This window comes from candidate division WOR-3 bacterium, from assembly GCA_039801365.1.
In the GTDB taxonomy this organism is placed as follows: Bacteria; Hydrothermota; Tepidihabitantia; order Tepidihabitantales; family Tepidihabitantaceae; genus JBDRUN01.
Genome location: JBDRUN010000001.1, coordinates 1 through 115343, shown reverse-complemented (window position 1 = coordinate 115343; position 115343 = coordinate 1). Strand labels below are relative to the sequence as shown.

Here is a 115343-nt window from a genome sequence, read left to right as displayed (position 1 = left end):
CAGCTCGTACTGGGGATGGCTAGGAAGCCCGGGATAACGTACCGCCGCCACTTTGGGGTGACTTTCCAGGAATCTGGCAATCAGGATGGCATTTTCGCAGTGACGCTGCATCCGAAGGTGCAGGGTTTTGATGCCCCGGTGCACCAGAAATGCTTCAAAGGGTCCCAATACCCCGCCCAGATGGTTCAGAACCTTGCGGAACTGCAGGTACGTGGCCTCGTTGCGCACCACGATAATGCCGCCGACCACATCAGCATGTCCGTTAAGAAACTTGGTCAAGGAGTGAACTACCACATCTGCTCCCCAGTCCAGAGGTCGTTGCAGAATCGGAGTCATGAAGGTGTTATCCACCACCAGCTTGATACCACGCTTCTGGCAGAGTCCAGCCAGAGCCGCCAGGTCAGAGATGACAAGCGTCGGGTTGCCGGGTGTTTCCACAAACAGGACTTTGGTGTTGGGCCGAAGAACAGCGTTCACCTGTTCTACATCCGTCGTATCTACGCTGGAATACTCCACGCCCAACCCGGACATTATACTCTGCAGCAGTCCCAGAGTCGGGCCGTACACCGCCCGGGAGCAGACTACGTGGTTGCCAGCTGAGCAGAGCGCGACCAGTGTAGCATGAATGGCGGCCATGCCGGAGCTGGTGGCTAGGCCGAATGCGCCTCCCTCAAGGCTGGCGACGCAATCTTCCAGTCCCTTTACTGTCGGGTTGAGCATGCGGGTGTAGATGTAGCCCGGCTCTTTGCCGGCAAAAAGGGCTGCGCCATGCTGGGCAGAACGGAAGCGGAAAGTGGAGGTTGCGTATATCGGAGTAACTACCGGCCCTGGGCCGGTCTCAGGCTGGCCAGAGTGAACGCACAAAGTATCAGGGTGGTGCATAAAAGCTCCTTTTAGACGATGCTGATAATGCCGTGGCGGCTGTATATGTCAACCAGAGGCGTCCGCTTGACTTGAAGCTGATGTTCGCCTAGATTGCCTTGTGCGCAAATGGAACCCCGACTATAGAGGTCGCTTATCTCAGGAGGAACCGTGATGAACAAACCCACGCCCTCGCCAAGCGAGGGCATGAAACGGTATCTGGAAAGGGCCAGGGTGATTATCGAGAAGCGCCGGCAAGCCTGGCAACAAGCCAAGCGCCGGCGTTTTGACACGCTTGCCGTGCACGGGCTCTACACGGTGGAAGAAGCGTTGAACAATAACCAGGGCGCGACGATGGAGCCGCTGTTCTTATCTGCAGCTCAGGCATACCGCGACTCAGATGAACTGGAAGCCGCTCTCTCCTATCAGATTCCAACCTGGTGCTATACCCGGATTCACAACCCGACGCTTCAGTATCTAGAAGATGTTCTGGCGCTGCTTGACGGGTACGGCTATGACGGAGAAACAAGCTGCGTTGTCTATTCGTCCGGTATGGCTGCGATTGCGGGCGTGACTGACGCGCTGCTGGTAAGGCAGGACGATGCGCCTCTGAATTTTGTCGCCACCTGCCAGGTGTACGGTGGGACATTCCAGCAGTTCAATATCCGCAAGATGCAGGAGCGGGGCATCGAGGTGCGCTGGGTGCGTAATTCAAACGACTTGGATGAATGGGCAAGGCTCATAGACAAGAACACCCGTTTCTTGTATGGCGAGATGCCGTCCAATCCAGGCCTGGCTTTCTTTGACCTGAAGCAGGTCGTGGACTTGGCGCACGCGCGCGGGTTGCCCTTTATTTGCGATTCCACGATTGCTTCTCCGGCTTTGTTGCGGCCCATATGCTATGGCGCCGACATTGTGATTCAGTCTGTTACCAAGGTGATGAGCAGTTCGGGTACGGGTATTGCCGGTGCGGTAATCTGCCGCAAGCCGATAATCTCCAATGTCAACAACGAAGATATGAAAGCTGATTTCTGCCAGTATTTGAAGCTGTGGCCCCAGCGGGATACCGGCGGTTGTCTGCATCCGTTTCAGGCCGCAATGACTCTGAACGACCTGCGCACACTGCGCACAAGGGTGGATGTATGGAGTCAGACTGCCCTCACAGTAGCGAAGTTTCTAGAGCGGCACAAAAACGTTCTGGCGGTGAACTATCTGGGTCTGGAATCAAACCCGCTGCACGAGGTGGCAAAGAAATACCTCTGGCTGGTAGATGCAGAATACGACGAGAGGTACAGAAAACCGGTGAACCGCTTCTCCCATCTGCTTTCCTTCCGGGTGAAAGGCGGAGCCCAGGCGTGCCGAGACGTATTCGACCGGCTTCAGATGATATGGCGGGCAACAGACCTTGGCCGGGTAAAATCGGTAGCCACTATTCCGGCGATTTCTACTCATTGGCAACAGGGAGAAGAAGGCAGGCAGATGGCCGCAATTCCTCCGGACCTTATCCGGCTTTCGGTGGGCGCAGAACATCCGGATGACATTATTGCGGACCTGGATCAGGCATTGGCCAAGTCGAACTAAGTATGGCGTTACTTTTCTACTCCACTAACCTCCGTTCTCCTGATGTCGACCTGAGGGAAGCTTTGCTTGCTGGTCAGGCTCCGGACAAGGGTCTTTATATGCCACGGGAGATTCCTTCGATACCGCAGGAGGAGATTCTTGCCTATAAGGACAAGAGTTATCCGGAAATAGCATTTGCGGTGCTGAAGCGCTACACGGCCGGCCTTGTTCCGGACGAAGAGCTGATGCGACTGTGTGTGGAGTGTTACAACTACGATGTGCCGCTGGAGCGCGTGTATGACAATAACTGGATCATGCGGCTAGACCAGGGGCCGACCGCTTCTTTCAAGGACTTTGCCGCCCGGATGATGGCGCGAATGATGCGCTATTTCCTGACGCAGGAAAGGGGCGAGCTTGTCATTCTTACTGCTACTTCGGGTGACACCGGTTCTGCGGTCGCACACGCATTTCACAATGTGGACCGCATTTCGATGGTGGTGTTGTTTCCGCTAAAGGAAGTTTCGGCCCGGCAGCGCAAGCAGATGACAACTCTGGGCGGTAATGTGCGGGTTATCGGGATTGAAGGAAAGTTCGACGACTGTCAGGCGCTGGTCAAGCAGGCGTTCGCCGACCCGAAACTTGCTCACATCCGTTTCTCCTCGGCCAACTCCATAAACATCGGCCGGCTGCTGCCACAGGCAGTTTACTATTTCTACGCCTATGCCCGGCTGCAGAAGAACGGCGAGAAAGCGGTATTTTCCGTGCCGTCCGGGAATTTCGGGGATATGTGCGGCGGCATGATTGCCTGGCGGATGGGGTTGCCGGCAGAGCGGTTTGTGATCGCCACCAATGCCAACGACGAGTTTCCCAAGTTTCTGGCTACAGGCAAATACCAGAAGATTGAGCCGTCACGAGTGTGCATATCCAATGCCATGAACGTTGGGCATCCGTCCAATCTGCCCAGACTAGTGGCGCTGTACCGCGGGGTGATGGACGAGAAAGGTAATGTTACCCGGGAGCCTGATTTTGAGGCGATGCGCCGGGACATGTACGCGGTGAGCATTGACGACGCCGCTACCCGAGAGACGATTGTCAACACCTGGAATAAGTATCGGGTGATGCTGGAGCCGCACGGCGCGGTAGGCTGGGCCGGGCTGGAAAAATTCCTGCGGGAGAGCAAGCCTTCCCTTTGTATTTCCATTGAGACTGCGCATCCGGCCAAGTTTCCCGAGGAGATTCAGCGGCTGCTGGGCATTGACCCGGCGCTGCCGCGAGCTCTGGAAGGATTGGACGACAAGCCGGAGTACTACGACAAAGGGCCGAACGAGTACGGCTGGTTCCGGGAGTATCTGCGGCAGAAGTTTGGAAAGCGATAGCGGGATATGAAGTTCGTCATCTTTCTCGGCGACGGGATGGCTGATTTTCCTCTGCCCGAGCTGGGCAACAGAACTCCGCTGCAGGTTGCCAGAAAGCCGACGATGGACAAGATAGCCCGGCTGGGCCGGTGCGGTCAATTCATCACTGTTGATGAGGATATGCCGCCGGGCAGTGAAGTGGCAAACCTGACTGTGCTTGGCTACGACCCGCGGGAATGCTATCAGGGTCGCGGTGTGATTGAGGCGGCGGCGATGGGCGTGGGGCTCGACGAGACTGATGTTGCCTTGCGCTGCAACCTGATATGCATCAAGGACGGCCGGATAAAGAATCATTCTGCGGGTCATATCTCAAGTGAAGAGGCACGACCGCTTATCGAGGCGATGAACAGAGAAAGTAGTCAGGTTCTAGCTTGTACAGGTAAGCAGGAATTCAACTCCGGGTTTCCGACAGGCCACCCGACTACACAACGGCCTGACTGTCAGATTGGCGTCCGCTTCTTTCCGGGTATAAGCTATCGGCATCTTTGCGTGCTCAGCGGAGAAAACGCCGCGGGACAGCCGAACGGACTGCCCTCTCCTGACCTGGAGTGTTTTCCGCCGCATGACTATGTGGGCGAGCGGGCTCTGGACCTGTTGGTAAGGCCGAAGAACGAAGCGGCGCGGCCAACAGCAGAGCTTCTGAACAGTCTGATACGGCTGTCGTGGGAGGTTCTGCCCGGGCACGGCGTCAATGTTGCGCGCACTCTGGCGGGCAAAGACCCGGCCAATTCGGTCTGGTTCTGGTCTCCGGGCCGCAAGCCAAAGATGAAAACTTACCGGGAGATGTTCGGCATCACTGGTGCGGTCATATCAGCAGTGGACCTGGTTCGGGGCCTGGGAGTATACGCCGGCCTGGATGTGATTCAGGTTGAGGGCGCTACCGGTCTCATTGACACGAACTACGAAGGCAAGGCAGACGCATGTCTTGCTGCTCTGGCCGACCACGACTTTGTGTATGTCCATGTCGAGGCGACGGACGAAGCCGGGCACTCGCGGGACGTGCAGCAGAAGATTCTGGGCATTGAGTATCTTGACCAGCGGCTTATTGCCAGAGTAATGAAGGGCATTGAAGAGCGCGGTATCCAGACCCGGGTGGCGGTGCTTCCTGACCATGCGACGCCGGTGACTAGAGGTAACCATGTGCATGGTCCGGTGCCGGTGGCGATTGCCGGCTCAGGCATTGAGCCGGACCAGGTTCAGACCTACGACGAGGAAACGGTCAAAACCGGCGCACTTGGCATGCTGCGCGGGGATGAGTTTATCCGCACGCTCTTGGACCGCTGACACTTCGGCTACAGCTTCACAAAAATACCCCGGCGTCGGAGAAACAAGGCGCAGAGAAAGCAGACAAGGTATATCAAACTGGCCAGGGCCAAGGCGGGCAGAAGCGTCGGCTCCGGCACAAGGCTTCGTAAACCCTCGGCCAGAACACCCGAAAGCATATAGCATACCAGCGGGTTGGCACCGAACAACGCAAAGTGGGCAAGCCTGATTCCAGCGATGTCGAGGCCGAGCACAAGCGCGAACCCGGCCGCGGCCAGGCCGCAGCACACCAGCGCATATGAAGCGGTAACCAGCGGCTTTGTTACCGGCACAACGTAATGAAGCGCAAATCCGGCAATGCCCAGGGCAAGTGCCAAGCTCGCACTCCAGACCAGAGACTGACGCAGGTCTGAAAGATGCCGGCTGAGAAACGAACCAATCAGCATGACACCAGCCCAGGCAATACAACCGGCGATTCCGCCAAGGTCACCATGCTCGTGCCCAAGAAGCCACTCGGCATATCCCAGACTGAGCATCACCTGGTAAGCCGTAATCAGAACAAGCCCTGCCGCAAAACGCGCACCTGGCCGCAGCCGGGCAAAGGGCAGGGCCACAAGCCCGGCCAGACCGAAGGCCTGTAACACTCCCCAGTCGCGCAGCGGATGGCCGCGCAGAAGCAGGGTGCCGGCAATGCCAAAAGCGATGAGCAACAGATTGCGCTTGAGAAAGTGGAACAAGGTTTTTCGCCAGCCGCCCAGCGCCAGCCGCCGCGCCAGCGAGCCGGGCAATAACATTCCGGAGATGAACACGAAGAACGGAAAACCGATGTCAAGAAAATTCAGCCCGGATAGAGGCTGGGCGTGTTGAAGCCAGCCGGGTGTGACGGTAAGCGGTTCCAGATAGTTGGCAACCACCATAACCGCCACCGCCATTCCCCGAAACACGTCCACGGCCTGAATGCGGCGGGATTCGGAAGAATGACTGACCTGGGCAGGGCTGGGGTTCTCTGCAGAACCAGCGTCCGGGCGGTTGCCAGCAATATCCATCACTCAGGTCAAACTGACTGACCGCGGCCAGCCTTCCCTTTTCCGAAACGCCGGTATCACACTCAACTGCTACTGCGAAACAGACCGCGTGTCAAGCAGTCCCCTTGTCCGTGATTTTGTATTCATCCAACTCTCGGATTTCCCGGCTGTTATCTGCCCGTTTCTTCGTATGCCCCCTCGGCTGTGCCCTGGGCTGTGCGGACGTCACTGGGGGAGCGGCTACCCCAGGGTACGGTTGAGGTTCGGTTCGACCCTCTGGACACTAACCTCTAACTCCCTCGGCTACGGCTTTGGTGACTCCTTGCGACACCGCTTCGGTCACACCGCGGATAGCCGCCTCTGGCACGCCTCCTGTCACGCAAAGGGCAGCCCCTGGCTCTACCGGCTCTGTTACCGCTCCGGTTACGCAAACGGTAGTGCAAGGTCCTGCTGCTCTTCTCCCTGGTCCTCGAGCCGAAGCCCGGGTCATTCCTCGCCCCAATCCTTCCTGCTAGGCCTGAAACGACTGCACTGGCTGTCGGCTTGACTGAAATGACCGAGAGAATAATATAGCGGCCAATGACTGGCTCAGGGTCGGGCCGGGAAAAAGCCCAGTTGCCCCAAGAATCAGCCTGTAACTATATTCCGGCAGATTGCCTTCGCGAAGGTGTTATTATCACCGGCACGATGTTCAACGAGCCAATGCGGGTTGTGGGCACCCCGCGTAAGGGTAACGGCTTCGTCATTGTGGACCTGGTCGGCACTCGAAGTCAGACGTTCAAGCCCGGCATTCTGCTGAATAATGCGGAACTCGCGGGACTCACAGTTACCGTGCCCGAAACCAAATTCACCGGTGACGCATCTTTGTTCAAGCTCGGCTTGGAAGCACTGCGCATCAGACTCGCACACGAATACGACCCATATTTCGGTCTGTCGGTATGCAAGGTTGACCCCCTGCCGCATCAGCTGGACGCAATTTACAACCACCTCCTGAAGGCCTGGCGGTGCCGTTTCCTTCTAGCAGACGATGCCGGTGCGGGCAAGACCATTATGGCCGGACTGCTGCTCAAGGAACTCAAGCTCCGTGGGTTGGTCGAGCGGACGCTGGTCATCTGTCCGGCCAATCTGGCTTTCCAGTGGCGCAGAGAAATGAAAGACAAGTTCGACGAGCACTTCGAGCAGGTCACCGGTGCACGACTGCGGGAAGCCTACGCCGTGAATGTATGGGACAACCACAGCCAGGTTATTACCTCGATGGACCTGGCTAAACTCGACCACGTCCTGCCCAGCTTGCAGCAGGCCGAGGACTGGGATTTGGTGATTGTGGACGAAGCACACCGCATGTCGGCGCGTGATTCCGAACACAAGAGCGAGCGTTATCGGCTGGGCGAAATTCTACGGGACAAAACCGTACACTACCTACTACTGACTGGCACACCACACAAGGGCGACCCGGACAACTTCTGCCTTTTCCTCCAACTGCTCGACCAGGAAGCTTACGCAGACGTCACATCCATCCAAGAGGCGATGAAACGCCGTGAAGCGCCGTTCTATCTGCGTCGCACCAAGGAAGCGATGCTCAGTTTCCCGGAACTGCAGGCTGACGGCAAGTGGAGGTCGCGCAAGCTCTTCACGCGACGCATTCCAAGCACGGTTGCATTTGACCTGGTCGGCAATGAACTCGACCTCTATAAGGACGTCACGCGCTATGTGCAGACGCAATCTCAGCGGGCTTCAGAACGCGGAGATGACTTGTGGGCGCGCGCCGTTGGATTCCTCATGGCTATGTACCAGCGACGCATGGCCAGTTCGACTTACGCACTAAAGGAATCGCTCAAGCGCCGCCACAAGAAACTGAAGGAAGAATTAGAATCCGGCAAACCTTTGACCGAGGTCCCGGCCCCGGAAATTCCTGAGCCGGAATCGTGGGACGAAATGGAGGATTCTGAACGCGAGCGCGTGGAACACGAAGTCGAGGGCGTGACGTTGGCGCAGCGGCGCGACGACCTACGCAAGGAGCTGGAGGAACTGGACAAGCTGATTGCCGCGGCCGAACAGGTAGAGAGTTCGGGTCAGCAGGCGAAGTTACAGGCCCTTAGAGCACAGTTGACAGAGCAGGGCATCCTCAGTGACCAGTCGCGCAGGTTGCTGTTGTTCACCGAGTATAAGGACACCTTGGACTTTCTGGTCAGGACACTGAGGAGCTGGGGCCTGACGGTTGGCTTCATTCATGGCGGAATGAAACCCGGCAGTCGCGATGAGCCGGGCACCCGGTTGTATGCGGAACGGCAGTTCTGGGACCTTGCAACTCAGGTGCTGGTGGCGACTGAGGCTGCCGGCGAGGGAATCAATCTGCACTGCTGCAATGTGCTGTTCAACTATGACATACCGTGGAATCCGAATCGCCTTGAACAGCGCATGGGCCGCATACACAGGTATGGACAGAAACTCGACTGCTATATCTTCAACTTCTTCGCCCGCAACACAGTTGAAGGACGGGTGTTGGCCAAGCTGCTCGACAAGCTCGATGAGATACGCCGGGGGTTAGAAGAGGATACTGTTTTTGACGTGGTCGGTCAGGTGCTACCGCCAAACCAGATTGAGCATCTGCTGCGGGAGTTCTACGCCGGCCGTATGAGCGAAGACGACATTCACGCCCGCCTGGACGTCGAAGTGAACAAGGCCGACTTCGAAAAAGTGTGCCGGTCCGCACTAGAAGGTTTGGCCAGAAGCAGTTTGAACCTGCCTATGCTCGTGGAACAGAGGGCATTGGCCCGCGAACGGAGAATTGTGCCTGAAGCCATAGCCCGCTTTTTCCGAGATGCGGCAGCGCGCCTGTACGTGGAGCTCAAACCGTTGCGGGAAACTGTGTACAAGGTTGGCCGTATACCTCCTTCTCTGTTTGACGTTACTCGGGGCGATGGCTGGCATTATCCGGCACTGGCAAAAAGCTACGGCGTCATCAGTTTTGACCGCAAGACAGCTGAAGACGACCCGAAAGTAGAATGGGTTACGCCTGGACATCCTCTTTTTGAGGCGGTGCGACGAAGTCTGGACGAGCTGGCTGCACCTGAGCTTGCCAAAGGCTGCGTGCTTTACGACATCGATCGCGAATCGGAATCTTTGCTTGAAGTATTCAAAGCTTCTGTGGTAGACGCTACCGGCAAGACACTGCACCAGCGGTTGTTCGTGGTGGAAACGACCGCGGCAGGAGAACGCATCCTGCGGGAGCTGTCCTATTTGCTGGGCCTGATTTCGCCCAGCACAGCGCCAGCTGTCGAACCCAAGGCGGCAGAAGACTTGACCGGTTCTCAGAGTTATCTTGTCCAGTCTGCGCTGCCGCAGTTCCTTGCCGAGGTGAAAGAGGAAAGGCTAAAGGACCTGTTGGTGGTGGAGCGCCATGTGAAATTGTGCTTCGAGGAACTTATTCGCAAGCGCAATGAAGTTCTAAGCAGACACCTGCTGGCCAAGGATAGAGGGGACGCGGCTGCTGAGGGTTTGGCCGAAATCGAATCGCAGAAGCTAATTGACTTGCAGCGGCGGCGCGACCGCAGATACGCAGAACTTGCTCGGCAACGCGAGCTTTCTCTTCAGGGCATCGAGCGTATTGCAGTTGCTCTTGTACTGCCCCATCCGGAGCGTAATCGGGACGACGTCACCAGACTCAGGCCAGACCCGGAGGTCGAACGCAAGGCAATGGAGGCGGTCATCGCCTATGAGACTGCACGCGGGTGCAAGGTTGAGGATGTGCACAAGCAGAACCTTGGGTACGACCTGCGTAGCATTCACGCCGATACGGGCGAACTTCGCCTGATAGAGGTCAAGGGTTTGGGCGCTGCTAAGGGCCGGGTTCTACTCACGCCGAATGAGCGCCGCGTGGCCGAAGACCGCCGCGACTGCTTCTGGCTGTACGTCGTGACCGCGTGCGACACGAAGCCGTTCGTGCAACCGCCGATTCAGGACCCGGCTCAGTTCCGCTGGCACGAAGTAAGCAAGGTGGAGCACTACTGGTTGGAGCTTGATGTCCTGACCGGAACGGTGCAGGTGAAGGATGCCTGACCCATCCGACCGAATTCGCCGCCTCCGCCCCAGCGGCGGCTACCGCGACCTGCGCTCGTTCCAGGTGGCGACCATCATCTACGATGCCACCGCGCAATTCTGCGACCGGTTCGTGGACAAACGCTCGCGCACGCATGATCAGATGGTGCAGGCGGCGCGCAGCGGCAGGCAGAACATCGCCGAGGGCAGCCGCGCCGCCGCGGCCTCAAGCCAGACCGAGTTGCGGCTCGTCAATGTGGCGCGTGCCAGCCTTGACGAACTACTGCTCGACTACGAGGACTTTCTGCGGCAGCGCAACCTGCACCAGTGGGCCAAGGATGACCCGGAGGCGATTGCGGTGCGCGCGGTGGGCGCACAGCATCGGACCGATCCGTCCAATCGGTCTGATCCGTCCGATTATTCCCGCTGGCTTGGCTCCCCTGACCCTGCCATCGTCGCCAACGCCCTCATCTGCCTGATTCACCAGGCCAACTTTCTGCTTGACCGGCAGGTTGCCGCCCTCGAGCGCGGCTTCGTGAAGCAGGGCGGGTACAGCGAACAACTCGCCGCCGCCCGCATTGCGGAGCGCCAGCGGAGAATGACCGATCAGTCTGATCCGTCGGCTCGGTCGGATCAGTCGCTGCCATCCTGTCCCCTCTGCGGCAAGCCCATGGCCCTGCGCACCGCCCGCAAAGCCCCGCGCGCCGGCAAGCCGTTTCTCGGCTGCACCGGCTTCCCCGCGTGCAAAGGCACCTTGCCGGTATCCTGACCATGATTCCCAAAGACTGCAAGCGGCTGATTGAGGTGGACTTCCCGGTCGCGGCAGTCAGCGCGCACTCGGCCCGCGAGAAGACCATCCGCCACGGCCATCCTTCGACCCTGCATCTCTGGTGGGCACGGCGACCATTGGCCGCGTGTCGCGCCGTCCTGCTTGGGCTGCTATTGCCTGACCCCTGCGAACCGTTGTGCCCGGCTGAGTTCAAGAAGCAGGCCCGAGCCCTGCTTTCCGGGTTTCCGGGCGTCGGGGACTGCAAGACGGACTTGGCTCTCCGCAAGGGACTGCTGAAGTTCATCGCGGACTTCGCTAACTGGGGCCTTGCCAGCGACCCGCTGGCCGTTGATGTCGGGCGCGGGCTCGTGAAGGCCGCGCACCCAGAAGAGACGCCGCTGGTGGTTGACCCGTTTGCCGGTGGCGGCTCGATACCGCTTGAAACCTTGCGGCTCGGGTGCGAGGTGTTTGCCAGCGACCTGAACCCGGTAGCGTGCCTGATACTCAAGGTGATGCTTGAGGACATTCCGAAGCACGGCCCGAAGCTGGCCGAGGAACTGCGCAAGGTCGGTGCGGAAATCAAGGCAAAGGCTGAAAAGGAGTTGAAGGAGTTCTACCCCGACGACCCTGACGGCTCCAAGCCAATCGCCTACCTCTGGGCGCGGACCGTAACCTGCGAAGCGTCGGACTGCGGTGCGGAAATCCCACTGGTTCGTTCTTTCTGGCTCTGCAAGAAGGCAAGTCGCAAGCGTGCGTTGCGCCCTGTCATTCTGAGCGGAGCGAAGCGGAGTCGAAGAATCTCGCCCTCGGTCGAGTTCGAGATATTCGAGCCGAAGAATGACTCAGATGTACCGCCCGGCACGGTCGCCCGTGCTAAGGCCAAGTGTCTGTGCTGCGGCGCGGTCTTACACCCCGCACGCGTCCGCGCCCAACTCTCGGCCCAGCGCGGCGGCGCCGATGTCATCTTTGACAAGCAGGGCAACCGTATTGGAGGTGCACGCCTGCTTGCAGTTGTGACGCTCAAGCCCGGCCAACAGGGTCGCAACTACCGACTCCCCACAGCCCGTGACTACGAGGCAGTCTGGAAAGCGACAAAGGCCGCAGCCAAGCTTGCCAAACAACGGCTGCAGTGCGGTTTGAGCGCCATTCCCAGCGAGGAATTCCACAGCACGCGGCCATCGCCCAATGCCCGGGGACTCACTGCCGTCACCAGGTACGGAGTGAACAGGTTCGACCTTCTGTATCTCCCTCGTCAGCGGTTAGCGCTGGCGTGCTTTGGCGCGGCAGTCCGAGGGCAGCCTGACGTTCCCGCGTCCGGGCCGAATGGACTTTTGCGTCTACTGGCGCTTGCGCAAAGTCGTGTTGCCGACTACTGTTCGGTGGAGAGCCGGTGGGACTCAACGCAGGAGAGAAATGTGAACTCGTTCGGACGCCAGGCACTCCCGATGCTCTGGGATTTCGCCGAGCTGGTTCCGCACGGTGACAGCGTGGGTTCGTGGGACTCGATGTTGGTAGGAATCATCCAGGTGACACGTCGCTTTGGAGACATTGGTTACGCTGGGAAAGTACAGGTCGCCGATGCTATGCAGCATCCTCTGCCAAACGAATGCTGCTCGTGCTGGTTCACCGACCCTCCCTACTACGATTCCATCCCTTACGCCGATCTCTCGGATTTCTTCTATGTGTGGCTCAGGCGGACACTGCCACATGACAGAATCCTGCAGAACGATTTCGAACTGAACTCCGAGTTGACGCCGAAGCTGCGAGAATGTGTTTGGAATCAAGCGTATCAAGTCGGTGGCGTACCAAAGAGTCCGCGCTTCTTCGAGGAGTGCATGGCCAATGCTTTTAGAGAAGGACGTCGACTCATTAGAGACGGCGGTGTGAGCTGTGTAGTCTTTGCACACAAGACGACCGCAGGATGGGAAGCGCTGCTGAGCGGTCTTGTTCAGGGCGGTTGGTCGCTAAGTGCATCTTGGCCGATTGCAACTGAACAGAAGCAGCGGCTTGTTGCTCGCGAAACGGCGGCTTTGGCGACAAGCGTCCATCTCATTTGCCGGCCACGTCTGAAGGATGCCGGAACAGGCGACTGGGACGAGGTGCGCGCGGAGATGCAGAAGCGGGTGAAGGAGTGGATGGCGCGGATGCTGGACGAGGGGATTCGGGGCGCGGATGCAATCTTCTCCTGCATCGGCCCGGCGCTGGAGCCGTACAGCCGGTATGAGCGGGTTGAAACCGCTGCGGGCAAGGTTGTGCCGCTAGGCGGGGACCCGGAGGCAGGGGAACCGGACAAACGTGGGTTTCTGGCTTACGTGTTTGAGACCGTCTCACGAGAAGCGCTTGAGAATGTGCTGGGCAAGGCTGAAACTGAGAGGTTCGAGGAGGACGCACGGTTGACCGCGCTGTTCCTCTGGACACTGCAATCCACCAGGGTGAATGGCCTGAATGGGAATTGCGGCAAGGATGCCTCTCCCACAGAGGAGGAGGAGCCCGAAGGCGACGAAGACGAGGAGAAGCCGGCCAAGACCAGGGGCGGGCTCGCGATGCCATTTGATACTTTCATCCGGATTACGCGGCCGATGGGCATTCACTACCAGAAATGGGAGAAGCGTATCATCGAGATTGAGAAGGGCGTAGTTCGACTCCGGCCAGTGAAGGATCGAGGCGAGGAATTGCTGGGTGTTTCTACGGGGGGTGATATCCGCGAGTTCACGCTACCGAGTCCGCAGTTGAAGCTCTTTGGTAAAGAAGAGGTGCAGCGGCAGGTCGTAGCTGCCAAACGCGGAGTCGCCGGTCGCATCGAGGAGCAGACGACTCTGGACCGGCTGCACGTGGCGATGCTCCTGTTCCGAGCCGGACAGACCACCCTGCTGCGGCAGTTGCTGGAGGATGAGCGGAAGCGTGGCCGCAGGTTCGAGCGGCTCGCGCTCGCGTTGACCGCGTTGTATCATGAGAAGAGTGAGGAGCGGCGTTGGCTTGAGGGCTTACAGGCGCTAATGGGCCTGCCCGCAACGAAGCAGGCGGGCAAGTAGAGAGGATGGACAATGGAACCATGGTACAAGGTAGCAACACCACGTAAGGAATTGCGCGAGGGCCGGTCACTGGACCCGAGCGAGTTCGCGGTGCATCTGGACCAGATAGTCTCGGGCAGAGCGCCGGATGACTACAAGAACCCGGAGCAATTCTTTGGCCGCACGTACTTCACCAAGGCGCTTGTTACCGACTACTGCGGCAAAGTGCTGCGCCGACTGGCCGGCGAGACTTCCGGCACCGCGCCGGTGCTTTCCATGCTCACCCAGTTCGGCGGCGGCAAGACTCACACGTTGGCGGCGCTCTATCATCTGGCCAAGTCCGGGCCAGCGGCCCAAGCATATCCCGGTGTGCCGGAGCTGCTTTCTGCCATAGGCCTGAAGCAGGTGCCGAAGGCGCGGGTCGCCGTGTTCGTGGGTAACTCCTGGGACCAGAAGTCAGGCAGCGAGACGCCATGGATTGACGTGGCGGTGCAACTGGCCGGCGACGCTGGCCGGAAGCTCATCGGCGAGGATTTCAAGCAGCGGGCACCCGGCACAGAAGTCCTGGAGAAACTCTTTGCCCTGGTTGACGCGCCGATTCTGTTCTTGTTTGATGAGACGCTCAACTTCATCGGCCGCTATGGGAATCTGGCTACTCAGTTCCATTCGTTCCTGCAGAATCTCACTACGGCGCTAACGGCCCGGCAGAATGCGGTTGGCGTGTTCAGCCTGCCTGCGTCGCCGACCGAGATGACCGATGAGCTATGCGAGTGGCAAATCAAGCTGTCGAAGCTGACTGACCGGGTGGGCCAGCCGCTTCTGGCGAATGACCCAGAGGAGATTTCCGAGATTGTGCGGCGCAGGCTGTTTGAAGACCCGGGCCGCAAGAGCATGCAGCAGGCCGCGGCACGGCAGTACGCCCGCTGGGTGTTCGAACGCCGGGATCGGCTGCCCGCGGAGTTCGCCAATTTTGGTGAAGAAGTCATAAGGAAACGATTTGAGGCATGTTATCCGTTTCACCCTAGCACTTTGACCGTGTTCCAGCGCAAGTGGGCTTCGCTGCCCTCATTTCAGCAGACTCGTGGTACTTTGGTGATGCTTGGAATGTGGATTGCCATAGCGGCCAGGGAAGGCTATGCCTGCGCACGCAGAGAGCCACTGATAACCCTTGGCTCCGCACCGCTGAGTAATCGGGAATTTCGGTCCAAGGTGTTGGAACAGATGGGCGAAACGCGGCTGGAACACGCTATCAACTATGACATCTCCGGTGAGAACGCAGTTGCGGTTGCTCTGGACAAGGAGCTGAGCGACACCGTCGGCAGGACGAACCTGCACCAGCGCGTGGCCACAGCGCTACTGTTTGAGTCATGTGGCGGCATGGTTTCCGACAAAGTAGCGACGCTTTCCGACCTGCGGTTCGCGCTTGGAGATGCGGAAACCGAGACAACGCTTGTAGATACTGCCGTCCAAGCCCTGGTCAGCCGCTGCTACTATTTGCGTCCGGTCGGGACCGGTGGGTGGAAGTTTGGCTGCTCGCCCACCTTGCGCAAGATACACGCCGACCGCAAGGCTGGCCTGAACCCGGCCGACGTGGAGAAGCAGACGCGCGCCGTGGTCACGCAGGTGTTCCGCAAGAACGCTAAGATTGAGGCCCAGTTCTTCCCCAAGGACTCGGCCGAGGTATCCGACCGGCCGGTGCTGCGGCTGGTGGTCGGGACGCCTGACAGCGAATTGGATCAGAGGCAGACTGAGCAGTTGAATGCCTGGACTGTGAACTGCGGTCAGTCCCCACGCCAGTATCCGGGCGCAGTCTTATGGGTGATGCCTGAGTCTGCCACCGGCCTGCAGAAGGACGTCGCTGACTGGATGGCGTGGACCGTCATCGCCGACGAGGTGGAAGCAGGGAGCATGGGCGAACTGGAGCCACACGAGCAGCAGATGGCGAGGACAGAGGTCAAGAAGGCGTACTCCAGGGTTGAAGAGAGAGTCTGGAGTCTATACAGCAGCCTTCTGTATTGGGACGCAAAGGCAGGGTCCCTGCAGAAGCTGACGTTGGGGATGATGCATCCCAGCGAAGCACGCGGCATCACTGGCGCGATACTGTCCCGGATGCGCCAAGCCAACTTGCTGAACCGGGAAATCGGGCCGACGTACGTTGAGCGAAAGTGGCCCCAAGCGTTGAAGAAGACAGGCGCGTGGTCGCTCGCCAGTCTGAAGGCGGCGTTCTTCCAAGGGTCGCTCACGCGGCTGGAGCGCGCCGACGAAGCTCTATTGGCGCTGATACAGAAGGCCGTACCGCAGGGCGCGTTGGGCATGGGTGTCGGCAAGGACGAGCTGCACTTGCACAGAATATGGTTCAGAGAGACCGTTGACCCGGCTGAGGTCAAGTTCGACCACGAAACGTTTCTACTCTTGCCCGAGCGGGCGAAGGTCGCGAAGGCCGGTACGCAGACAGGCGGCGTAACGGAGCCGGGCGACATCTTCGCGCCGCCGGGCGGCGATACGACCGTCATCATTGAGCCGCCGAAGCCGGAAGCCAAGACCGTCCAGCCGACGACGGTCGAGTGGCGTGGCAACATCCCACGCGACATGTGGAATCTGCTCAGCCATCGCGTTCTGGCCAGACTGGCCGGCGCCGATGGCGTCGAGATCGAGGTCTTCATCAAGGCCAAGCTCAAGGACCCAGCCGTCCGCCAGCAACTCAACGCTGCCCTCCGCGAGCTGCGGCTTGGAGGAGAGTTCACCGTACAGGACTGAGCGGTATTACAGCTTCGGGGTCCGCAACAGTGAGGAACCCGGGGTCAGGTTCTGAATCTTGCGCTTTGCGGGCCGACAGTTACTAGCCCCAGCGTCCTGCTCCCTCTTCCCAAAACCGAACCCTTGGCCTCTCGCCCCTGGAACCCTTTCTCTGTTTGACACGCGGCCGACCTGGGGGAAGCTGAGTGTGAAGAATGGACACCGGCCGGTTCTTTGACAACCCCTGGTGTCATCGATAACCGGACGGGCTTGACCGACGGTCGGATAGGAGTAGGCTGTGGCGTGGCGTGCCCCGTGTTTCCGCTGTTGACAGCCGGTTATGAAGGGCGGACGACCGATGAGTTCATTGCTGTGCTGAAGCAGGAAAAGGTGGCCGTCGTGGCGGACGTTCGTCAATTGCCGCTGAGCCGCAGGCGGGGCTTTTCCAAGTCGGCTCTGGCAACCTTCCTTCCTTTGAATGGTATCCAATACGTGAGCCTGCGCGAGTTGGGAACACCTGTAGCTGTGCGTAAGCAGTACAGGATGACTGGCAGCTTCGAGGAACTTGCCCGTCAGTATCTTGCCTACGTCGCCACGGTGGATGACTCTGTGGAATCTCTCTACCAGATGGCTGTGGCCAAGCCGTGTTGTCTCCTGTGCTACGAGCGCGACCCGAAGCAGTGTCACAGGTCGCTGTTGGCTCTGGTCTTGGCGGGACGCAACGGCCATCAGTTCGTGGTCCGGCACTTGTAGTTTTGGACTGGCAGACCCGCCGCATCCTCGTCACGGTCAAGACCTATCCCAATCCGAGCCGGAAATACACCGAGACCGTGTGCGTAGCCGGCATTGACCTGGAAGCGAAACGGTGGATTAGGCTCTATCCGGTGCCCTTCCGGGACTTGAACTCGTGGCAGCGGTTCAGCAAGTACTCCGTCATCGAGGCTCGAGTGAGCCGAACGTCGAAAGACACCCGTCCGGAGAGCTTCCGTGTAGACCGCAACAGCATCAGGGTTGTCGAGCAGGCGTGGGACACCAAGCGCAAGTGGGCCAGAAGGCGTGAGATCGTATTGCCGCTTAGGGCCGCGTCGCTCTGCGCCCTGAAGGACGAGCAGGCAAAGTCGGCCACATCGCTGGGCTTGGTCAAGCCGGAGAACGTGAGGTTCTACGCCGAGCCGGTTGATACTACCAGCGCTGAGTTCAGGGCTGCGTTCTATGACCAACTTGACGCCTTTGCCGGAGCCAAGCAGGCAATTGAACCCATACCCTACCGTTTTGGCTACCGCTTCAGGTGCGCAGGCGAGGAACGCTGCCGAGGACACGACCTGTCCGTCATTGACTGGGAGTTGATGCAGTTGTACCGCACACTCCGGGACCGAGAGAACTGCGAGCAGGACGTGCTGCGCAAGGTCAGACAGAAGTGGGAAGGCGAGATGCTGAGGTCGGACAAGGACACGTGGTTCTATGTAGGCAATGTATTTCTGCACCCACGGAGTTTCTTGGTGCTCGGTGTCTTCTGGCCGCCGAAGTAGGAAAGTTCTTGTGACACAGCGGATGATTCTCAGCCGGCCGGTTGGGGTCAGGTCTTGGGAATACCAGGGACGCCCCCGCTTTCTGAGCTGAAGAAAGTCGAAACCGTGGGTTAGTACTGTTCTCAATTGGAGGAGAAAGCTGAGTCCGAAGCAGAATAGGTCAGAGGGGAACGATCGTCATTGAGTTACTTGCTACCCGGACGGCAAGAACCACGCCCGCAACGCCCGCATCCACGTCGCCACCTACCAAACTCTGGGTATTGCCCGCGAAGACGACGACGCCAGCTTCCTCACCGAGTTCTATCCGGAGAATCACTTCAGCCACATTGTGATTGACGAATGCCATCGCTCAGCCTGGGGCAAATGGTCTCAGGTACTTACCCGTAACCCGGATGCGGTACACATCGGACTCACCGCTACGCCCCGTTCGCTCAAGATTACCGAGAAGACCCGCGAGGCGCAGGCAGACGCGAAGATTACCGCTGACAACCTTGCGTACTTCGGCGAGCCGGTGTACGAATACGACATGGCCCAGGCGATAGAAGACGGATACCTTGCCGCCTGCCTGATACAGAAAGGCCGGGTCAACCTGGACGACACCGGTATCACCATTGACGACATTTTGGCCCGCGAACCGGTTGATGCGGACACCGGCCAGCCGGTTTCTTCCGACCGGTTGAGGCAGCTCTACGAAAAAACCGACTACGAAAACCGCATTCTGCTGCCCGACCGGGTGTCTGCCATGTGCGCCGACCTCTTTGCCTATCTGTGCGAAACCGGCGGCCCGGAACAGAAAACAATCATCTTCTGCACCCGCGACCGACATGCGGACGATGTGGCTGCGGAAATGAACAACCTGTACGCCCGCTGGTGCAAAGAGCACGGCCACCCCCGGGCAGAACCCTACGCTTTCAAATGCACCGCCTCTGCTTCGGGTAACGACCAGCTTCCTGACTTCCGCGGTGCCTCGCGCCACCACTTCATCGCCACCACCGTTGACCTGTTGACCACCGGCGTGGACGTGCCCTGTGTGCGCAACATCGCCTTCTTTAAGTATGTCAAATCGCCTATCGCTTTCTACCAGATGGTAGGCCGGGGCACGCGCATTGACCCGCCTTCGGGCAAACTAGCATTCACGGTCTACGACTACACCAACGCTACTCGGCTATTCGGCGAAGAGTTCCTGTCCCGACCGACTAGATCAAGCGAAAAGCGCGAGCCTTCGCCTCCGCCTGAACCGCCCATCCGCGTAGAAGGATTCGAGGTCCGCGTCACCCCGGCCGGCAAATACATTCTGACCGAAGTGGATGGCAGGGCAATACCCGTCACAGTAGAAGAATAGAAGGAACGGATGGCCGCCAAACTCGTGGCCGAAGCGCCGACGCTCGAGGCGTTCCGCGACCGCTTGGTAGAACCTGCCCGCCGCCGCGCACTCATCGATGCCCTCGTTAGCGCCGGCTACTCACCCTCGCTGGTGCAGCGCGTGGAAGAAATGGACGACTATGACCTGTACGACGTCCTGGCCGAACTCGGCTACGGCCTTGCTCCGCGCACGCGCGCAGAGCGGGCTGAGGCATTCTCCTATAAACATGCAGAGTGGCTTGCCAGCCTGCCCGAAAACGCGGCCGCTACCCTCAAAGCCCTTGCTGCCCAGTTTGCCCTTGCGGGCACCGAAGGACTGGAAAACCCGGAAGTATTCCAGACCCCGAAGGTCAAACGTGCCGGCGGAGTGAAAGCGCTAGCCGAACTGGGCAAGCCGGCCAAAATACTCAAAGAAACCAAGGTCAGACTGTTTGCGGCGTAGAGATGTGTTACAGGTTACAGGGTTACAGAGTTACAGAGAGGGGGAGATGAAAGAAACGGTACAGAAGTTCGAGGAACTGAAGGTCTACCAGCAGGCGCGAGAACTGACCAACCAGGTCTATGCTCTCACGCGGCAACCGGCATTCACCAGGGACCGCAGCCTTGTTGACCAGATTCGCCGGGCCGCGGTCTCCATCATGTCCAACATCGCGGAAGGGCACGAACGCGGTTCGACGCAGGAACTCGTGCAGTTTCTCTACGTCGCCAAAGGCTCCTGCGGCGAAGTCCGGGCCCAGCTTGGCATTGCGCGTGACCAGGGCTATATCAGCGCCAAAGACTGCGATTCGGCGAGTGCGCAATGCCGCCGGCTCAGCGCGATGCTATACAGATTCATCCAATACCTTCAGGGCTCCGGAATGCCGGGCCAGAAACAACACGCAAGACAACAACAGGCGGTGGCAGCCGCGGAAGAAAGGAGTCGGATTCTAGACGAACTGGCCGAACAACGCAAACGCAAAGCCAATGACCAATAGTCCTGTAACCTGTAACCCTGTAACTTGTAACCTTTCTGCTGTGACCTGTAACTCTGTAACCTGTAACTTTCTTGCTGTAATCTGTAACGCCGTGACTCTGCCCTGTTCCCCAGCTCTTTCTGAAAGGAGCGTCCGATGAGCGAAATCAAACTCTTCCGCCTGAGCGGCAACAAGGCGACCGAACTGCCGGGCAAGGCAACGCCGCTTGAGAAATCACTTCAGGACGTCGTCGAAAAGAACCTGGAGACGATGCTCGGGGTTCGCTTCCTTGACTCGGAATACTCTACCGGCAAGAGCCACGCCGGCCGCATTGACACGCTCGGCATAGACGAGAACAACTGCCCGGTCATCATCGAATACAAGAAGGCGACGAACGAGAATGTCATCAACCAGGGCCTTTTCTACCTGGACTGGCTTCTCGACCACAAGGCCGAGTTCCAGTTGCTGGTACAGAAGAAACTGGGGCAGAAGGCGGCCAATGCAATAGACTGGACCGGCCCGCGCCTGCTCTGCATCGCTGCCGACTTTACCAAGTACGACGAACACGCGGTCAAGCAGATGGGCCGCAACGTGGAACTGGTGCGCTACCGAAGGTTCGGCGACGAGCTCTTGGCACTCGACCTTGTCTACAGAGCGACAGGCGAAGAGCCGGCGTCTGTCCGCCGCCGCAGCCGCGTTTCAGCCGGCGGGACAGACAAGACCGTTGCCACTTGGCTAAGGGAAATGAGTCCTCAGATGCGCGACCTTTACGACTCTCTGCGCGCGTTCATACTTGCCCTGGGCGACGACGTGACCGAGAAGCAACTCAAGCTCTACGTGGCCTTCCGCCGCATCAAGAACTTCGCCTGCGTGGAATTCAGCCGCAAGGCGCTTACCCTGTATCTCAAGCTCGACCCCAAGTCGGTGAAGCTGGAGACTGGGTTCACCCGCGACGTCAGCCAGATTGGTCATTGGGGCACGGGCGACTTGGAAGTAGTGGTTACCGACCAGACAAGCCTGCAGAAGGCACAGACCTTGCTGCAGCGCAGCTACGAGGAGGCATAGGTCTTGAGCACAGGCGTTCAACGCCCCCTTCCCCCCCGGCTGGCGATGGGTGAAGCTGGGAGAGGTGTGCGAGTTCTTAGACGGCCGGAGAGTGCCCGTCAATGAACCCGACAGAATGCGGCGCATCGCGGGAAAGAAACAGGCAGAGCTATACCCCTACTATGGTGCCAATGGCCAAGTGGGTTGGATAGACGGATACCTTTTCGATGAACCGCTGATATTGCTCGCCGAGGACGGCGGGTTCTTTGGATCCGCTGACAGACCTATCGCCTATGCTGTGGCTGGCAAGTACTGGGTCAACAACCACGCTCACGTGCTCAGACCAAGACCTGATAGCATTGACTTTGCCTACTGCTTGCTGGCCATCCGAATCCGGCCCGATGTGGGCGATATGGTCGCCGGTGCGACGAGGGCCAAGCTGAACCAGAAGGTCGCGGCTGAGATTGTCCTTCCCCTTCCTCCCCTTTCCGAGCAGAGGCGGATTGCGGGGATGCTGAATGAACGTATGGCCGAGGCCGAGAAGCACCGACTGGCCCTTGAGGCCCAGTTGGAAACAATCAACAAACTGCCGGCCGCGCTGTTGCGGAAGGCGTTTAGAGGAGACATCTGATTTTGGATTTTGGATTGGGGATTTTGGATTGGCGGAAATGGGGGCGCAGATGATTTTGGATTGCCGATTTTGGATTTTGGATTGGCAGAGAAGGAGCAGAAGAGCGAGGGTCGCGGATTCTGGGTTGAGGAGGCGCGGTGACTGAGCAGGAGTTCAAGGATAGGACCAGAAAACTCGGGTTGGAGGCCATCCGGCTGGTTGATGAGCTGCCGCGGAGCCGTTGCGCAGACGTCATCGGCCGGCAACTATTGCGGTGCGCCACGTCGGTCGGCGCGAATTACCGCGCGGCCTGCCGGGCCCGGTCACGGGCCGATATGCTTGCCAAACTGGCAATCGTTGAGGAGGAAGCCGATGAGGTCATCTATTGGCTGGACCTGCTCGTCGCCGCTCGCCTTGCATCCGAGCCGGATACGGAAAACCTGATGGCTGAAGCCGACAACATCTTGGCGATGACGGTAGCATCCATCAAGACTTTGAGACGCTCCCGCGCCTAATCCAAAATCCAAAACCCAAAATCCAAAATTGCAGTCCTGGCTTGACTAATAACTTGACTTATACTTGACTTATTGTAGAGTAGAACCGTGGCATACGTACCGGCGTTTGAGGTAACGGCGCGGTTGGTTGCGCTCATTGAGGAAATCGCCGCACTGCGGGCAAGGGTGCTGGCCGCAACCGTGCAGGTGCCGTGGATTCCCCGGCTTCAGCAAGACGCAAGGGTGAGAAACACGCACAGTTCGACTGCCATCGAGGGGAATCCTTTGACTCAGGAGCAGGTACGTGACCTCGCGCAAGGCCGTGACGTTCCGGCCATTGCGGACCGTTCGCGGCAGGAGGTGCTGAACTACTTCGCGGCCCTGCGTTACATCGAGACGCACGCGGCCAAGCGCCGGCTCGTGCACCGGGACATTCTACGGCTTCATCTAATTGCCTGCCGGGGTGTGATGGACCAGGGCCAGGAGGGCGCATATCGCCGCATCCAGGTATGGGTTGGGCCGCACAAGCCGCCGCCACCCGAGCAAGTTGAACCTCTGATGTCCGACCTTTTGGACTGGTGGAACGGCTCGGCGCGGGACTGGTCTGCGGTCATTTCGTCCCCCATCGTGCATCATCGTTTCGAGGACATTCATCCATTCGGCGACGGCAATGGCCGGGTCGGCCGGCTTCTTTCCCTGTGGGAGCTTTATCGCCGCGGTTTCGACACGCATCACATCTTTTCGGTGGACGAGTACTTCTGGGAGGACCGACCGCGTTACTACGAGGCCCTGCGTGAGGTCGGCCGGCAGGGCGGCAACCTCACCGGCTGGCTGGAATACTGCGCCACCGGGTTGCGACTCGTGCTGGAACGGGTCTGGTTGCGCATCCAGCGGCTGGCCGCCGACCAGAGCACGGAGAAAGTGGTGCTGCGGCCAAAACAGGAGCAGTTGCTGGCGCTCCTGCGCGACCGCCAGGCGATGAGCCCGCGCGAGATACGCGAGGCGCTCGGCGTCTCGAAACAGGGTGCCCTGGACCTTCTGAAACCGCTTGTTGCGGCCGGGCTGGTAAAGCGCTCCGGTACGCGGAGATCGGGTAAGTATCTGTTGAGGTGAACCGTCATGCCTAGTCCAAAATCCAAAACCCAGAATCGTCCTCGTTCCCCTCTCAATCCAAAATCCAAAACCCAAAATCCAAAACTCCTAGCCTCTCCCGCTTCGGTCAATTCCGCTGTGAAGTCCATCTGCGACATTATGCGCCGGTCGAATTGCGCCGGTGCGATGCAGTACGTGCCGGAGCTGACCTGGATTCTTTTCCTGCGGATTCTGGATGAGCGCGAACAGCGCGAGGCGATTGAGGCCGAGGCGCTGTCCGTGCCGTTCACGCCGTCTTTGAAACCACCCTACCGCTGGCGCGACTGGGCCGCGCCCGACGGAAAGAAGCGTAAGGCGCTGGTGGAAGGCGCGACCAACGCATTCTACGACTTCGTGAACCGGGACCTGATTCCACACCTGAAAGCGCTGAAGGACAAGCCGAACGCCACCCCGCGGCAGAAGGTTATCTCGGAAATCTTCTCCGGCGTGGAGCGCACGCGAATTGATACCGAGCGGAACCTCCTGGACGTGCTAGACAAGGTGAACGAGCTGTCGCACGAGACGGTTGACCAGACCCACGTGTTCGCCTTGTCTCAGGTGTATGAAGGTCTTTTGCTCAAGATGGGCGAGAAGAACAATGACGGCGGCCAGTTTTTCACACCGCGCGAGGTTATCCGGGTGCTGGTGCGCGGAATAGACCCGAAGGTAGGAGAAACGGTGTACGACCCGTGTTGCGGAACCGGCGGATTCCTGGCCGAGACCTACGCGCACATCCGGGCCCGCCTGGGCGAGAACGTCACCGCTGACCAGATGGATATCCTCAAACGTAGAACCTTCTTTGGCCGGGAGAAGGACAACACCATTTATCCGATTGCGCTTGCCAATCTGGTCCTGCACGAGATTGACGAACCGCACATCTGGCACGGCAATACCCTGACCGGACAGGAAATATATGGCGGTCTGTTTACCGGAGCGCCTTCCCTGTACGATGTCATCCTGATGAATCCGCCATTCGGCGGGAAGGAGAGCAAAGAGGCTCAGACCCGTTTTGCTTACAGAACCAGCGCCACGCAGGTGCTGTTTCTCCAGCATGTAATTGACTCCCTGAAGCCGGGCGGGCGCGCCGGTATCGTGCTGGATGAAGGTGTGCTCTTCCGCACCAACGAGAACGCTTTCGTGCAGACCAAGCGGAAGCTATTGGACGAGTGCGACCTTTGGGCCATCATCAGCCTGCCGCCGGGCACGTTCATCAACGCGGGTGCGGGCGTGAAGGCGAACCTATTGTTCTTCACTAAGGGCAGGCCGACCGAGAAAGTCTGGTACTACGACATCTCGGACGTGAAGGTGACAAAGAAGAAGCCCTTGACCCGGGACCGGTTCGAGGACTTCTTTCGGCTTCTGCCCCAGCGGGGCGAGAGCGAGAGGAGCTGGACCGTGACGCGGGAGGAACTGGAGAAACGTGGGCTCGACTTGAAGGCGGTGAACCCGAACCGCAAAGTCGTGGAAGATACCCGCACGCCGGAGCAATTGCTGGACGCGATTGAAGAACAGGGCAGGCTCGTGGCCGAGGCAGTGGCGCGACTGCGGAGCCTGTCGCGAAACAGCAAGCAGGAGGGTCAATGAAAATCCATTGGCACGTGGCAACCGCGGCCGAAACACGGCAAGCTGGAAGGTATTATCAATGACCGGCAGGTTGCGTCGGGCAGTTTTCGACAAACGCACGGCCATTGCCACTTCTGCGGGGACGCGCTGGTATTCGAGCACTATGGGAAAGTGATACATTAGGAATCTGGGTCAGAACAAACAGCGCCGCAAGGCGAGGAGGTACCAATGAAGGAATCTGGTTCGGAGATAACGTATGATGACCGGGGCGGGGAGTCACCTAAGACTTCCATCGTCATCCACGGAGCATCGAGTCATGTCGCGGGCGTTGCGGCCGAGTACGCGTTCTTGGCGCAGAAGTTCGGTAAGCAGGGTCGCGACTGGAAGCTTGAGATGCAGGCCGTGGGCGAAACCGAGGGCCGGCGCTGGGATATGATGTGCGTAAAGCTGTCCGACGGCACGGAGAAGACGCTTTACTTCGACATCACCGAGTTCTACGGCAAGTGGTGAAAACAGGAGCTGGTACATCGGAGGGAGCAATGGGACATTATGCGAAGATTGGTCGGCAAGAGCAGGGGAATTGGCAATGACAACTCGCCGTCAGCGTGGCACTGCTGGTCTGCGGGTAAATGGGTGGGCCTCATCATTTTGGTAAAGGACAGGGTACTAACTAAGATATTGGGCGATGGCGAGAATCCGGGGGCGCGGCGACGGTTGGCCGGAAGGAGGGCAGCCTGAAGGGGAGCAGCCGGAGAGGAAGAACTGTTCTCCACCCATAGATCTGGTCTTTGGTTTGATCAAGACCCGGCAGGTTGAGGAAACCGTCAGTGAGGCATTGCAACGCACCAAGAGCTGGCCGCAGACATGACCCGCAGTCGAGAATGGGAACCGGACGCAGTGGCTTGTTGAACCCGGTCTTGCGATTCGGGTACCCGCTGTGTCGGACTGGCCAGGCCTTCAGCCGAGCTTGATACAGCTTTTGAGGGTACCGGCTCAGGCTTGGCCATGGTATGCGGTCACGGCTTCGGCCCCGGCCAGATAGTGTCGGCTGGGCTGTCAAAGCCGATAGAAATAGTACTAGTAGTAATCCAATTAGGTACTTACAAGGCCCTATCTGGCGCACACTGGGGGTGTTCCATTTTGGAAGCTGTTGCATAAGTTCTCTATTGCCAGCATGATATAGCACAGGGCCGCTAACCCGTCGCGGAAGCTAGCGCGAGGGCAGAGGGTTACCCAGTGACTCGGGGAGTGACTCCCCTTGTGAGTCGCGTTCTAAGGCCGCACCTGAGTTGCAGGGTCAGGCTGGTTTTGACTTCGGGGTTGAGCTGATCGCTGAGGGAGCTTGTTAAGCGGCCTGTGAGTAAGGAGTTGAAATAGTCTGTCTCTGGTTACGTCACAGGATGTGTGAGATGGTATTTGAGTCTTGGTCTGACTGGTAAGTTCAGAGGTCGGTTCAGAGGCTGTTTCAGTCAGGTTGTCAGGGCCGGGCTGAGTTTCGGCATGAGCCGGTTCTTGAGGTCTCTGTTCAGGCCGCAGGTCTTGGGCGGTCTTGTATGGATAGGGCCGGGGTCATGCCGGGCTGAGGGGAGTGTTTTCGCTCAGTTGCTAGCAGGAAACAAGGACCTGAGGCCGATAGCGACCGTTTCCTCAGGGGCATAGTTCAGCTGGGTGCGCGGCGCTGTTTCTTGTTTCAGTGGATGGCCGCTGTCCTTTTCCTTGCCAATACGCTTTACTTGACACGCTGCCTATCATCGGAATTCTATGTCGTATGTGCACCGGGATGGTTTTCGCGCTGATGGCGGCAGCGTTGCCGTTGGTGGAGAGTATCGTTGACAGCGTGTTCGCGAGAAGGGCAGGGATGGCGACTCGCTACCAGAGTGCGAGCTATCTGGCAGATTATCACTACTGGGAGCGCGACAGCAGGGGCAGGTTGTTGCGGGAGGAAACGTGTCGCCGACGTGTGTATGCTGGTACCGGTCAGACGCAGGTAGAGTTTCTTGAGGTGACGCTGAACGGCAGGAGGGTGGATGGCCGGAACAGGGAGCGGTTGATAGCGGCGCTCCGGCGCAAGGGGTTGGTGCAGGATGAGGCGATGATGCCGTTTTTCCGCGACACTAAGCATGTCTATCGTTATGAGCTTTTGGGTGAGGATACTTGTCTGGAGCGGTCGGCCTGGGTGCTTGGGTTCATGCCGGTGCGAAAGTCGCAGCAGACCGTCGAGGGTCGGGCATTCATTGATAAGGAGAATTACGATGTGCTGGCAATGGAGTTCAGGCCGGCAAAGTTGCCCTGGGTGTGTGCGGGAACCAAAATGAAGCTGTGGTGTGCGATACTTGTCACCGTGATTCTGTTCTTCCGCGTGTCAAGAGCGGCCGGTATTCTGATGCTGCCGTACATCGGCTGGGTAAGCTTCGCTAGTGCCCTGAATGCGGGAATATGGGTTCTCAACCGGTAACAATCCGTCCCCGAGTCGTCTTCAGCCGGTGCCTGACCTTTGACCATTGCCGGTACAACGGCCAGATAATCGCAAGCGAGGCAGTGGCACTGCTGAAGAAATTCTGCGAATGTGTGACGCCCTGCCCAGAGGTTGACATCGGCCTGGGCGTGCCGCGTGAGCCGATACGCATCGTCCGGACGGACACAGGGCTCAGGCTGGTACAGCCGGCAACCGGCCAGGACATTACCGAGAAAATGGAGGAGTACGCGCACAGGTTTCTTGATAAGCTTGGGCCGGTGGACGGGTTCGTGCTGAAGGGCAGGAGTCCGAGCTGCGGGCTGTCGGATGTGAAGCTGTTCGCCTATGCGGGCAAGAGTTCGCCGTTACCGGGCAAGGTTGCCGGTTTCTTTGGCCGGGCAGTGCTGGAGCGATTTCCGGATAGCGCGGTCGAAGATGAGGGCAGGCTGTTGAACTTTACCCTGCGGGAGCATTTTCTTACGCGCATTTACCTTTCGTGCCGTTTCCGTCAACTGCCGCGCACGATGGGCGCACTTGTGCAGTTTCACGCCGAGAACAAGTTACTGCTGCTGGGCTACAATCAGACCAAGATGCGGGAGCTGGGCAGGCTGGTGGCAAACTTCGAACACCGGCCGGTGAAAATTGTCTATGAGGCGTATGCCAAAGGACTGGCTAAGGCAGTTGCCAAGCCGCCGCGACCGCAGTCAGCAGTGAACGTGCTCGAACATGCGCTCGGATACTTCAAGGATCGGTTGAGTCCGGCGGAGAAGCGGTTCAGTCGCGAGGCAATAGTCAACTATCGTGCAGGCCGCGTGCCTTTGTCGGTGCCGCAGACGATTGTCCGGGCGTACATCGTCCGGTTCGGCGAGGAATACCTTGCGCAGCAGAGTTTCTTTCGGCCGTATCCGCAGGAGCTGGCCCTGATTTCTGACTCGGGTAAAGGAAGGGACTTGTGAAGAGCCGCCGATTGCCGTTACCAGATTACAGGGACAATAGGCGGAGGATGCTTCAATAGACTTCCGGCGCAGCCGGCTATTGCATGCGGCTCTGGAGCATTCACCCGAAATACCTTGATCGCACCGGTTTGGTTGCCTTGTGGCGCGAGGCGCTATTGGCCCAGGCGGTTCTTCGGGGCAGGACAAGGGGATACCGGCATCATCCGCAACTGGAGCGATTCAGAAAACATCCGCGGCCCAGGCTGGCAATAGCCGAATATCTACGGGCCGTGTGGAAGGAGGCGGTTAGGCGGGGGTATCGGTTTGATCGGCACAAGTTGAGCCCGCGGCACAGGGTGGAAAGGATTCCGATTGCAACCGGGCAGGTAGAATACGAGTTTCTTCTGCTGAAACAGAAAGTAAGGCGACGAGACCGGCGCTGGTATCGGATGATGCCTAGAATCCGCACACCCGCAGTTCACCCGCTGTTTCGTGTGGTAAGTGGTGGAGTGGCGGACTGGGAGCGAATGCTGGGCCGGGTTTGGCGAAGCGCGCGGGGTTGACTGGCCGCACGCGCGAGTCAGCCGGCGAGGGCGACAACAGGCGGCTTTGGGCCGAGATGGACAACTTCAGCTTTCCTGCACTGCGAGGAAAACCAGAATGATGACCTATGCCAGATGCGGAAGCACTGTAGGAAAGCTCGCAGTGCGTTGTGAGGCGAGGGGCGCAGGGTCATTGACCGGGTTTGCCCGCCGAGCTATACTTTCTATTCCATGGCTCTTGTTGTTGTCCATCGGCCCGCGGATGAGTTCATGGCCCAGAGTATCAAGGACCTTCTGGAGCAGAACGGAATTCCGGCAATGATGCATTCGTTTCAGATCCCGGCCCACGACGGCATTGCGCAGGTGATGAGACCTTCGTGGGGAGAGGTGCTGGTCGAGGAGGAAGACCTTGAGCGGGCAAAGGAACTTGTCGAGGGATTCTTGGCTGAGGATTCGAGACTGATGCAAGGATACGAAGATGCCGGTGGTTCAGGCCGGACAGTCGAGCCGACGGACGAAGCGAAGGGATGTGGACACGCCGGGGAGTCCGGAAACCGGCAGTCCGGAGTTGAGGACAGTGAGTAGTCTTGCGCCGTTTGGCCGCATGCTTGTTGTCCTGGGCATTGTGCTGGTGCTTGTTGGTGCCGGCCTGCTGGCGGCGGCACGGTTTGGCCTGCCGCGGCTGCCGGGCGACGTGGTTATCGAGCGGCGAAACCTGGTGGTTTATATTCCGGTTGCGTCAGCCTTGGTTGTTTCGGTCATCCTGACGCTGCTTTTGAACCTGTTTCTGCGGCGGTAACTGGTCGCAGAGCCGACTGACAGTCTGATGAGAGAAGAAGATACAAGGTAGAGGTGAAATGAGATTCGTATATCGTTTTGGTAACGGGCTGGCTGATGGTTCGGCCAAGATGCTCGACGTGCTTGGCGGTAAGGGCGCAAATCTGGCCGAGATGACGAACATCGGTCTGCCGGTGCCGCCCGGGTTTACGATTTCGACCCGGGTGTGCGTTTATCGCATGAAACACGGCCGGCTGCCCAAGCGTCTGCCGGCCGAGGTGCGGCGCGGCATGGAGTTTATCGAGCAGGTGGTCGGTCGCCGATTCGGCGACGCAGAATGTCCGCTCTTAGTTTCAGTGCGGTCCGGTGCCCGGGCTTCGATGCCGGGCATGATGGACACGGTCCTGAACCTTGGTCTGAACGACGTGACGGTTGACGGTCTGGCACGGCTGACCCGTAACGAGCGGTTCGCACTTGATTCATACCGCCGGTTCATTCAGATGTTTTCCGACGTCGTGCTTGGGACCGGCGACGCTGAGTTCGAGAAGATTCTTGTGGCGGAGCGGAAGCGGACCGGGGTCAAGGATGATGCCGAACTGGATGCTGCAGGCCTGAGCCGGGTCGTGGCACGCTACAAGGCCAAGGTGCGGGAGCTTTCCGGCCGGGATTTTCCCCAAGACCCGCAGGAGCAACTGTGGATGGCAATTGAGGCAGTGCTTGGTTCCTGGAATAACGAGCGGGCCAGGGAGTATCGCCGGATTTACCGGATTCCGGATGACTGGGGTACCGCGGTCAATGTTCAGGCGATGGTGTTTGGTAATCTGGGCGAGGGATCAGCAACCGGGGTTGCTTTCACGCGTAACCCGGCAACTGGCGAACGCAAGCATTACGGTGAGTATCTGAACAATGCCCAGGGTGAGGACATTGTTGCCGGAATCCGCAACCCGAAGCCTTTGGAGTGGCTGGCCGCAGAGCAGCCGAAAGTGTATCGGCGGCTGACAAGCATGTTTGCCCGGCTGGAGCGGCATTACCGGGACATGCAGGACGTTGAGTTCACGGTCGAGCGGGGCCGGCTCTGGGTGCTTCAGTGCCGGACCGGCAAGCGGACACCAAGAGCAGCGGTGAAGATTGCCCACGATATGGTGCGGGAGCGGCTTATTTCGCAGAAGGAGGCAGTGCTGCGCGTGAACCCGGATGCGGCCGCAGCCTTGCTTCATTCCAGTATTGACCCGACCGCAAAGTACGAAGTAGTGGCCCGGGGGTTAGGGGCTTCGCCGGGTGCGGCCTCAGGTGAGATGGTTTTGAGTTCGGAGCGGGCAGTCGAGCTTGCACTGGCCGGCCGGAAGGTAGTGCTTGTTCGGCACCAGACTTCGGCCGACGATGTTGGTGGCATGGCCCGTGCCGAAGGTTTCCTGACCGCGGCGGGCGGCATGACTTCGCATGCTGCGGTTGTGGCCCGGGGCATGGGCAAGCCGTGTGTAGTAGGATGCGAGGCGCTGCGAGTGGACTACGAGGGCCGGAAGGTTCTGGTCGGCACGCGCGAGCTGGCTGAGGGTGATGTTATCACGATTGACGGTTCGAGCGGAGAGGTGATTGCCGGCGCGGTGCCGCTGGTCGAAGCATCTTTCCCGGAAGACTTCGTCACGTTGCTTTCCTGGGCTGACAAGTTCCGCCGGCTGCGGGTGCGGACCAATGCCGATTTGCCAAAGGATGCGGCTAAGGCGAGAGAGTACGGCGCCGAGGGAATCGGTCTGTGTCGGACCGAGCACATGTTCTTCGGTCCGGACCGGATAAGCGCAATGCAGGAGATGATTGTTGCCGAGGACGAGGCCGGACGCCGGCGGGCACTTGCCAAGCTACTGCCGATGCAGCGCAACGACTTTGCGAACATTTTCCGGGCGATGAACGGTTTCCCGGTTACGATTCGGACTCTTGACCCGCCACTGCATGAGTTTCTGCCCAAGGACGAGCCCGGGCTGGTAAAGGTAGCGGCGCGGGTCGGGATGCCGGTTGAGAAGCTCAGGGTGGTGGTGGAGCGGTTGCGGGAGGAGAATCCGATGCTCGGCTTCAGGGGATGCCGGCTCGGCATTACCAGGCCGGAGATTACCGAGATGCAGGCAAGGGCGATCTTTGAGGCGGCGTGCGAGGTGAAGGCCGAGGGCGTTGATGTCAAGCCCGAGGTGATGATTCCATTGGTCGGCGATGTAAGGGAGTTTGTGCTCCAGCGCGAGGTGGTTGATCGGGTCGCGGCCCAGGTGTTTGAGAAGACCGGGATAAGGGTGGAGTATTTGGTCGGCACGATGATCGAGGTGCCGCGTGCGGCAATGACCGCGGATGACATCGGCCGGGAAGCGGGTTTCTTTTCGTTCGGGACCAATGATCTGACCCAGATGACTTTCGGTTTTTCGCGTGACGACGTCGGTAAGTTTCTGCCCCAGTACCTGGAGTTGAGGATAGTGCCGCGCAATCCGTTCGAGACACTTGATGTCGAAGGGGTCGGCATGCTGATGCGGCTGGCCGTGCGGATGGGCCGGCGCGTGAAGCCTGAGCTGAAAATCGGCATCTGCGGTGAGCACGGCGGCGATCCGGATTCAATCAGGTTCTGCCATCAGCTTGGAATGGATTATGTCAGTTGCTCGCCTTATCGCGTACCGGTTGCTCGGCTGGCCGCGGCCCATGCGGCGCTGCGCGAGGAGCAGGAGGCTGAGCGCCGGGCTGAGCGGGTAAGAATCCGGGCCAGGATGAGGAGCCGTAGAGCAAGGCCCGTATGAGCGCCGTTTTGCCGGGCGGCGAAGCAAGACGACCGGATTTCGCTCAGGGTCTGCTGAGCGAAATGGTTCAGCGTCATCCAGATGTGTGGTTCAATCCGAACCGGCGTCAGTTGATCCAGGAGGTAGTGGAACGCCGGGAGGCGTTTGTTGCCCAGTGCGGATGCCTGGCGACTTGGACCCCGGTTGAGTCCACTGGTCGAAGTCCGAGGGATACGGTCCTTGTCCGACGTCCGGAGTCTGAGGCCCTGTTTGACTGGGATTCACCAAACAACATTCCGATTTCACCTGACACTTTCGACATGCTGGTCGAGGATGCGGTCAATGCCATGTCGAGGAAACCGAGACTGTATGTGACTGACCGTGTGCTTGGTGCTGACCCAAGTTATGCACTGCCGTTTCGGACGATTTCCGACCGCAGCCTGACCGCACTGTTCACCGTCAACATGTTCCGGCCAGTAGATAGGGAGGCACAGGTGAAGTCTGCGAAGTCGGTGTTTGCGGACCGGCCGTTTACTTTGTTGGTGCTTCCTTATGATAAGCTCGACCCGGCGCGGTACGAGGGTAGATTGCGTAAGCTGCCGGGGAGCAACAGGACCTCGAATATGGTGATTGCCACCGACATGGACCGCAGGCTTGGTGTGATATTTGGCTCGGCCTATTGCGGCAGCGTGAAGAAGCTTGCGTTCACAGTTATGAATTTTCTGCTGCCAGCTGAGGGCATCCTGCCAATTCACTGCTCGGCGAATGAGGGTAGGGATGGAGATGTGGCACTTTTGCTTGGGTTGTCCGGCACGGGTAAGACAACGCTTTCGGCTGACCCGAGGCGGAAACTTTTGGGCGATGATGAGCACGGCTGGAGTGATTCAGGCATTGCCAATTTTGAGAACGGTTGCTATGCGAAGCTTATCAATCTTGACCCGCAGAAAGAACCGGAGATATATCAGGCGTGCTTCCATCAGGCGCATTTTCTTGAGCATGGTGCGATCATTGAGAATGCGATGATGTACCCGGACGGCCGGTTCGACCTTGCCGACAGTCGGTTCACGCAAAACTCTCGCGGCTCCTATCCTTTGTCGTTTCTTTCCAATGTCAAGAATCCGCCGGTGGGGGGTCACCCAAGGACGGTTATTTTTCTGACCGCGGATGCGCACGGTGTGCTGCCACCGGTTGCCCGGCTGTCGCGAGACCGGGCGATGCTCTGGTTTCTGATGGGTTATACGTCGAAGCTCGCCGGTACTGAGACCGGCGTAATTGAGCCGGTGAGCACGTTCTCAAGGTTCTTTGGCCAGCCGTTCATGCCGCGCAATCCCGAGGTCTATGCCCAGCTTCTGGGTGAGAAACTGGACCGTCATCGGGTCAGGGTCTATCTTGTGAATACCGGCTGGACCGGCGGGCCGTACGGTGTGGGTCGGCGAATAGAGATCAGTCTGACAAGAGAGATGGTCGAGGCGGCATTGTCTGGTGCGCTGGAGCATGTTGAATATCGTGAAGACCCGGTGTTTCATCTTGAGGTACCAAAGGTCTGTCCAGGTGTGCCGGATGATGCGATGCTCGACCCGGCCAACACATGGAAGGACCGACTGGCCTACGAGAACCGGGCAAGAAGGCTGGCGGCCGAGTTCTGCACCCAGTTTGAGAAGGCTTACGGAAACAAGAACATCGCACCAGAAGTCAGCCGCCAGTGTCCGGGCCGGTAGCTGTCAGGCTGTTCCGGCGCCGTTTTGGGGAGAAGAGAAGTGCTAGGCCGAAGATGGTGCTGGAGGTGATGATGATCACTGCGCCGGCTGGAGCATCAGTAAGCCAGGATACGACAAGACCAATCAGACAGGAAAGAATGCTGAATAGAACCGAGAGAAAATACATCGTCTTCAGCCGGTAAGTGAGCTGGAATGCGGCCGAGGGCGGGTTGACAATCAGGCTGAAGATGAGCAGGCCGCCGACTGTGGAAAGATTGGCCGTCACCACCAGCCCAGACAGCGCCAGCATCACAAAGAAGAATACCCGCTCCGGAATCCCCACCGCTCGCGCAATCTCTCGATTGTGGAGCAGGGCGCAGGTCTCTTTGTAGAAAAGGGAAAGAAAAAGAAGGATAACAGCCGCAACTGCGGCCATCAGGATAAGGTCCTGGGATGAAACAAGCAGAATGTTGCCCCAGATAAGGCTGAGCGCTTCACTGCGCGGGCCGCGCAAGAGGCCCAGGCCCAGAAAAGCAAGCCCCAGCACCAGCGAGAAGATGATACCGAGCGAGACTGATGGTGCGAGGTCAGACCGTTCCGCCACCGGCCCAATTGCCAGAGAAGCAACTAGACAAAAAAGCAAGGCCGAAGCAAGCGGGTTGATGCCCAGCAAGAGTCCGGCAATCGAGCCGGCAAACGCGGCATGGGACATGGCTACGCCGACAAAAGGTATTTCCATCATTACCACCCAGACGCCCACGATGCCGCACACCAGACCGCCAAGCACCGCAGCAACCGCAGGTTTCCAGAGCAAGAGAAATTCAGCCAGCATCGGCAAATAGAAGTTCAAGCTGCCGCTTGTCAGCCAGCAGGCTACGGTCGCCGGTAGCCAGAAGCTGACCGTTTTTCACCATGACAATACGGTTTGTAACCTTGGGCAGGTGGTCAAGCTGATGCGTGACCATCACTACCGTCAGGTTGAATTTCCTCCAGGCGGTTACTACCAGTTCACTTAGTTCCTGCACTGCCCGGGGGTCAAGGTTGGAGGTAGGCTCATCAAGTAGTAAGAGCTCTGGCTCCTGCACCAGGGCCCGGGCTAGCGAGAGCTTGCGGGCTTCGCCGCCGGACAACTGTCCCACCGGCCGGTGTGCCAGATGCAGAATGCCGGCAAGCTGCATCATTTCCCGGCAGCGGTCGTAGTCCTGCTGCTTCAGTCTTCGCAGAACACCCGCACGGCCGATGCGACCCATAAGTACCGCTTCCAGGCACGAAATGGGCACGCGCGGGTCCACTCTTTCCTGCTGGGCAACATAACCGATGCGCCGACGCAGACGGGCAAAACTGCGACTGGTGCCGCGTTCACCCAAAACTTCCACGGTGCCGGAATGAATCCGGCCCAGACCGTTGAAAACTGTAAGAAGGGTAGTCTTGCCGGCACCGTTCGGCCCGATGATGCCGCAGAAATCGCCATGCTGTAACTCCAGCGAAACATTGTGCAAAGCCACATTGCTGCGGTAGCTGACAGTAACCGAGCGGATGGAAACAGCAGGGGAAGTCGAGGCCAACGGCTCAGGGATTCAAGCCTTCCAGAGCAGAAGCAAGGGCGCGGGCGTTGTCAAGAAGCGCTTGGCAGTAGGCTGGCTTTTCTGCTTTCTGGCTTTCTGGCTTTCCGGCTTTCTTGCTCTTTTGGTTTTTGGCTTTGCCGGGTAGCGGGAAATTAGTCAGGGTGACATGTGCTACGCCGTGGGCTTCGGCGAGTGGCTTGCCTGCATCTGAACCGGACTGCAGATTGTCCACGACAAGCATGACCCCGGAGTCGGCCATTACCCGGGCCAGACGCACCAGTTCCTGAGCGGTGAATTCTTCGGGCCGGCCATAGGTGGCAACCACAGAAAATCCCAGCCAGCGCAGGAAAGGAGCCTGATGCTCAGCCGCAATTACTCTGGGCATGGCCCGGCCGGAAAAAAGGCTGCACGCCTGGGCCGCAGCGGAATCTATTTGCGCTGTATAGTATTGTGCGGCCAGGCGGAAGCTGTCCGCGTGAGCGCTGTCTATTTCCACGAGCAGTTGCAGAACCTCTTTTACCGCCTGCTTGTGTATAGCCGGCACCATCCAGTTGCCCTTGGTGCTCAGCGTCCGGCGTATCACTCTGGGATTGTGCAACGCCTGCTCCAGCTTGGCAAACCACTCTTCCCAGCCATGATTGAGTAGGAGCTGGGCATCGTTTGCCGCAGCCACGGCCGAAGGTGGAATATCGAAATGGCCCGGACACATGCCACCAGGCGCAATGGCGGTAGCCTGCACATACTTGCCACCAATCGCTTCAACTATGGAAGAAATAAGCGTAGTGGTGGTCACGACCCGGAGCCGGGAACCAGGCCTGGCCGCGCAACCAAAAACTGCCAGCCCCAGCGCAATGGCCACCAGCACCCAGCCGGACAGAAGCCATAGTCGTCCATTCGCACCATTCCACCACTTCAAGCCACTGGCTCGAATCAAGCTGTCTGACCTTGCCATTTCCTACGGTTTTCTCAGGTCCAACCCAACGGTGAAGGAACGGCCTGGCATGCGGTACAGACCTGCCGCCGCACCAGGCAGGTCGCAGAAGGTATCGTATTGCGCATCTAACAGGTTCTCGGCCGCGGCAAAAACCCGCAACCAGGAAAATGCCTGCCATCCAGCGCGCAGGTCAAAGGTGCCGTAAGCAGGAATCGGTGAGCGGGAACTGTCCTGAGCATAGTAACGGCTGACGTGTTGAAAACCAAGCGTGAAGTCGAACCGGCTCAGGTTTGCACCAGCCTCAGCCGAAATCTTCAGTCCGGGTCGGGCCCGGGTATTGACGCCTGGGTCAAGAAAACTGATGCCCAGGCGACTGCGCAGGAACTGGTAGCGACCGTCAAGTGTCGCCTCCACACCCTTGAAGATGAAACCGCCCTTGTTCTGAAACTGCACCGGCGGTGGCGGATTGGGATTTGGCCCCAGTTCGATCAGGTCCTGGCCCTTGAGCATAAACCCGGCCAGGTCCGCACTTAGGAGCTCAGCCAGGGTCAGATTGGCGCCCACCTCGTAGTTCCACGCTATTTCCGGCCGCAGGTCCGGATTCTTGGGCGGGAAAACACTGGTGTAGTTGAGCGGGGCAAAACGGAACCCGCGGTTCACACTGGCCCGGCCGGTAAGACCAAAGCCAGTCTTTGCCACCAGACCAAGTCTGGGACAAACTGCTCCTCCAGAAATCTGGTCCTGGCTGTAGCGGATACCGGCATTGGCACTCAGAAATCCCAGGGTCTGTTCATCTTGAATGAACACATCCCACTGGTTGCGAGCCCAGGAAGGTTTGTTCGTGTCCGAAATGATGCGGGTGCCGGAAAGCCGCTTGTACTCAGCCCCGGCTTGTACCAGGTTGCCAAACCTAAGCTCTCGATGCGCATGCAGAATGGCACCATTGGTGTAGTCGGTGGAGTGCCAGCCGTCCTTAGGATCAAACTCGTGTTCGCCGAAGGTGCGGTATATTTTGGCAAAACCGTTGGCCGTCTGGGTGCGGAAATTGGCGGTCAGGTCCAGACCACCACGGTCGTACTGATTCCAACCTGTGGCAATAAGTGTATCCGGGTCGTTTGTCCGCTTCGGCTCGTGCTTCACGCCGGTAAAGTACTTGCCGGTGAAGTCAAATGATACAGCCGGCGACAATTCATAACCCGCGCGCAGCGAAAGGTCGTTGCCATTGTACTGCGAGTTAGGCAGGTGCCCGTCCGATTTGGCCTTGTCGAGAGAAAAGAGCACGTTGAGGTCTCCCTGCTGCGTGCCGGCAGCCAGGCGCGAGTGAATCGTGTTGAACGAACCGTATTCTACCCGACCGGAGATGTCGAGCGGCGAATATGCCCGGCGCGTGATGATATTCACCACTCCGCCCATGGCGTCTGAACCATAGAGCACAGACAGAGGCCCGCGCACCAGCTCAATCCTTTCGACGTTGTTCAGAGGCAATGTATGGGTGACTACACAGCCGTAAATGGGCATTTTCTCCGGTCGGCCATCAACCAGCACGGCAATTCGGCAACCCCGGTCACCTACACCGCGAATGTCCAGGTCTGTGCGACCGAACTGGCTTGTTCGTTGCACAAAGACCCCGGGCAGAGTGGCCAAGGCGTCGGTTACGGTACGGGCACCGCTCCTTCGTATCTCCTCGCCGGTCAACACCGAAACCGAAGCGGCCACATCGCGCACCTCACGCGCCACCCGCTCTGCGGTTACAACCACTTCATCAATGGGGAAAATGGGTGTTGCTACCGTATCTACAGGCCCGACAAGCAAAAGCAGTGATAGCACTAGACTCATCCTAGATCTCCTTTTCCTATCTCAGTTTCCTGTCGTTCCTACCTTCCGTGCTGCCGGCTTCGTTGCCCGGGGCAGAAAGCAACCTTTCCTTTCGCGCTACTCCCCTCGGGCAATAGCGCAACTTGTAACCTGTAACATGTAACGCTGTAACTCGCTCTACTTTCTCCCAGGCCTACCGTCGTTCTGCCCCCTTCTTGTGGGCAAGCGGACAGGCAGCAGGCAAGAGCGACAACCGGGCATGTCTGACTCCCCGCAATCCGGACAGGCGGTCGGCAAGTTCCCGCAGTCGACTGGCCCGGCCGCGCATGATCAGCACCTCCAGACAGGCGTTCCTGTCCAGATGCACATGGACACTGGAGACAACCTCGGTATGACGCTCGTGCTCCAGGTGCAGCAGCCGCTCCGCCAAGTCCGGCTGATCGTGACTGTAGATGAACGAAAGAACGCCAACCGCCGGACTAGGGCCAGATTCCAGCTCGGCCTCGGCCAACCGGGTCCGCACCATGTCCCGCACTGCCTTGGACCGGCAGGGAATACCAGTCCGCTCCAGCAGGCGGTCGAAGACACGAAGCAGCTCCGGCTCCATCGAGACGCCGAAACGTACGAGTTCCGGCTCTTTGCTACCGTTTCTGCGTGGCACGATTTCAGAAATTGTAGCACTGAAGCGCCGTCGGTCAAGCCTTTTTCGCCCGATGGCCGGCAAGCCGGCTGAGCGGATAGCCGCACAGCCAGAGGCCCAGAAAGCCTATCCGCCTCTGCTCCATTTCTCGCTACTCCCTGACCACGCAGTCTGCTCCGATAGGTTGACTGGTCGGAATTCGGCGTCTAGCATGGAACGGTGAATGTCGGCTGCGCCGCAACGTCAGCGCGCCGGGTGCTTGTTCTGGCAATTGGCGCGCATGGGTTTGTCGTCCAGGTTGTGCTCTTGCGGGAATTGCTTGCCGTTTTCGGTGGAAGCGAGGTTTCCGCGGTGCTACTCCTTGGGGCTTGGGTTGCGGGGGAAGCGATTGGCGCGTGGGCAACGGGAAGGTTGGTGACCGACGCACGGGCATTGCTGTCTGTGCTGGCATCGGTCTCGGCCATGGTCGGAGTCCTGGCCGTACCGGCGGTCGTACTTGGTCGGGTCCTGTTCCGAGCAGTAGCCGGTGAAAGCATGAGTATCGTCAGCATGGCTGCAGTCGCCGCTATTGTGGTTCTTCTTCCGGCTTTGGCTCATGGCGCGCTGTTCGTCCTGGGGACAGTGCTGCTGACCGATGGTAGTCCTGGTGCTGGTATCGGTAGTGGATACGTGTGGGAAGGCGCAGGCACGGCCTTGGCAGCGGTTCTGACCTGGCTGTTGTTTCTTGCCGGCCTGCCCGGAGTCAGGCTGGTTGCCGGGTTCGGGATACCGCTTGTGTTTCTTGCGGGGTTGACGGGGGGCTGGAGCGGAGGGGAAAGGGAGCAAGCAAGAAAGAAAGCAATGGTGATTGGAGCCTTGATGTGCGGACTGCTGGTTGCGGCGTTGGTGCTGGCTGGGACGATTGAGCGGCGGGGATGGGAGAGTATGTGGCCGGGCCAGCGAGTTGTGGAAGTAGAAGAGTCGCCCTACGGCAAGACAATAAGAATGGATCGCGAGGGGCAGACAACGATTCTCTACGACGGGATGATGTGGCACACCGTACCGGTGCAGGACCGTCTGTTTGTCGAAGAGCTCACATACCTGCCGTTACTTGTCAGCTCGATACCACGCCGGGTCTTGCTTGTGGGGGGCATTGGGCTTGTCACTGAGGTTATGCGTGCGCCGGTTGAGCGCCTCACACTGGTGCAGCTTGACCGAAAACCATTTGATGCCGCGCTTCGGGCAGACTCAGGATTGTACCGGGCCGTACATGACTCCAGGTTCAGGCTACAGTCCAGTGACCCGGTCCAGTTTCTGAATACGGCGAGCGATAGCTTCGACTGCATCATTGTTAGCGACTTGATGCCAGCCAGTCTGGCCGGGAGCAGGATTTTCTCAAGTGAGTTTTATCACTTGTGTCGGAGGCGACTGGTCCAGGATGGCGTACTTGCGCTACCGGGCCCTGGGAGTGCCGGTCAATTACTGCCTGAGACGCGGCACCTACTGGAACTTCGACTTGCAACCCTGAGGGCGGTTTTTCCTCACGTGGTCCTGGTACTGGCTGATTTTCCACTGTTCATTGCGTCAGGCCGGGAACTAGCCATTGCGCCGGAGACGCTGGCGTTGCGGCTGCGTTCGGCTGGGCTCGCACTCGGGGGGCTCAGCCCGGAGTATTTGGCGCGGCTACTTGATCCGTTCCGGCAGGAGCAGTTCCGTCGAGGCATTGCTCCGAGCCGAAGCGAGCGGTCCACCGCAACAAGACCGGCGGAGTTGTTCTGGGCAATGGTCGCACAGACCCGAAGCAGCTCGCCCTGGTTTAGTCAGGTGTACAAGACGGTCGGGAAGGTTCAGCCTATTCATCTTGCGATTTTGGCCGGACTAGTCTTCGCGGTGCTTATCGCCGGAGCCAAGCTCAGAAGAGTACGGTTCAGCCGCCCAGCTGGAGTTGCTACGTCGGGCTTCGCCGGCATGGTGATCACTACAGTGGCGGTGTTCGCCTACCAGATGCGGTTTGGTTCCCTATATTCGGGGGTCGGCCTGCTTCTTGCAAGTTTCATGGTCGGTTCGGTTGCGGGCGGGATAGTCGGTACGAGAGCGATTAGGGCTGGCTCAGGCCAGTTGCAGTTTCTGGTCGCAGAGATTGGGTTGATTGTGCTACCAGTCCTGCTGCTCGTGCTAGCTCGAATTGGACCGCGGGCCGGGTTTTTCGCCGTGCTACTTCTGGCCGGGGCCGCAGTGGGCATTCAGTTTCCGATTGCCGGCGCCAGGGCCGCTTCCGCTGGTTCCGGAGCCGGATTACTCCTCGGTTTGGACCTTGGTGGCGGGTTTGCTGGCGCGTTTGCCGCCGCGCTTGTACTCGTGCCGGTTGCGGGCCTGGATGCAGCCGGCGTTGCGGCCGTCGTGGTAAAGTCCACAAGTCTTGTCAGCCAGCTCTGCTGCCGGGCTTTTCACGATTGACAGAGGCCGATTCGAGTCATAGAATGCGCCGTGCTCAATAGCAGACGGTTCATACTACTGGCGGTCTTGGTTGTTTCGGCCGTAGCCCAGGAGGCGACATCGCCGCCGTCTGGAGCGGCGACAACCGGGATACCGACGCTGGTTGGTGTCGAGAGTCCGATTATTTCTGAAACTTACGTGCTGATGCCCGGGGACCGGCTACTAGTCACTGTCGTGGGCGGGGTAACCTACTCGTACGAGACATGGGTCACCTACGAGGGTAAGATGACGATCAACCTGCCACTGCCGGGTTCGCTGTCGGGTGACGCCAGCCAGTCAAGGCGGGAGGCCAGTAATCAGGTGGTGGATGCGGTGAGGGTCTCGGGGCTTACTTTGCAGCAGGCCCAGGATACCGTGACCAAGGAAATGCGGCGCTACTTTCGTTCGGTTCAAGCGAAGCTGACACTGCTCGGACTTCGATCCGGCATCGTTTTTGTTACCGGTGAAGTTCAGTATCCTGGTGCGTACAATGCCTCGCCGGTCGAACGTGTGTCGCAGGTTGTCGCCCGGGCCGGCGGGCTGTCGCCGCTGGGCTCGCGGACCAAGGTCAACGTCATTCGCGGTGGCCGGCTGAGTGCGATTGCCGACATCGAACGATTCGAGTCTAAGGGCGACCTGATGGCTAACCCGTTCGTCGAGTCTGGTGACGTCATCTATGTGCCGGCGGTTGAAGGCCTCGTAACGGTAAAGGGCGCAGTATTTGGCCGCGGCCAGTACCGGTTGCGGGCATCGGCCCTGACAACTGAAAAGGAGCGAATCAGCGAGGGTATCTACGAACTGGAGCCGGGTGACCGGGTGTTTGACATGATTCGCAAGGCGGGCGGCATTACTCCCTGGGCCGACCTTTCAAACACCTACATTGAGCGCGTGGTGATGGGCGGAAATGGCGCACGCAAGCGGCTACCGGTGGACCTGCAAAACATCATCTTCCAGGGTGACTCGACTCAAAACGTCGAGCTGATGAACTCAGACATACTTGTTGTGCCGCCGATAAACACCCTTGTCTATGTTGAAGGTGAAGTTGTTTCGCCCGGCCCTTACCTGTTCACGCCGAACCAGAAGGCGAGTGATTATATCGGCCAGGCTGGTGGGCCGAACAACTATGCTAATATGCGGGCGGCATACATCGAGCGCCGTGGTCACCGCATTTCGGCACGTACCGATCCGGTGGTCGAGCCTGGCGACAAGATCGTTCTTCCGCGCGTAAATCTACGGTTCTGGCAGGACTACGTGCAGATTGTCAGCGCCATCGGCATTCCGGTCGCTTCAATCGTAATATCAATCTGGGCCCTGAACCGCTGATAGGATACCCCCAGGATAGCAGGCTAGCCAGACAGTGCGTAGCCAGAAGGGGAGTGGTCCGACAAGAATTGGGCAGAGAGTTCTAGGTTTTCGCCCTTCGGCCTCTCCGGCTATTTGCCTAGTTGGCCTTCCAGCTATCGGACCAAGCACTGGGTGTGGCGGAGTGTGTCGGGTCTTAGATGTCCAGTTTCTTCAGCCGACGGGTGTGACGCCCACCTTCAAAGCCGGTCGCAAGCCAGACGCGGACAATCCGCAGCGCCTGGTTTCGGGTCAACGTGTCGCTACCCAGACATAGGACGTTGGCGTTGTTGTGGAGCCGGGACATGCGGGCAAGCCTGGTGTTGCAGCATAACGCCGCGCGTACGCCTTTGACCCGGTTTGCAGCCATTGACATGCCGATGCCAGTGCCGCACACGAGGATGCCGCGGTCTGATTTCCGCCGTGCCACGGACCGGGCGACCTTGAATGCGAAATCGGGGTAGTCGGTTCGCTCGGGGGTGTTGGTACCTAGGTCGGCGACGACGTGGCCGGCGCGCGCCAGACGATCCTTGAGTAGCTCTTTCAGACTGAAACCGCGGTGGTCTGAGCCGAGGGCGATTTTCATCTGTACGTTACACCGCCTGCGTCACGTGGGCATGCAGCGACACTACCGGACCGGAGTCAACCACTTGTATTTGTCTTCGACCTTGCCGTCAATCACCGCGAAGAACGCCTGCTGCAACTGTCTTGTGACCGGTCCGCACTTGCCAGAGCCGATTGTTATCTTGTCAACCGAGCGGATTGGCGTTACCTCAGCGGCTGAGCCGGTGAAGAACACTTCGTCTGCTATGTAGAGCATCTCGCGAAGCATCATCGTCTCGACAACCTGAAATCCAAGGTCCCGGGCCAGGGTGATAATAGTATTACGGGTGATGCCGGGTAGAATTGTCGCATGCAAAGGCGGCGTGTGAATTACGCCCTTGTGCACGATGAACAAGTTTTCGCCTGAGCCTTCGGACAGGAAGCCGTTCACGTCTAGGGCAATGCCCTCGACGAAGCCGTACTTGATAGCCTCCATCTTGATGAGCTGGGAATTCATGTAGTTGGCACAGGTCTTGGACATCGCCGGGAAGGTATTCGGCGCCATCCGGCTCCAGGATGAGACCATTACATCAACGCCCTGTTCGAGCGCCTCAGGGCCTAGATACTTACCCCAGTACCACGTGATGAGAGCGACATCAACTGGACAGGAGAACGGATTTACCCCAAGTTCCTTGTAGCCCCGATAGACGATTGGTCGGATATAGCATTCCTGGAGCTCGTTCTTCTTGACGAGCTCGATGCATGCCTGATTGACCTGTTCCTTGGTGAAAGGGATGTCCATGCGGTAGATTCTGGCTGAGTTGAAGAGTCGTTCGGTATGATCAGCGAGACGGAAGATGGCCGGCCCCGTTGGGGTCTTGTAGCAGCGGATTCCTTCGAACACGCCGGTGCCGTAATGGATGACGTGCGAGCAGATGTGAATTCGGGCGTCCTCCCAAGGCACATACTTTCCATTCATCCAGATGTACTTCGACTTTGTTTCCTCAAGGCCCATTTTACCTCCTGTTGCTGTGTATCACGGCACTGTGTTGTACAGGTCCGTAGTATGCCGAGCCCTGGACGGAATCGCTGCCACAATCCGACAAGGGCGTGGAACGTAACGCGTGTTGCATCAAGCGCCGTTGAGTGGCGGCGAAGGGAATCGAACCCCTGACACGCAGATTATGATTCTGCTGCTCTACCAATTGAGCTACGCCGCCCGGACGGTCATTGTAGCCGGCGGTTCACCCCTGTCAACCAGCCGTGCGTTGGGGGGGTATCCTCGTGACCGGGCGCGTACCGGCGATTTGCCACGGTTTATTGTCTATATAAGCTATATATACCTTTTCCCTTGACACGGTCGAGGGGTAGACTAGAATCCGACCATGGACGCAATAATACGGCTCCAGACGCTAGGTCTGAGCTTGAACGAAGCGCGGGTCTATGCGGCGCTGCTACGCATCAGACACGCGACGGTCAGTGACCTTGTCAAAGCAGCCCACATCCACCGGCCCAACGTGTACGCAGCGCTGAAGCGGCTTGCCGAGCGTGGGTTCGTGACGCACGCTGAAGGTCAGGTCGGGATGTTTGCGGCCGCACCGCCGGACGTTGTCTTTGATGCGACCGTACGCCGGACTCACCGGTTGCTTCACACACAACAGGAGTCGGTAAAGATGCTGCAGCAAGCGTACCGGCGCCGGGCTGATAACAACCGTCCGTTGCCGTTTATCGAAGTGCGCCGGGCCGCGGCCGAGGAACCGGGGGCTGGCTACTGGGACCGGCTCAAGCATATTGAACAGGCGCGGCGGGAAGTGCTGTTTGTGCGCGGTCGGCATCCCAGATATCTTCCAGCGGACAAACTGAAACTTTTCCGAAACAGGGCGTGTCGGGTCGAGATCGGGGCGATTCGGCGCAGGGTACGGTGCCGAAGCATGTATCTGGCGGAAGCGGTCGCCGACCCGGAGGAACGCCGGTATGCACTGGCGCTGATCAAGGCCGGTGAGGAGTCACGGGTGGTTGACCGGCTGCCGACAACATTCGTCGTGGTTGATCGGCAGGTGACCTGGGTGAGACCGGAGAATTCCCACGAAAAAGGGGTTCTGTTCAAAGTAAACGATGCAGCGGTCGGTGAGGTTTTTGCCCGCGCGTTCGAGTCGCTGTGGGCCGAAGGTGAGGATGCGGCGCGCTACCTTGAGCGAATAGAGCCAAATGGCGGGAGCAAGGACCGTTCCTTCGAAAACCCGCACAGCAAAGACTGGGAAACTAAGAAAAGGAGAAGAAGGAATGCGTAGGTTGGCGGTTGGAATCGTCTTGTTTTTTCTGACTGTGCCTGTAGTCGGCCAGATAACGTGGAATCTGGCAACACCGGCGGCGCCATGGGCGCCGCGGGAGTTGCACGCCAGCGTTGCTTTTGACAACTCGATGTGGGTTCTGTACGGCCGGGGCGCAGATGCGAAAGACGTTTGGAGTTCGAAGGACGGCACAAATTGGACCCAGGCGGCGTCAACACCGGGGTATGGCAACGACCAAGTAGCGCTTGACTATGACGGCAAGATGTGGCTTCTCGGCGGATACAAGGACGGTAACTACACCAGCGACGTGCTCTATTCTACTGACGGCGAAACATGGATAAAGGTGAACACAAACCAGCCCATGTGGACATCCCGAATTGGGCACCGGGCCCTTGTCTATGACGGCAAGATGTGGGTCTTGGGAGGGTTCCAGTACCCTGGTTACGACCCGTTGAATGACGTCTGGTATTCAACCGACGGTGCAACATGGACGCTGGCCACACCTGCGGCCCAGTGGCCGCCAAGGTTCTGGCACTCCGCAGCCGTGCACGATGGCAAGATGTGGGTGCTCGGCGGATGTAACCCGGATGACCTGAATGATGTGTGGTATTCGACTAACGGCCTGAACTGGACACAGGCGACGTCAGCGGCTGGATGGTCGGCGCGGCATTTGCACACAAGCGTAGGTTTTGATGGGAAGCTTTGGGTATTAGGCGGTTATGACGGCTCGCACCGAAACGACGTATGGTATTCCACGGACGGCGCGTACTGGACTGAAATGCCCCGCTCAACACCAATGTGGAGCCAACGGTGCAGCCATACCACAATCGTTTACGATAGCAAGATTTGGGTCATGGGTGGACAGATAGCACACAATAACTTCCTGAACGATGTCTGGTGGACGTCAGGTTCGGGCGGGGTCGAGGAAGAGGCAGAGAGCCTCCTGCTACCATGGTTGGAGGTCAGCCCGAATCCGGTGACGGGCGAAGTTACTACGGTCAAGGTTCAAGGGTTCAAAGGATCAAGGGTTCAGGGGGCGAACCTACGTGTATTTGACGCTGCGGGCAGGTGCGTTCTTGTCCATTTATTGGCCATTGGAGAGTGGTCATCAGGAATTCCGCTGGACATCCGCCGACTGTCCAGCGGCATCTATCTTGCACGACTGGAAGCGTCGGAGTTCAGCGTCGCGCAGAGAATAGTGGTCAGCCGGCTGCGCTGAGTGGATATGAGCAGAACTTGTTTTGCGGTCGCACTGGTACTGATCGGCGGGCTTGTGCCCACCTTCGGCCAGATGGTGTGGCATCAGGCAACGCCGGCAGCGGCGTGGCCGGCGCGTGAACTGCACACTGCGGTTGTGTTCCAGGATACGCTCTGGGTCATCTACGGGCGACAGGGTACCGCGACCAAGGACGTCTGGCGCTCAGCTGACGGCGCGGACTGGACGTTGGTCAGTGCTGCCCCTGGGTATCGGAACGATCATGCCTCGGTTGTGTTTGACAACAAAGTGTGGGTACTCGGCGGATATGACACCGGTAACTACAAGAACGACGTCTGGTATTCCTCGGACGGCGTAACCTGGGTCAAGCTTACTACCGGCTCGCCAATGTGGACGCCGAGAATCGGGCACGAAGCAGTGGTTTTCAACGGCAAGATGTGGGTTCTGGGTGGATTTGTTTATCCTGGTAACACCGGTTCGAACGACGTCTGGTATTCTTCGGATGGCGTCAACTGGGTTCTGGCTGGCAATGCGGGCTGGTCTCCTCGGTTCTGGCACGCCGCGGTCGTTCACAATGGCAAGATATGGGTGATGGCCGGGTACGATGGAACGGACCGTAACGACGTGTGGTGCTCTTCGGACGGCGTGAACTGGACTCAGGTTACAGCCGCGGCTAACTGGACTCCGCGACATCTCTCCACGCTTGTCAGCTTTGACAACAAGCTGTGGCTAATGGGCGGGTATCGCGATCCGTCTCACAACAACGAAGTCTGGTACTCATCGGACGGTGAAAACTGGACCCAGGCAACAACCGGCGTGCCGATGTGGGAGGCTCGTCAGGCCCACGTTTCGGTTGTGCACGATGGCAAGATATGGGTGATGGGTGGCCAGCGCGGACACAATAACTTCCTCAATGACGTCTGGTATTCCACCGGACTTACGGCTCTGGAAGAGCCAGGGTCGTCTGGCGCTGCTCCGGGTGGTGTTTTTGTCCTGAGCCCCAATCCGGCAACGAGCGGGTCCGTAACGCTGAAGATTCAAGGAATCAAAGAATCGAGAAGCAGCGCGGTGAACGTGCGAGTGTTCGACGCATCGGGTCGGTGCATCATTTCCTATCAGCCGGCAGCGGCTAACTGGGAACTGGGTACCAAGCTGGACCTGCGGAAGGTTCCAGCTGGCGTGTATCTGGCGAGAGTGGATGTTGACAGTCGGAGTGCGACTCAGAAGCTGGTGGTGCGCTAGAGGTGAGTAACGAAAGGTCGTTTATGATGAAGCTAGTACTTGGCGAGGGGAAACTTGTGGTCATTGTATTGCTGGCTTGCTTGATTACCACCATCGGATTTGCCCAAGAGGAACTCATCAGGAACGGCGGGTTTGAGACCGGGGACCTGAGTGAATGGGACTGGTTCGGTTTTTCCACCTGGGGCGGCGGCGCGCGGCGGGGTCTGTATTACGCGTGTTCAGAGGCCGACGACGGCTACATCGAACAACGGTTTGCCGCTACGTCGGTTGACGACATAATCGAGGCTTCGATGTGGGCCTATATGTGGTATCAGAACGGCGGGTCAGGCCCAGTGCAGGTGCGGTTCTACTATTCGGACAGCAGTACCAGTCAGACGAGCTTTGTGGCCGATGAGGACTGGACATACTCCGGGAACCTGAAGAGTACGATGTCTCTGGGCAAGAAGCTCTGCGGCATACGCATCACCAATATCTCAGGCGAGCCTTATGCGACGAACATAGACGAAGTCTCGGTGAAGTACACCGGGACCGGAGTCAAAGAAGGTCACTTTCTACCGCAAGCGCCACGGAGTAAGCCGGGGCCGACGGTCGTGCGCGGAAGCCTGCTGCTGCCATCGGTATTGTTCTCTTCATACGCACTGCTTGGTTCAGACGGCCGGAAAGTGATGGACCTCGCGCCAGGTGAGAATGATACGAGGTACCTGTCGTCGGGTGTGTACTACGCAACGCCAACCAGTAGGGATTGCGGTGACGGAATACTGAAAGTGATAGTGATCAGGTAGGAATGTGGGAGATATGAGAGGAGATGCGAAGATGGCAGCAAGAGCAAGAGGAAAGACGGTCTTGTGGGCTGCTGTCCTACTGGTTTTCGGCCTTGGTCTACCAACGTGGGTTTGGGCCGAACAGGGCATCCGACCGAACAAACATGCCGGAGCGCGGAGAGTTATCAATCGAATCGTTGTCCGGCCAGCTATCTTGCCGGGTGTCGACTGGGAGCCTTACGAAAGGCTGACCAGCGCGCCGGGCCATTCCTGGATTTCGAGCGGGGGTGAGCGCTGTCTGGCTGTGTCGGGCGACACACTGCACGCGGTCTGGTACGATGAACGTACCGGCAACGACGAAGTGTACTACAAGCGTTCTACTGACGGTGGTACAACCTGGGGGCCAGACGTACAGCTCACGTTTGACTCTGCCTATCAGGCGATGCCGACGGTGGCAGTTTCTGGCTTGGTGGTACACGTGTTCTGGACCGATGAACGGAATAAGCCGGGCCGAATCCGTGAGGCTGACATCTATTACCGGCGCTCAACCGATGGAGGCGAGACATGGCAGCCGGAAACGCTGCTTTGCACCAACCCAGCCGGCGAATATGGAGGATGGCACCCGTGCGCGGCGTGCCGTGGCGACACCGTGCACCTGGTCTGGGAAGACGACCGGAACGGCGACGACCTGATTCATTACAAGCGTTCTACCGACCGAGGTCAGACTTGGACCCAGGATCGGGCAATTGCGAGCGATATGGGAGCTTGGCTCTCGACGATTGCCGTGTGGGGAAAGAACCTGCACGTCGTGTGGGAGAACTTCAATAGTCTGCGGGTATGGTACCGGCGTTCGACCGATGGCGGAAACACCTGGCAGCCCCAAGTCAGTTTTCCGACCGAGACGGTGTCCTATGCGCCGTGTGTTGACGTTTCCCATGACACAGTCCATGTCGTCTATTCTGACGGCAGCCAGACCAACTTCGATCAGTTGTACTACCGCCGCTCGATTGACAACGGAGTAACCTGGGAGCCGGAGACCTGTCTGACGCAGGATAGCGATTTCACTTGGTCAGCCGATGTTGCTGTGTCGGGCAAAAATGTGCATGTCGTGCGGTTGCTAATGGACCTCTACCACATATGGTATCACCGCTCGACCGATGGCGGCGTGACTTGGGAACCGGGAGTCGAGGTATCGGACTATTTCCGGATGCAGTGCATGGACCACGCGGTCGCGGTCAGCGACACCACGGTGCACGTACTCTTTGATGGGATGATACCGGAGAGCACAGGCTTCTACGAGATATACTACCGGCGCAACCGCGGTGGCAATCCGGTTGCGATGCGTTCCCAGTCGGCCTTGATACCTGTTGCCGAGTTGGGGATCCACATTGTGCCGAACCCGGTTACGTCCGACCAGGCAATGCTTCGACTTGCCGGACAGTGGGTTGAACGAAATGGCGGCACTATACGCGTATTCGACGCTGCGGGCAGGTGCGTTCTTGTCCGCAACATTCCCCGCACCCTTCTGGAAGGCGGAGGGAACAGGAGGAGTGAGGACTGGTCATTGGGTGTCACGCTAGACCTTCGGAGGTTGAGCGCGGGCGTGTATCTGGTTCGGTTCGAAACTAAAGACGCGATTGCGACCGGCCGAATGGCAGTTGTAAGAAGTTTGAAAGAACCCTGAATCAAAGGAGGCAGCAATGGCACGACACAAGACTGTCATTGGAATAGAACTACTGGTTCTCTGCTGGACAGCGGCACTGGCCGCTGTACCTGGCACCACGGTCCAGAATTGGGGTTTCCTTCCGAAAGGAACCGAGATAGTCGGGCTGCGGACTGAGCGCTCCCGTCACTATTCGAATGGCGACGGGACAATAACGACCGAGACATACGCATATCCAATTCACCGACAAGATGAGCACGGCAACTGGGTTGAAGTTGACGAGATCGAGGTTGGCAGTTCGGCGGAACAGATGACCGACGGTAGTGGCATTGCCTACCCTTACAACGTCCAGTATGCAACCGGCTGGGTGGACTACTGGGGTGCTGTAAAAAACGGCCCGCTGATGCAGATTTCCGGCGGCGGCAGCAACTCCTACTACGGCTGGGCCAAGTTCGACCTGAGTAACCTGCCGGAAGGGGTTGACATCACCTCGGCGATACTGTACTACTGCATATCCTCCGGAACATCGGCGGAAGAATCAGAATGGCACCTGATGGACGTGGACCCGGTCACGGCTAGCGCCGAGGACGTATGGTCCTCCATCGATGAGGGACCGGCGATTACTGCCGCCTGCGAGGAACCTACACGCGCCAGCGGTGGCGACGATGTGAACTGGGTAGCCAGACCCCTGAACTCGGTAGGGGTGGCGGCGATAGAAAGCAATCTCACTAGCGATTGGGTGGCCTTCGGCTGGTACTACACAAGTTCGGCAAACTACCGGGCCGCCTATGGTTACACCGGCGGTTCTTACAGACCTTACTTGCGAGTGTTCTGGGTTTCCGATATCTCCGCTTCGCCGCAAGCGTCGCTCAACAGCGCTTACTGGACTGGCTGGACGACCGCTTCCACCAAGACCGACGATATCATCTACTACTACAGCACTAACTCGGTCGGGTGGGCAAAGTTCGACCTTTCCGCGGTGCCAGACGGCGCGACCGTAAACTCGGTATCCCTGAACTACTATCTTTTCTCCGGGACGACATCATCCAGCAGCATATGGACTGCCATCTCGCCCAGCTTTGACCCGGTTTCTGCATCCGCATATGACCTCCAACAAGCCATCATCAACGGTGACGTGGTGTCGCCCTCGGCTACCGAATCTCCTGCGCCCGCGTGGTCGGCGAGGGATTTGAACTCGACCGGTGTTGGTGCAGTTCAGGCCGCGCTCAGCCGGAACTGGGTGGCGTTCGGCATAAAGAGGGGTACGGGCGGTACTGCGGCTCGGTACATCTATGGCTGGAAGAGAACTGCTCCGTATCTGGTAATCAACTACACGGCAACGCAGCCGCACGACGTGGGTGCAGTCGGGATAACAACTCCGGCCAATGGTTCAGAGTACAACTTCGGCGACCCGATTACGCCGGTTGCGACGATTTCCAACTTCACCTCGACCAGCGAGCCGACCGTGCCGGTGACACTCCGCATCTACAACTCCAGCGGCACCCAGGTCTGGAGCGACCAGAAGACGCCGAGTCTTGACCCGCTCCAAGCCGGCAAGGCGGTGAACTTCAGCCAGGTGAACGTCACACTCTACGCTGGCACCTACACCGTGACGTGCAGCACCGAACTCAGTACTGACCAGGTGAAGACTAACGACAAGTACCCGAGTACCGGTACCCACAGCTTCACGGTGAAGAACCTGAGGCCCAGTATCACAAGCATAGACCCGTCTGAGAAGAATGCGGGCGAACCTGGGTTCACGCTGACTGTTACCGGCACGAACTTCGTTCCAACAACCGGGTTCGGCCCAGGCTCGGTCGTGCGGTTCAACGGCTCGCCCAGGGCTACGGAGTACAAGAGCAATACCAGGCTGGAGGCGACGATACTGGCCTCGGACCTTGAAGTCGCAGGTGAGTTCCCGATTACTGTGTTCAACGCGGCGCCTGGGGGTGGGGAGTCTGATCCGAAGATGTTCACGGTGAAGAATCTGGTGCCCACGATTACTGACATTGACCCGGATGAGAAGAATGTTGGTGAGCCAGGGTTTACACTGGCCGTTGCCGGCACGAACTTTGTACCAACAACTGCCTTCGGCCCAGGCTCGGTTGTGCGGTTCAACGGTTCGGACAGGGGAACGACCTGGAAAAGTGCGACCGAACTCGAGGCGGTAATACCGGCCGGGGACCTGCTTGTTGCGGGTGAGTACCCAATCACCGTGTTCAATCCGAGTCCGGGTGGTGGTGAGTCAGACCCGGTGATGTTCACGGTGAAGAACCTGGTGCCCACGATTACTGACATTGACCCGGATGAGAAGAACGTCGGCGACCCAGGGTTTACAATGACCGTTACCGGCACGAACTTCGTTCCAACAACCGGGTTCGGCCCAGGCTCGGTCGTGCGGTTCAACGGCTCGGACAGGGGAACGACCTGGAAGAGTGCGACTGAACTTGAAGCGGCAATACCGGCCGGGGACCTGCTTGTTGCGGGTGAGTACCCAATCACCGTGTTCAATCCGAATCCAGGCGGTGGCGAATCCAATCCCGCGACGTTCACGGTCCGGTCACCGATACCTGAGCCAAAGGACTTCAATCTGACCAAGCCAGCCGACTTGGCCTTACGCCAGCCAGTGACCGGAATCAAATTTGAGTGGGAAGACGCAAGTCCTGATTACACGTTGACCTATGAAGTGTACCTTACCGAGTCGCCCGCAAATCCGCGGGAAGGTTCTCCAGTGAAGACCGGGCTTACAGACAACACCTGGACCTACGACCTTGCGGCCCTGAAGTACGGCACGGCCTACAAGTGGGACGTGAAGGCAATTACTGCAACCGACGGTGAAAAATGGAGCTCGAACGGGCCGTTTACTTTCTCGACAAGGCAGGAGGGACCCTCCTGGCCTCCGGGCTGGGTGGAGGTGAAGTCGGTGCCGCACGAAACAGGGGCAAAGGGTGTGAAGGATGGTGCCTTTGTAATCGAGGGGGGGGCGGCAACCGATGGACGCAAGGTCTTGTACGTTGCCAAGGGTAACAAGATGGTTGACTTCTACCGGTACGAGCCAGAGGACGACACGTTCTTTGTCTTGGAGACGATTCCGTCTTACGAGGGCGGCCGCAGGAAACCGCCCTCTAAGGGCTGCGCCGCAGTGTTTGGCGATGGCTATGTCTATATGGTCAAGGGCAATAATACGCTCGGGTTCTGGCGGTACAACGTTACCACCAACACTTGGGACTCGCTTGCAAACGTGCCGCTCGGCAAGTACGGCAAGAAGGTGAAGGGGGGAACCGACATGGTGTATGCCAAGAAGCAGCACGATACCGGCTATGTGTATCTGTTGAAGGGTGGCAAGACCGAGTTCTACCGCTACAATGTGCTGGCCGGCCGCTGGGATACGTTGGATGAGGCACCTTATGGTGTCGCCAAGCAGAAGTACGACAAAGGCTCGTTCCTTGTTTACCACAAGAGGGGCCAGGCCGTGTCCGAGATATATTGCCACCAGGCAAAGTATTACGATAAGACACAGGAGAACCCACACCATTGCATGTTCCGTTATGACGTACTGACCCAGAGGTGGACTGACACGCTCAAGGGGATGCCGGTATCAGGCTGGCACAGCGGCAGGCCGGACAAGAAGAAGAAGTCAAAGGACGGAGCAGGCGGCGCTTGGTTTCGCGACAATCTGTACGCCTTGAAGGGTGGCAATACACAGCAGTTTTTCCGTTACTTTCCGGATGGCGACAGTTGGCAGGAGCTGGACACGATGCCGGGCAACGGTTCGACCGGCAAGAAGAAGTATGTGAAGGCCGGAGGGGACATTGCAGGGTATCGAGACTTGGCCCTGTTTGCCTTGAAGGGGAACAAGACCTTTGAGTTCTGGCGCTGGGTCGAAGCCCCGGCACGCTACACCCGGCGCAATACACTCTACGCCGGAGTGCAGGCAGACAAGGCGGTGGCGGGCGGGACGCAGCTTACAGTGAGCCCTAATCCGATTGCGAACGGCCGGGCGATACTTAGGCTGAGTGGTCAGGAACCCAGGTGGCCAGGGGGTTGGGTGCGCGTGTTTGACGCGGCAGGCCGGTGCGTTCTCGGCCAACGGGTGACCGACACTCGGTTGCCAATCGTGCTGGACCTGAGGCAGTTTGCGGCCGGCGTCTACCTGGTAAGGTTGGACGCAACCGGACTACCCCAAACGCAGAAGCTGGTGGTAGAGAAGTAACGACGCCATGAGTACAGTGGCACGCGATGTAAGAGATACGGCAACGCGCTGGCGGCTGTTCGTACCATTGAGACAGTCCTGGATGCCAGATAGATGTTCAGGTCTATACGGCTGTTGTCTCGGCAATGGTGCAGGGGCGGCCGCGCTGCAATCGCGGGAGGTAAGATGAAGTTGACTGCTTTGTGTCCCGTGTTCGTCGTTGTTCTTTTGACTACGCCGGCCGTCGGTCAGTGGGAACCGGCCCGCAGGCTGACATTTCACGACAGCACCGGGTATCTCTCGAACAGCACGCAGTTCCCGATTGCCGCGGTCGGAGATACTCTGCATCTGGTGTGGTGGGACTACAAGACCGGCAATGGCGACTTGTATTACATCCGTTCGTTTGATAACGGCACGACTTGGGAGCCGGAGCGGTGTATTGTGAACGACCCTTTTTGGCAGGGCTATCCTTCGCTGCTGGCGATTGGTGACACACTGCATCTTGTCTGGACCGACGAGCGTAACATGTCGGGTCGGCTGCGGGAGTCGGACATTTACTACATGCGCTCAACCGACGGGGGAACAACCTGGGGAGAGCAGACACGGCTTACCTTTGCCACTACCGGTGAGCTGGGCGCCTACTTTCCTGTTATGGTTGCGAGCGGCTGCACGTTGCATCTGGTGTTTCACGACGATCGAGCCGGTCTAGCCGGGGATGACAACGTGTTCTACCGGCGGTCATTAGACGGTGGCCGGACTTGGGGCCAGGAGTTGGCCATCGGTATCAACACAGGCGACTGGTGTCCGACGATTGCCGTATCGGGCCGGTTTGTACACGTTGCCTGGGAGAACTATTGGCAAGAGCGGGTGACATACCGGCGTTCAACCAACGGCGGCAAGGACTGGCTTCCGGAATACGAGTTTCCGACACCAGACAAAGCTGACTCACCCTGTATTGCGGCCGAAGGACAGAATGTCCATCTGGCCTACGTTGATGGCCGGGATAACTTCTCCCAGTTCTACTACTTTCGTTCGACGAACAACGGCGCAACTTGGGCCCCGGAGCGGCAGATATCAAACGACCAGGCGCACACGTGGAGCGTGAATCTGTGGGCTTCGGGTCAGTACCTGCATGCCGTCAGAATGGACATGATAATGTATGTGACCCACTATACCCGTTCTACTGACCGGGGGCTGACTTGGGAACCGGACTTCGTCGTTTCCTGCGAATCGGCCATCCATACCCATCACTATCATGTCATCACTTCGCGCAATACTGTGCACGTGGTTCACGACGGCTATCCACTGGGTGGCCATATCTATAACCAGGAGATATATCATCGGCGCAATACCAGCGGCAACGTCGGAATGTTCGACATTGCGCACCTGTCGCCAGCGACCCCGAAGCCGCTGGTGGTGCCAAGCGTATTCCGTACGCACGGGGTTTTGCCGGGCCGTGAGCAGGGACTGGTGTCGGTTTTCGACCCGGCCGGCAACAGGGTGGCGGTACAGCGCGGAGACCAGATTGGGAAGGGGCTTGGGGCCGGAGTATATCTGGTCTGTCCTGTGGATTCGACTTCTCCGGCTTGCCGGGTAGTCAAACTGGAATAGCGTCGTAAGCTGTTGGCTGGAGCAGCGCAGCTTCCAGGGGTTAGAACTTCGGATTCCCTGTCCGGAACCGTCGCAAACTCGAGCTTCTGGACAACTTGCTCATGCTCGAAAGCCGGAGTGGCAACCTGTCGGAGCAGGCTGGTCGGAAAGGGAGTGGTCAGGCTTGGAGCAGGCGGAAAGGCTTTCTGGCCGCTGGAGCGATGGTCGAGAACTGCTTGACAGTTGGAGCCGGGGTCTTAGCATGTAGTAGCTCAGGGGTAGAGCTCTGGCTTCCCAAGCCCATGCGGGTACTTGGAAAGCACGTAGACTCCTAAGCTGAGGTCGTTGAGGACTACAATTGGTGTGCGGCCATAGCTCAGGGGTAGAGCTCTGGCTTCCCAAGCCAGCTACACGGGTTCGAATCCCGTTGGCCGCTTATGTCGGGTATAGTCCTCAGCATTGAGGACATAGCGGAGGTTGGAATGAAGTCTACTGTGATTTTGATGTTAGTAGTCGGGATCACTCTTGTTTCTGCCGACACGCTGGACTTCAGTCGTCAGGCTGTTTACGTGACGATGCTCGAACGGCAGAACTTGGGGTCGTTTGCTCATGGAAATCTGACCGCACGAGTGCTCGAGGTGCTTGGTCGGGCAAGTTATGACCGGGACATCACGGTCAGAGAATTCCTGACCAGTCATCCCCGTGAGGCATTGCGGCTTGAGCGCATGACGCTTCCAGTCATTCAGGGCGAAACTAGATTTGGCTCAGATGGCTCGGTCTCAACCGACTACAGAGTTCCGCTGACTGGCAGCATCATGGTCCAGATCTTGCCAAAGACAGGCGGAGGCCGACTCTTGGGCCGGGTCGCCTGTCCATGCTGCGGTCAGGAGTGGCCAGAGGGGGTGGATGTTCCTGAGGGCGTCGAGCTGGTCCCGTATGAAACTGGAACAGATCCCGGGTACACCGGTATTCTCATTGATGGCCGAGGGCTCGGTTACAAGCCGGCGCTATTCCCGCGCGTCGTGAATGAGAAGGACTTGGAGGTGTATGGCCCGGGGTTTGTTGAGGAAAAAGAGCTTGCCGTAAGCGGCATGGTAGCCTACTACCAGAGCCGGACCGAGGCACTGGCCAGCGAACGTATCGGCGCGAATCCGCTGGCCGTGAGGGCAATAGGTGTTACCGGCACAAATGCCTGCGACTTTGTAGTTTCGGCCCATGACGCGGCAAAAATTCACGGCTCAAAGGCTAATCTTGAGCTTCTTGCCAAATGCCGGGTCGGTTTCCTCGTGGACTAGGCGAGACCTTGCCGCGCCAAGCAGACCTTTGTCATTGGTCGTTCTCCTGAGATGCCCTGGTACGGGTTTCTTCACCCGATTTTGGCCGTGGCGACGATGATTTACGGCATCATCACGGCCCAGACTAGCGTCCGCCGACTTACCGACTGGGACTTCCCATTACGCCGGCAACGGGTTCGCAGTACCGTGTTCTTTCTTCTATGCGTTGCCAATATGGTGCTCGGGTTTATCGTGGCGCTGGTACTGCGTGTGCAGAGCAAGATGCCAGCGCTGAGCTTCCATGTGCCGCTGGCCATTACTACCGTAATCCTGGCGCTTGCCGCCAGCCTGGTGACCTTTGGTCAGCCCAAAACACCAGGTGAATTGCCGCCGGTCATGCGACTTCATCCGTGGCTACTTGTTGTGGCGGTCGTCGCAATCATGACGATGGGGTTCCTTGGGCTTCTGACAGTACTCGGGATCTGACCACCGAAATCAAACCCGGTTGACACTGAGTTCGGGATTGCTGAAATCGGTACGCTCACCGGTGGCTGCAAGCCGCTGGCGGTCAGCCATGGGCTCGCTGGTTGGTGCGCTCCGCCGCGCTTACCGACAGGCTGATGCGCCGGTGAAGAAGATGCCAAGCCAAGGCCCGTTCCGAATACTAATTTCCGCGGTGCTCTCGACCCGGACTCAGGACCCGGTTACATCAGCGGCTAGTGCCCGGCTGCTTCGCGCGGCTCCAGGACCCGAAGAACTGAGCAAACTTCGGCCAGTCCAAATCGAGAAGCTTATCTACCCGGTAGGATTCTACCGGGTGAAAGCACGGCAGCTTTGTGCGATTGGTCGGCTGCTGGTCCGATGCGGGCAAGGCGAGGTGCCGCGCACTATGGATGAGCTCCTGCAGTTGCCCGGGGTCGGCCGCAAGGTTGCAAACATCGTACTGTCAAGAGGTTTCGGGGTTCCGGCAATAGCGGTAGATGCTCATGTACACCGCATATCGAACCGGCTCGGCCTGGTGCGCACGAGAACGCCGGAACAGACCGAAAGGCAGCTTGAGGTAGTGTTGCCCAGGCGGCACTGGATTGAGTGGAATTGCCTTCTCGTTGCTTTGGGCCAGACAATCTGCCGGCCTCAGCATCCCCGATGCTCGGTCTGCCCGGTCAAGCGCTGGTGCTGCCGAATCGGGGTTGCCGACGACAGTTAGGCCAGCTCCAGTTCCCTCTCCTTCGACGGGGAAGGAAAATGGTGATGGTGAAGACTAGTCCTGCGTGCGACTTGCGCAGGAATCAGGGGCCTGCGGGGCTGCCTCGGCGGCGCGGTGTCCAGAAGTCCTGTCTGACAACGCGGTAGGCTGGGTGGTATGCAGTCGCATACACCCTTGAGTGATGAACGGGCGGGTAGTTCTCTTTGGCTCCGGCTTCGGCCATTTCTTCAAGCCAGACTACCTGGTCAGGTATGTTTCTTCCACACCAGGCGACCGCTTCAGACAGACGTCGGTTCGTCATTTGCAGGTCAGGCTTGACTATCAGGCATGTCTGCACGACGGCATGGGTCAGGCGCAAGATAGCGTCGGTGTCTCTGCGCAACCAGGCAAGATTGACGCGGATGAGCCTTCCGTCCGGGTCAAGTGGCTCGGTTTCTTCGGAAGCAGAGCCTCGCGATGACAGCCGTACAAGCTCTTCTTCAAGTCCTCGACGTACATCGGCATGCATTCGGGCCTGAGCCGACTCTGACGCCCGGCCGTGAACAAGCGATTGACCGTCTGTGTCCATTAGGAGATGTCCGGGTCCGAATACGCCCTGATGAACAAGTTTGTAGATATCCGATGCCTGGAGCAGGGGATAGCGGGCAAAATGCCAGTCAAGGACGGCTGATAGCGTTGCCACTACGGTCGTATTCTGCGGCTAGTCCTGGCCCTTGAGCGCCTTGCCGACCAGGTCAACGATTTCCATGCCCAACCCCATGAGCGCACCGACCTTGAGTCCGGCAACCGTCTGCCGCAAGACTGGAGCGAGGTGTAGTGCCGCGTGTGCCCTTATCAAGAAGGCGACCATGCCGATGCCGTATCCCAGACCGACAAACAGGGCCATGATGATGAATTTGCCAATTGGGATACGTTCCAGAGACTTGAATGTGAAGCCGGAAGCCGTGAACGCAATCCCGACCGGCAGAGCCCAGAGCGCGGCGATGATTGCTGACTCTGCACGAAGGGGCGGATCAAGTGCAACCTGGCCAAGGAACATGAGCACGATCATCATGATGCAATAGCCCAGGCCCCGGAGTCGGGCTGCGGCATAGACCAGCGAGCCGGAGAACCCGACGACCAGAAACCGTACAAGGATGCTGCCGTGGCGAAAGAACGGCCGGCCGATGACCCAGTATCCGGCCAGAACGGCAGCGCCGATGCCAAGCAGGATATACAGAATCGTCAGCAGGGTCTCGCGGGTGTTTTTCTTCATGAAATATGTTCTCTGGTTGGGCCGGAAAGTCAAGCCGGGTATTGGTGCCGTGGCCAGACAATCGGCTAGGCACGACGGTCGGTGATGCCAATTCCTGTCCATGGTGCACAACGCCAGTGTTATCCGCAAGTTGGGGCGAAACTCAAGGCCGACAATTCAAGGGTAGGGGTCGCCGGGTAGGCGGCCAAGCCCGGGGTCTTAGCTTGAGTCTGCCCGCAGGCCTCTGCGCGGGTGGGACTGAAGCCCCTGCACCGTAGTAGCTTGCCGGGTCAGTTCTCTTGTACGTACCCAGGCGGCTACAGAAGCGCGTTATTGGGCTTTGCCTGGAAGTGTCGGCTGCACGGGTTCTGGGTCGGCTTACTCGTGCTTGTGCCCGAGTCATTGGTCATGCTGGTGCCGAAGCTTTTGTGCGTCTCCGTGCCCAAGGTCTGGAAGCTAGCGCCCTGGGAGAAGACTAAGCTGCGTCAGTGCCAAGAAACGCAAATTAGTGTGTAACCCCAACCTGGTGATTAGCGTCAACGGTCGGGAGTGACCAGACCACGCGTGCGGGTGAAGGGCGAATAGGTTGAAGATAGAGGCGACGGGCGGCTAGTCCAGTTTCACCAGGCTGCGGGTGAGTTCGGCTCCGGGCAGTTCAAGCCGCACAAAGTAGATTCCGGCCGGCAGGGGGTGGTCAGCGATGTCGCGGCCATTCCAAACGATGTTTGACGTACCGGGTGCCAATCTTGGTACTGGGAGCGAACGGACGAGTGCGCCGGAGGCGTCGTAGATGGCAAGTGACGCACTGTGCGCGGTGCCTGCCGCGACACGCAGGACCGTAAAGCCGCGGAAAAGGCTTGGCTCGACAGTCAACACAGGGCGTACGGCGTGAGGGGTTGGGCTTTCCTCGGCCAGGCCGGCCCCGGTAAGGACCTTTTTGGCGAAGTAGATTTCCCAGTTACCGTCGCGGTTGTCTTCCCAGACGACAAACGCGGTGTCACTGCGGACCGCCAGTTTCGGCTCGACCGCAAACTCGCTCAGGGCCGAAATCGGCTCAGGTGCAGACCAGGTTCGGCCAATGTCGGTTGAGCGGGCACCGTTGATGCGGCGGAGCGGGTCACTGAACACCGACCAAACGCACGATACCCGGCCGTCAATCGAGGCGCGGACTGCAGGTGTATAGCCAACCTTTACGGTGTTGAGCTTGATTGGCATGCTCCAGGTAAGGCCACGGTCCAGGCTGCGAATGTAGTTTATCTGCCAGCGGTTGCCAGCTGAAGCGTCGGGTAGGTGGCAGTAGGCGACGTGGAGAACGCCGTACACGTCGCGGGTCATGCATGGTTGGTAGGAGAAGCTGAGGGTGTCGTTATGGGTCAGCATCACGTCTTCTTCGTGCCACGGCTCGCAGTCGAACCAGATGTCGTGGTAAGGGTGAGCGAGGTCAGGGTTGCAGGCCTGCCAGACTGCATAGCAGGATGTGTCAAGGGTCGTGGCCGAAGGCCACTGGGGGTGGTACTTACCTTCGACTGCCACGGCTGCGCCCGAGTCGAACGTCGCGCCCGCATCGCGGCTCAGGTAGCTTTTCAGTTGATTGTCGAGGTTAGCAATAATGAAGACTCGCCGGCCGATTGATGTGATTGCCGGCTTGCAGCTTACGGTTGTCAGGGTGTCAATGTCTAAGGGTGTGTCCCAGGTTACACCGGCATCGGTCGAGCGGCAGGTTGATAGCGTCCAGACAAATGTTGTCTCGGTTGGAACCCAGCGGAGGCAGGCACAGCCGACGATGAGCGTATCGCTGACTGCGGCAATGACCGGTTCAAGACAGCCGGATGGTGACGCAGCCGGCATGATTACCTTTGGCACGGACCAGGTTGAGCCGCCGTCGGTGCTGCGGCAGTAGTAGACCTGGTACTGTCCGCCAGTGCGGTCGGAGAAGACGACATGCAGGCCGGCAGCAGTGCGGATGATGTCGGCTGAGCGGGACAGACCCGGTGACCTTGAGACGTTCACGTCGGCGTCGGCTGGCCAGTGCTGCGGCTGCGGCACGGCGGGAGGATGTTTCATGAACATCTCGGTCATTGCCGAGCCCTGGGCCAGGGGCGTGGGGAATCCGAGCAGACAGCCGATGGTTGGCGCGATGTCAATCTGGTCGTGGATTACGGTTATCATTGTGTCGGCAATGATTTCCGGGCCGACCGCAAGGAAGATGAGATGTCGGCATCCGCGACAGGAGCAGCCGTGGTTTTTCCAGCCACCGTGGGTGTCGTCGTGCCGGCCGTGGTCGGTGGTGAGGATGAGCGTCGTGCGGTTGCGATAGAGGGTGTCGGCCTGGAGCCGGGTCCAGAGCTGCCAGGTAAGCGAGTCGGCCTGGCGGATAGCACCGATATAGTAGGCGGTGTCGCCGGTATGGCCGGCAAGGTCAACTTCTCCGAAGAGTACGTAGCATAGCTTCGGGTGATACCGGCTGATGACCGCCTGCACTGAGTCCCAGGTTTCAAGGTCGTCTTCTTTGGTCTGCCGGATGGTTGGCGCCCAGGTGTCGCCGAAACCCGGGTAGGTGCTGACCGGGTAGCGCCAGGCCGGATTGCCGCTAACGAAGACAGCGGCGGTCGCGGGCGCGCCTTTGTACCGGCGGTAGTACTCGGCCACGCTTGGTTCACGTGGCCGGACCGGCGAGAGGAGTGTGTCAGCGTTATTCTGTAGGAGCTGCCGGACTCCGGCGGTGATGGTTGAGTGGCCGGCATTGGTCACGGTGATGCCGGTGTTGTAGAGTTCGGTGTAGATTGCACCGCGGGGTCGCAGGCTGTCCCAGACAAACGGCATATTGGTCCGGCCGGCGCCGAATCCTTCAGTGTAGCGCAGGCCGTCAATGTTGATGATGAAAACGTTCTCGGTCACCTGGCCGAAAGCAGCTGCGGCCAAGACACACAGTAACGATGCTCTCATACTGCCTCCTCTCATCTCAGAACCGAGAAAAGTATAGTACAGATACCTGTCATCTGAGCAGGACTAGCTGTCTTGCACAAGTGTGTTCGTTCGTGCTCAGAATACAGGAGTAAACGCCGGCCGGCAGGGGCTGACCAGCATCGTCAAGGCCGTTCCAGACGATGCTCGACGCGCTGGGCACTAAGCATGGCGCCGGAAGCGAACGGACGAGTGCACCGGAGGCGTCGTAGATGGCAAGAGACGTATTGCGTCCGGTGCGGTACGAGATATGCAGGACAGCAGAGCCGCGGCACGGATTCGGATTGACTTCGAGTTGATTGCGGACGGTGGGCGGTGGGGCATTTTCTTCCTGCTTTGCCGACCCGGCGAAGATGTGCCTTGAGAAGTAGATTTCCCAGTTGCCGTCGCGGTTGTCTTCCCAGACGACGTATGCGGTGTCGGCGCGTACAGCAAGCCTGGGTTCGGCTGACAAGGCAAGCGGAGATGACATCGGCCCCGGTGCAGTCCAGGTACGGCCTTGGTCAGTGGAGAAACAACCTTTGATATTCCAGTACGGTGGTTCGTAGGACTGCCAGACGCAGGTCAAGCGGCCGCCGGCAGCGCGAATCGCTGGCGCACGGCCAATCTTTCCGATGCTCAGGGATTCAGGCCCTGTCCAGGTCAGGCCCCGGTCGGTGCTTCGGCGGTAACATACCTGCCAGCGGTTGCCAGCCGCAGCGTCAGGTAGATGGCTGTAGGCAAGGTGGAGCGTGCCGGCAAGGTCCCGCGTTACTGCGGGCTGGTAGGAGTAGGTGTTAGCGTCGTTGTTGGTTATGCGGATGTCTTCGGTGCGCCAGGGTTCGCGGTCAAACCAGAGGTCGTGGTACTGACGTACGCGGTCGGCAAAGCAGTCTTCCCAGACCGCACAGGCACTGTCAATGATTACTGAAGCGGGTCGTTGCGGATAGTGCTTGGCGTCCGCGGTAAGTTCGGCAGCCGGACCAAAGGTGGCGCCGGTGTCTTCGCTCACAAAGTTGACCATCCGGCGGTCGCACCCGGCCGCGATACTCACCCGGTTACCGAAGACCGCGATTCCCGGCCGCGAGCTTACGGTCTCAAGGATTCCTAGGTCAGCGATACTGTCCCAGGTAAGCCCGGCATCGGTCGAGCGGCGCTTGCTCAGCACCCAGGTGAAGGTAGTTTCGGCTGGCAGCCACCGGATGCCGGTTGCGGCAACGATAATGATTTCACCGGCGGCAGCAATCACTGGTTCGCTGTAGCTTGTGCCGGACTCGGCTGAGAAAAGTACTGTGGGCGTGGACCAGGTGAGCCCGGCATCAGTCGAGCGTGTGTAGTAGGTTTCGAACTGCCCCCGGCTGTGGTCCGCGTAAACGACGTGCAAGGCCTGGCTGGTACGGGCGATGTCCGCGGCGCGAGAGTGGGCCACAGAGGTTGAGAGGTTTATCTCATTCTGGTCAGGGCCGGTAGTGCTTCCTGCGCCGTACGTTTCGCACCGGTTTCTGGCGCTGGGCTGCTTTAGCATTTCGTCTATTATCGTGCCTTGGGCGAACGGTGTTGGGAAGCCGAGCAGATAGCCGATTGTTGGTGCCAGGTCAATCTGGTCGCGGATGGTGGTTATTACCGTGTCGGCCCTGATTTCTGGGCCGATTGCAAGAAACATCACGTGGCGACAGCCACGACAGTAGCAGCCATGGTTCTTCCAGCCGCCGTGGGCGTCGTCGTGCCGGCCGTGGTCGTTGGTGATGATGAACGTCGTACGGTCGCGGTACACGGTATCGGACTGGAGCTTACGCCAGAGCAGCCAGGTCAGCAGGTCGGCCTTGCGGATTGAGCCGATGTACTTGGCGGTGTCGCCGGTATGACCGGCGTGGTCAACTTCACCGAAGAGTACGTAGCAGAGCTTTGGGTGATTGCGGTTGATGACGGCAAAGGTTGATTCCAGGGTGGCCCAGTCATCTTCATCAGTTGTGTAGACAATCGTTGGCGCCCAGGCCGGTCCGTAGCCGACTGCGGTGCTGGCCGGGTAGCCCCACATCAGGGGTTTTCCATCAATGTACGCAGCGTCGCCGAGCCGGGCGCCGGTGTGTCGACGGAAGTACTCGCCAATGCCCGGGTCACGGGTGCGAATCTGAGAGCCGCAGTTCAGACTGTTCTGAAGCAACTGCCGGACACCTGAGACAATCGTGGAGTGAGCCGAGTTGGTATAGGTGACGCCGGTGTTGTAGAAGTTCGAGTAGGTTGTGCCAAGCGGCCGCAGACTGTCCCAGATATACGGCATGTTGGTGGCACCGGCGCCGAATCCTTCAGTGTAGCGCGGGCCGTCAATGTTGACGATGAAGACGTTTCCGGTCTGGCCGTGGGCGACCGTCGTCATAAAGCCGGCGCATATCATCAACCCCAGGCGGTAACGTCCCCAGGCCCAGGTCCGGCCGGCGAACAGCGGTTGGTGGTGTTTCACCTACTTGATGAACCCGTGGGTGCGGAATCGCCCGACAATTGAATCTTTGGGAAACAGTCCGACCCGGCGTGAGAGTTCGTTGCCATGGGTGTCAAGAAAGACTAGTGTTGGGATTGCCTGAACATTGAACTTCTGGGCAAGGTCCTTGTTTTCGTCAACGTCAATTGATTTGACCTCGACTACGCCGGCGTACTCCTTGGCCAGCTCCTCGACAATCGGCTTCTGCTCGCGGCAGGGTGGGCACCAGGTGGCCCAGAAATCCCAGAGCTTGGGCAGATGCCGGGCCGGCTCTTCTGGCTGCGCGACTGCGGCCGGCGCAGGTTTAGGCGTTTCAGGCACTGCGGCCGGCTCGGCCTGCGGCTTGACCGATTCCGGTACGACGACCGACGCCGGCTCGGTTCGAGCCGCTGGCGGTTGTTCCTTCTTCTGCCCGCAGCTCATGACGAACAGCGCGAGCGCGGCAACGACGGACAGTACTCGCATTACACTCTCCTTGTTAGACTTCAGCCATACTACACTGCCGGCTTTGCTCAGTCAACGACGCTTTCTGCCTTACTAAGACCGGGCTGATCCAGTGCGATAGACTCCAGCAGGCTGCGGGCTGCTCTTTCGGCTCCGGTGATGGGATATCGGCGCCAGCCGGCGCGGGCCATCTCGGCCAGCCGCCCATACCGGCGTAGCGCGCCAAGCGATGAACCCAGGGCCGCGGCATCGTCTGCGGACACAAGTGGAAGGCAGACGCCCTGTTGCTGTGCAAACTCGAAGTTCTCGCGGGCAAATGGGCCGATATGGGGGAGAAGCGCAAACATCGGCAAACCAAGGCCAACAGCCCAGTTGGTACGTTCGTGGGCCGCAGCTACCAATACGTCCAGTTGTGGGAATAGCTCAGCGGTGCGAGTTGTTTCATCCTGCCGGGTACGTGCCCAGACCGGCCGTACCGAACCGTCGGGCAGTGCCAACCGCTGAAGCAACAGTTGAGCTTTGGCCGCACGCAGCCAGCCGAGGCCCCAGAATACGATTGCATTATGCCCGACTCTGGCAACCGAAGCGGCGGCAAGAATGATGTGCCGCAGATGCGGACGAGGGTGTGCTCCAGAGGTAAAGAAGCCAACAGTGAGACGGGTATCAGAAGACGGGTCAAGGCGTTGGATGCGAGCAGCATAGGCTGGCTCGGCCTGTTCGACCAGTTGGGGCTCGATGAAAAGGCCACAGACGCCTAGCGCCTCACGCCTCATGCCCCACGCGGCGAGCCGGGCGGCAGTTGACTCTAGCGGTACAAAGGTGCGCCAGACAGAAGGTACGGCACAGAAACAAGGCGCAGCGATTTCGCCGTGGACATAGGCAACGCGGCAGACGCCGGCGAGAATGTGGGCAAGGAGCGGATGGTCAACCATGACGATGCCTTCGTAGCCGGTGAAACGGCGGCGCAGGCCTGAGCCGAGGATTGACAGTTGCAGCCGAGATGGCCTGGTGTCGGGAGAGCGTAACCGGTTGTACAGCCACGTCGCCGGGCCGCCAAGGCCGCCGAAGTAGTAGGCGGCGCGCACGGCTTTCCAAGCCAGACTCGAGACACCCGAAGACAGGCCCGCAACCGTCAACCGCTTCGCAGTCTGGTCAGACTGACCGCTAGTAAGTCGGGACAGGGCAAGCATGACCGAGTCGAGGTAAGAAGGGTGGCCGCGACCAATCTCAGAAGAGACGACAACAAGACGGTTGTAGATGCCAGATTCCAGTTCGCGGCCCCTCCCTTTTATTCCCTCCCCCTTCAAGGGGGAGGGAAGAGGAAGGGGGGCGGTTAGCGCGCAAGCACGCGGCATTAGCCCGACTTGCCAATTCTTGAACTGGGAGGGAAGAGGAAAGGGAGCGGAACGTGCGGTCACTTCAGGGGCCCGGAAAGCGGGCGATCCCCCTCCCTTTTATTCCCTCCCCCTTCAAGGGGGAGGGAAGATGAGAGGGAGCGGTCAGCGGGCAAGCAGGCGGCATTAGACCAGCTTGCCAACTCTTGAGGTGGGAGGGAAGAGGAGGGGGAGCGGTTAGCGAGGATGTTACCGCCAGTCTGGCAGCCAGGGCAGTAGTATGTGATTGACTTCTCATCGCTGACGCGCTGTATCGCCGAGCCACATCTGGAACACTGCTGCCCGGCACGACCGTGGACTTGGAGGAATGTCCGGTCGCGACGGTCGGGCAGGTGGTCCAGGGCCTTTAGATACACGATAGCGTCGTGGAGCACCCTCTTCACCGCGGCGTAGAGGCGAATTGTCTCTTCTGGCTTCAGGCTGACGGTCGGTTGAAAAGGTGAAAGCCGGGCTTCGTGGAGTATTTCATCTGAGTAGCAGCCACCAATGCCGGCAACAGTTCGCTGGTCGGTGAGAAACCTCTTGATCGTTCGGTTACGCCGGGCCAGGGCCTGGCGGAAACGGTTGAGAGTGAAATCGGGACCAAGCGGGTCAAGACCAAGCTCGGCAATCCAGGCGACCTTGTTCGGGTCGGTGACAAGATGCACCTGAACCCGGTGTCTGGTACCGCCTTCAGTGACACGCAGGTCTTCGGCGTTGTCAAAGTGGAGACAGAGAAGATTGCTTGTGGTCATGGGGTGGTGAGCAGGGCAGAGACACAGACCGCCGTCCTGCATCAGGTGGATGCACAGGTACAGTTTCTGGTCGGTTCCCAGGCAGAGGAACCGGCCTAGTCTGATGATGGTAATGATACGGTTATCGGCAAGCGCCACCAGTTTCGGCTCAGTTGTTTTGAGGCACGAAGGTTTGTTGAGTGTCAGACTTTGTATTCGCCGGCCGGTCAGGGCCAGGCGAAGCCGTGCGCTGATTGCTTCAAGTTCTGGTAGCTCAGGCACACTTCAGGATAGAGTAATGGTTCTGAGAATCAAGCTGTAATACGGGTGCGGGTGTTTTTGGTCTGCGTTGCGCGCCTGTTGACACACCTAGGGCGCAAGGATACGATGCAGGCCGGTGTTTCACCATTTCAGCGGTGTCGAGGAAGAGGATTCAGGGTATCAGGGCCGGGCCTCGACCTACATCAGGAGGTTGTGGCCGTTCTTCCGGCCTTATCTGGGCCGGACTGCGGCTTCGGCCGGGTTACTGCTTACCGCCACCGGGCTGGGTCTCCTTGGGCCGGTGCTCCTAAAACGGGCAATTGATGTAAACATTGGCGGCGGCGACATCGCTGGCCTTGCGGTAACGTCGCTAACGTATCTTGGACTTCAAGTTGCGATTTTCTTTGCCAGCTATTTTCAGATGGTGTGGCTGACAATGGTCGGCGAGCAGGGTGCGGCCGACCTGAAGCATCGTCTGTTCAGCCACTTGTTGAGCCTGCCGATGCAGTTCTTCGATAAGAACCCGGTCGGTCGTCTCATTTCCAGGGTGGAAAGCGACACCGAGGCAATAAAGATGCTTTTCACCCGTACATCGGTCGTGCTGGTGCAGAGCGTGCTGGCGCTGGTGGGCATGAGTCTTGTTATGGCGTTGGCGAGCTGGCGACTGTACGTCCTGGTTGCGCTGCTACTGCCACCATTTATCGTAGCGTTCTGGCTGTTTCAGCGCAAGGTGCGGCCGATCTACCTTAGTGTGCGACGCACGGTTGCAGACATCAACGGCCTGATTGCCGAAGCTTTGGCGAGCCTACCGGTGGTGCAGGTGTTCGGTCAGCAGGCCCGGCTGGGCGAGAAGATGGACAACCTGTGCCGACTGAAATACCGGGATGAAATGAAGGCGTTCACGCTCTGGTACATTGTGTGGTTTCTTGTTGACTTTGGCGAAATTATTGGACTTGTGCTAGTGCTCGGGCTTGGCGGTGCGTGGGCACTCAGGGGCACGCTGACAGTCGGCACACTGTTCATGTTTGTCGCCTATATCACCCGACTGTTCGGGCCGCTGCGAACGATATCAGACCAAATCAACGTGATGCAACGGTCGCTTGCCTCAGCCGAACGGGTGTTCGGCCTGCTCGACACGCCATCAGAGCCGGAGCGAGAGCCAGGGGAGACGCTGATGATCCGGGACCGGATCGCTTTCGAGAAGGTCGGCCTGGCCTATGACGGGAGGAACTACGTTTTGAAGGATATTGAGCTTGTAATCCGGCGGGGAGAAAAGGTGGCGCTGGTCGGCGAAACCGGCGGCGGCAAGAGTTCGATTGTCGGTCTGCTGCTAAAGTTCTACACTGCCCAGCAGGGCCGGATTCTCATAGATGGGCAGGACCTGGGCCGGATTGATCGTCATCGCCTGCGTCGGGCAGTCGGGCTTGTGCCCCAGGAAGTAATCATGTTTCCCGGTTCGGTGCTCGATAATCTGAGGATGATGGATGAGAGCATCCCGGCCGAGCAGGTTATCGAGGCGGCGAAACGGACGCGCATCCACGATGCAATCCAGCGCTTTCCCCAGGGGTATGAGACGAACCTGATTGAGCGCGGCATCAATCTTTCGCTCGGTGAACGGCAACTACTGGCACTTGCCCGGGCGCTGGTATTCGATCCGCAGCTTCTGGTTCTTGACGAAGCAACCTCATCGGTTGACCCGCATACCGAGCACCTGATTCAACAGGCGCTTGCGGAACTACTGACTGGCCGGACGGCGATTATCGTTGCTCACCGATTGGCAACAATACGGCTAGTGGACCGGATCGTTGTAGTACATAAGGGCCGGATTGCCGAGCAGGGCTCGCACGAAGAGCTACTGGCAAAAGAAGGGCTTTATGCCCGTTTCTACAAACTACAGTACCTGGTCGGTGAGCCAGTAGCAAGGGCTGCCGGATGACAAGGAACCAGCGCGCGACCGAGGGGTGGAACTCATGATTCCCGGCGCAAAACGCCCAGGTCTTAGGCTGGTACTTGACTTCTGGAAGGAGCATAAAGCCCTTGCGGTGTTGCTTGTCGCCGGGACAGCGCTGGCAACCGCAATCAGCCTTGCATTTCCCTATGTCCTAAGATTCATTATTGATGGCATCAGACGGCCGGCGACGTTACCGGAGCTTGTGCGCTACGTCTTGCTGCTGGCAGGGCTTGGTCTGATGCGTTCGGTTGCCGAGTCGGTTTTGCCCTGGGCCCGGGGCCGGGTGAACGAACGTTACCAGTGGGTCGTGCGAACCCGGGTGTTTCGCCGGATTCTGGATAAGGGCCACTCTTTTGCCATCCGGTTTCCGACCGGTGATGTAATGGAGCGGCTGGACCACGACTTGGGCGAGCTATCGTGGTTTGCTTGCTCTGGGATATTCCGCGCCGTCTCGGCTATGTTCATGGTTGGGTTTGCGCTGGTCATCATGATCAGCATGAGTCCGCTGTTGACACTCGCTGCGGTGGTGCCGGTCGCAGTGGCGGTTATTGTCTGGATGAGACTTGGGCCATTGGTGTTTAGCCGGTACATGGAATGGCGTCAGAAGATTGCAAAGACAAACAACTTGATTCAATCGTCGTTCACCGGGGTGAGGTTGGTGAAGAGTTACACGATGGAGGAGCGGCTGCAACGCCGGTTTCGCAATGGGTTGGATGAGCGGGTCGCAGCATCGGTGAGAACGACCCGAGTCGAGTCGAGAATCAGCGTGTTCTACATGGCGGTGTCAGAACTAGGAATCCTTGTTGTTCTGTGGCTGGGCGGGTTACTGGTCATAAGGCACCACTTGACACTTGGTGAGTTTGTCGCATTCAATGGCTACGTTATGATGCTTGTCGGGCCGATGTTCGACATCGGCAATCTGTTTGTCATGGGACGGCGGGCCCAGGCCGGGGCAGAGCGGGTTGGCGAGCTCGAAAACCATCCGGTTGAGGTGGCGAGGCGACGAGGCCGACTGGCTGCGGACTTGCCCATGCCAGAAGGAGACCTGCGGCTAGAAGGAGTCACGTTTTCGTACCAGGGCTCGACCCAATCCGGCGGCGCGGTTTCAGTCAGGCCAGCGTTGAAGAATGTAACTATGGAGTTTCCAGTTGGAGGCAGGATTGGTATTGCCGGCACGGTTGGTTCGGGTAAGAGCACCTTGTTTCGGCTGCTGTTCCGTCTGGCTGACCCGCAACAAGGCCGGGTGACGCTTGGCGGCGCCGACATCCGCAATCTGGATTTGGATGCGTACCGGGCGCTTTTCGGGTACGCGCCCCAAGAGCCAGCGCTTTTTTCAGAGACGCTGCGCGAGAATATCGCATTCGGTCGGCCGGTAGATGATGCCGAGCTGAACCGGGTCATTTCCCTGGCGCAGCTGAGCGATGATATGAAGGACCTTGCCGCCGGTCTCAGCGAGAAGCTTGGTGAGCGGGGCGCGCGGCTTTCCGGTGGCCAGAAGGAGCGGGTGGCGATTGCCCGGGCCCTTGTTGGCCGGCCGCGGGTCTTGGTGTTCGACGATGCCTTTTCGGCACTGGACGCCGAAACCGAGCGCAAGCTGGTTGACCGGTTGACGAACGAGTTTAGGGGAGCAACGCTCATTGTCGTATCGCACCGGCTGAGTGTACTTGCAACCTGTGACCGGATATATGTACTCGACGCCGGCGAGGTCAAAGAGCAAGGCACACACGAGGAGCTATTGGCGCGGGCCGGGCTTTACTGGAAGTTGTACCAGCGGCAGTTAATAAGGGAAGAGCTGGAAAAGCTCTAGCCGAGAACAGGTCTGACAGAAGACACCGCAGGCGACAGAAAGCCGCGGTCAGGCGAAGGCTACGGGCGAAAAACTGCCTAGCCGCAGCCTTGCCCTTGAGGGAGAAAGGGGGAACGGGACTTGGCAGGGGCATGACGGTAGACAGCTTGGGAATCTGGACTACGATAGTATGACGCCGTCGTTCCGAAGCTCTGCCTAGGCCTAGGGAGTTGCTCAGGATTTTCTAGAACCTGGAATGGGCGAAGAATTCCAGCCGGAGCTTGTCCATCAGTTCGGCCCGTCGGTCATACAGGCGCCGGTGCGGACGCCGGCGGTGCCGCGCAAGGACGTAATGGGTCAGAAGCGGTAGCGCCATTGTTGCGTCAGCATAGCAGACGACCGCATCGGGCAGCCGGTTCGGGTCAACTTTGCCCCAGGAGACCGCTTCGTGCGGGGTGGCACCGGACAGGCCGCCGGTGTCGGGACGGGCGTCGGTTATCTGAAAGAAATAGTCCTGGCCGTACTCTTTGATCATCAGCACTTCCTGAATCTGGGGCTCGGTCTGGAGCATGAAGTTCTTGGGTGAGCCGCCGCCGATGAGAACAACCGCGGACTTGCCGCCTGAGCGTTTGGCATGCAGAACATAGGAGGTGGTTTCGTTTACGTCAATTGAAGGGTTGATGCGGAGCTTGAGCCCTTTGAGCTCAAGACCGGCGATGTTCATGCCGATGGTTGAGTCACCGGGCGAGCTGGTGTAAATCGGCACACCGCACCGGTAAGCTGCGGCTAGGACCGATACGTCCTGGTGGCCGTTCTTGCGTTCCCATTCCGCAGCGTGGCGACCAAGTAAGTGGTAGAACTCGGCCGTGCCCATCTCTTTCTGGAACTCGCGCTGAACCAGAATGTTGCGCAGGATGTCATCGGTCCTGCACAGGCAGTCGGTGTAGGCCAAAAGCACGTCGTAGATACGTACCACGTCATTGCGGCGGAGGTCGGCATCGTCCACAAGATGCGAGCCGACGTGGAGTGGCAGATTGAAGGCAAAATGTAGGTCGTGGTACATGTTGGCCCCGGTTGAGACAATCCAGTCGATAAAGCCGGCCTTGATGAGCGGCACCAGACAGGAACAGCCCAGACCGGCCGGGGTCAGCGCACCAGCTAGACTCATTCCGACGACTACGTCGGGTTCAAGCATTTTCTCGGCGTAGAGCCGGCAGCCTTCGCGCAGTCGGGCAGCATTGTAGGCAAGGAACTTATCGTCAATCAGAGAATCGAGCCTTTCCCGGCCAGTGATACCCTTAGGCAGAATACGCTTGCCGGAGAGGTAGCGGGCTTTGTGCGGGCAGCGCCGCTTGCGCAGCCAGTCCGGAACCTCAGAGAGGTCTTTTCGGATTCTTCCGGTTCGTTTCACGATAACCTCCTTACGGGACCAGGATTGCCCTCGCCGGCGGAATGCCGTTGAAGTTGGTGGCACTAGCCAGGGTGTAGGCGCCGGCGTTTACGGCATAGACCAGGTCGCCGACACTCAGCTCGGGCAGTTCCTCATTGGTTGAGATAATGTCAATCGAATCGCAGGTCGGGCCAGCCAGCGTGGTAAGCTGGGTAGGTCCCTTTTTGAAAACGTGGTATTCGTACTTGCAGTGGTCATAGACAATGCCGGACAGACACCCGTACACGCCGTCGTCTAGATAGTACCAGTGTTTGTTGCCGCGGATTGACTTGCCGATGACCGACATTACAAGCAAACAGGCTGGGCCGACAAGCGCCCGACCCGGCTCGGCGATGATCGAAATGCTCGGATCGAACAGCCGGTTCATTTCCATGTTCATCGCCGGTGCCATGGACGCAAGCCAGTCTTCGTCTGATGCGAAGTGGCGGATTGGGAATCCGCCACCGATGTCCACTATGTCTAAGGGTAGTTGTTTGAGCCGGGCATCGGCAAGTATAATTTTCACCAGCTCGAACGCTTCTAGGTAGTTGTCGCCGTGGGTGCACTGGGAGCCAACGTGAAAGCTTACTCCCCGGGGGTTGAGCCCAAGCCGCTTGGCTTTGATCAGCAGGGGCATTACGTCCGCCGGCTCAGCACCGAATTTGAGCGAGAGTTCGACCACCGAGCCAACGTTGGGCACTTTGGTGCGCACGAGCACCTGGGCGCCGGGTGCATTCGCCGCAATTTTGTCGAGTTCGTACTCAGAGTCGAAGGTTGTGAGTGCTACTTTGCGGCTGGCGGCAAGGGCGATGTCCTGAGGCCGTTTGTTGGTATTGGCGAAGATGATGTGTTTGGGATTTGCGCCCGCAGCTAGTACCCATTCTAGTTCCGGTACCGAGGCGACGTCGAAGCCGACACCAGCCTGAGCTAGTAGCTTCAGTACCGCCGGGTGGGAGTTGGCCTTTACTGCGTAGTACGGTTTGACGCGCGGGAGGAGTTTGCGGAATCTGGCGACTTGTTCCAATAGTAGGGTTTTGGAGATGACGAAGAGCGGGGTGCCGTACTTTCGGGCCAGACGGGGAAGAGATTTTTTTAGTCTTGTCAGATAGGCGCTAGTTGCCAATGCAATGCTCCTGGGTGTGTGCGCCAATTCAATCAGGAAAAGCGCAGAAAGTCAAGGATAAATGCTTGCCAAGTTGCGGCTGATGGATAGACTGCCCGAATCATGAAGCATCCAAGGCTTTTGCGTCCCCTGCTTTTGCCGGAGATTCATGAGCTGATTGCGGCCAAGGACTGGCGTGCGCTCAAGGAAATGCTCGTGACTTGGCCCGCGCCGGATTTGGCCGACCTTCTGGAAACTCTGAGCATCGAGGACGCAATCTTGCTCTTTCGCATGCTGCCGGCTGGGCCGGCTAGCGAAGCATTTGGCGAGATGGTTCCGGAGCGGCAGGAGGCAATTTTGCGCTCGATGAGCGACCAGCGGGTGCGGGACATCGTGCTGGCAATGCCGCCTGACGACCGCACCGAGTTGTTTGAGGACCTGCCGGCCAGTCTGACCCAGCGGCTTCTGAACCTGCTGCCGCCGGAGGAGCGCAAGCAGGCGTTGGAGCTTTTGGGTTATCCGGAGAATAGCGTGGGCCGGCTGATGACGCCGGATTTTGTGGCGTTGCGGCCGGAGTGGACAGTCGGTAAGGCAATCGAACACATCCGGACACAGGGTCGTGATGCCGAGACGATTGATATGGTCTACGTGGTGGATGAGGCCGGTCGGCTGTTGGACGACCTGCCGATCCGGCGGTTCGTTTTGGCAGAGCGCGCCCAGCCCGTGCGGGAATTGATGGACGGAAGCTACGTTTCGATACTTGCTACCGCAGATCAGGAGGAGGCTGCTCGGCAGATGAAGCATTATAATCTGATGGCCCTGCCGGTTACCAATCCCGCCGGTGCGCTTCTGGGGATCGTTACTTTCGACGACATATTTGAGGTCATCGAGGAGGAGGCGACCGAGGACTTTCAGAAGGGGTCAGCGGTTCAGCCTCTGGATACGAGCTACACCGCAGCTTCGCCCTGGAAGTTGTATCGTAAGCGGATTGTCTGGCTCCTGGTTTTGCTCGTTGCCGACTTTTTCTCAACCGGCATCATTGCCCATTTTGAACGTATGCTGCAGGCGGTAATCGCGCTCGCCTTCTATATTCCGGTACTCATTGACAGCGGTGGTAACACCGCCAGTCAGGCGGCAACGCTCGTCATCCGGGCGCTGGCAACAGGCGAGCTTTCGATGCGGCGCTGGTTCACGGTCGTTGGCAAGGAAATGCTGACCGGTGTGCTTATCGGCATCACGTTGGGCGCGGTCTGTTTCGTGCGTGGCACGCTGGGCAAGGGTGGTGCACCGGTTGGACTTGTGGTCGGGCTTTCGATGGCAACGCTTGCGGTGTGGTCCAATATCTTGGGCAGTCTGTTGCCGATTGCGATCACGAAGTTCCGGTTGGACCCGGCAGTTGTCAGCTCGCCGTTGCTTACGACCGTGGCGGATGCAACCGGACTGCTGATTTACTTCGGCTACGCCGCGCTGTTGCTTTTCTAGCATCTCGGTCCCAACGCTAGCTTGCTTCATCCCTCGCTGCCATTACGGCGACTGGTTGTGCTCTTTTCGGCTCGGTTGCCTAATATACGGAGGTACTCTAGAACTCCCCGTTGCCTCAAAACATGAGCTTGGTCCAGCTCGAAGTTTCGGAGGTTGAGTCGGCACTGCGTGTTCCGCTAGCTCTTTGGGCAGTAGTCGCTGTATTCGCTCGCCTCCACGCTTCAGCTCTGCTAGGTTCAAGGCAGGGTAGACAGACCGTTGGCTTGACACAGTTGGGCGGTTGTCTAGTATTGTATCTGTAGCTGGCATCCGTCACCCGGAATCCGGGTAAATCGGGAACGTCGGCTTTTGAGTGCGGAGGAGTCCGGAACGCGGTTGCCGGGCCTGGCGCCCTGATTCACGGTGCCGAGCGCTGGAGCACCAATGTTAAGAAAGGCAAAAACATGAAATGGATCGTTATGCTGTTTGCGGCCGGGCTGATTGTCTCGAGTCTGGCTCAGCCTGATACGGCAAGATGGGTCAGCCACTACAACGGTGTTGATGGTTGGTTTGCGTTCCAGGGCCCGCAGCGGGCGATGGACTTAGACCCGTCCGAGTTTGGTCTCGCCCACCCAGTCCAGGTTGAATCACTGAAAACATGGTGGTACTGGGGCATGGGTTCGTGGACCGATTCAGTATTCACCTTCAGGATCTATGGCGGCGACGGGCAAACGCTGCTGTGGGAATCGGAAAGTCTGACCGCGCCCAGAACCTACTGGACGCACTACGGTCTTGCTCAGCCAGTTAGAATTGACACCGGCAAGTTCTATATCGCCACGACGCACAGGCGGGTTGACTCTTACGCCCACCCGTACGTGAACGTCGACAGTTCGAGTCCGATTCACAGCTTCTACGGTACGCCCGGAAACTGGACCCGGGACAACGTCGGCGAATTCTGCTTCTTTGCGTTTGTGCGGGAACTTGGTACTGGTGCGAAGGAGGGCCGTTGGACCGACCCGGCCAGAGAACTGCCCGGGCCAACTTTTGCTTGTAGCCGGATACTTATTCCGGGCAGGAGCCGGATGGCGCTTTTTGATGCCCTGGGGCGACGGCTAGGTGAGTTTGTGCCGGGAGAGAACGATGCGGGAAATCTGCGTGCCGGGACATATTTTGTAATTGGACAAGGACGTACGACTAAGGTGGTACTGACCGGCAATTAGGCCTGCGGCTGATTGACAAGTATGGTTCAGGGTCTATCCTGAACTAGCCAGAGGAGGAAACTTGAGAAAATCTTTGGTCCTTGCGGTCTGTCTTGTCGGCATTGCTGGGACCGCGTCCGGGACAGCATTGCTCGGTCGCACCGGCTCGGTTGTGAAGCCAATGCAGTTGCTGGCTTGGGTGAACTTCGGGTACAATAAGTCGGCGAGAACGTACAACTGGGACAGTGCCAGTTATGTTACTCCTGCCGGATTTCTGCCCAGAACGACCGTCAGTGCCGATGTAATTCTGGGACTGGGGCTCGCTCGGCGGCTCGAGGTCGGGGCCGTGATGCCTTTTGCGGCAAAGCGACAGGGCGAGTATAGCTCAAGCGGGCTCGGTGATGTAATGCTGAATGCACGGTACGCGTTCCTTGCGAACCCGTTGTCACCGGTAAAGGCGGCACTGGCGCTTGGGGTCAACTTTCCGACCGCGGGTAGGGGCCAGTTGTTACCGATTGGTGATCGAACGACCGACGTCGGGCTGGGCTTGTGCGCGCATACGGCGCGGCTCGGTCCCCTAATCGGCCATGCCCGCGGGGCATACTGGTTCAATGGCAAGACCGACAGCATCATCAAGATTGGGAACATGTTCGAGTACGTTGTCAATTTTGACTTTGTGCTGTCGCAAGTGCTCACACCCCAGGTTGCGCTGTCGGGATACATGATCGGACAGAACTTGGTCAGGGGTACGCCGGTGGCGCACACCGAAGTGAGCCAGCATGTGGTCAATGCGTTGCTTTTGGTCAAATTGGCGCCAAGTCTCGTTTTTCGACCTAAGGTCGCACTACCCGTGTACAAGCTGTCCAGGGGCGGGAGTTACCCGAATTTCTACGTTGGTGTCGACGTCTGGGTGGTTGTTCCGTAGGTATTGGGACTGAACGCCGGGGTAGATAGTTTTGGAGCAACTGTGAGATAAGAACGAGCGGAAGTTCTTGGGTCAGAGGAATTGAAATGTACTCGTGTAGCGACGGGGGTAGTAGTGTCTAAGGTCGATAGGTGTTGCGTTTAGGTCTGCGCAATTGGGTGTTGCAATGAGCCGATGCAGAAGAATGGGCCGGATAAGCCGGCCGGCTGTTGCTGTGGAGGATAGCCGCAACGGGTAAGGCGTCGGGTCAACGATTCCAGGTAGCAGTGTTGGACAGGGTCAGCCGTATCGTTGACGTCAATATCAACCGGCTGACCGAAGGGCTGAAGGTGGTCGAGGATGTGGTTCGATTTGGGCTTGAGTGCCGGGGTTTGTTGCGTAGCGTGCGGGCAGTGCGGACCCGGCTGGGAGTCGAGACCCGAACGCTGCGCCGTATCGCAGTTCTGAGCCGCAGGAGCGAAACAGACCTTGGCCGCGGTGACCGGTTCGATCGGACAAAGCGAGGTAGTCTTGAGGATGTGCTGTTTGCCAACTTCAAGCGGGCTGAGGAGGCCGCCCGGGTGCTTGAAGAGGTGCTCAAGGTTGCAGCGCCGCGCGCCAGCGGCCGGTTCAAGGCAATCCGGTTCCGGCTCTACGACTTGGAGAAGCAAGCGCTCAAGGTAAGTCAGAAATCTGATGCCAGGAGTCTGAAGGCAGGCGTCGCGGCCCGTCCTTGACTTTGTGAAGGTCGGTTCTATACTGGCGCCAACCTCGGAGGAAAGATGCCCAAAGATGAGAAAGAAGCCGCACTCGGCAGCGCCCTTGGACAAATCGAGAAGCAGTTCGGCAAGGGTTCGGTGATGCGCCTGGGCGACTCTCACGCCCGGGTTCCAGTTGAGGCTATTCCGACCGGTTCGCTCGGGCTGGATGCCGCACTTGGCATCGGTGGCGTGCCGCGGGGTCGGTTTGTTGAGATATTTGGCCCTGAAGCCTCAGGCAAGACCACCCTGGCGCTTGAGCTCATCGCACAGTGCCAGAAGCTCGGCGGCACCGCCGCGTTTATTGACGCCGAGCACGCAATGGACCCGGCTTATGCCGAACGGCTGGGCGTCGACGTTGAGCAGTTACTGGTGTCCCAGCCAGACTCAGGCGAGCAGGCTCTGGAGATCGCCGAGATTCTAACCCGGTCAGGCGGATTGGACCTTTTTGTGGTTGACTCGGTCGCCGCGCTCGTGCCCAAGGCGGAAATCGAGGGCGAGATGGGCGACGCATTTGTCGGGGTCCAGGCGCGTCTCATGTCACAGGCTTTGCGCAAACTTTCGGGTGTTGCTTCCAAGTCCAAGACCTGCGCAGTATTCACGAATCAGATAAGACATAAGATTGGCGTGATGTTCGGCTCGCCGGAAACTACGCCCGGCGGCCTGGCACTGAAGTTCTACACGTCGGTGCGGCTTGACGTTCGCAGAATCGCCGCCATCAAGAAGGGCGAGGAAGTAATTGGCGCACGCACCCGCGTGAGGGTAGTGAAAAACAAGCTGGCCCCGCCGTTCCGCCAGGCCGAGTTCGACCTTATCTATTCTGATGGCATCCTGCGGTCTGGAGAGCTAGTAGATATGGGCGTGGAACAGGGCATTCTGGGGAAATCAGGGTCCTGGTACACCTTTGGCGAGAAGCGCATTGGCCAAGGTCGCGAGGCGGCCATTGAATATCTGAATGAGAACCCGAAGGACGCCGAGAAAATTGAAACGGCCCTGCGCGAGAAGCTCGGCATCCCCAGGCCCAAGTCCTTGAAGAACGAGGGCCCGGCATCCGAACCATCAAAGAAGAAGTAGGCTGGGGATGTCCCGGAAAATCCGACGTGGTGGCCAATAGCCAGGAGGCGCCGAGCCACGGAGACGCGACAACATCGGCGGGTGATTTCGGAGATCAGAAGGCGGCCAGGAAAACCAGGCCGCGTGCAGGTTTTTCTCGACGGCAGCGACGTCCTGAACCTGAGCAAGAAGACCGCTGAGAATTTGGGGCTTGCGGTCGGGCAGGAACTTTCGGAACAGGAACTTGAGCGTATCAAGCAGGATGATGAACTTCGCCAGGCCAAGGAGTACGCGGCGCTGCTGCTGTCATACCGGGCCCGGACGCTTAGGGAGTTGCGAAGCCGGTTGCTCAGAAAGGGTTTTTCGGAAGCGGTAACCGACGCGGCAATCAGGCGACTGGCGGAGTTGAGACTGGTGGACGATGCGAAGTTTGCCCAGGACTACGCTGAAGCGCGTATTCGGGCTGCGGGCCGCAGCAGGCGGCTGGTGAAGGCTGAACTGACAAAGCTCGGAGTGTCCCGGCTGGAGATAGAAGCAGCCTTACGGGATGCGCCGGACGAGGCGATTGCCGCAAAGGAGCTGGTCGCCAAGTATGCCAGGCGCTATACCGGCCTGGACGAGAAGACACGAAAGAAACGGCTCTTTGCACTTCTCGCTCGCCGCGGGTTTGCCTATAGCACTATCTCGCAGGTGCTTGAGCTCGAAGAAGACTAGTCGCGGTACGGCAAAGCGCCGGGAATCAGAACTTGTCGCCCGAAACTCCATTCCCTGGCTGCGCGATGAGCCCGCAGCAAGTCCATGACCGCTGACACAGGTCATTAGTTATCAACCACACCAGACGATTAGAAGTGGTTCTAGGGGCTAAGCCGGGAACTCCCCGGCACTTGCGTCGGGTCGGTGATTCTGGCTAGAGGTCGGTTTCGTCCGGTGCCGGGATGTCATCGAAGGGCGACATCCCGCACTCCGGGCAGATTTCTTCTTCCCGATCCCAAGTGGAGCCACACTCCGGACAGCGCAATTCGCCCCGGCGGACCCGGAGTCTTGGGGTCTCGCCCAGCTCGGCGTCGCACTCAGGACAGGTCTGAGCGTCGGCCGGGATTTCAGCACCGCATTGCCAGCAAAGCATCGCGCCTCCTTGTAAGCACTTCTTTGTCGTGACGACATTATACTTGTGCTATCCTGACGTCAATGCCCGGGTTTGCGCCGGGAATAAGGGCTGTTGTCTCTGAAACCCATACCTGACCCATCCCCTTTGTCCAGAATCGAATTGACCAAGTTGTGAACCGGCAGGAACCAACTCTTGAAGGTGAGGCAACGCGTTCTCTTGACTTGGCGCGCACGGACGATACTCTGTTCGGCAAAGCGCGCAGCAAGTCTAGACACCTTTGGTCGCGTGGTCTGTCTTAAGCGCAGCGGTATCAGTGCCTGGTCTTCTGCTTTCGAAAGGAGAAAGATGTCACAGTACAGAAGATTGAGTCGAACCGCGGTCACGGTCTTGTTTACGCTGACACTTGTTCCTGGATGTGGTCCGAAGGGAGCTACAGTCACCGCGAAGCAGTATCTACCCCCGGCTGAGGCGGTCCGACGGCTGGTTGAGGAAAACAGCAAGTTGGGTAGCGAGGTGGCGACATGGAACGAGTGGGTGATAGTCAGGGACCGGAGCACCGAGAGCGGCGATATGCCGGCGTATCTGATGCGCTGGGAGAACGGAGCGTGGAAGACGATTGCCTCGACAACCGAAGGTTTCTGGTACACAGCCGATGTTCAACCGTACATTCCCAATCTAACACCCGAGGGGGCGCACTCGCTTGGACTGATAGATACTAGACTCCCGCTACCTGAGGATTGCCGAAAACTGATTGAGGACAATCCGGGCTGTCGTGTGTCAATCTGGAACGAGTGGGCGATAGTCAGTTCAGCGGTCAGCGAGAAAGCGTCCGCTCACATCCTGCACTGGACTAGCGGAAGCTGGAACACTGTTGCCTCGGACAGCACCAAGGCAGGATTTCAGACGGTGGAACAGGTCAAACCGTACATTCCAAACCTTACTCAGGCTGGCGCGGACCAACTGGGGTTGACGAACGAAAGCGGTGTTGTCCTTCCCAAGGGGGATGAAGACGAATAACCCTCCGGCGAAGTAGGGTTCCTAGTTCAAGGTCGGGTGGCCCCGGGTGAATCCACCGCCGCGCGCTTGGGCCACAAAGATGTGACGGCGTTCCTCGCAGTTTTCCGGGCCTGAAGGCAAGTCTTTTTATTGCCGGAGACACGCGGTCGGACTTCCTGAAGGGCAAGCGAGACGACTTCTGGCGATGCTTGCCATTCCACGGCTCTGACCAGTGATTCAAGGGCGGTCAGTTGACTGCCGCGGCGCATCCCGATAGACTTGCCCGTGGCTGAGCGAACAGAACTTGGTGAAAAGCCCCGGCCGAAACAGCAGATTGCAGTCCGGATGCTGCGTGACATTGCGCTGATCGTGGTTGGTTCGGCAACGGTGGGCTTGGCCTACGACCTTTTTTTGATTCCGCATCAGGTCGTGCCGGGCGGCGTCGGTGGCATCTCAATGATCGTCAATCACTTCTTGAACACACCTGTCGGCCTGGTCGTCATCATTCTGAACATTCCGTTGTTTCTCATCGGCATACGCACCATGGGGCTGGGCTACGGCGTGAAGTCGGTGCTTGGCATCGTCATCTCGTCCGGTTTCATTGATTTCTTCCGATACGTCGTGCCGGTCGGCTCGGCGACCACGAGTCCCCTGCTGGCAACCATTTTCGGTGGCATCATGCTTGGGGCGGGACTCGGACTTGTGCTCCGCGGGGGCGGCTCTACCGGCGGCACCGACATCGTCGGTCAAGTGATTGCCCGCGGCACGGACCTTTCGACCGGCACCGCAATTCTGATAGTTGACGCCATTATTATCGCTGCGGCTGGGCTGGCGTTCAGCAATATTGAACTATCTCTGTATGGCTTCGTGAATCTCTATCTCTCAACCCGTGCCCTTGACATCGTGCTTGAGGGTCTTAGCTATACCCGGGCGATGTTCATTATCTCGGACCGTGGCCCGGAAATCGCCGGTGCCATTACTACGACGATGAACCGGGGGGCCACGCTACTGACCGGCGTCGGCGCCTACACCGACAGTCCGAGGCCGATGGTCTACTGTGTCATGGCCCGACGTGAAGTAGGCCCGATCCGCGACCTGGTGCGCAAGATTGACCCGCGTGCATTCATTACTATTACCGACGTCTATGAAGTGCTGGGAGAGGGGTTCAAGCCGAGAACATAGGATACAAGACAGCCAAGACATGGGTGGCAAGTACGGAGGGTTGAGCCAGGGGCTGTGTCGAGACCAGAGTCGAATCCGGCGCCTTCAATTTTGCTTGCTCCCCAGCAACGCTCGTGAACCTTATTCAAGCTGATGAGAATAGGATTTTACCAATTCTGCCCGTCATTTCACAATCCCGAGCTAAATTTGGCGCGTATTGCCGCTGCGCTCGGCCACATCAAGGCCGACCTTATAGTTCTACCCGAGATGTGCACCACCGGGTACCTTTTCTCTTCTCGCGAAGAGCTGCTTCGGTTTGCCGAACCGATTCCGGATGGCCAGTCCTGCCGATCAATGCTTGAGCTGTGTCGTCGAATGAACATGGCGGTAGTCTTCGGGCTGGCCGAGCGAGCTGGCGACCGGATCTATAATTCGGCGGTTCTCGTCACTGGCTCAGGCGAAACCGGTGTCTATCGCAAGGCCCACCTGTTCGCAGACGAGAAGGATATGTTCGAGCCCGGCAATACGCCTTTTCCGGTGTTCGACGTCGGCGGCGTCAAGGTCGGGATGCTGGTCTGCTTTGACCACTTCTTTCCCGAGGCCGCCCGGGCCCTTGCGCTGCGCGGGGCCCAAATCATCTGCCATCCGGCAAACCTCGTGCTTGACTATGCCTTTATGACAAGCACCTGCCGCACGATTGAGAATCGCGTTTTCTGGATTCTTGCCGACCGCACCGGTTCGGAGAAACTTACTGAACGTGAAATACGCTTTGTCGGCCGCAGCCAGATTGTTGCGCCTAGCGGCAGGCTGCTTTACCGGGCCGGAGCGGATACCGAGGAACTCCCGGTTGTCGAGATTGACCCGCGTGAAGCGCTGGACAAGATGGTCACCCCGCGCAACCACCTGCTTTCTGACCGCCGTACCGACCTGTACTGAGGTCTCTTTAGTTGGCTTGTGGCGCGGGCTCATGGTCCTTGTGGGAATGTTTGCCTCAAGTCTTGGTAAACTTCGAAGAGCCCCAAACCTTATAATGTTCGATTGGTAGCACAGTTAGGGGAAACCAGGACGAAGCAGGGAACGGAAATAAAAAAGATGGTAATGACTGCCCAAGGGTTCAGGTGGCGTGACTCTGGGCTCAAGGTACCAGCGGTGCCTGTTCGGCCGACACTGATTTCAGGTATTTTGTACCTGCTGTTGCAGACCATGGCTAACCGAAGCATTTGTAGGCTGTTAGAAATATGTCGCGCCACCTTTGCTTGTCGCACCGACTTGACCAAATCGCTTGCTCCCAATATAATTAGTGGTGCAGCAATCCGAGGGAGCATTCCACCCCTCTCGCGTGCTGTCCGACCGGTACCAAGTCATTGTCTTTATTGGGGGCGGGGAACACACCGAAGTTTACAAAGTTAATGACTTAGTCTCGGGGCAGGTCCTAGCCATGAAGGTCCTGCGCGAGGACGCGCCGAAAGAAGCGGAGTTGCGGCTCAGTCGCGAGTTTTACCATCTGTCGCGTTTTGACCATCCTGGAATCGTCCGTGCGATTGACTACGGCACGACTCAGGAGCGCCGACCGTATTTCACAATGGAATTCTTCGATGGGGTGCCGTTGAATGCGTACTTTTCCAAGGGGTACACACCTGAGCTGGAACAGGTGACGGTTCAGATACTTGCCGCCCTGGACAGTATCCATGCGCAGGGTTTGATTCACTGCGACCTAAAGCCCCCGCATGTGCTCGTTACCGACCACGACGGTGGGCCAAAGACTAAGCTGCTCGATTTTGGGTTTGCCGAGCAGATGAGTCTGGCTCACTCGGTCGAGCCACGCGGCACTTTAGGGTACGTGGCACCTGAGGTGTTCAAGGGCACCGAGGCAGACGCCCGGGCTGATCTGTACTCGCTCGGGATGGTATTGTACGAAACTGTCACCGGAAAGGGTCCTTTGACTGAGAAGGACCTCAGAGCGTGGTTGAGGAGGCAGTACTACTCTGACTTCGAGCCAGCCCGCGTGCACGCCCCTGGTATTCCCGAAAAGTTTGAAGCATTTCTCATGTCGCTGCTCAACCGGGACCCGGACCGACGTCCGCGTTCTGCCAGCGCGGCGATTGAGGCACTGACCGGCAGCGCCTCATCCACGGCGGTTGGCGGCTCAGTGAAGTACCTGATGGCGCCGAGCTTCGTCGGCCGTGCCGATACGCTTGTTCAGCTCAGCTCATTGCTGACCGGGACCGCACAGGGCAAGTCCGCAGTGGTGTGCGTGTCGGGTGAGCGCGGTGTGGGTAAGACCAGGTTGATGTCTGAGTTCAAGTTCATGGCCCAGCTCGAGGGAGCGACGATCTTCGCATTCGAGCCAGCATCACTTGGCGCGCGGCCGCAGTCCCTGATTGAGTCGCTGCTCGGGTACCTGCGGGTCTATGCCCGGACCGACCTGCCAGCATCGGAAGAGGCAAGCCTGTCCAGCATCTCGGAAGAGGGCAAGTTCCGCCTGTTTGAACTCGTGACCCAGCGGCTGCGCGAACTGGCCGCGTCACACCGGGTCGAGCACAGCCTGGTTCTGATTATTGACGATTTCGAACTCTTTGACCCGACCAGCCTGGAGTTTCTTCGCTACCTTGTTTTCAGCCTGGGCAAGGACCGCATTTCGGTCTTTGTGTGTGGGCTCAAGGAGAGACGGTTCCTCGACCTTGTCGCCGAGCTTGAGAGAACTGGTTTCCTGACTCACATCACGCTGCCGGGCATGAACCAGATCGAGGTCCGGCAGCTTGCCACTTCGCTACTGGGCGAGGCCGGCCGTTCCGACGAGCTGACGGCGTGGCTGATGCAGACCACGGGCGGCAACCCACTGTTTATTATCGAAACAGTTCACGCGCTGATCGAGAGCAAAGTGCTCGTCATGCGCAACGGTCGCTGGCAGCTTCAGAGCGACGAACTTGTTGCGTACCGGCCGCCTGAGACAGTGACGGATGTTGTGAGGCGACGGCTCAAGAATCTGACCGAGGAGGAGCTCGAAATCCTCGAGGTCGGTGCGGCTGCCGGCGCGCCGTTCTCGCTCGAGTTCCTGCGCGCGGTACTGCCCTACGACGAGAAGGTGCTGTTTAACGTGCTTGGCCGGCTAAAGGGGCTGGGGTTGCTGCGGACGTTTGCCGGTGAGGGCATGGCATCCTTCATTCTGTCCTCGAAGATTCTTGAAGCGGTCGTTACCGACCGGCTGCCGATTGAGCAGCGGCGGGAGAACCATCGTCGCGTGGCACTGGCACTGGAGCTGCTATATCCCGAGAAGCAAGACAAGCTGATATTCGACCTAGCGTACCACTACACTCAGGCCGGGATTGCCGACCGGGCCTACGCGTACTCGGTGCGAGCCGGTCGCCGGGCCCGTGAGTTTCAGCTTTCTGAGCAGGCACTCGGATTCTACGAGACAGCGCTGTCACTGTCACCCAAGACGGCGCCGGCCCGAGAGCGGGTCGAACTGATTCAGACAGTCGGTGAATTGCGTGAAATCACCGGCCGCTATGCTGAGGCAATTGATATCTACACCCAAGGCATGGGCATAATCGTCGCGGATAAGGAGCTCAGTCGGCAGAAGGAGCTTCTCGCCCGGTTTCTACGCAAGCTCGGGCTTGTGTACCAGCGCCAAGGCAGAAACGACGAGGCATTGAATTACTTCAGCCAGGCGCTCCTGATGCAGCCGGACAAGACCGGCGCGGACTACGTCCGGATCCTTGCAGACTTGGGGTGGTCTTACTGTTCGCTAGAGCAGTTCGATCGGGCTGAAGACCTTCTGACTCAGGCGCTGCAGGCAACCGAGAAGCTCAAGACGCAGGACCAGGAGTCGTTCAATCAACTTTCCGGCCGGACCCTCTACTATTTTTCGGTGCTTGCCTGGTCGCGCTCCGACTTTGTACTGGCGCTGCAACTTGCCGAGCGGAGCCTCGGGATATACGAAGCGGTCCGCGACGGCTACAATGTCGGCAAGGTAAGTCAATTCATTGCAACCTTGTGGTGGCGCCGAGGAGAACTCGACAAGGCAAGAGAGTACTACCAGCGCTACCTCCCGGCTCAGCGCAAGTCCGGTGACGTCTATTTCCTGCTCCGAACACTGCAGGGGCTGGGAATCATCAGTCAGGACGAGGGCGAATGGGACAAGGCATATGATTATTTTGAGGAGGCGCTGCGTCTGGCCGAGCGAATGGGCGATAGCGCGGCGATTGCCTACCTGAATTCCAACCTGGGCTCGGTTTCGGACGAACGGGGCGACTGGAAAGAGGCTGAACGTCACTTCAGCCGGGCGATGGAGGGGCAGGTTCAGGAACTGGCCGGCTCCGGAGCAGACCGGGCGACGGTTCTTGCGAACATGGCCCGGCTTAAAGCAAGAACCGGGGACCTGGACGAGGCCGAACGCCTCCTGGCTGAGGCAAGTAGGTTGGCTGAACAGGCGAAGAATCCGGATGTCAGTTTCTATGTTGCCGACTGCCGGATTCAACTGGCGCTCCTGAGCGAAAAGCTTGATGCCGCCCGGCGCAGTATTGTCGTCGCGTTCGGGCTAGCCCGCCAGGAGAAGGACTGGCGCAAGCGGGCCTCGCTCTTCACGCAGGCCGCGCAGCTCCGCCTGGCAGCCGGTGACTATGGCCGTGCGCTCACCGACGCTTGCCGGGCACTTGTTCTGCTCGGCGAGTACCCGTCCTCCAAGGAGTACGCTGTGGCGTTGCGTTTCTCCGGACTGGCCAAATGTTTCACCGACAAATGCGAACGTGGCACGCAGGAGATAAGGCGCAGTATCGAGCTCCTCAAAGGCCTCGGCTCAAAGTACGAACTCGGTCTCTCGCTCCTCGCTTCCGGTCAGGCTCTGACCAAGCAGAGCCGGGGCGAGCAAACGGTTGACCTCAAGATGCCAGTCTCATTCCGACCAGTTCCGGAGTCGGAGCTATCTGAGGCGCTTGCGAACCTGCGGCACGCCGAGGAAATATTCAGGAGTCTCGGCGCCCAGTTCGACCTCCAGCGGGCCGAGGAACTTACCGAGGTCCTCACTCAAGTTGCGGCAACGATGCAGCTCAAGGCGCGGGAGCGGGGCGAGTATCTCAAGGTATTCTACCGACTTAGCGAGCTCATGAGCATGGGACTTGATAAGGACGACTTCTGCGACCGGGTGCTCGACCTTATTGTCGAAGTAACCAAAGCTGAGCGTGGAGTGTTGTTTCTTTACCAAGGCACGAAGCTTGTACCAGCCGCGGCCCGCGGCGTTGACCACGCCACAGTTGATGACGCTATGTCGGTCTCCCAGTCAGTATTGCGCAAGGTCAAACGTCGGGGGGATATTGTTTTCTCGGCCGATGCCTTCTCCGACCCACGATTCTCGCACGCCAACAGTGTGATGCTCAACAAGATCCGCTCGCTGCTATGCGCACCCCTCAAAGTTGAAAACCGGGTAGTCGGTACGATCTATTTGGACAGCCGGATTACCGCGCACCTTTTCCTTGAGGAAGACAAGAACCTCCTGATGTCGGTCGCCAACCTCCTTGCGGCAACGATTGACAAGTCGCTGGCATTCCAGCGCCTGCAAGAAGAGATGTCGGCGATGCGTGAGGATATCCTTGTTGACGCGGCAACTGGGTATTTCCTTGGCCGCTCCAAAGCAATTCGTGATGTGTACCAGATCATTGACCGAATCGCACCAACCGACTGCACCGTACTCCTGACCGGTGAAACAGGGACTGGTAAAGGGGTACTTGCACGGCTGATTCACTCCAAGAGCGGACGCAAGGACCGTGAGTTCGTTACCATCAACTGCGGTACCATGCCCGAAACGCTTCTGGAGTCAGAGTTGTTTGGTCACGTCCGGGGTGCGTTCACGAGTGCAGTCAAGGACAAACCTGGACTGTTTGAAACCGCGGAGGGCGGCACGGCATTCTTGGATGAGGTTACCAACACCACACTCAGCACCCAAGGCAAACTACTCCAGGTCCTAGAAGAACGGACGGTCCGCCGGGTGGGCGACACCGAGACCCGCCATGTTGACGTCCGGCTTATCTGTGCAACGAACAAAGACCTTGCGACTGAGGTGGCCGAAGGACGTTTCCGGCAGGACCTGTACTACCGCATGAACGTGGTGTCAATCAAAGTACCGCCGCTTCGTGAACGTACCACCGATATTCCTCACCTGGCGAACTTCTTTGTCAAACGCTACGCCCGGCAACTCAATAAACCGGTCGTTGGCTTCGACGAGAGCGTGATGAAGGCCTTTCTCAACTACCAGTGGCTGGGTAATGTGCGCGAGCTCCAGAACGTTATCGAACGCGCCGTCATAATGACGCAGCGACGCCGGATCGCCCTCGAAGACCTGGGTAGTGCGTTCAGTGCGACCGACACCGAAACTGAGCCTGGCCCCGGGCATAAACGCCGCGCGTTCGACCGGGACCAGGTTATTGCTGCGCTGAAGGAGACCGACGGAAACGTCACCAAAGCCGCGGAGTTACTAGCAACGCACCGCCGTCAGTTGCAGCGGCTGATAAAGCGCTACCGGATAGACCGGTCAATCGTCTTGGATAACTAGTCGCACACCTTGCGACGATAAGCTTCGCAGTAGCAACTCATTAGTCATACTGGGCACTGCCCAGCAATCAAACTGCGACATTAAGCAGTTGTGATATTAGTGCGACACTGTTCTAATACATTGCCAGTAATAGACTTAGCACAGCACGGGTTTTGGTATTGGTATTGCATTAAGATGTCGTGATAGTGTTTCTGTAACTTTCGCCAAACGGAGGTGTAACTATGGACGGATATCCGATTCCCCCGAAGCCGGGGCCACTGCCGGATCCGCCGTCGCAGGGCTAGGCTACACGCTGTGCCTGTCCCAGATGGTATGGGACAGGAAGGAAGGCCGGTCTTTAGCGAGGCCGGCCTTCCTGATGTGAGTGCGACCGTTACGGGCGTCTTGCCAGGAAGGTTGTGTCGTGGGTGCGCATTTCATGACTGTTCGGTTGGGTTCGTGAGACTACTTCGGGCCTTGGGTGCCGAGACCCTGGCTGGGGCTTTGGGGGTTGTCCCGGATTCCCGGTTCCAGACGCCGGGGTGTCAATTATTGCGGGTAGCAACCCGCCGGCATCTTGCGCCGCTACCTTCTTGGCTTGAACCTAATTGGGGGCCGCCGCTTGTGCTGGATCCAACGTTTGTCTGTCTTCTGAAACTGGGGTCGTTGACTGAAAAGGACGACCTCGTATAATCCAAGTATGAGAGAGACGACCGTGGAGGACAGCGGCTTGCTGCTGCTTTGCCGAAAAGGCGGGGTCAAGACTTCGCATGGCGGAGAAAACGGTCAAGGTTCCCGAGGGCGTAACGGAACCCGTGCTTCGGATACCCGACCCAGGAACAAGACGGTTGCCACCAACCGCAAGGCGTTACGTGACTATACAGTCTTTGAGCGGGTCGAGGCGGGCATCGAACTTGCCGGTACGGAAGTCAAGTCCTTGCGTGCCGGTAACGTTTCGCTTGACGAAGGCTATGCCGCGGTTGAGCACGGCGAGGTATTTCTGTACGATGTCAATATCGCGCCCTATGCCCAGGGCAACGTATTCAACCGTGAGCCGAAGCGCCGACGGAAGCTGCTGCTGCATCGGGATGAAATCAGACGGTTGTTCGGCCGCACGACACTGCGGGGCTACACACTCATTCCGCTCCGGCTTTATTTCAATGCCCGGGGCAAGGCAAAGGTGGAGCTGGCGCTGTGTCGCGGTAGGAAGTCTTACGACCATCGCGAGCAGTTGCGACGGCGGGCGATCGAACGCGAAGACCGCGCAGTACAGCGGTTGGCGAAGAGAAGGTGAAATGGGGCCGACGCCAGAAAATCGGAAAAGACACTGCGAGTTCCAGTTTCGACAAGAACAAGAATGGGTAGGGGCTTGAGGGGCGGAACCATAGGTGTCTCGGTATTCAGTCTGCTTCTTTTGGCTTCTTCGGTATCCGGAACCGGTATTAGTGTCTGCGGACAAGATGTTCCGGTGTACCGGCTGGACGGTACGGACTACGTGGCGCTGGCGGCGCTAGTTCAGGCCTGCGGTGGCCGTTTCTGGCGCGTGTCAGAGGAAACTCCGAACGGTCCGGTGCGGCGGTTCGTGGCGGTATTGTCCGCAGGTTCGGGCGCAGAGTACGTCTTTTGGGCCGAAAGTACGACGGTGCGTTGTGCGGACCGGGAGATCCTTCTGCCGCTGGCGCCAAGGCTGGAGGATGGTCAGCTCTACATCCCGGTGCTGACGCTCGGTGCAATTCTGCCCGACCTTGCACCGAGTCTGCCATCGCTTGTGCTTGCTGGCGTGTTTGGGTCTGGCGATACTGCCGTGGCAAGGTTCGGAGTGCAGGGCTCGGGCGCGAGGGATGTTACGACCCGGTCTGCGTGGCACGGTGAGGCAAGGTCCGGGCTGGAGTATCGGCTGGCGGTCGCCGCGAAATGCGACTCGCAGACAGAAGTACAACTGGGGCTGTTGCCAATTCTTGCCGGCAACGGTCTGCTCCAGTCAGTCCAACTGGAACCAGGAAGTAGTACAGTCCTAGTGTTCACTTTTCGCCGGCCAGCGAACGCCAGTGCCGCGGCTGACTCGACCGGGATTGAAGTTCGGTTTTGGCCAAAGCCGGTACGCCGGGTTCGCCGCATCGTGCTCGACCCGGGGCACGGTGGCGAAGACCCTGGGGCGGTTGGAACCGCCGGTACACTTGAGAAGTCAGTGGTGCTGGACGTGGCAAAACGGGTCAAGCCCAAACTCGAGGAAGCCGGGTATGAGGTGCGGCTGACGCGCACGGACGATGAGCTGGTGACGCTTTCCGACCGGTCGAAACTTGCGAATGAGTGGAAGGCAGACCTGTTTGTTTCGATTCACGCTAACGCCGCACCGAACCGTCAGGCCTGCGGGCTGGAGACTTACTTCCTCTCCGAAAGCAAGTCGGACTGGGAACGAGCGGTTGCAGCCCGCGAGAACGCCGCACTGGAGTTTGAAGCGACAGACTCAGTCGTGATGAGCGATGAGCTGGAGCTCATCTTGACCGACCTGGCACAGAATGAGTTTCTCTACGAATCGAGCGAGCTGGCGGCGAGAATCCACGAGCAGACGCTGCCCCTGGCGCGGGTGGCAAACCGTGGCGTCAGGCAGGCGAATTTTTATGTGCTTCGGAATAACTACATGCCCGCAGTGCTCGTGGAATGCGGATTTCTGACCAATCGGAGTGAAGAGAAGCTGCTGGGTGATGCCCGTCACCGGGAGCGACTGGCCGAAGGTATCGCCAAGGGCATCGTTGAGTTTGTCAAGGCGTACGAGCGACGGGTAAATGGTAGCTGAGGCACAACCGACGGTCCGAAATCCGAGGGCGGATGCGCCAATTGGAGTCTTTGATTCAGGTATCGGCGGGCTGACCGTGGTGCGGGCACTGCGTGCTCTGTTGCCAGCAGAAAGTATTATCTATTTCGGCGATACTGCCCGCGTGCCATACGGCACGAAGTCGGCCGAGACGATTACGCGGTTTGCGCAGCAGGACGCCCGGTTCCTTGTTACCCGAGGCGTGAAGCTGATTATCGTCGCGTGCCACTCGGCATCATCGGCGGCACTGCTTGAATTAAGGCGGAGTTTGATGGTGCCGGTCATCGGCGTGGTCGAGCCGGGGGCGCGAGCTCTGGTAGCAGCAACTAGGAGCAGCCGGGTAGCGGTCATTGGCACAACGGCGACAATCCTTTCAGCCGCGTACGAGCGGGCAATCCGGGCGTTGCGGCCGGACATTGAGGTTGTCGCCAGGGCGACGCCGCTGCTTGTGCCGATGGCTGAGGAAGGATGGGGAGCGGAGACACCGGCCGACAGTCGGCAGTCAGCCGCCGACGCACTCCGGACAAGGGCAGCAGAGCTGGTCTGCCGGTACTATCTCGGAGGGCTCGTGGATGAGAACGTTGATGCGTTACTGCTCGGCTGTACACACTTTCCGCTGCTGGCCGGCATAATTGCTCGGGTCGTAGGCCCAGGTATCCGGCTTGTGGACGCTTCGCAGGAGACGGCGCGTGCCGCAGCCCAGCTTCTCCAGGATAAGGGGTTGCTCGCGCCGACCGGGCCGTCCTGGCTCCGCGTCTACCTTTCTGACCTCGCGCCCAGTTTTGAAGTCGTCGGTACCCGTTTTCTTGGTGCGCCACTTGGCGAGGTAACAAGGGCATCGGTCGGAGACGGACAATGATCAATCCTCAGTTCCCAACTTATGATGCCAAGTCGTCGGTCGCGTTACGAAATGACGGCCGCAGGCCGGATGAGATGCGTCCGGTGGTGCTTGAGCTTGGCTTCCTTGCTCATGCCGAAGGGTCGTGTCTGGCAAGCGCCGGGAATACAAGAGTGCTGTGTGCCGCAACGGTCGAGCGTCGGGTTCCGGCATTTCTTGTCGGCACCGGTCAGGGCTGGGTAACGGCTGAGTACGCACTTTTGCCACGTTCGACCCACGAGCGGACCGCACGCGAGTCCGAGCGGCCGCGGAGCCGTTCCGCAGAGATAAGGCGGTTTCTGGGTCGCGCGCTGCGGGCAGTGTGCGACCTTGAGGCACTCGGTGAGCGGCAGGTAATTGTTGACTGCGACGTGTTGCAGGCGGATGGCGGTACGCGGACGTTGGCTTTGACTGGCGGCTTCTGTGCCCTGGTCCAGGCGTTTGGCTGGCTTCGGAGCCGTGGAGAGATCGAGCGCAGTCCGGTTATCGAGTACGTTGCGGCAGTGAGTCTTGGCAAGGTCAGGGACGAGCTGCTTGTTGACTTGGCCTACGATGAGGATTCGCGGGCCGATGTGGACCTGAATCTGGCGATGACCGAGTCCGGCCGGATTGTGGAAATTCAGGCAACGGCTGAGGGGATGCCGTTTACGGTCGAGGAGCTGAGACGGATGATTGATTTGGGCGGCCGCGCGGTTAGTGAGCTCATCCGGCGGCAGCACGCGGTACTGGGCCAGTGAGGGGGAATCATTACGCCAGACCGCGGCCGCGAGCGTGATGTGTCGGACACAGGCCAACTGAAAAGGTTTCACCGGATCGCCTCGGAAAGGCTCTGGGGCAAGCGTCTGGATCAGTACCTTGTGCTCTCGGGGGTTGGTGTGTCCCGGACGCGTGCTGCCCGGCTGATTAGCGAAGGTCGGGTTCTGGTGAACGGGCAGCCGAGCAAGCCCGGATACCGGGTGAAACCGGGCGATGAGGTTTCGGCTGAGTTCGAGTTGGAGCCGGAGATTACGCTTGAGCCTCAGAGGATAGACCTCAGCATCGTGTATGAGGACGACGATGTTATCGTCATCAATAAGCCGGCGAAGCTGGTGGTGCATCCAGCACGGGGCAACCGTAGCGGGACACTGGTGAACGCACTGCTCTATCACTGCCGGAACCTGCCTTTGCGCCAGGATTCGCTGTCCCGGCCCGGGGTCGTGCATCGGTTGGATAAGGATACGACCGGTCTGCTTGTGTTTGCTAAGTCCGACGAGGCGTTGGCCGCGCTCGGGTACCAGATTGAGCATCGTACGGTTGTCCGGGAGTACCTAGCATTTGCCTGGGGCGATTTTGAACTCGACGAGGGCACGATTGATGCACCAATTGGCCGGCACACCATTGACCGGACCCGGATGGCGGTTACGCCGTTTGCGGCAAGGACCGCGGTTACCAACTATCAGGTATTTCGGCGATACGACATCTGTACCTATCTCCGTTTGCGGCTCAAGACCGGCCGGACTCACCAGATTAGGGTGCACTTGCAGCACATCGGTCATCCGGTAGTCGGCGATCCGGAATATGGTGGTCGGTCGCAGGCTGTTGTCCGGTTTCGACACCAGATGCCGATGTTTCGTGATATGATGACGATTATCAAGCGCCAGGCTTTGCATGCGGCCCGGCTCGGATTCAATCATCCGCGCACCGGTAAGTACGTAGAGTTTACCTCGCCCTTGCCTGAAGATATGGAGCAGTTGTTGCTTTATCTTGAGCGTAGTTTGCGACCGGGTCCTGGGGAGGTGGCGGACTTGACCGCGGCGGAATAAAGGGTATTACTTACTTATGGGGAAGTCAGAAGGCGTGAGTCAGACATCGGAATTGCCGACACCGGCGCACGTCGGCAGGTGCGGACTCGGGCCCGGGGTCGGACCGTCCGCGGGCAATATTGTTCGCTGGCTGCGCACCGCCTTCAGTTTTTTCGGACTGCTCCTGGCTGCCTGCCCAGCCGAACATGAGACACCGCCGGTCGTCCTGAAGCCACCGGAGTGGCAGGATGGCGAGACTTCGGTTTATGACATTATTCGGAACGATTCGGTGCTTTACCGGCTAACAAGCCAGGTGCGCTTCGATGAGGAGCTACTCCAGCCGGCCGGTTCGAGTAGAAGCGTGGTGCCGACCATCCGCTTGATAACCGTGGTCGAGACAGTTAGTGCGGATGAATATTTTGCTGATTCCGCGGTTGTGGTCATGCGTCGCGACAACCTTGAGCCGCTCCGTTCGGCGCGCGTGCTTGAGACTGCGATTGCCGTCTTTGACCTGGAAGCAGAATATGCGCCGGGCCGGGTGACGGTGACGAAGCGAAGCATTGACGGCACGCAGATGCAGGTACTGCCGATCCCGGCCCGCGCCTATGACAATGAGATGATCTCGTTCGTACTACGGGCCCTGCCTTTGGTGCCGGCCACGACCCTAAGCTTTGCGACGGTTGTGCCGATGGACATGCGTGTTCTGCCGGTCAAAGTCAAAGTGCTGGGCACCAAGGTGGTTACGACCGGCCTGGGCGATATCATGTGCCGGGAGGTGTCGCTGAGAATGCTGCGTCGGCAGACCCGGTTCTGGTACGAGCTGGCCGAGCCGCACCGCCTGGCCGGGCTTGCCAACCCGGAGAGTAAAACCGAGCTGAGACTCGTCAGCTACCAAGCTAGCAGCACGGCCACGGATACAGTGCGTTAGCTGATCGGCTCTGGCGTCTTGCGCCGGAGCGTCATAAGGTTCACCCAATCGTTTCAACCGTCTTGTTCGACAGCGAAGGGAAAGACGAGATAGAATGGTGAACTATGGCGTCATACCAATCGGACTGCATCGTGAGCGCTGGAATCAGGTCTAATAGGAGATGAATATCGAAAGGTTCACGGAGAAGGCTCAGGAGGCGCTGGCTTCGGCCCAGTCGGTTGCGGCGAGGTTCCAGCATAGCGAGTTGGATGCCGAGCACATCTTGGTGGCGCTGCTGGATCAGCCGGAAGGGCTCGTGCCGCAACTGGTGAAGAAGACTGGAGCTGATCCGGTCCAGGTCTTGGAGCATGTGCAGGCGGCGCTTGCTGACCGACCCAGAGTTTCGGGCGGTGACGGCCAGTTGTACATGTCGGCCCGGGCAAGACAGGTGCTGGCCGGAGCCGAGAATCTGGCCCGGAAGTTCAAGGATGAGTACATCTCGACCGAGCATCTGTTTCTTGCGATTCTCGGGCTGCGGGATGGCGATGCCCAGCGGATATTCAGGAACTTCGACATAACCGAGGCGAAAGTGCTGGCCGCACTTAAGCAACTGCGAGGCAGCCAGCGCGTGACCGACCAGGCGGCTGAAGAGAGGTATCAGCCTTTGGAGAAGTTTGGCCGGGATATTACAAAGCTTGCCCGCGAAAGCAAATTGGACCCGGTCATTGGCCGGGATGATGAAATCAGGCGGGTAATTCAGGTGCTTTCCCGTCGGACCAAGAACAACCCGGTGCTAATCGGCGAGGCCGGAGTGGGCAAGACCGCAATCGTTGAAGGTCTGGCTCAGCGCATTGTCCGGGGCGATGTTCCCGAGTCACTGAAAGACCGGAAGGTTGTTGCGCTTGATATGGGCGCACTTATCGCCGGCTCCAAGTACCGGGGTGAGTTCGAGAACCGGCTCAAGGCGGTGCTCAAGGAAGTGGCGTCGTCTGAGGGCGGCATTATTCTGTTCATTGATGAGCTGCACACCGTCGTGGGCGCAGGTAAGGCTGAGGGTGCGGTTGATGCCGGGAATCTCTTGAAGCCGATGCTCGCACGGGGCGAACTGCGTTGCATCGGCGCAACCACCCTGGATGAGTACCGGCAGTACATTGAGAAAGACAAGGCTTTGGAGCGCAGGTTCCAGCCGGTGTACGTGGACCAGCCCACGGTTGAGGAGACGATTTCGATTCTGCGGGGACTCAAGGAGCGCTACGAGGTACATCACGGTGTGCAGATTACCGATGCGGCACTAGTGGCCGCAGCAGTCTTGTCAAACCGCTATATTTCTGACCGGTTCCTGCCGGACAAGGCGATTGACCTAGTGGACGAGGCGATGGCCAAGCTCAAGATGGAAATTACCTCCAAGCCGGTTGAACTCGACGAAGTGGACAGAAAGCTCGTGCAACTGGAGATGGAGAAATTGTCGCTGGCCCGGGACCGAGATGAGGCGTCGCAGAAGCGGCTTGCCGAAATCGAGAAGGAAATCGCCGGCCTGAAAGAGGAACAGAAACGACTGACCGCGCAGTGGGAGACCGAAAGGGCCGAAGTGGAGGAGCGTTCCCGGCTTACCGAGGAGATCGAACGGGTTACCAACGAGATTGATGCGGCTAAGCGGAAGTACGACCTGAACCGAGCCGCCGAGCTCGAATACGGCCGGCTGGCCGAGCTCAAGAAGAAGCTGGCCGCACTCAAAGCCAAAGACAAAGGCAACCGGCTCCTGCGTGAACAGGTAACCGAAGAGGATATTGCCGAAGTCGTCGCCAAGTGGACCGGCATACCGGTTGCGAACCTTCTGGAATCCGAACGGGAGAAGCTCTTACGGCTTGAGGAGGAAATTCAGAAGCGGGTCGTGGGCCAGGATGCGGCCGTGGCCGCGGTCGCCAACGCCATCCGACGGGCCCGGGCCGGCATTGCGGACCAGAACCGGCCGGTCGGCAGCTTCATATTCCTTGGTCCGACCGGAGTCGGCAAGACCGAACTGGCCCGGACCCTGGCCCGGGTGTTGTTTGACACCGAGGAGGCGATGGTTCGGCTTGACATGTCTGAATACGGCGAGCGTCACACCGTATCACGGCTAGTTGGCGCACCGCCCGGGTACGTCGGGTTCGAGCAGGGCGGGCAGTTGACTGAGGCGGTTCGGCGCCGGCCTTACCGTGTCGTGCTCTTAGATGAGATCGAGAAGGCGCACGCCGACGTGTTCAACGTACTGCTTCAGATTCTTGACGATGGCCGGCTGACCGACGGCCATGGCCGAACCGTTGACTTCAAGAATACGATTATCATCATGACCTCAAACCTCGGAACTGAGCTTGCCCGTGCCGGCCGGTTTGATCGTGAAGAACTGATGGCACTGCTGCGGCGCAGCTTCCGACCCGAGTTTCTGAACCGGATTGACGAAATCGTCGTCTTCAACCCGCTGACGCGAGATGACATCCGCAAGATAGTTGATATTCAACTTGATCGCGTAAAGAAGTTGTTGACAGAGCAGGGGGTGGGGCTTATAATTACTCATGGCGTGGAGGATGTTCTTGTGAAGGAAGGCTTCGACCCTGATTACGGGGCACGGCCTCTGAAACGCGTCATACAACGCCTGATTGAGAATCCGCTCGCCGAGCTGATGCTCAAACACCGACCGGCACAGGTCAAATTGACGGTGTCGGACGGAAAGATTGTTCTTTCGCCACAGGGCGTACAATCGGGAGTGTAGAATTTGTCGGGAGCGGGTATCCCTCCTTCCCAACCCACCAAAAAACCCCCTTGTTTCCCCGCTCCCGACGCCATTTTCGGGGACACCTGCCCAGGCGGGCGAGCAGCGAACGATGCTCAAAGGTTGAGCAGCGTTCGAGAAAACTGACGCCCACAGAAAGCAGGTAAGCGGCAGTCCCCGAGGAATCATCAATGAAGCCGGCCCGAAGTTGCGGGCCGGCTCTTGCGCCTCAAGGTCGCGAAGGACACGAAGCGGGCGGAAAACAGGGGCAGCAGTTGGTCGGAGACTGCTTCTGACAGAGGGATGCCGACCTGAAACTCTCAGTGACCTAGTCTGCCGGCGATTGAAATTGTGTCCGGGTTACTTTGAGCGGTCAGCGGTCGAATGCTGGCCGTTGACTTTGTCCAGGTAGGCGGTGGCGGCAAGCCGGGCAAGACGACGAACACGGGCAATATAGCTCTGCCGTTCGGATACGCTGATACTGCCGCGTGCCTCAAGCAGATTGAAGAAATGCGAGCACTTGATGACGTGGTCATACCCGGGAAACACCAGACCGAGTTTCAGCAGCCGCCTTGCTTCAGACTCAAACCGGTCAAAGAGCTCGCGGTACAGGGCTACGTCGGCCTCCTTGAAATTGAAGGCGGACCATTCTTCCTCGTTCTGGCGGAACACATCGCCCCAAGTAAGATGCTCATTCCAGCGCACATCAAAGATGGACTTCACGTCCTGAACGAACATCGCAATCCGCTCCAGGCCATAGGTCAGCTCGACCGGAATCACCACAAGGTCCAGCGAGCCGCACTGCTGGAAATAGGTGAACTGAGTAATTTCGATACCGTTCAGGTCTACCTCCCAGCCCAGCCCCCATGCGCCCAAGGTAGGAGACTCCCAGTCGTCCTCGATGAACCGGACGTCGTTCTGTGCCAGGTCAATACCAACCGCCTCAAGACTCTTCAAGTATCGGTCCTGGATATCATTCGGCACCGGTTTCAAGATAACCTGGAGCTGCCAGAACTGCTGGACGCGCAGCGGGTTCTGAGCGTAGCGGCCATCGCGTGGACGCTTGGACGGCTCAACGTAGACAACGTTCCAAGGCTTGGAATCGAGCACCCGCAGAAACGTCGCCGGATTGAAAGTGCCGGCTCCGACCTCAGAATTGTAGGGCGCGAGGATGGCACAGCCCTGGCTTGCCCAGTAAGCCTGAAGACGCTGGATTATTTCCTGAAGAGAAAGTGGGCTGGTCGAAGGCATCTCAGATACCAGAAACAAGACCGCAGACGGCAGCAAATCGGAGTCCGGACTGCTGGACAGCAAACGGCAAGCAATCGGCGGCCAGCCTTCTCATAATCCGAGCTCCGACGCAATTCCCTTCATTGCATCAAGGCAGATGGCGGTAAATTCCTCAAGCGTCAGGCCTAGGGTGGAGCAGGTGGCAATCTGCTCCCGGTTTGCACCAGCGGCAAAACGCTTCTCAGCGTACCGACGCAGAACAAACTCGGTGTCCACATTGGCAAGCTTCTTGGTCGGATGCATCAGGGTTGCGGCAACGATCAGCCCGGTAATCGGGTCGGCGGCATACAGCGCCTTGTCCAAATTGCTCTCAGCCGGCACTGCGCTTACGTGCGCCAGTACCGCGTGAATCACATCCGGTTCCACGTTCTGCGCCTTGAGCATCTCCGCACCGACGTGCCCGTGCTTGGATGTATCGTTCTTGGTTTCCTCGTAGTCTATGTCGTGCACCAGGCCGGCCAAGCCCCATTTCTCTTCATCCTCGCCCAGGCTTCGGGCCAGTCCGCGCAGGCATGCTTCGGTTGCCAGCATATGCTTCTGCAGATTACGATTGGCAACCCTGGACTGAACCAAAGACCATGCTTCTTCACGCGTCATTGTTTCCTCCGGGCCGCCAAGGGTGGAAGTATTCCATTGCCTGAAGGCGGGGCCAGACAGCGGCGTTCAGTTGTGGTTTCATCTCGTGGCGAATTATAGAACCGGGGCCCGGGGTGTCAATCCACCTTCGCAGACTGACCGCCGACATGGAATTGACCACTGGGCTACGAACGTCACGAAACGAAAGAACAAGAACAACGGGCCAGGAACGACAAAGGAAGCGAGTCTAAGACACGACAACACGGCTACGCACCGGTGGTTGACTCACGCCAAAGCAACAGCAAAGCGCCACCCACCATGCCGGCATGACTGATTAGGGCTAAACTGGCCATGTCAGGCTGCCGCTTACATGCAGCCTGAACCAAGAACTTAGAAACCGGCTCAAGCCGAAACTCAGCCCGGCCCTGACAACCTGGCTGAAACTGCCCCTGACAAGACCGCTGAACTGGCTTCTGAACTAACCAGTCAGACCAACAGTCAGATGCCACCTCACACACCATGTGACGTAGCCACAGACAGACTATCTCAAGTCCCCATTCACAGGCCACTTAAGATGCTCCCTGATCCTTCAACTCAGCCCTGAACTCAGAACCGGCCTGAGCTCGTAACTCAAGTGCGGTTTCAGAACCTGACTCAGACGGGGAGTCACTCCCCAGGTCACCGGGTAACCCCCTGTCCATGTGCCTATCCCTGTGCCAGGATACTCGCTCTGTACTATAACATGCTGGCTATCAAGGACTTACGCAATCGCCCTATACTGGGAGAGGTAGGTGCATATTGCCCGGAACGTATGCTAACGGGCCTACGGTGCGTAATATTGGATTGGTGAGAGAAGGCTTCTAGCAGAACTCAGCGTCCCAGGTTTCTTGCCAGTACCTGCGGGCTTGCTAGAGGTCGAACCTGGAGCCGTTCTGGGCCAGCCAGTTCTTACGTTCTGCCCAGTCGGGCATGGCGCGGGCTACGTTCACCAGCCGCAGTTCGGTCTGGCTGGATGTTGCAGAAGCGCGGCTCCCTTCGGCGATATTCTGCCTCCCGGAGCGCGCCGCATGTACCATCTGGTCGCGCAGACGCGACTTGGGGTCAACAAGTCGGTCGCAGAAGGCAACGGTGGCGTCGTAGATGGCGGTCGCCACCTGAAACGACCGCAACTCGCGGTAACCGCCACTCGGCCGGAGCCGCCGGTAGCGCCCTTTGCCGGCCGGTCCGTCCGTTCGGCCAGCTCCGTCCGATTCGTGCCCGTTCACTTCACCCTCAGCTTCCCAGTCAGCAGACCTTGCATGCGAGACTATGTGGATGGCAGTTCCATGCGGTCATAAAACACTGTAACAAGCTAAACCACCCTGGAATGTGCCGCCGTCCCTCAATACTTGACAAAGCAGTTACAGTTGCTAGTATTAGTTGTCTCATCTACCTACGGTAGAAGGAGCTCGGCCACCGCTCTGCGGTGGCCGCCATTTTAGACTCGCCGGGCATACTTGTTCCTCATTTCTTGGCGTCGCATCTCGCTCTGGACATAGAACGCCGTTATTAATCGCATGGCTCCGCGACTCAGCGGTTCCAGTACCACAACGAAATCTCCAGCCTCATACCAGATATACGTGCGTATCACCCCGCTACCCTCGCGATGCTCAAAACACCTGACCCCGGGCTCATCTGGATGTTCAATCAGTGCCTTCACCCACGGCAACCGCTCGGCACGATCATAGTCCGGCGTACCAGCGTAATTACGGTGGTCGCCACGAGTCACCAAGTGCCAGAACGCAAGTTCCTTGCCGTCCTTCTGTCGTCGGTCATGAATAACGTTTCGGCCACGATACGTGGGACAACTTACCTTGAAATCGGCAGAGAACTGCTGGTAGAGAAACTCGACATCCCGTTCCCAGTTCTGGGTAAGAACCAGCCTTGACGGCAGGAAGCCGGGCAAGACACTCAAACCTTCACCTCGGTAGGAGTGAACACAAACAGGTTGAACTTCTCTTCCCACGGCGGTGTGGAGCGGCGAAGATCGGTGGGCAGGTAGTCCAGAATCCGCTTGATAACTGCACGCTTTGCCTCCGTCACTTTGATCCCTCGGTTGTGGCACACCACCGCACCGGTCAAAAAGTCAGCCAGTTGCAACAAACGTAGGTCGTGCGACCTGACCAGTGGTATCTCCGTAATAGTCCTGTACTCGAAATCGTACATCCCCCGGCAGAGAACTTCATGTAAGGTGCGCACCTGTTCGCTACCCCTGGTATCCTTGGCATCGAGATAGATCTTGTATTCACGGCCCTTGGCGACAATGTTGCGCAGCAGGTAGTAGTACATCTTGTAGTAGAACGAATCGTGGCTGCCCCGGTTGAACTGCTCGTGTTCGAGCCGCGACTTGTTCTCGACCACGAGACAGCGAAAGTGAAGCCCCGGCGTCCTGAAAAAAAGGTCAACCAATTCGATGTAGTAGGCTTGGCGGGACTTCGATACCTTATTCCACTTCAGCTCGCCCTTGGCGTTGTACCTGGCCGCGAGTCCTGAGATCAAGCTGGCCAGCTTACTGGCATCTGCTGACCGACACCAGATTGCGCCCAAGCCCATGAAATCACATCGGTCGTGTTCCAGATGACAACTCTCGTCGCAATAAATGTTGTACTTCTCCGGCATCGCTACCTCCAATCCCCGCATCGTATCCTCCTGCCTCATGTCGTCTCTTCCTCCTTCACCCTCACCTTCCCCGTCAGCAGGTCGTGCATCAGGCCCTGCTTGCGCATCTTCATCTTCGCCAGATACGCCTCCTCGGCCCGAATCCCGGCATCGTGGGCGTCGTTGATGAAAAATACCTTGCCCCCCTTCTGCGCTTCGGCCTGGGTGCGGCCGCGTCGGATGTTTTCTTCGATGATTCGCTGGCGGGACTGTTCGAATACGTCCGAACAGCGTTTGAGGAAAAGCATCCCGAAGATGTACTCTTTGAACTCGGACGCATCCATCTTCCCGCGCAGAATGTCGGCCGCGGCAAACAGGTGCCGCTCCAGTTGGGGCAATGTCAGCTTGGTCATAAGCCTACTTGACTGCTGTGGCATGCAATCCACTCATTCCTGCCAAGAGTTCGCATTTGTCCGACCACCGGACTACTTTCTGGTCCGTGGCCTCGTTGCCCGCTATGCAATTCTGTTGGTCTTGCCTGTCAAGCTAGTGGACTTTGAGAATCTTGGCAGCGTTCTGGCCGCAGCGCAGGAAGTAAACCCCGGGTGCAAGTTGGGGCTGCCAGAAGAAGCGGCCGGTTCGGGCCGATGCGAAGTGACGGTACGTAGTCACGACCCGGCCACTGGCATCACAGGCCAGGATTTCAAGCCGGCCGGGCCGGTCAAGTGAGTAGGAGATGTGAATGCCGCGGCTGAAGATATGCGGGAAAACCTGAAGTCCGTGTTCGGGGCGGATAGTTTGCTCGCCGGCGTTTCCTCCGGCCGGGTTGTACCATGCGGCCGCAGTGTCTGAGATAGTCAGCAGTTCGGCCACAGTGCGAGCGCCACACAGTGCGAACGCGACAATTTGGCTGTCTCCGGCCGCAAGCGAGTACGGGCCTGAGGATGACATTGCACTCCAGTTGCCCGGAGTCGGTCCGTTCGTTGAACGCAGGGTGCCGTTCATGAACCCCATCTTTTCAGCCTTGGTGAATCCGTTGGCAACCCAGGTCCAGTCGTTCAGGCAGTTGGCAAAGCCTGTTGTCTGGTTCGGGTAGATGTGGCGGATGCCGAGCGCCAGGGTTTCGCCTGAGTCTGCTGACTTTACGTAGGCAATGTTGCGCAAGGAGTCAGTCCCGGCGTAGTCGAATGAGTCGTTGACGTTCCAGCCCGGGGTGCGGAAGTCGCAGGCGACCGCAGCGTACAGGTTGCTAATGTGGTTCGCACTGCTGTTTCTGATCCGGTATTCGAGAATGACAAAGTCTTTGTGTGTTGGTCGGGCACTGCCATAGGCAGAATGTGAGATGCTCAGGCCTTTGGGAGCCGGGTGCGCGGCGTCGGTGAACCTGGTAACGAACTGCTTGTCTCCGAGCTTGGGCGGCAAGACCGGCCGGACCGACTCGGCTAAGCTGAAGTCTTCACAACAGACCGTCCAGTCCGGCGCTCCGTAGTAGTTGTCGCATACCCAGGTCGAGTCGGTGCCGAGGATTAGGCTTGCGTGCATCAGGGCCGAGGATGAGAACTTCCTGGTCTTGGGGTAGATGAAGCCAATTCCTTCGCCATGATAGCTGGTCGTACCGATGCCGCCGTTTGCGCATACTGCCAGGCAGTAGTCACCGGTGTCCAGCACCGCCCACAGTCCGGCGCGTGCATAGGGCAGGCCGACCGGAAGTTCGAAATCAGCGCGCCATTCGTGTGGTCCGGACGAGAGCGTGAGCTCAAATCCGGCCCGAAGTCCGTGCGGGCAGGCAGGGCTGACTGATACACGATAGGCGGTGCCGGTAGCAGTGTCACCGGCTGGAATCAGGCCGTAGAAGGCTGTTGCGCGGGTGACGGTAGCGTAGGGCGACAGGCTGACAAGCGTGCCGACAAGAGAGTCAATCTGAGCCGAGCCGCGGTTCTCAATCACAAGATACAGGTCTGATTCTTCGGACGGGTCAAGTCGTCCGTTCGGGTCAGCGACCCGGCTGCGCTTGAATACGGGAAGCGCCGCGCCGGCACCAGTTCCAACCGCAATCCGGGTTTGATACATCTGGCAGTCCTGGCCGGAGACGTACAGGTCAAGGGTCCAACCGTTTTCCAGGCCGGAGACCGGCACGTGGCCGCTTCCTTGTGCGTTCGTCACCGATCGGGCCAGAAGTTCGCCTGAGTGCAGGATTGCGACCCGTGCGTCTTTGACCGGGCCATTGGTTGAGTTCACCTGTACCGGAAGCACTTGCGGTGTTGCCGGAATCGTGTCCGGACAAGTTACGGCCAGGGCTGTCGGCGGTCGTCGCCAGAGAGTCATCGTCGGGTCGCCAAGGAGTGTGTTGGTGTAGTTCGCATATCGCATCGGCATCTGAGAAAGCGACAGGTTGCGAAGGAAGTCTTTGGTCAGGCCATGGGCCCGGCCCAGGGTCATGCCGGTAAGGTAGTTCCCGAAGAGAATGCAGTCGAATGTTTCGTTCGGACCAAGGCAGGGTGGCGCGCCCCAGCCGTACCGGGCCGGAAGCATCGTCGCAACCGAACCGCCGGTTTGTAGGTTCATCATTTTTTCACCAATGCAATCGCCTGGTGGCATGTCAAAGCAGCCGGTGAAGCAGGCGACTGAGTTTACGATGCACGGTTTGGCCGCGTTGGCGAGAAACCGCAGGTAGGCCGAGGAATAGGTTGAGCCGAACTGGTCGTTCTGGCCGTGGCCGGCAAAGTGGAAGAAGTGCCGGCCGGCGTTCAAGCCGTCGGTAACACGGCCCGGACCGATGTCCATCCCGGAATCTATCTCCCAGCTTGAACTGCCGACAAGTGTCCGGGCGATGTTGTGGGAGGTAAAGCCGCCATGGTAGCCAATGTTTGCCCACATTATTTCGTGCGCCAGTAGGGCGTTGTTTAGGTAGGCGGTATCAGGTGTAAGCTCGTAAGTGGTATCTTTGGCAAGGAAGTTGGCCGCGTCCGGAGCCGAGTCCAGAGGCAAACGGCCAACGTAAACGTCGTGGAACAGGTCAACCGAGTCGCCTTCCATCTCGCCGAATTTCGAGTTGTTGTTTGCGTCCCAGGAGCCGTCCAGGTCTGCGAAGTACATGTCGGCCGGGACGTAGAATGTCGTAGATGGAAGCCAGGCGTAGCGGAGCGAGCACTGCTCGACGTCGCCGGCAAGAATGACGTATTTCAGTCCTTGTTCGGCGAACTTATGCTTGACAAGGTTGCGCATCTTTTCGAACCGGTCACGGCCCGGCTGGCTTACCGTGTCGGTAACCACAATGTCGGTGAAGTAGCCCTTGCGTTCGAGCCACGAGCGGATACCGGCAAGTGCTGGTGCAAGCGTCGAGTTTGTGAACACAACGACGTCGGTCTCGCGACCGAACTTCGCAGTTGTGTGCGGCCCGTATCGGCCAATGTCCTTTCTGTTCAGCACAAGCCGGCTCACGTCCTCGGCGGCAAGCGCGAACTGGTTTGGCGTCAGTACCGGTGCGTCGAGCGCATTCTCGCGGAAACTGACCGAGACCTTTGCCCGGGTTACAAGCACCAGCCGGCCTGATGCTGGCCGATACTCAAACGGGCAGTAGACGAATCCAGCAAGCCGAAACCCGGCCTTTGTTCCGGCCGGCACCCGGGTGAGCGGTTGGGCTGGAAACACGTCGTCGCTCGAATAGACGCGTCGATCTGGCTCGATGAATTCGCAGCTTCCGGCATCGAGTTCGGTGAAGGTGCGCACCGGCTGGGCCGGATGGATCAGAAGCCCGGTACCGAGTTCTTGCCGGTCGCAGGGGGTGACTTTGACTGCCACGACATCAGAACCGGCCGGAATCAGCACGTTGCCTGAGACCACCGGCAGGAGCGGCAGTCCGGGCTCGCCGGTCCAGGAGCCGACTAGTCCTTCCTGTTGGACATCCAGTTCAACCAATGTGAATCCGTTGCGTTCAACAAAGTTCACTTGTCCGGGCAGGAACTCAATCGTTGCCTCAATCGTGCCGGCTGTGACCAAACACGCTAGAACTAACAGAAGAACGGCGGTTTTCATTCATTGCCTCCTGGGCAGGCTAAGTATCGGACTTATCCGTGCCGGGTCAAGCCGGTTAGAATTGGCGCATTACTTGACAGTATGGTAGCGCCGGGTAGTTTGAAGCGATGGAAGAGATTTGGTTGCGCTATGGTCTGAATCCTCATCAACAATCTGCCCGGTTGTATGTTCCTGATGGAAGACTACCCGTGCGTGTGCTCAACGGACAGCCCGGATACGTGAACATGCTTGACGCTCTGAACTCCTGGCAACTGGTACGCGAACTGCGCGAGCTTACCGGTCTTCCGGCAGCGGCCTCATTCAAGCATGTGAGCCCGGCCGGCGCCGCAGTCGCAGGTGAGCTATCGCCTGAGCTTGCCGCATCCTGTGCCGCGGGCAAGCTGGAGCTCTCGCCTTTGGCTTCGGCCTATGTCCGGGCCCGGGGCGCAGACCGGATGGCGTCTTTTGGCGACTGGGTGGCATTGAGCGACAAGGTGGACGAGCCGACGGCACGGGTCATCAGCCGCGAGGTTTCAGACGGTTGCATCGCACCCGGTTACGATGAACCGGCATTGAAGTTGCTTCAGACAAAGAAGGACGGCACGTATCCGGTCCTTGAGATTGACCCTGAGTACCGACCGCCACCGACCGAGACAAGACAGGTGTTCGGTCTGTTCCTTGAGCAGCAGCGTAACGATGCGGTAATCAGCCCGGAGTTGCTGCACAACGTTGTCACGGTGAAGAAGACGATTCCGGATGGTGTCCGGCAGGACATGCTGATTGCTACCCTGGTACTCAAGTACACCCAGTCTAACTCAGTGTGCGTTGCCTACGACGGCCAGGTTATCGGCGTGGGAGCAGGGCAGCAGTCCAGAATTCATTGCACCCGACTTGCGTGTGCCAAAGCGGACAAGTGGTTCCTACGCCTGCACCCAAAGGTCTTGGGGCTTGACTTCAAGAAGGGGTTGGCACGGAGCGAACGCGCCAATGCGATTGACCTGTACCTTGAGGAGGACGTGACCGAGGCCGAGCGGGCCGCGTGGAGGCTGGCGTTCAATCAGGTGCCTGAGCCGCTGACCCCGGAGGAGAGGCGGCAGTGGCTGGCAAGGTTTGACCGGGCAAGTCTGAGCTCGGACGGGTTCATTCCATTCCGGGACAACATTGACCGAGCCGCGAAATCCGGAGTGCGATACGTGGTCCAGCCCGGCGGTTCAAGTCGGGACGCAGGAATCATCCGCGCCGCCGATGAGTACGGAATGGTGATGGTATTCACCGGGTTGCGCCTGTTCCACCACTAGTAAAGGGTTCAAGGGTTCGAGTAAGAAAGAAGGCAGGGGCGGAGAGCCGCCCCTGCAGTTGTAACTGGCCGGTTACTCGACCAGGACAAGTTTGGCGGTTGCGGTTCCGGCCGCAGTTGTCAGTCGGCATGAGTACACGCCTTTGGGCATCCGGCCGGTGTCCCACACAAGGTCAGTCTCGGCCGAGGAGATGCCACTGCGTTCCCAGGCGAGACTGCCGTCAGCCGCAAAGACCGAGAGCCGGTAACGGGTACCGGCTGGCGAAGCGACATTGAAGACTGCGCGACCGCGACAGGGATTCGGCTGGCAGGAAAGCACTACCCGCTGGTAGGCGGGAACTCGGGGTTCAGCCAAGCCAACAAGCGACATTACTTCGACAGTAGCACCGTTGTAGGTCGGCCGGGTGGAGTCGGTCTGTACCGGGCCCTGTAGATATACGACGACGTTGCAGCGGTTCTCATTCCAAGACGGGTCAAGCGCGAACGGCATGACTAGCGTATCCACGCCACCAGCCGGAATCGAGACCGGAGTGCCGTTATGGTCTGGAACGTAGTCCCGGCACACGTGGTTGTGCCATGGGTCACCATTCGGGCCGGCATAGTAGATGCTGTCTTCGGTGACTACAACAAAGGCTGAGGCGCTAATCGGCGAGCTCGAGCTTGAGACCATCTCGATTACTGCTTCGCCTTGCCGGTTTGCGGGGTTGTAGGTGCCAGAAATATTGATTTGCACGTCCGCGGGGACTGGCAATCGCTGGCTGACATAGGTCGCCCAGTTGCTGTAGGTGGAGCCGCGTTGACGGCCGTCAACCCAGAGCCAGGGTGTGTAATAGCCACCCTGGTATGGCGGCGGGTAGGCGCGGAACTTGAGTCGACCTTCAGGCGAATGCAGGGGAAACTGTGCGTCCACATGCCATGCAACGGCCGCAACTCGGCCCGGATTGCTCAGGACTATCTGGTCCAGCGCACGGCTGGCAGGTGCGCAGGAGGCTCAATCTTCTTGGTAGGCTTCTTCGCAGACAACGATCCGTTCAAACCCGAGCCCGGTGAGAGCGAGGAGTGCGGTCAGTACAACAAGCTTGCGCAGCATCAAGACTCCTTTCTTGAGTGTCTTTCAGGTATAGGATTCTAGCCCGGCATGGGCGCCGGGTCAATGCGATTCTATTCTGCTAGGCTTCGGGCTCAATATGGACAACAACGTTCGAAACGTCTGGGAACTCAGCGCATACCCGCTTTTCAACCGTTGTGGCGATGTCGTGCCCGTCTTTGACCGTGATGTCGGCCGCAACATGGATGTGGACGTCAATCTCGATGATACCACCGGACCGGCGCGCGCGGAAGGCGTGGAAGTTCACGACGCCGGGAATTGTGCTGATGATTTTCCTGATGCCGGCCGCGGTCTGTTCGTCCGGAGCACGGTCGGAAAGCTCGTGGACCGCTTCGCGGACAATGCGCACGCCGATGTAGATGAGAAACGCGGCGAGAACAACCGCGGTCAGGTGGTCAAGGAAGGCCCAGCGCGGGCCGCCGATGAGCGTACCGGCGATGCCGACCGCGACCGCGGCCGAGGAGAAGGCGTCGGACCGGTGGTGCCAGGCATTGGCGATTATTGCCGGATTGCGATAGCGGCGGCCGATAATCCGCGTCCACCAGTACAGACCTTCTTTGAGTACGATGGAGGCAATCGCAGTCCAGAATGGCCACCAGCTTGTCAGCGCGGCATGGCGCTCGCCAATGGTCTTGATTGAGTCAATGCCGACCCAGAGCGCGGCGATGATAAGCATCACGCCGATGACGACCGCAAAGATGTTGTCGTAGCGGGCATGGCCGAAGTGGTGGTCGGAGTCGGCCGGCCGGCGGGCAAGACGGATTGACCAGAGCACCGCGACGTCTGAGGCAAGGTCTGAGCCGGAATGCAGGCCGTCGGCGATAATTGCTGCTGAACCGGTCAGGGCACCGACAGCTATCTTGAGTCCGGTAAGGAGGACGTTTGTAACCAACCCGACGAGCGTGATGCTACGCTCTTCGTTCACGCGGACAGAACTTTCTGTTGCAGCCCGGTTCATCATCACAAGGCTAGGGCTGCGTGAATCGGTGTCAAGCCGGCGGCCTAGCGTTTTCCGGTCCGAGGCTTGCGGCCAATACCGACAAGCGAACTTGCCGGCAGGAATCCGTGCTGCCGGATGTGCTTCTCAACTGCTTCGATTCTCAGCCGGATGCCTGGTAGGTCCACAGGTCGCCTGCGCCAGATATCGAGCATTCGGATGAGATGCCGGGGAGCTTCGGTCGTGCGAGGGTCGTCGTCGCCCGCGCCCAGGTCAAATAGGCGAAACCCGGTAAGTCCAAGACTCCGGTACATTCTCTCAAGAACCCGCCGCTGATAGGTGTGACGATGGAACACGCCGTTCGCGGTATCAATGTCCGAACGCAGGTGATGAAACAACAAGTGGCTCTTCTGCGCCGCCGTCAACCGGTCGCGGTACATCTCCCGGACGATGAACAGCCCGGCCGGCTTGAGAACCCGCATCATTTCAGCAAGAACCTGCCGTGGGTCACGCAGGTGGTGGAGCGAGTTTGAGACCGCGACCGTGTCGAAACTCGCGTCAGGAAACAGCAGGCTGGCCGCGTCCATCTTCCGGAACCGTACTTGTGTGAGTCCCTGCCGAGCCGCGGCCCGGCGTGCGGTTGCAAGCGAGGTCTGGTCTGTGTCAATACCGATGACTTCGTCGTAGTCGGCCAGTGAACGGACAAGCAGAAGTGCAAAATCGCCGTGTCCGGTTGCAACGTCCAGTACCCGGCCGCCACTGGTGCGACCGAGCTGTCGCCGCAATATCCGCTCTAGGTTGCCGCTTATCGCCGCACCAGCAATCTTGTCACCTCACCGATGTACATCCGGTGATAGTCCTTCTTCGGGTATAGTTTGTGAATCGAACGGTCGAGCACGTTGTCGGGCTGAATGTCCTGGAAATACAGCTTGCGGCACTCAAACACCATCCGTGCCTGCTTGAAATAAACCGTGCCCTGAGCGCCAGCCACTGGGGTAAGCCCGGTTGCCTTGGCCTTGTCCACGTCCCGGCCCGACTTGGTGCCGCAGAAAAGCAGCTGTTTGCGGTATCCTCGGGAAAAGAACGACAGCGTAAACCGCCGGGATTTTTCCATGAAGCCGTAGGTGTACCGCGTGGGCCGGACAAAGCAGAAGGCGACCGGCCGATTCCAGAGCGTGCCTAACCCGCCCCAGCTTGCGGTCATTGTGTTCCACCGTTTCATGGTACCCGCGGTAACAAGCATCCACTCCTGGTCAATTAGTCTGAAAATTTCGCACGACAGCGTGCGCGGCGATATTGGTTTCAAGCTTGGCATCTATCCTCCATCAGTTTGTACTGACAGTTACTGGTCCTCCGTCGGGCTAATAACGAACTCGTGGTGATAGAAAGTGCAGTCGCGAATCCAGCGGCCAAGAAGGCGGTTATCGCGTTCTTGGGAAGACGTGCCATGGGGCAAAGTCTTGCAAACCGGTGCTGTTTGTCAAATCCGGAAACAGCAGCAAGACATGCCGCCGCCCTCGCCGAATCCAGCCGGCCGGAACGATGCGCCGCTTTTGCTACCTTACTCAACTGCCGACGATTTGCCTGTACTTTGAGAACAGGGGCGAAACGTGAACTCAGCGTTTACCCAAGGCGAAGCCTGACGGCAGAGCCCAAGCCGGCTGCGGTCTGCAGAACCCGGCCAATCCTCGGACTCGTACCGTCTGAGTCACTTATTGCCGGTTCTACTGCTGATGTGGAACTGCCGACAAACCCTGCTGATGCTCACATCAGGTTCCCGAGCTATCAGCGCTAAATCTACACGCTGGTGTTCGAGACTCGAAAGGACATAGGTGGCTCTCCTCCCTCACCATAAGGTTAGCCATGGGTTGTTACCATTGCACAGAGCTCGTACCAACATGAAACCGGCGGGTCCGTTGCCCGCCGGTTTACGATTCGTACCCGGTTTGTTACTGCTGAACTACCAGTCGGCCACTCAGGCTGTGGCCTGCAGTTTCTGTTCTCAGCAGGTACACGCCGGAGCCAAGGCCAGAAAGTACAGCGCTGCCGCCATGGGGCGTAGCGGTCAGGACCAGCCGGCCCGAGGCGTCGTAGACCATGATTTCGGGCACTCCGTCAGGACAGCGCACGAGTGCCAAGCTGCGAACCGGATTCGGAAAAACCTTTAGCGCACAGTCTGAGACGTCACGGGCTGGGCCATTCTCCAAACCGGTGCCGAGGAATTCAATTATCTGCATTCCACCTTCGCGGTCCGCAACATAGGCCACGGTTCCAGCGGCAGTAATGCCGTTAGACCAACCAGAGGTGCGGTAGTACCCGGCAAGCGACGGGTTTTGCGGATTTGAAATGTTGACCACAACCAGGCCTGAGTCTCGGTCCGCGACGTAGGCATAGTTGCCAGAGACCGAAACCCCAGTTGCAAAGCCGGGTGTGTCGTAGAATCCTACCTCGGTTGGGCTCTGCGGGTTAGAGACATCAATAACGCGCAGCCCGGCATCGTAGTCTGCGACGTAAGTATAGCTGCCGGAAACCGCAACCCCGCCGGAGATACCAGAGGTATTGTAGTACCCGACCTCGACCGGGTTCTGCGGGTTGACAATGCTAATGATACGCAACCCCGCGTCCCGGTCTGCGACGTAGGCGTAGTTGCCCGAGACCGCAACATCGAACGACGAACCCGGAGTCAGGCAACCGCCGACCTCGACCGGGTTCTGCGGGTTGGAGATATCTATGACACGTAGCCCCACATCGCTGGCCGCGACATAGGCGTAGTTGCCCGAGACCGCAACACCGAAAACATCGTCGGCCACAGTACAGCGTCCGGCCTCGAACGGGTTCTGCGGGTTGGCAACGTTGAGAACCACGAGTCCGGCCCAGCCGGCCGCGACATAGGCAAAGCTGCCTGAGACAGCAATGTTGCAGGCGTATCCGGCTGCACAATAGCCAGTTTCCTTCGGGTCTTGCGGGTTAGCGATGTCAATGACTCGCACTCCGGCCCCACCGTCTGCGACATATGCATAGCGTCCTGCGACTGCGATATCGTGGGCGTATCCGGGCGCGTCGAAGTGACCAACTTCGGTCGGATTCTGCGGGTTGGCGATGCTGATTACCCGCAGTCCCTCGAAACCGTCCGCGAGATATGCATAGTTGCCGGAAAAGACAACGCCACGGGCAAAACCGCCAGAGTCGAGGAAGCCGACTTCAGTCGGGCTTTGGGGGTTGGAAACGTTGATGATGCGCAGGCCCGCTGTGTGGGCCGCAACATAGGCATAGGTGCCGTTTGCGGCAACGCCATTGGCCAAGTCCGGGATGGCACATGACCCAACCTCGTATGGATTCTGAGGGTTTGAGACGTTGATGATACGCAGGCCAGAAGCGCCATCTGCGACATGAGCAAAGCTGCCCGAGACCGCAACACCAGAGGCATAGCCCGGGGTGTCGTAAGAACCAATTTCGTACGGATTCTGTGGATTGGCCACCGCGATAATGCGCAGGCCGGTGTAGCCGTCCGCAACGTAGGCGAAGTCACCGGGAACAGCTACGCTCCTGGCCGTGCCCGGGGTCTCGCAGTATCCGACTTCGACCGGATTCTGCGGGTTTGAGACATCAATCACGCGCAGGCCGGCGTGGTAGTCGGCGACGTAAGCATAGCCGTCGTTGAGCGCGACGCCGAATGCTGCGCCCGGGGTGTCCAGCCGAGAAAGCAACGTGGCGTTTGCCGGTGCAGTCACGTCCCAAATCTCAAGTCCGGCCTGACCGGCCGCAACGTACAGTCGGTTGGTGCTGTAGGCCAGTCCGCGGGCCACCCCGCGTGTGAATATCACCGCGATACTGTCCGGCTGAGACGGGTTGGCGATGTTGAATACATATATCCCGCCACCAGCGCCACAGAATGCAAGGTTCCGTGACTGGTCAAGGGCCACGATCAGGCTTGGGCCAAAAGCCCAACTGCCCATGAATCGACAATTGAGCGAGTCGTCGAAAGACTGGGCCGACGCAGCACAGACGATTGCCAGCGCGAGCACACAGAGTCTTGGCATGATGCCTCCAATCAGTATATCACCTTCTGGCCGGTGCAGAGAGCCGATCGCTGAGCAGATTCTAATCCTCGCCTGGTCGGCGTCAAGTACTCGCGTTGCCTCACCAAAAATGTACTCGAAGCTACCCCGTTGCCTCACGTAAGAAAAGTACTCGAAACAGGAGGC

Annotated in this window: 88 protein-coding genes, 2 tRNA genes and 1 pseudogene (1 of these 91 running past the window's edge); 58 read left to right on the top strand and 33 right to left on the bottom strand. The window is 58.7% G+C overall.

Annotated features, from left to right (window positions below; genetic code table 11):
• On the bottom strand, positions 1-882 hold the 5' portion of the coding sequence (locus tag ABIL25_00455) for an aminotransferase class I/II-fold pyridoxal phosphate-dependent enzyme (GenBank protein ID MEO0080751.1). 288 nt of this gene lie to the left of the window's left edge; only the first 882 of its 1170 coding nucleotides appear in the window; the start codon lies at positions 880-882; the stop codon falls past the left edge of the window.
• Positions 883-1035: 153 nt separating this feature from the next.
• Between ABIL25_00455 and ABIL25_00450 the strand changes: the two genes are divergently transcribed.
• The 3 genes from ABIL25_00450 to ABIL25_00440 are packed head-to-tail and all read left to right on the top strand — an operon-like array spanning position 1036 to position 5120.
• The gene (locus ABIL25_00450; GenBank protein ID MEO0080750.1) at positions 1036-2442 is read left to right on the top strand and encodes a PLP-dependent transferase; all 1407 of its coding nucleotides are present in this window, start codon (positions 1036-1038) and stop codon (positions 2440-2442) included.
• Positions 2443-2444: 2 nt separating this feature from the next.
• Positions 2445-3797 (top strand): threonine synthase, encoded by a 1353-nt coding sequence (gene thrC / locus ABIL25_00445; protein MEO0080749.1) that lies wholly within the window; start codon positions 2445-2447, stop codon positions 3795-3797.
• A 6-nt stretch (positions 3798-3803) separates the two neighbouring features.
• Positions 3804-5120: a cofactor-independent phosphoglycerate mutase gene (locus ABIL25_00440; protein MEO0080748.1), complete on the top strand. Its 1317-nt coding sequence runs from the start codon at positions 3804-3806 to the stop codon at positions 5118-5120.
• A gap of 8 nt (positions 5121-5128) precedes the next feature.
• Here the strand turns inward: ABIL25_00440 and ABIL25_00435 are convergent, their stop codons facing one another.
• The gene (locus ABIL25_00435) at positions 5129-6145 is read right to left on the bottom strand and encodes a heparan-alpha-glucosaminide N-acetyltransferase domain-containing protein (GenBank protein MEO0080747.1); all 1017 of its coding nucleotides are present in this window, start codon (positions 6143-6145) and stop codon (positions 5129-5131) included.
• A gap of 558 nt (positions 6146-6703) precedes the next feature.
• Here ABIL25_00435 and ABIL25_00430 point away from each other — a divergent pair.
• The 6 genes from ABIL25_00430 (at position 6704) to ABIL25_00405 (ending at position 18207) form a co-directional block, all read left to right on the top strand.
• A complete protein-coding gene (locus ABIL25_00430) occupies positions 6704-10183 on the top strand; it encodes a helicase-related protein (GenBank protein ID MEO0080746.1) in 3480 nt (1159 codons plus the stop codon).
• A complete protein-coding gene (locus tag ABIL25_00425) occupies positions 10176-10931 on the top strand; it encodes a four helix bundle suffix domain-containing protein (GenBank protein MEO0080745.1) in 756 nt (251 codons plus the stop codon). The genes ABIL25_00430 and ABIL25_00425 overlap by 8 nt, the downstream gene beginning before the upstream one ends.
• Before the next feature lie 2 nt (positions 10932-10933).
• Complete coding sequence (locus tag ABIL25_00420; protein ID MEO0080744.1) at positions 10934-13963, top strand: DUF1156 domain-containing protein; 3030 nt, start codon at positions 10934-10936, stop codon at positions 13961-13963.
• 12 nt (positions 13964-13975) lie between these two features.
• Positions 13976-16699: a DUF499 domain-containing protein gene (locus tag ABIL25_00415; protein ID MEO0080743.1), complete on the top strand. Its 2724-nt coding sequence runs from the start codon at positions 13976-13978 to the stop codon at positions 16697-16699.
• A gap of 282 nt (positions 16700-16981) precedes the next feature.
• Entirely contained in the window at positions 16982-17431 is a 450-nt protein-coding gene (locus tag ABIL25_00410) for a DUF488 domain-containing protein (GenBank protein MEO0080742.1), read from the top strand.
• Entirely contained in the window at positions 17359-18207 is an 849-nt protein-coding gene (locus tag ABIL25_00405) for a hypothetical protein (GenBank protein MEO0080741.1), read from the top strand. Before ABIL25_00410 ends, ABIL25_00405 begins: the two co-directional genes overlap by 73 nt.
• 160 nt (positions 18208-18367) lie before the next feature.
• Here ABIL25_00405 and ABIL25_00400 read toward each other — a convergent pair whose 3' ends face one another.
• Entirely contained in the window at positions 18368-18532 is a 165-nt protein-coding gene (locus ABIL25_00400) for a hypothetical protein (protein MEO0080740.1), read from the bottom strand.
• Between ABIL25_00400 and ABIL25_00395 the strand changes: the two genes are divergently transcribed.
• The 16 genes from ABIL25_00395 to ABIL25_00320 all read left to right on the top strand — a co-directional run bounded on the left by ABIL25_00395 (position 18461) and on the right by ABIL25_00320 (position 34541).
• Positions 18461-19549 (top strand): DEAD/DEAH box helicase family protein, encoded by a 1089-nt coding sequence (locus tag ABIL25_00395; GenBank protein ID MEO0080739.1) that lies wholly within the window; start codon positions 18461-18463, stop codon positions 19547-19549. The two genes, ABIL25_00400 and ABIL25_00395, sit on opposite strands and share 72 nt — an antisense overlap.
• Positions 19550-19558: 9 nt before the next feature.
• The gene (locus ABIL25_00390) at positions 19559-20011 is read left to right on the top strand and encodes a type I restriction-modification enzyme R subunit C-terminal domain-containing protein (protein ID MEO0080738.1); all 453 of its coding nucleotides are present in this window, start codon (positions 19559-19561) and stop codon (positions 20009-20011) included.
• A 46-nt stretch (positions 20012-20057) separates the two neighbouring features.
• Entirely contained in the window at positions 20058-20543 is a 486-nt protein-coding gene (locus ABIL25_00385; protein MEO0080737.1) for a four helix bundle protein, read from the top strand.
• 135 nt (positions 20544-20678) lie between these two features.
• Entirely contained in the window at positions 20679-21587 is a 909-nt protein-coding gene (locus ABIL25_00380) for a DUF5655 domain-containing protein (protein MEO0080736.1), read from the top strand.
• 49 nt (positions 21588-21636) lie between these two features.
• A complete protein-coding gene (locus tag ABIL25_00375; protein MEO0080735.1) occupies positions 21637-22197 on the top strand; it encodes a restriction endonuclease subunit S in 561 nt (186 codons plus the stop codon).
• Between the two features lie 137 nt (positions 22198-22334).
• Positions 22335-22691, top strand: coding sequence for a four helix bundle protein (locus ABIL25_00370; protein ID MEO0080734.1), 357 nt, complete (start codon positions 22335-22337; stop codon positions 22689-22691).
• Positions 22692-22778: 87 nt separating this feature from the next.
• Positions 22779-23783, top strand: a complete 1005-nt coding sequence (locus tag ABIL25_00365; protein ID MEO0080733.1) for a Fic family protein — start codon at positions 22779-22781, stop codon at positions 23781-23783.
• A gap of 6 nt (positions 23784-23789) precedes the next feature.
• Complete coding sequence (locus ABIL25_00360) at positions 23790-25385, top strand: N-6 DNA methylase (protein ID MEO0080732.1); 1596 nt, start codon at positions 23790-23792, stop codon at positions 25383-25385.
• A gap of 207 nt (positions 25386-25592) precedes the next feature.
• Complete coding sequence (locus tag ABIL25_00355) at positions 25593-25874, top strand: hypothetical protein (GenBank protein MEO0080731.1); 282 nt, start codon at positions 25593-25595, stop codon at positions 25872-25874.
• A 1258-nt stretch (positions 25875-27132) separates the two neighbouring features.
• Entirely contained in the window at positions 27133-27819 is a 687-nt protein-coding gene (locus ABIL25_00350; protein ID MEO0080730.1) for a tryptophan-rich sensory protein, read from the top strand.
• Positions 27801-28775: a DUF523 and DUF1722 domain-containing protein gene (locus tag ABIL25_00345; GenBank protein MEO0080729.1), complete on the top strand. Its 975-nt coding sequence runs from the start codon at positions 27801-27803 to the stop codon at positions 28773-28775. Before ABIL25_00350 ends, ABIL25_00345 begins: the two co-directional genes overlap by 19 nt.
• Before the next feature lie 83 nt (positions 28776-28858).
• Complete coding sequence (locus ABIL25_00340; GenBank protein ID MEO0080728.1) at positions 28859-29317, top strand: pyrimidine dimer DNA glycosylase/endonuclease V; 459 nt, start codon at positions 28859-28861, stop codon at positions 29315-29317.
• A gap of 210 nt (positions 29318-29527) precedes the next feature.
• On the top strand, positions 29528-29881 hold the full coding sequence (locus ABIL25_00335) for a DUF2007 domain-containing protein (GenBank protein ID MEO0080727.1): 354 nt from the start codon (positions 29528-29530) through the stop codon (positions 29879-29881).
• The gene (locus ABIL25_00330) at positions 29874-30095 is read left to right on the top strand and encodes a DUF2905 domain-containing protein (GenBank protein ID MEO0080726.1); all 222 of its coding nucleotides are present in this window, start codon (positions 29874-29876) and stop codon (positions 30093-30095) included. Before ABIL25_00335 ends, ABIL25_00330 begins: the two co-directional genes overlap by 8 nt.
• Before the next feature lie 58 nt (positions 30096-30153).
• Complete coding sequence (gene ppdK, locus ABIL25_00325) at positions 30154-32844, top strand: pyruvate, phosphate dikinase (GenBank protein ID MEO0080725.1); 2691 nt, start codon at positions 30154-30156, stop codon at positions 32842-32844.
• Complete coding sequence (locus ABIL25_00320; GenBank protein ID MEO0080724.1) at positions 32841-34541, top strand: phosphoenolpyruvate carboxykinase (ATP); 1701 nt, start codon at positions 32841-32843, stop codon at positions 34539-34541. The genes ppdK and ABIL25_00320 overlap by 4 nt, the downstream gene beginning before the upstream one ends.
• On the opposite strand, the gene ABIL25_00315 is transcribed toward ABIL25_00320, so the two are convergent.
• The 5 genes from ABIL25_00315 to nikR all read right to left on the bottom strand — a co-directional run bounded on the left by ABIL25_00315 (position 34516) and on the right by nikR (position 39495).
• Positions 34516-35334, bottom strand: a complete 819-nt coding sequence (locus ABIL25_00315) for a metal ABC transporter permease (protein MEO0080723.1) — start codon at positions 35332-35334, stop codon at positions 34516-34518. The genes ABIL25_00320 and ABIL25_00315 overlap by 26 nt on opposite strands.
• Before the next feature lie 7 nt (positions 35335-35341).
• A complete protein-coding gene (locus ABIL25_00310; protein ID MEO0080722.1) occupies positions 35342-36085 on the bottom strand; it encodes an ATP-binding cassette domain-containing protein in 744 nt (247 codons plus the stop codon).
• Positions 36086-36089: 4 nt separating this feature from the next.
• Positions 36090-37001: a zinc ABC transporter substrate-binding protein gene (locus tag ABIL25_00305; protein MEO0080721.1), complete on the bottom strand. Its 912-nt coding sequence runs from the start codon at positions 36999-37001 to the stop codon at positions 36090-36092.
• Between the two features lie 39 nt (positions 37002-37040).
• A complete protein-coding gene (locus ABIL25_00300; GenBank protein MEO0080720.1) occupies positions 37041-38855 on the bottom strand; it encodes a TonB-dependent receptor in 1815 nt (604 codons plus the stop codon).
• A gap of 172 nt (positions 38856-39027) precedes the next feature.
• A complete protein-coding gene (gene nikR, locus ABIL25_00295; protein ID MEO0080719.1) occupies positions 39028-39495 on the bottom strand; it encodes a nickel-responsive transcriptional regulator NikR in 468 nt (155 codons plus the stop codon).
• A 198-nt stretch (positions 39496-39693) separates the two neighbouring features.
• On the opposite strand from nikR, the gene ABIL25_00290 reads away from it, so the two are divergent.
• Together ABIL25_00290 and ABIL25_00285 are read left to right on the top strand one after the other, a co-directional pair.
• Positions 39694-41910, top strand: coding sequence for a hypothetical protein (locus ABIL25_00290; GenBank protein MEO0080718.1), 2217 nt, complete (start codon positions 39694-39696; stop codon positions 41908-41910).
• A gap of 30 nt (positions 41911-41940) precedes the next feature.
• On the top strand, positions 41941-43251 hold the full coding sequence (locus tag ABIL25_00285; protein ID MEO0080717.1) for an SLBB domain-containing protein: 1311 nt from the start codon (positions 41941-41943) through the stop codon (positions 43249-43251).
• 175 nt (positions 43252-43426) lie between these two features.
• On the opposite strand, the gene rpiB is transcribed toward ABIL25_00285, so the two are convergent.
• The 3 genes from rpiB to ABIL25_00270 all read right to left on the bottom strand — a co-directional run bounded on the left by rpiB (position 43427) and on the right by ABIL25_00270 (position 45032).
• Complete coding sequence (gene rpiB / locus ABIL25_00280) at positions 43427-43855, bottom strand: ribose 5-phosphate isomerase B (protein ID MEO0080716.1); 429 nt, start codon at positions 43853-43855, stop codon at positions 43427-43429.
• Positions 43856-43897: 42 nt separating this feature from the next.
• On the bottom strand, positions 43898-44827 hold the full coding sequence (locus ABIL25_00275; GenBank protein ID MEO0080715.1) for a branched-chain amino acid transaminase: 930 nt from the start codon (positions 44825-44827) through the stop codon (positions 43898-43900).
• Positions 44828-44959: 132 nt separating this feature from the next.
• A tRNA-Met gene (locus tag ABIL25_00270) sits at positions 44960-45032 on the bottom strand.
• A gap of 165 nt (positions 45033-45197) precedes the next feature.
• On the opposite strand from ABIL25_00270, the gene ABIL25_00265 reads away from it, so the two are divergent.
• The 11 genes from ABIL25_00265 (at position 45198) to nth (ending at position 59248) form a co-directional block, all read left to right on the top strand.
• The gene (locus tag ABIL25_00265) at positions 45198-46103 is read left to right on the top strand and encodes a helix-turn-helix domain-containing protein (GenBank protein MEO0080714.1); all 906 of its coding nucleotides are present in this window, start codon (positions 45198-45200) and stop codon (positions 46101-46103) included.
• The gene (locus ABIL25_00260) at positions 46096-47322 is read left to right on the top strand and encodes a T9SS type A sorting domain-containing protein (GenBank protein MEO0080713.1); all 1227 of its coding nucleotides are present in this window, start codon (positions 46096-46098) and stop codon (positions 47320-47322) included. Before ABIL25_00265 ends, ABIL25_00260 begins: the two co-directional genes overlap by 8 nt.
• A 6-nt stretch (positions 47323-47328) precedes the next feature.
• Complete coding sequence (locus ABIL25_00255) at positions 47329-48561, top strand: T9SS type A sorting domain-containing protein (protein MEO0080712.1); 1233 nt, start codon at positions 47329-47331, stop codon at positions 48559-48561.
• A 26-nt stretch (positions 48562-48587) separates the two neighbouring features.
• Complete coding sequence (locus ABIL25_00250) at positions 48588-49343, top strand: hypothetical protein (GenBank protein ID MEO0080711.1); 756 nt, start codon at positions 48588-48590, stop codon at positions 49341-49343.
• A gap of 31 nt (positions 49344-49374) precedes the next feature.
• Positions 49375-51006 carry a hypothetical protein gene (locus tag ABIL25_00245; protein ID MEO0080710.1) on the top strand — a complete coding sequence of 544 codons (1632 nt, stop codon included), beginning with the start codon at positions 49375-49377 and terminating at the stop codon, positions 51004-51006.
• Between the two features lie 16 nt (positions 51007-51022).
• Positions 51023-55198 (top strand): T9SS type A sorting domain-containing protein, encoded by a 4176-nt coding sequence (locus tag ABIL25_00240; protein MEO0080709.1) that lies wholly within the window; start codon positions 51023-51025, stop codon positions 55196-55198.
• 165 nt (positions 55199-55363) lie between these two features.
• Positions 55364-56788, top strand: a complete 1425-nt coding sequence (locus tag ABIL25_00235) for a sialidase family protein (protein ID MEO0080708.1) — start codon at positions 55364-55366, stop codon at positions 56786-56788.
• Between the two features lie 344 nt (positions 56789-57132).
• Positions 57133-57203, top strand: a tRNA-Gly gene (locus tag ABIL25_00230).
• Positions 57204-57249: 46 nt separating this feature from the next.
• The gene (locus tag ABIL25_00225) at positions 57250-58062 is read left to right on the top strand and encodes a hypothetical protein (GenBank protein ID MEO0080707.1); all 813 of its coding nucleotides are present in this window, start codon (positions 57250-57252) and stop codon (positions 58060-58062) included.
• An 87-nt stretch (positions 58063-58149) separates the two neighbouring features.
• Positions 58150-58527 carry a hypothetical protein gene (locus ABIL25_00220; protein MEO0080706.1) on the top strand — a complete coding sequence of 126 codons (378 nt, stop codon included), beginning with the start codon at positions 58150-58152 and terminating at the stop codon, positions 58525-58527.
• Between the two features lie 37 nt (positions 58528-58564).
• Entirely contained in the window at positions 58565-59248 is a 684-nt protein-coding gene (nth, locus tag ABIL25_00215) for an endonuclease III (GenBank protein ID MEO0080705.1), read from the top strand.
• A gap of 82 nt (positions 59249-59330) precedes the next feature.
• Here nth and ABIL25_00210 read toward each other — a convergent pair whose 3' ends face one another.
• The 7 genes from ABIL25_00210 to ABIL25_00180 all read right to left on the bottom strand — a co-directional run bounded on the left by ABIL25_00210 (position 59331) and on the right by ABIL25_00180 (position 68737).
• Entirely contained in the window at positions 59331-59930 is a 600-nt protein-coding gene (locus ABIL25_00210; protein ID MEO0080704.1) for a hypothetical protein, read from the bottom strand.
• A gap of 18 nt (positions 59931-59948) precedes the next feature.
• Positions 59949-60503, bottom strand: a complete 555-nt coding sequence (locus ABIL25_00205) for a hypothetical protein (GenBank protein MEO0080703.1) — start codon at positions 60501-60503, stop codon at positions 59949-59951.
• A 588-nt stretch (positions 60504-61091) separates the two neighbouring features.
• Positions 61092-63428, bottom strand: coding sequence for a FlgD immunoglobulin-like domain containing protein (locus ABIL25_00200; protein MEO0080702.1), 2337 nt, complete (start codon positions 63426-63428; stop codon positions 61092-61094).
• A gap of 49 nt (positions 63429-63477) precedes the next feature.
• Positions 63478-65886: an exo-alpha-sialidase gene (locus ABIL25_00195; protein MEO0080701.1), complete on the bottom strand. Its 2409-nt coding sequence runs from the start codon at positions 65884-65886 to the stop codon at positions 63478-63480.
• Positions 65887-66369: a thioredoxin domain-containing protein gene (locus tag ABIL25_00190; GenBank protein ID MEO0080700.1), complete on the bottom strand. Its 483-nt coding sequence runs from the start codon at positions 66367-66369 to the stop codon at positions 65887-65889.
• Between the two features lie 47 nt (positions 66370-66416).
• Positions 66417-67655: a hypothetical protein gene (locus ABIL25_00185; protein ID MEO0080699.1), complete on the bottom strand. Its 1239-nt coding sequence runs from the start codon at positions 67653-67655 to the stop codon at positions 66417-66419.
• 107 nt (positions 67656-67762) lie between these two features.
• Positions 67763-68737 (bottom strand): DNA-formamidopyrimidine glycosylase family protein, encoded by a 975-nt coding sequence (locus ABIL25_00180; GenBank protein ID MEO0080698.1) that lies wholly within the window; start codon positions 68735-68737, stop codon positions 67763-67765.
• A gap of 115 nt (positions 68738-68852) precedes the next feature.
• Between ABIL25_00180 and ABIL25_00175 the strand changes: the two genes are divergently transcribed.
• Both ABIL25_00175 and ABIL25_00170 read left to right on the top strand, forming a co-directional pair.
• Positions 68853-70652, top strand: coding sequence for an ABC transporter ATP-binding protein (locus tag ABIL25_00175; GenBank protein MEO0080697.1), 1800 nt, complete (start codon positions 68853-68855; stop codon positions 70650-70652).
• Between the two features lie 34 nt (positions 70653-70686).
• Positions 70687-72474 carry an ABC transporter ATP-binding protein gene (locus tag ABIL25_00170; GenBank protein ID MEO0080696.1) on the top strand — a complete coding sequence of 596 codons (1788 nt, stop codon included), beginning with the start codon at positions 70687-70689 and terminating at the stop codon, positions 72472-72474.
• 223 nt (positions 72475-72697) lie between these two features.
• On the opposite strand, the gene speY is transcribed toward ABIL25_00170, so the two are convergent.
• Together speY and ABIL25_00160 are read right to left on the bottom strand one after the other, a co-directional pair.
• Positions 72698-73864, bottom strand: coding sequence for a deoxyhypusine synthase (speY, locus tag ABIL25_00165; GenBank protein MEO0080695.1), 1167 nt, complete (start codon positions 73862-73864; stop codon positions 72698-72700).
• Between the two features lie 10 nt (positions 73865-73874).
• Positions 73875-75005: a type III PLP-dependent enzyme gene (locus ABIL25_00160; GenBank protein MEO0080694.1), complete on the bottom strand. Its 1131-nt coding sequence runs from the start codon at positions 75003-75005 to the stop codon at positions 73875-73877.
• Between the two features lie 102 nt (positions 75006-75107).
• On the opposite strand from ABIL25_00160, the gene mgtE reads away from it, so the two are divergent.
• The 6 genes from mgtE (at position 75108) to ABIL25_00130 (ending at position 81073) form a co-directional block, all read left to right on the top strand.
• Positions 75108-76466, top strand: a complete 1359-nt coding sequence (mgtE, locus tag ABIL25_00155) for a magnesium transporter (protein ID MEO0080693.1) — start codon at positions 75108-75110, stop codon at positions 76464-76466.
• A gap of 443 nt (positions 76467-76909) precedes the next feature.
• Entirely contained in the window at positions 76910-77665 is a 756-nt protein-coding gene (locus tag ABIL25_00150; protein MEO0080692.1) for a hypothetical protein, read from the top strand.
• A gap of 61 nt (positions 77666-77726) precedes the next feature.
• Positions 77727-78569, top strand: coding sequence for a transporter (locus ABIL25_00145; GenBank protein MEO0080691.1), 843 nt, complete (start codon positions 77727-77729; stop codon positions 78567-78569).
• Positions 78570-78838: 269 nt separating this feature from the next.
• Entirely contained in the window at positions 78839-79285 is a 447-nt protein-coding gene (locus ABIL25_00140; GenBank protein MEO0080690.1) for a thiamine-phosphate pyrophosphorylase, read from the top strand.
• Positions 79286-79330: 45 nt separating this feature from the next.
• Positions 79331-80380, top strand: a complete 1050-nt coding sequence (recA, locus tag ABIL25_00135) for a recombinase RecA (GenBank protein MEO0080689.1) — start codon at positions 79331-79333, stop codon at positions 80378-80380.
• A 123-nt stretch (positions 80381-80503) separates the two neighbouring features.
• Positions 80504-81073, top strand: a complete 570-nt coding sequence (locus ABIL25_00130) for a regulatory protein RecX (GenBank protein MEO0080688.1) — start codon at positions 80504-80506, stop codon at positions 81071-81073.
• A gap of 193 nt (positions 81074-81266) precedes the next feature.
• Here the strand turns inward: ABIL25_00130 and ABIL25_00125 are convergent, their stop codons facing one another.
• The gene (locus ABIL25_00125; GenBank protein ID MEO0080687.1) at positions 81267-81485 is read right to left on the bottom strand and encodes a zinc ribbon domain-containing protein; all 219 of its coding nucleotides are present in this window, start codon (positions 81483-81485) and stop codon (positions 81267-81269) included.
• Between the two features lie 327 nt (positions 81486-81812).
• Between ABIL25_00125 and ABIL25_00120 the strand changes: the two genes are divergently transcribed.
• The 11 genes from ABIL25_00120 to clpB all read left to right on the top strand — a co-directional run bounded on the left by ABIL25_00120 (position 81813) and on the right by clpB (position 99279).
• The gene (locus tag ABIL25_00120; protein ID MEO0080686.1) at positions 81813-82484 is read left to right on the top strand and encodes a hypothetical protein; all 672 of its coding nucleotides are present in this window, start codon (positions 81813-81815) and stop codon (positions 82482-82484) included.
• A 264-nt stretch (positions 82485-82748) separates the two neighbouring features.
• Positions 82749-83645: a YitT family protein gene (locus ABIL25_00115; GenBank protein MEO0080685.1), complete on the top strand. Its 897-nt coding sequence runs from the start codon at positions 82749-82751 to the stop codon at positions 83643-83645.
• A 132-nt stretch (positions 83646-83777) separates the two neighbouring features.
• Complete coding sequence (locus tag ABIL25_00110; GenBank protein ID MEO0080684.1) at positions 83778-84560, top strand: nitrilase-related carbon-nitrogen hydrolase; 783 nt, start codon at positions 83778-83780, stop codon at positions 84558-84560.
• Positions 84561-84927: 367 nt separating this feature from the next.
• Positions 84928-90171 carry a sigma 54-interacting transcriptional regulator gene (locus ABIL25_00105; protein MEO0080683.1) on the top strand — a complete coding sequence of 1748 codons (5244 nt, stop codon included), beginning with the start codon at positions 84928-84930 and terminating at the stop codon, positions 90169-90171.
• A 679-nt stretch (positions 90172-90850) separates the two neighbouring features.
• The gene (gene smpB, locus ABIL25_00100) at positions 90851-91444 is read left to right on the top strand and encodes an SsrA-binding protein SmpB (protein MEO0080682.1); all 594 of its coding nucleotides are present in this window, start codon (positions 90851-90853) and stop codon (positions 91442-91444) included.
• 63 nt (positions 91445-91507) lie between these two features.
• Entirely contained in the window at positions 91508-92947 is a 1440-nt protein-coding gene (locus ABIL25_00095; GenBank protein ID MEO0080681.1) for an N-acetylmuramoyl-L-alanine amidase, read from the top strand.
• Entirely contained in the window at positions 92937-93824 is an 888-nt protein-coding gene (gene murI, locus ABIL25_00090) for a glutamate racemase (GenBank protein ID MEO0080680.1), read from the top strand. Before ABIL25_00095 ends, murI begins: the two co-directional genes overlap by 11 nt.
• The gene (gene rph, locus ABIL25_00085; protein ID MEO0080679.1) at positions 93821-94579 is read left to right on the top strand and encodes a ribonuclease PH; all 759 of its coding nucleotides are present in this window, start codon (positions 93821-93823) and stop codon (positions 94577-94579) included. Before murI ends, rph begins: the two co-directional genes overlap by 4 nt.
• A 39-nt stretch (positions 94580-94618) precedes the next feature.
• The gene (locus tag ABIL25_00080; protein ID MEO0080678.1) at positions 94619-95644 is read left to right on the top strand and encodes an RluA family pseudouridine synthase; all 1026 of its coding nucleotides are present in this window, start codon (positions 94619-94621) and stop codon (positions 95642-95644) included.
• Positions 95645-95660: 16 nt separating this feature from the next.
• Positions 95661-96551, top strand: a complete 891-nt coding sequence (locus ABIL25_00075) for a DUF3108 domain-containing protein (GenBank protein MEO0080677.1) — start codon at positions 95661-95663, stop codon at positions 96549-96551.
• A gap of 160 nt (positions 96552-96711) precedes the next feature.
• Positions 96712-99279 (top strand): ATP-dependent chaperone ClpB, encoded by a 2568-nt coding sequence (gene clpB / locus ABIL25_00070; GenBank protein MEO0080676.1) that lies wholly within the window; start codon positions 96712-96714, stop codon positions 99277-99279.
• A 360-nt stretch (positions 99280-99639) separates the two neighbouring features.
• On the opposite strand, the gene ABIL25_00065 is transcribed toward clpB, so the two are convergent.
• From ABIL25_00065 to ABIL25_00035, 7 genes and pseudogenes are all read right to left on the bottom strand, one after another.
• A complete protein-coding gene (locus ABIL25_00065) occupies positions 99640-100530 on the bottom strand; it encodes a glycine--tRNA ligase subunit alpha (protein MEO0080675.1) in 891 nt (296 codons plus the stop codon).
• A gap of 90 nt (positions 100531-100620) precedes the next feature.
• The gene (locus tag ABIL25_00060; GenBank protein MEO0080674.1) at positions 100621-101166 is read right to left on the bottom strand and encodes an HDIG domain-containing metalloprotein; all 546 of its coding nucleotides are present in this window, start codon (positions 101164-101166) and stop codon (positions 100621-100623) included.
• 950 nt (positions 101167-102116) lie between these two features.
• Positions 102117-102314 (bottom strand): annotated as a pseudogene (locus ABIL25_00055) (four helix bundle protein).
• Between the two features lie 308 nt (positions 102315-102622).
• Complete coding sequence (locus tag ABIL25_00050) at positions 102623-103099, bottom strand: hypothetical protein (GenBank protein MEO0080673.1); 477 nt, start codon at positions 103097-103099, stop codon at positions 102623-102625.
• Positions 103096-103824, bottom strand: a complete 729-nt coding sequence (locus ABIL25_00045; GenBank protein ID MEO0080672.1) for a DUF3800 domain-containing protein — start codon at positions 103822-103824, stop codon at positions 103096-103098. The genes ABIL25_00050 and ABIL25_00045 overlap by 4 nt, the downstream gene beginning before the upstream one ends.
• A gap of 14 nt (positions 103825-103838) precedes the next feature.
• A complete protein-coding gene (locus tag ABIL25_00040) occupies positions 103839-104195 on the bottom strand; it encodes a type I restriction-modification system subunit M N-terminal domain-containing protein (GenBank protein ID MEO0080671.1) in 357 nt (118 codons plus the stop codon).
• 133 nt (positions 104196-104328) lie between these two features.
• Positions 104329-107817: a C25 family cysteine peptidase gene (locus ABIL25_00035; GenBank protein ID MEO0080670.1), complete on the bottom strand. Its 3489-nt coding sequence runs from the start codon at positions 107815-107817 to the stop codon at positions 104329-104331.
• Positions 107818-107924: 107 nt separating this feature from the next.
• On the opposite strand from ABIL25_00035, the gene ABIL25_00030 reads away from it, so the two are divergent.
• Positions 107925-109094 (top strand): phosphoribosylaminoimidazolecarboxamide formyltransferase, encoded by a 1170-nt coding sequence (locus ABIL25_00030; GenBank protein ID MEO0080669.1) that lies wholly within the window; start codon positions 107925-107927, stop codon positions 109092-109094.
• 72 nt (positions 109095-109166) lie between these two features.
• Here the strand turns inward: ABIL25_00030 and ABIL25_00025 are convergent, their stop codons facing one another.
• The 5 genes from ABIL25_00025 to ABIL25_00005 all read right to left on the bottom strand — a co-directional run.
• Entirely contained in the window at positions 109167-110003 is an 837-nt protein-coding gene (locus ABIL25_00025; protein ID MEO0080668.1) for an Omp28-related outer membrane protein, read from the bottom strand.
• 259 nt (positions 110004-110262) lie between these two features.
• Positions 110263-111162: a cation diffusion facilitator family transporter gene (locus ABIL25_00020; protein ID MEO0080667.1), complete on the bottom strand. Its 900-nt coding sequence runs from the start codon at positions 111160-111162 to the stop codon at positions 110263-110265.
• A gap of 41 nt (positions 111163-111203) precedes the next feature.
• Positions 111204-111923, bottom strand: a complete 720-nt coding sequence (locus ABIL25_00015; protein ID MEO0080666.1) for a methyltransferase domain-containing protein — start codon at positions 111921-111923, stop codon at positions 111204-111206.
• A gap of 20 nt (positions 111924-111943) precedes the next feature.
• The gene (locus ABIL25_00010; GenBank protein ID MEO0080665.1) at positions 111944-112453 is read right to left on the bottom strand and encodes a flavin reductase family protein; all 510 of its coding nucleotides are present in this window, start codon (positions 112451-112453) and stop codon (positions 111944-111946) included.
• Between the two features lie 634 nt (positions 112454-113087).
• Positions 113088-115343: T9SS type A sorting domain-containing protein (locus ABIL25_00005; GenBank protein ID MEO0080664.1), on the bottom strand; the 2256-nt coding region annotated here is incomplete at its 5' end.

Excerpts from the sequence above, each read along its gene's own strand:
- ABIL25_00450 (MEO0080750.1), top strand. The coding sequence starts at position 1,036 with ATGAACAAACCCACGCCCTCGCCAAGCGAGGGCATGAAACGGTATCTG.
- thrC (MEO0080749.1), top strand. The coding sequence starts at position 2,445 with ATGGCGTTACTTTTCTACTCCACTAACCTCCGTTCTCCTGATGTCGAC.
- ABIL25_00440 (MEO0080748.1), top strand. The coding sequence starts at position 3,804 with ATGAAGTTCGTCATCTTTCTCGGCGACGGGATGGCTGATTTTCCTCTG.
- ABIL25_00435 (MEO0080747.1), bottom strand. The coding sequence starts at position 6,145 with ATGGATATTGCTGGCAACCGCCCGGACGCTGGTTCTGCAGAGAACCCC.
- ABIL25_00430 (MEO0080746.1), top strand. The coding sequence starts at position 6,704 with ATGACTGGCTCAGGGTCGGGCCGGGAAAAAGCCCAGTTGCCCCAAGAA.
- ABIL25_00425 (MEO0080745.1), top strand. The coding sequence starts at position 10,176 with ATGCCTGACCCATCCGACCGAATTCGCCGCCTCCGCCCCAGCGGCGGC.
- ABIL25_00420 (MEO0080744.1), top strand. The coding sequence starts at position 10,934 with ATGATTCCCAAAGACTGCAAGCGGCTGATTGAGGTGGACTTCCCGGTC.
- ABIL25_00415 (MEO0080743.1), top strand. The coding sequence starts at position 13,976 with ATGGAACCATGGTACAAGGTAGCAACACCACGTAAGGAATTGCGCGAG.
- ABIL25_00390 (MEO0080738.1), top strand. The coding sequence starts at position 19,559 with ATGGCCGCCAAACTCGTGGCCGAAGCGCCGACGCTCGAGGCGTTCCGC.
- ABIL25_00385 (MEO0080737.1), top strand. The coding sequence starts at position 20,058 with ATGAAAGAAACGGTACAGAAGTTCGAGGAACTGAAGGTCTACCAGCAG.
- ABIL25_00380 (MEO0080736.1), top strand. The coding sequence starts at position 20,679 with ATGAGCGAAATCAAACTCTTCCGCCTGAGCGGCAACAAGGCGACCGAA.
- ABIL25_00360 (MEO0080732.1), top strand. The coding sequence starts at position 23,790 with ATGCCTAGTCCAAAATCCAAAACCCAGAATCGTCCTCGTTCCCCTCTC.
- ABIL25_00355 (MEO0080731.1), top strand. The coding sequence starts at position 25,593 with ATGAAGGAATCTGGTTCGGAGATAACGTATGATGACCGGGGCGGGGAG.
- ABIL25_00350 (MEO0080730.1), top strand. The coding sequence starts at position 27,133 with ATGTGCACCGGGATGGTTTTCGCGCTGATGGCGGCAGCGTTGCCGTTG.
- ABIL25_00345 (MEO0080729.1), top strand. The coding sequence starts at position 27,801 with ATGGGTTCTCAACCGGTAACAATCCGTCCCCGAGTCGTCTTCAGCCGG.
- ABIL25_00340 (MEO0080728.1), top strand. The coding sequence starts at position 28,859 with ATGCGGCTCTGGAGCATTCACCCGAAATACCTTGATCGCACCGGTTTG.
- ABIL25_00335 (MEO0080727.1), top strand. The coding sequence starts at position 29,528 with ATGGCTCTTGTTGTTGTCCATCGGCCCGCGGATGAGTTCATGGCCCAG.
- ppdK (MEO0080725.1), top strand. The coding sequence starts at position 30,154 with ATGAGATTCGTATATCGTTTTGGTAACGGGCTGGCTGATGGTTCGGCC.
- ABIL25_00320 (MEO0080724.1), top strand. The coding sequence starts at position 32,841 with ATGAGCGCCGTTTTGCCGGGCGGCGAAGCAAGACGACCGGATTTCGCT.
- ABIL25_00300 (MEO0080720.1), bottom strand. The coding sequence starts at position 38,855 with ATGAGTCTAGTGCTATCACTGCTTTTGCTTGTCGGGCCTGTAGATACG.
- rpiB (MEO0080716.1), bottom strand. The coding sequence starts at position 43,855 with ATGAAAATCGCCCTCGGCTCAGACCACCGCGGTTTCAGTCTGAAAGAG.
- ABIL25_00275 (MEO0080715.1), bottom strand. The coding sequence starts at position 44,827 with ATGGGCCTTGAGGAAACAAAGTCGAAGTACATCTGGATGAATGGAAAG.
- ABIL25_00265 (MEO0080714.1), top strand. The coding sequence starts at position 45,198 with ATGGACGCAATAATACGGCTCCAGACGCTAGGTCTGAGCTTGAACGAA.
- ABIL25_00260 (MEO0080713.1), top strand. The coding sequence starts at position 46,096 with ATGCGTAGGTTGGCGGTTGGAATCGTCTTGTTTTTTCTGACTGTGCCT.
- ABIL25_00255 (MEO0080712.1), top strand. The coding sequence starts at position 47,329 with ATGAGCAGAACTTGTTTTGCGGTCGCACTGGTACTGATCGGCGGGCTT.
- ABIL25_00250 (MEO0080711.1), top strand. The coding sequence starts at position 48,588 with ATGAAGCTAGTACTTGGCGAGGGGAAACTTGTGGTCATTGTATTGCTG.
- ABIL25_00245 (MEO0080710.1), top strand. The coding sequence starts at position 49,375 with ATGGCAGCAAGAGCAAGAGGAAAGACGGTCTTGTGGGCTGCTGTCCTA.
- ABIL25_00240 (MEO0080709.1), top strand. The coding sequence starts at position 51,023 with ATGGCACGACACAAGACTGTCATTGGAATAGAACTACTGGTTCTCTGC.
- ABIL25_00235 (MEO0080708.1), top strand. The coding sequence starts at position 55,364 with ATGAAGTTGACTGCTTTGTGTCCCGTGTTCGTCGTTGTTCTTTTGACT.
- ABIL25_00225 (MEO0080707.1), top strand. The coding sequence starts at position 57,250 with ATGAAGTCTACTGTGATTTTGATGTTAGTAGTCGGGATCACTCTTGTT.
- ABIL25_00205 (MEO0080703.1), bottom strand. The coding sequence starts at position 60,503 with ATGAAGAAAAACACCCGCGAGACCCTGCTGACGATTCTGTATATCCTG.
- ABIL25_00200 (MEO0080702.1), bottom strand. The coding sequence starts at position 63,428 with ATGAGAGCATCGTTACTGTGTGTCTTGGCCGCAGCTGCTTTCGGCCAG.
- ABIL25_00190 (MEO0080700.1), bottom strand. The coding sequence starts at position 66,369 with ATGCGAGTACTGTCCGTCGTTGCCGCGCTCGCGCTGTTCGTCATGAGC.
- ABIL25_00170 (MEO0080696.1), top strand. The coding sequence starts at position 70,687 with ATGATTCCCGGCGCAAAACGCCCAGGTCTTAGGCTGGTACTTGACTTC.
- mgtE (MEO0080693.1), top strand. The coding sequence starts at position 75,108 with ATGAAGCATCCAAGGCTTTTGCGTCCCCTGCTTTTGCCGGAGATTCAT.
- ABIL25_00150 (MEO0080692.1), top strand. The coding sequence starts at position 76,910 with ATGAAATGGATCGTTATGCTGTTTGCGGCCGGGCTGATTGTCTCGAGT.
- recA (MEO0080689.1), top strand. The coding sequence starts at position 79,331 with ATGCCCAAAGATGAGAAAGAAGCCGCACTCGGCAGCGCCCTTGGACAA.
- ABIL25_00125 (MEO0080687.1), bottom strand. The coding sequence starts at position 81,485 with ATGCTTTGCTGGCAATGCGGTGCTGAAATCCCGGCCGACGCTCAGACC.
- ABIL25_00120 (MEO0080686.1), top strand. The coding sequence starts at position 81,813 with ATGTCACAGTACAGAAGATTGAGTCGAACCGCGGTCACGGTCTTGTTT.
- ABIL25_00110 (MEO0080684.1), top strand. The coding sequence starts at position 83,778 with ATGAGAATAGGATTTTACCAATTCTGCCCGTCATTTCACAATCCCGAG.
- smpB (MEO0080682.1), top strand. The coding sequence starts at position 90,851 with ATGAGAGAGACGACCGTGGAGGACAGCGGCTTGCTGCTGCTTTGCCGA.
- ABIL25_00095 (MEO0080681.1), top strand. The coding sequence starts at position 91,508 with ATGGGTAGGGGCTTGAGGGGCGGAACCATAGGTGTCTCGGTATTCAGT.
- murI (MEO0080680.1), top strand. The coding sequence starts at position 92,937 with ATGGTAGCTGAGGCACAACCGACGGTCCGAAATCCGAGGGCGGATGCG.
- rph (MEO0080679.1), top strand. The coding sequence starts at position 93,821 with ATGATCAATCCTCAGTTCCCAACTTATGATGCCAAGTCGTCGGTCGCG.
- ABIL25_00075 (MEO0080677.1), top strand. The coding sequence starts at position 95,661 with ATGGGGAAGTCAGAAGGCGTGAGTCAGACATCGGAATTGCCGACACCG.
- clpB (MEO0080676.1), top strand. The coding sequence starts at position 96,712 with ATGAATATCGAAAGGTTCACGGAGAAGGCTCAGGAGGCGCTGGCTTCG.
- ABIL25_00065 (MEO0080675.1), bottom strand. The coding sequence starts at position 100,530 with ATGCCTTCGACCAGCCCACTTTCTCTTCAGGAAATAATCCAGCGTCTT.
- ABIL25_00060 (MEO0080674.1), bottom strand. The coding sequence starts at position 101,166 with ATGACGCGTGAAGAAGCATGGTCTTTGGTTCAGTCCAGGGTTGCCAAT.
- ABIL25_00045 (MEO0080672.1), bottom strand. The coding sequence starts at position 103,824 with ATGCGGGGATTGGAGGTAGCGATGCCGGAGAAGTACAACATTTATTGC.
- ABIL25_00040 (MEO0080671.1), bottom strand. The coding sequence starts at position 104,195 with ATGACCAAGCTGACATTGCCCCAACTGGAGCGGCACCTGTTTGCCGCG.
- ABIL25_00035 (MEO0080670.1), bottom strand. The coding sequence starts at position 107,817 with ATGAAAACCGCCGTTCTTCTGTTAGTTCTAGCGTGTTTGGTCACAGCC.
- ABIL25_00030 (MEO0080669.1), top strand. The coding sequence starts at position 107,925 with ATGGAAGAGATTTGGTTGCGCTATGGTCTGAATCCTCATCAACAATCT.
- ABIL25_00020 (MEO0080667.1), bottom strand. The coding sequence starts at position 111,162 with ATGATGAACCGGGCTGCAACAGAAAGTTCTGTCCGCGTGAACGAAGAG.
- ABIL25_00010 (MEO0080665.1), bottom strand. The coding sequence starts at position 112,453 with ATGCCAAGCTTGAAACCAATATCGCCGCGCACGCTGTCGTGCGAAATT.